Here is a 113198-nt window from a genome sequence, read left to right on the forward strand (position 1 = left end):
TCCGCCAGCCGAGTACGAAGCAGCGTTCTATGCTGCCCAAGAAGCTGACCCCGCCGGGGTTGGAATCCAATAGATCGAGCCTCCATCAAACCCAGGGTGGTTCACTCACAGTGAGTACATAGATAGATCCACGTGGAAGTCCAGTTGCTTATGTTTGGAACCACCCTCGCGCCAGCGCGCCGGTGACTCCTCCACCTCATGAAGGAAGGGGCGACCCACCGGGCCGCCCCTCCACCAATTCAGTTGCTGGTCAGGCAGGTTCGCCCTTGACCGTCACGTCGATGTTGCCGCGGGTCGCCTTGGAGTAGGGGCAGAACGCGTGAGCCTGCTCGGTCAACTCCTGCGCCTTGGCCGCATCAACACCGGGGATCTTGGCCAGCAGCGAAACCGAGAGGCCGTAGCCGCTGTCGGTTTTGCCGAAGGTGACGTCGGCGGTGACCGTCGACTCACTGGCGTCGATGCCAGCCTGGCTGGCGACCGCGTTCAGGGCGCCGGAAAAGCAGGCGGCGTAGCCGGCGGCAAACAAGGTCTCCGGGTTGGCCTTCGGGTTGGACTTGCTGCCCGGCTTGCCCAACGGCAGGTCGACGATGCCGTCCTCGCTTCGGACGTTGCCCTCGCGGCCACCCTTGGCGGTCGCACCGATCGTGTACAGCGTCTCGTTCACAGCTTCGTACGGCATGAACTCTCCTTGCGATAGAGGTCTGCGCCACGCAGCAGCGCGGCACGACCATCACAACACCGCAACCGACCGTGGCATTTCGTTGGGCGCAAACTGCCTCCCCATCAACCCGCTCCTAGGTTGGGGCGATGAGCCCAGACAGCGCCGCCACTCGACCCCTGGATGGCCTCCGGATCGTCAGCCTGGCGATCAACCTGCCCGGACCGGCCGCGGCGGCCCGGCTGGCCGAACTGGGGGCCCATGTCACCAAGATCGAGCCGCCGTCGGGAGATCCACTCGCGCTGGGAGCCCCCGATTACTACCGGCAACTGGTGGGCGGGCAACAGGTCGTCACGCTCGACCTGAAAGATGCGGCCGCTCGCGAGTCACTCTGGAACACCCTGGCCGAAAGCGACCTGCTGCTGACCTCCAGCCGGCCTTCAGCGTTGGCCCGACTCGGGCTCGACTGGTCCAGCCTGCACGCCAGGCTGCCGCAGCTGAGCCAGGTGGCGATCGTTGGCCACCCCGGCCCCGAAGCCGAGATCGCCGGTCACGACCTGACCTATCAAGCGACCGTCGGAACGCTGAGCCCACCGCAGCTGCCGATTGTGCCGATTGCCGACTTGGCCGGCGCCGAGCGCGCGGTTGCCGACGGGGTTGCCGCGCTGCTCTTCGCGCAACGCACCGGCGCCGGCAGCTACCGCGAGGTGGCGTTGAGTGATGTCGCGGCCACGATGGCTCAGCCCGCCAAGCACGGGCTCACCACCCGAGGCGGAATCCTCAGCGGAGCGCTCCCGCAGTATTCGTTGTACGCCGCAAGCGACGGCTTTGTCGCCCTCGCCGCGCTCGAAGCTCACTTCTGGACCGGGCTGCTCGAGCAGTTGCGCATCACCGGCACCCCGGCCGAACTCGTCGCGGTCTTCAAGACGCGCTCGGCGGCCGAATGGGAAGCGTGGGGCCACGACCACGGCCTCCCGATCGCCGCCGTACGAAGCTAGCCGCGGGAGCCAGCTAAGGCCGAGCAGCACCAAAAACACCCCGCTCTGCCGACTCCTAGGAATCGGCGCAGCGGGGTGTTTGGGTCAGACTAGGCGATCAGTACGTCTGGCCGGCCTCAGCCTTTGCTACCAACGAAGCCGGCGGCACGAACTGCGGGCCGTAATTCTCGGCCAGTGCGCGAGCGCGGGCGACGAAGCCGGTCAGGCCACCGGGGAAGCCGTTGATGTATTGCACAACTCCGCCGGTCCAGCCCGGGAAGCCGATGCCGAAGATCGAGCCGATGTTGGCGTCTTCAACCGAGCGCAACACACCTTCGTCGAAGCACTTCACCGTTTCCAGCGCCTCGGCGAAAAGCATCCGCTCCTTCATGTCTTCGAAGGGCAGTTCCTTGTCGTCACCGAACTTCTCGACCAGGCCCGGCCACAGGCCGGTGCGCTTGCCATCGGCGTAGTCGTAGAACCCGGCGCCGCCCAGCTTCCCCTTGCGACCCTCGGCGATGATCTGGTCGACCACGTCGTAGGCGGGGTGGTGGAAGTAGGAGTCGCCCTTGCCGTCGGCTTCCAGACCGGCGCGCGTCTCCTTCTGGATTTTGCTCATCAGCGTCAGATTCAGTTCGTCCGCCAACTGCAGCGGCGCGGCCGGATAGCCCGCCTGCAGACCGGCCTGCTCAACCGAGGCCGGGTGAACACCTTCGGCCACCATCGCGATGGCTTCGTTCATGAAAGTGCCGATCACTCGGCTGACCGTCTACCTGCAGAACGTAAGCGGCTACACCCCGCTCCAAGCCGGCCTCACCTTCGCCGTTCTCGGCGTCGGAACGGTGATTGGCGGCAGCATCGCGCCGCGCATCATTGGCCGGATCGGTGGTCCACAGGCGATCGTCGTCGGGCTGGCCGTGCAAGGCGGCGCGACGGTCCCGCTCGCCTTCCTGGGTGCCTCGACGAGCTCGCTGGTCGTGTTGCTCGTTACGACCTTCGTCGGCGGGATCGCCAATCTGCTGGCCATCGTCGGGTTCATGGTGACCGCGACCGCCGGTCTGCCCGACGCGGAACAAGGGCTGGCCACCGGCTTGGCGACGATGAGCCAACAAGTCGGAATCACCCTCGGCACCCCGGTTATGTCGACCATCGCCACCGCGGCGGGCGCGACTGCCCCGAGCGGAATGCTCGACGGGGTCAGCACCGCGCTCGGGGTCAACGCGGTGATCTGTCTGGTGGCGGCCGGGTTGTTCGCGGTGCTGCGGATCGATCGCGGCTAAGAGCGCGTATGGGAGTAGCACCCAGTTACGTTGGTGAACATGGCACTCATTCGCAGTTCCGGTTTTGCCCATGTTCGGTTGACGGTGACTGACATCCGTCGATCCAAGGAATTCTACGACCGCGTGTTTGGCTGGCCCGTCGCGATCGACTCCTCTGATCAGGTTGACGAACCGGGGGTGCGAACGTCGCAGGAGAAGTTCTACGGCGGCACGATCTACCAAACCCCCCAAGGCACCTTGTTCGGCCTACGACCGGTGGGCGCCGACACCTTCGATGCAGACCGGACCGGGCTCGATCACGTAAGCTTCGTGGTGGAATCGCGGGACGACTTGGTGAATGCCGCCACCGCACTATCCGACGCCGGTATCGAGCACGGGGAAGTGACCGACCTGACCGACGCGGGCTTGGCCATCTTGTCCTTTCAAGACCCGGACAACATCAACATCGAACTGACCGCCCCACTGTCGTAACGCGGCGCCGGTCCCTCGCAGGTAGGCCACCGCGACCGGCCCCTGGGCAGGCCCTTACCAGGGGCTGGGTTCGTAGTCCTTGAGGAAGCAGCCGTAGAGGTCTTCCCCGCGCTCGCGTCGCACGACAGGGTCGTAGACACGAGCGGCGCCATCGACCAGATCAAGCGGCGCGTGGAAGCCCTCTTCGGCCATCCGCGTCTTGGTGGTGTGCGGTCGCTCGTCAGTGATCCAACCCGTGTCCACAGCTGTCATCAGGATGCCGTCTGTCTCGAGCATCTCCTTGGCGCTGGTGCGCGTCAGCATGTTGAGCGCGGCCTTGGCCATGTTGGTGTGCGGGTGTCCCGGGCCTTTGTACTTGCGCGAGAACTGCCCCTCCATCGCCGACACGTTCACGACGTACGTCCGCCGGTGTGACGATGCAGCGAGCGCCGGCCGCAGTCGGCTGATGAGGATGAACGGTGCCGTGGAGTTGCACAGTTGGACTTCGAGCAGTTCGAGGGCGTCAACCTCGTCGACTCGCTGCGTCCAGCTGTTGATCGAGGTCTGGTCAGGCACGAGCCCACCGGCATCGATCGCGGTTCCCGCCGCGATTCGATCCGGAGTCGCCGAGCCGGCCCGCAGTGCGAGAGCCGCAACAGACTCGGGCGCGACGGTGGCGTGCGCGACCGGATGCGCGTCGAGAGACCCGATCAGCGCCGCCGGGTGCGCATCACTGACGTGGTCGAACGTGACGACGGCTGGCAGCAATCCGCTTGGTAGTGGGGCAGATTCGGCTGCTGCGAGTGGTGCGTATGCACCGGGTGAGCGGCGGACCGTCTGCGCTGCGTTGTTGATCAGGATGTCCAGCGGTCCCTGCTCTGCGACTGAGTCAGCGAGCGCAACAACCTGGGCCGGGTCACGGAGATCGATACCTACGATGCGCAGCCGGTGGATCCAGTCGGCGCTGTCCTCCATGGCCTTGAACCGGCGGATCGCGTCGTTCGGGAAGCGGGTCGTGATCGTGGTGTGTGCACCGTCGCGCAGCAGCCGCAGCGCGATGTACATCTCGATCTTCGCCCGGCCACCGGTCAGCAGCGCGCGGCTTGATGAGCCGTCCCGCGAGCGCGCCCGCGGCGTAGGACACCAGCGGCAGACCCTGCGTCTCATCATCGATCCGGGTCGGCGCACCGGTCGCGGTCGCAGCAGTCACGGCGTCGTCGTTGGCGACGATTGCGGCTTGCTTCAGGTTGCGCCGGTTGACCTTCCACGTCTTGTAGATCCGCGCCGTCGCGTGCCGGACCTGCTCCGCCTGCGGGTGCTCCGGCGGCAGATCCTTCACCAGCGCGAGCACATCGAGACAGTTCTGCAAGGCGTGCGGGTCGATCAGCGTCGGCTCGTGCTCCGCACTGTCGGACGCGGAGGTCATATCTTCAGACACGGCCGAAACGCTACCCCGCCATACAAAATTCGCCGGCATGGCGATGATGAGACCGCAATGACGCACGACGGCGCCGCTCGCTCAGCTGGCGGAACGAAACCGGCTCGACCAGGGAGGTCAGCTGACCGTCCGCAGATACTTCCCAAAGTGCGGCACCGTGAACGCAACCCGGCCCCGCTCATTGGAGTAGACCAGCCCCTTCTTCAACAGCGCATCCCTTGCCGGAGAAAGGGATTGCGGCTTGCGACCAAGAACGTCGGCGACATCAGAGGTGGGAACCGAGCCGACCTCGTCGCGCTCCACCTCAGCCAGCCGCGAAGCCGCCTGGGCCATCGCCCGCAGATACTCCCGCTCCCCCGGTGTCGCCCGCTCGTAGCGCGACCCGAAGAAACCGACCGCCAGTTCTGCCTCCGCAGCCGGGGCGGCGACCGCCACGTCGGACGCCCGAATTGGCGACTGTGTTGCTCGCTCCCAGACAACCTGTCCGTACGCCTGGATGAAGTAGGGATAGCCACCGGTGAGCTCATACATCGCGTCCAGGGCGGCCGGCTCAAAGGCGGCTTCCTCCTGCGCGGCCGGCGCCTGTAGCGCGCGATCGGCCGCCTCGCGCGGGAGACGGTCGATCCGTACGTAACGGAACAGCCGCTCGCTGTATGACTTCGACGCAGACAGAACGGCAGGCAAATGCGGCAAGCCGGCCCCCAGCACGATCACCGGCAACCCCGACTGGCTGATCTCATGGCATGCCGCGCAGAGCGCCGACACGTCTTCGGGGTGCAGGTCCTGCATCTCATCGATGAAGATCGCGATGCCTCGACCAAGGTCGGCAGCCAACCCACCCGCGTCCGACAGCAACTCGACCAGGTCGATCTCGATGTCACCGGAGTCAGCGCGACCACTCACCGCGGGCGCATCAATGCCCGGGCTCCACCGATCCTTCAACTTCGCATTCGGCGCGGCATCGCGCTGCGCGAACGCCTTGATCACCCCGAGAACGTGGTCGACGTCGTCGGTCTGGGTGTGGCCCAACTCGCGTACGGCTTGATGCAGGGCGCTCGACAGCGGCCGGCGCAGCCGCTGGTCAGGTCGCGCTTCGAGCTTGCCGGTTCCCCACTTCGCGCGCACGGCCGACGAACGAAGCGCATTGAGCAACACCGTCTTTCCCACGCCCCGCAAGCCACACAAGACCATCGAGCGCTCGGGACGGCCGCGGGAAATCCGCTCCAGCACGACGCGGAAGTTCTCGAGTTGCTCGTCACGACCGGCAAGTTCGGGCGGCCGCTGGCCGGCACCGGGGGCGTACGGATTGCGAATCGGGTCCATTCGAGCACTGTATGGGTGACTCTAGGATTCTTCAGATATTTCGCTAGCGAGTCGCATCGATCGTTCTTTTGGCCGTGGCCGGCGGCCTGGCCACGCTGACCAAGGGCGTCGGCATCCTGAACTACACCCCGGCGCGCTCGGCCAGGCGGCCGCCGCACCTGCCGGTCCTGTAAAGCAGCCCCGCCACGCAGCCTCGAGCGCGTGTCGAGACCGGGAGCCCCCGGCTCAACCAACGGGTTGAGTGGGCGACACTAGTTGTTCACCGAGCACCGGTAAAACGTCTGCATGCCCAGCAGCGAGAACGCACCTTCGCAGAAGGCCAAGCAGGTCAAGGTGCCCAAGACGAAGATCGCCGACGTTCCCGACGAGGTCATCACCACCGCCATGGCGGATGAGACCTGGAAGGTCGGCTATCCGTACAACCAGAAGATGACCCGCCAAGAATACGAGCGGATCAAGCGCGACCTGCAGATCGAAATGCTCAAACTCCAGGCCTGGGTGAAGGCCAGCGGCGCCAAGATCGTCGTCCTCTTCGAAGGCCGCGACGCGGCCGGCAAGGGTGGCGCGATCAAGCGTTTCACCGAGCACCTCAACCCCCGCGGTGCGCGCGTGGTCGCGCTCGAGCGGCCCACCGAGCGCGAGATGACGCAGTGGTATTTCCAGCGCTACGTCGCCCACCTACCCGCCGCCGGCGAGATCGTTTTCTTCGACCGCTCTTGGTATAACCGCGCGGGCGTTGAGCGGGTCATGGGCTATTGCACCGACGCCCAATACGAGGAGTTCATGCGCAGCTGCCCGGAGTTCGAGGACATGCTGGTGCGCAGCGGCGTGATCCTGATGAAGTTCTGGTTCTCAGTCGGCCAGCAAGAGCAGCTGACCAGGTTCGAACGCCGGCGCATTGACCCGGTCAAGCAGTGGAAACTCTCCCCCACCGACCTCGCGTCGCTGGACAAGTTCGACGCCTATACCGAGGCCAAGGAAGCGATGTTCTCCGCGACCGACACCTCGTGGGCGCCGTGGACGGTCATCAAGAGCAACGACAAGAAGCGCGCCCGGCTGGAAGCGATGCGCTACGTCTTGGCGAACACGCCGTACCTCAACAAGGACGTGCGTACGGTCGGTTATCCCGACCCGCTGATCGTCGGCTCCGCGAAGCAGATCCTGGTCGAAGGCGAGTCCGGCTTCCAGGGTGGCTACCGCGCTGGACGCTGAGGGTCCTCCAGCTCCCGTAGGTAGCCGGCGAACGCCGGCGGGGTGCGCCCGAGCGTGCGCGCCGAGGTGCGCACCTGCATCGTCGCGGTCGCCACGACCGAGGCGCCGGTGCGGCGCAGCGCCGCAACCAACTCGACATCCTCGTGCACAGCGATGGGCGGGAATCCGCCGGCGGCACAGTAGGCGCTGAGCCGGACCCCGAGGTTGGCCCCGTGCACGTACGGGTGCCCTTCCTGCAGTGTGTGCCGCTGGTGCCAGCGCCGCAACACTCGCGGGTCGAGGTCGCCACCGTCCGGTACGACCGTGCCCAGGACGGCATCGTTTCCCGCGTCGGCGAATCCCACCTGGATGGCCAGCCAGTCGGGCGGAACCAGCGTGTCGGCGTCGGTGCTGGCCAGCCAGCAACGGTCTGGGTCATCGATCCCGGCGTGACGGACCGCCTCCCGTACCCCGATTCGTCGGGCGGAGCCGACTTGCCCTGCGTCGCTGACGACGGGAACCACCCACGGGTGCTCGGCAACGACCTCCGCGGATCCGTCGGTGCATCGGTCCAGCACGACCACCGTGGTCACCCGCACCGGTGATGCCGCGACGGCCGCCTGCAGCGCCTGAAGGCAGGCGGGCAGCAACGCTTCCTCGTCGCGGGCCGGAACGACCACGAACAGCTCTCGCACCCTCACGCGGACCCGACCACACACATCACAGAACCTTTCAACGGACCGACCTACGCTCACGGTCCCATCCGGATATCGTCGAATCGGCCGAAACGCACGCGATCGACTGAATTCACCCTTCGGGGTGTCCGCCTACGGGTGGTGGACACATCGGCGAACCAAACGCACACTCAGCCTGGACGAGGTGAAGGAGCGACGATGGACCTGTACGACCAAGCGGCCAAGTCCGCCGGTGACCCGGCGGGCGCGCTCGCCCTGGCTCAGGAGTTCGTCCGCGAATTGCCCCGACCCGCCTCCGGCCGCACCGAGGAGCTCTGGGATGCGCTCGTCCGGCTCGGCGGAATCGACCTCACCGTCGCCCGCGCCCTTGAACCGCATCTCGATGCTGTGTCGATCCTGGACGAAGCGGGCATCGAACCCGCGCCCGGCACCTACGGCGTCTTCGCCGCCGAGGGCCCGGGCATGCGCCTCTCCGCCCGGGAGACCGGCGACACCATCCAGCTGAACGGCACCAAGCCGTGGTGCTCACTGGCCGGACAGCTGGACCGCGCGTTGATCACGGCTTGGGTCGACGACGAGCGGCGCGGACTGTTCGAGGTCGACCTGAAAGCCCCAGGCGTACGGGTCCGGTCGGGGGAGTGGGTTGCGCGCGGACTCTCGGCGGTGGACAGCAGCCCAGTGGAGTTCGAGGCCGTCCCCGCCCGGCCGGTGGGCGGGCCCGGGTGGTACCTCCGGCGACCCGGGTTCGCCTGGGGCGGTGTCGGGGTCGCTGCGATCTGGCTCGGCGCCGCTCTGGCGCTCTTCGACACCCTGAAAGCCGCAGGGAACCGGCGGCCGCCCGACCAGATCGCGCTGATGCATCTCGGCCGCTGTGATGTTGTGACCCATACAGCTCTCGCGACACTGCGGGCCGCGGCGCAGGCGGTCGACGACGGCCGCGTCGACGACCCCGGTCTGCTCGCCGGCCGGGTGCGGGCCGCCTGCGCGATGACCGCCGAGACCGTCCTCGCGGTGAGTGACCACGCACTCGGGCCAGCGCCGCTGACCCAGGACGAAACACACGCTGCGCGGGTCGCTGACCTGCACCTTTACCTGCGCCAGTGGCACGCGGAACGTGACCTCGCCGCGATCGGCGCGATCGTCCAACCGCGATGAGCGAGACGTTCGACCTCGCCACCCCCGGCACTCCGGAATCACAATGGGCCACCGCCCTGGCCGAGCACCAGCCGGCGCCGCTTGACCTGAGCGCGTACGACCGCATCGTCGTGGTCGCCGCTCATCCTGACGACGAGACCCTCGGTGCGGGTGGGCTGATGCTCGCGGCACAAGTTCCAGTCGAGGTCGTGGTTCTCACCGACGGCGCAGCCTCGCATCCCGACTCCGCCACTTGGACCGCGACCCGGCTGGCCGCGGCGCGGGTCGAGGAGGTCCGCGCGGCCGTACGGCTGTTGAACCCGCAGGCGACGACGACAACGCTCGGTCTTCCCGACGGGCGGCTGGCCGACCACCTCGAGGCTGCGGTGTCGGCCATCGTGCGCGCCGTCGGTGCTGACGCGCAGAGCCCCTTGGTGCTGTCGCCCTGGCATGCCGACCGGCACCCCGACCACGCCGCGGCAGCCGCGGCGGCGGCGATCGCGGCCCAACGTACGGACGCCGTGCATTTGGGCTATCCGATCTGGGCGTGGCACTGGTGCGAGACCGGGCGCTTTCCGTGGGAGGGCGCGCACTCCATCGCCGTGCCCGACCGCGCAGCCAAACGGGCGGCAGTCCGCACCCACGTCACCCAGGTCGAACCGCTGTCCGACCGGCCCGGCGACGAGTGCCTGCTCGACCCGCGGGTGCTCGCCCACTTCGACCGGGATTTCGAGATCTTGCTGCCCCAGCAACCTGCCACGGACCACGCTTTGGACGCCGTGCACCGCGACCGCCGTGACCCGTGGAACGTCGACGACTCCTGGTACGAGGAGCGCAAGCGCGCGCTCAGCCTCGCATTCCTCGGCCGTCCCCGGTATCGCCAGGCGCTGGAGGTCGGCGCGTCGATCGGCACCCTCGCGACCGCGCTGGCCGAGCGCTGCGACCGGGTGATTGCCGTCGACAAGAGCCCGACCGCCGTCAAGATCGCCGCCGATCGGACGCCGGCCACGGTCGAGGTGCTGCATTGCGAGGTGCCCGAGCAGTGGCCGGAAGGCCTGTTCGACCTGGTCGTGCTCTCGGAGGTCGGCTACTTCCTCGGTCCGCGTCGCTGGGAGCAACTGCTGCATCGTGTCGCTCGATCGCTCACCGAGGACGGCGAGGTGCTGCTTTGCCACTGGAAGCCGCAACCGGCCGGGTGGCCGATGGACGGTGCGCGGGTGCACCAACTCGCCCGTGCGACGCTGACTGAAGCCGGCCGCAGCGTCGTGGCGCGGTACGAGGACACCTACGTGCTGATCGAACTGATCGCGGGCGCGACCGCAAGCCCGGAAACCACGGGCTGAGGCGCTCCGATGACCGGTGCAAGGATGACGAAGTGACGATCGTACGGGCCGCCCGCCTCACCCTGCGACCGCTCATCGCCGCGGATATCGCCGACCCGAGAATCCTGGCCTGGCACACCGATCCCGAGGGTTATGAGCTCATGTCGGAGCAGCCGCGCAGGGACGCCGACGCGCGCGAGGCACTCATCACCTGGCAGGCGTCCTGGGAGCGCGAGGGCATCGGCTATTGGATCGCCGAACGGGACGGGATCCCGGTCGGGATCGGCGGCGTACGCCCACTGGAGCATGAGGGTCGGCGCTACCTGAACCTCTATTACCGGCTCGACCCCACGGTGCGCGGAGCAGGCCTGGCTACCGAGATCGCTTCTGCAGCAACGGCGTACGCGCTCGAGTTCCATTCCGATCTGCCGGTGATCGCGCGGGTGGCCCCCTCTAACGAACCGTCACTGCGCACCGTCGAGCGCGCCGGGATGGTGGGGCTTGGTCCGTTCCAGGCGCCGCGGGACCCGGTCGACCAGCCCGCCAACCTGCTGTTCGAGTCGCCGATGATCCGCACCGGTGTCGGTGATTGCTACGACGCCCTGGTCGACTTGTGGTGTCGGGTCAACGCGGCCGGCGGTGCCGTGGGCTGGGAGGGCGAATCTCCCCGTGCTGAGGTCGTGGCAGCGCTCGACGGCCACCTGGCCGCGGAGGGTTCAACCCTCGTACGCCTGCATGCACCGACGGTGCAGACCTGGGACGACCCGACAGCGTACGGCGAACTCCTCGCCTTCGGGATCGTGCAGCGCGGAACGTGGTTCTCGACGCGACACCGCGCGACGCTCTATCGGGTGATGACCGACCCGGCGCATCGTGGCCACAATCTCGGTCGGCTGCTGATGGCCGGGCTGCATCGTGTCGCGCGCGAACAAGGGGTGGAGATCTGCGAGATCGGTTATCGCGGGGGCACCGGGCTCGAGCGGTTCTACTGGCAGCTCGGCTATGTCGAAACCGGTCGGGTGGTTGGCGGTCTGCGATTCAGCTGGGGCGATGAGGACGACGTGGCGATGGCCCACCGCCTCTGACCGTTTGTCCGTCAAAACGGTGGCGTCATCGCGCCGCGATGGCGGACAAGTGGCGCCGTCGACCCATCTCGCGCGCGAGTTTGCGGGAGAACTCGACGAACCAGACGTTCCACGCTCCGAGAGCGGTGAAGGTGATGACCTTCAGAACCGTCATCGCCCACACCGAGGTGTCGATCGGCAGTGTGTAGATCATCGCCATCGAGATCACCCCGTCGGCGATGAGCCCGAGACCCCACGCCTGGGTCATCAGGTGCATCCCGCGACGGAAAGCCTTCGACTCACTCCACCCGCGCCGCAGATCGCCACGGGCGTGGTCGTCGCCGGCCAGCCGCTTCGCAATCTCGAACGACAACGGTCGCTTGATCAACGATGACGCGGAGAACGCGACCCCGGCGAGCAACCCGCCGATCGCACCCTTGAGCAGCATGAACCGTGGGTCACCGGTCCAGAGCGAGGCGACCAGACCAACCGCGAGCACCACAAACATGAAGGCGGCGAAGCCATCGACCTCGCGCTGCTTGACCATCACCTGCACATTGCGAATGGCTGAGGCGACTGTCGCGATCAGCAGCGCGACGGTGACACTCGCGCCGAATCCGCGCGCGACGTAATAAGTGCCAACGGGAACCACGACGTCGATGAGCAGCATCGTGCCCAGACCGCGCATCGCGATGGTCGAGGCGTATTGCCCACCCTCGGCCATCTGCTCACGCTGCCAATGCCACGCCTTGCTGATCGGAGTCACCGCGTCAGCGTGTCACGCGTGGGCCGGGAAAGTGGTCGCTATAGCGACGAGAAGCCTTTACTACGGGCGTAGTGGGGCGACCTTGAACCGGCCCTGCGGGTGCGCGATCCGCTCTTGCGAGGCAACGAGCGCGATCTCTCGACTGCCCTGCTCGTGGGTGGCCTGCATGATGGCGAAGACCGAGTCGGCGGTGGCGGCGAGCGCCTCGTCGACCGGGTCGGTGAGCAGGTGAGCCAGGAAGATTGCGGCAGTCGCGTCGCCGGCGCCACTGACGTACATCGGCAGCAGGGGGGTCGTGACAATCCACGCGCCCTCGGCGGTGACTGCGGCCATTTGCACAGAGTCCGCCGGAGTCTGATCGGTCTGCACCGAGGTGACCAACACAGTCTTCGGGCCCCGCTCGCGGACCTGATGGGCGGCAGCGAGCAACTCATCGACCGATCGGATCTCGGTGCCGGTCAGGAACTCCAGCTCGAATTGGTTGGGGGTGATGATGTCGGCGGCCGGCACCACCTCGTCTCGCATGAACTCGGGAATGCCGGGGCGTACGAAGAAGCCGCGCCCCACATCGCCCATCACTGGGTCGGCGCAATAGATCGCGTTCGGGTTCGCCGCCTTGACCCGAGCGACAGCGTCCAGGATCACCGCGCCGATCGCGTCAGCTCCCAGGTAGCCGGACAACACCGCGTCACATTCCGGCAGTACCCCGCGCTCCTCGATCCCAGTGATCACCTCGCGGACGGTCTCCGGCTCGAACACCGGCCCGCGCCACTGTCCGTAGCCGGTGTGGTTGGAGAAGTGCACGGTGTAAACCGGCCAAACCTCATGGCCCAGGCGCTGCAACGGGAACACCGCGGAGGAGTTGCCGGCGTGGCCATAGGCGACCGAGCTCTGGATGGACAAGATTTTCATGGGGGCGATGCTAATCGGCTTCGTAACCGCTGGAGTTCAGGCCGTTGGGTGGCCAACCACCCGCGCCGTTCCGCGGGATCCGGCCGACGACGCCGCGAACTTCAGCAGATGTGAACTCCGACCCCGCGACACTCCGCTCTAGGCTGGACCCATGAGTGCAGACCTGCAGCCGAAGGACATCGCCGACGACGCCGTCATCCTCGACGTGCGCGAGCAGGACGAGTGGGACGCCGGCCACGCGCCGAACGCCGTCCACATTCCGCTGGGCGAGGTGCCCGACCGCCTGGGCGAACTCCCCGAGGGCGACCCGCTACCGGTGATCTGCCGCTCGGGCAACCGCTCAGGCCGAGCTGTCGCCTGGCTTGAACAGCAGGGCTTCGACGTCGCCAATGTCTCCGGTGGCATGAAGCAGTGGGCGTTCGAGGGCAAGCAAGTCGTCAACCAGGGCGGCGCCGAGCCGTCGGTCATCTGACCTACTTCAGCAGGCGGGACATCCGTCGATCGGCCAGCGGTTTCCCGCCGGTCTGACAGGTCGCGCAATATTGCATCGAACGGTCAGCGAAGGACACCTCGCGCACCACGTCGCCACACTCCGGACACGCCTGCCCGGCTCGGCCGTGGACTCGCATTCCGGCGCGCTTGGCGTCCTTGAGATCCTTGGCAGGCTTCCCGGTCGAGGTCTCGACCGCCGCCCGCAGGGTGGTGACGAGGGCTTCGTACAACGTCGTGACCTGCTCCTCGCTCAGCGCGTCGGCGATCGCATAAGGCGAGAGTTTCGCAATGTGGAGCACCTCGTCGGAGTAGGCATTGCCGACGCCGGCCAGCAACGACTGGTCGCGCAGAACGCCCTTGATCTGGGAACGGCGACCCTTCAGAATCGCCGCGAACTCCCCGCGGGAGAAGCCGTCGACCAGCGGGTCGGGCCCTAGCGAAGCAATGCCCGGGACGTCGGCCGCGTCCTTCACGATGTAGGCCGCCAACCGCTTCTGAGTGCCCTGTTCGGTCAGGTCGAAGGCGCTGCCGTCGGCGAAACTGACCCGCAAGGCGACCGGCGATTTCCCGCCGGGTCGCAGTCGGGTGGCGGGGGCTTTGTCATACCAGCGCAGCCAGCCGGCCCGCGACAGGTGGAACACCAGGTGGAGACCGTCGACGTCGAGGTCGATCCACTTGCCGTGGCGGCGAACGTCGGTGACGAACAGGCCGGCGAGCGCCTGCGGCGCCGGGGTGTAGGTCTTCAGAACGCTGAACGACGCGAGCTCCACTTCGGCCAGAACGACCCCGACCAGCTTCTCGCGTAGGAATCCGGTCAGAGCCTCGACCTCAGGCAGCTCAGGCACGGCCAGCCTCGCGCAACGGCTGCAATTCCTGATGAAGCGCGAATCCGTCGGGACCCTCGACCTTGAACACCGGCGACATTCGGCCGTCGTCGCGCGAGAGGGGGTGGCCGTGGGAGAGCACCTTCTGGGCAACGGTCAACTGGCGGATCGCGATGGCGCGCACATTGTCCGGGTGGTCGTTCGTGAACTCGTCGTAGAGCTCTGGGTCGTGTTGGCCGTCGTCTCCAACCAGCAGCCAGCGAATGTTCGGGAATTCGGTTGCAAGACGGCGCAATTGGGTGCGCTTGTGGTCACTGCCGCTGCGGAACACCGCGGTTTCGGTGGCGCCCCAGTCGGTCATCAGCAGAGATCCGGCCGGGAATCCGTGGCGGGCGAAGAAGCGCGCAAGCACCGGCTGGGTGTTCCACGCCCCGGTGGAGAGGTAAATGATCGGCGAGCTGGGGTGATGGGCCAGCAGCGAGCGATAGAGCGCCGACATTCCGGGCACCACCCGGCGCGCGGTCTCCTCGAGCACGAACGTGTTGTAGGCCGCGAGCATCGGCCGCGGTAGCGAGGTGATCAAGCAGGTGTCGTCGATATCGCTGATGATCCCGAAGTCGATGTCGTCGCCGATGATCTGCAGCGCGACGTCGGTGACGGCGTCGCCGGAACTGACCCGCGCGTGATGCCAGCCGGCGCCCAGGCCGTGATCGGTCAGGTCGACATCGAAGTAGCCGCCTCGGTCGGTTCGAACGGTCATCGATGCCCGGCCGAACTCGATCGTCACATCACGGTCCGTCTGCGGCGCGGCCAGAAAGGCCCGAATGCCACGGCGTACGGGGGCATCAAGCGGCCCGGAGGGTTCGTCGCCCGCTTTGGACAGCACGAGCCGCCCCATCACCCGCGCGAACCGCGGCGACCCGTAGCCGGTGTAGCCGAGCACCCGGTTGCGAAAGCCGCGCCGACGCAGGGTGGAGGCAAGCGCCCTGTTGAACGCGTCCTCGGCCCGAGCGGCGGGGTGCTTGGCAGCCATGCCGCACAGCCTAGGCCGACCAGGTGACAGGCAGGCGGCCCTGTCGCAAACGCCGCCCTTCTCCAGGCCCAAACGCGCGGGCTCCTAGGCTTCCGCTATGCAGCAGGGAGGGCGACCGTCTCGGCGGACTGTGCTCACCGGCTCCGTCCTCGCCGTTACCGGCGCGACCGGGTGGGCGGCGTGGCCGCGCGCAAAGCACCCCCGCGACATCCCGCTCTACTCTGCCACCGTCGCGCTAGGGATCTCCCCTGACGACCCCGACGCCAACGCGGGCGCTGACAACCGAACGCTCATCACCCCGGACCAAATCGGCCAACTAGTCCCGGACACTCGGGTGGTCGCCGCCGCTTCCGACGTCGACACCCTCGTCGCGACCGAGCGCGCGATGATCGGTTCCGCGCCCGCTTGGACCCGGCAGGGGCCGTACGCCGATGCGACGCGCAGCGCTCTGCAGGACCTTCACGTGTTGAGCCACGGCCTCGCCTCTCCGGTCGCCGGCTGGTCACCGCTCTGGCGCTACACCTGGCCGCGCGACGCCTCGGTTGGTGCGGTCGCTCAATCCCTCACCGGCGGCGCCGACCTCGCGCTCGCCACCCTCGCCTACCTGCAGCGAGTCCAGCCAGCGAATGGCTGGTTCGAGGCCCGGTACGTCCCGGGCACCACCCGCTCTCCCGATCACCGCGAGCGCCAGCTCGATGGAACGGGGTGGGTGCTCTGGGCAACCGACCGGGTGGCCGGACAATTTGCCGAGCCACGCACTGTCGCAACGCAGTTGGCTCCGATGATCACCCGCAGTGTCGACCGCATTCTGACCGCGACGATCGACGGATTACCGGCGCCCAGCCCGGACTACTGGGAGGTCGACGAACGCGGCATCACCCTGGCGACCTGCGCGGTCTTGGCCGCCGGTCTGGAGTCCGCCATCCGACTGCTGTCCCTGCTCGGTGACACCGACCGGGCCCGCCGCGCGACGGCGGCCGGAAAACGCCTCGACGCGGCGATCGCAGACACCTTCGGCGCCGAGGGTTATCCGCGCCATCTCGGTAAGGACGACCCCGATATCGGCGCCGCGTTCCTGCTGCCGCCGTTTCGTGATGCGATCGATCAGCGACCGCTCCAAGCGCTACGTGCGAACCTGCCGCGATTGAAAAGACCCGCCGGTGGTTACGCGCCTGGATCGTCCTGGCGCCCCGACGGGATCAGTTGGACGCCCGAAACTGCCACTGTTGCAGCGGCTTTCGCATTCAGCGGGCGGGTTACCGAGGCGGAGTTGCTGCTGCAGTGGCTGGCCGACCACCGTACGGTCGGCGGGTCCTACCCCGAGAAGGTTCTCGAAACGGGCACCCCAGCGGCGGTGGCCCCGTTGTCGTGGACCGCGGCGAGCGTCGTACTGGCCGCCAAAGGTCTGGCCGATCAGTCCTTACCGGCGATCTGACGCAACAACTGGTTGGCCCGGACTAGCGTCCTGCGGTCCTCGTCGGACAACTGGTTCAGGACGGGCGTGATGGTGGCCGAACGGGCAACGCGCACCTGCGCGAGCGCGCCGCGACCGGTGTCGGTCAGCGAGATCAGGCTGGCCCGGCCGTCGTTCTCATCCTCGGTGCGTTGCAGGTAGCCCTGCTCCTCGAGTCGTTTCACCTGGGCGGTCATCGTGGGCTGGCTGCAGTGATCGGCTGCGGCTAACTCGCCGACACGCGCGGTTCCATATTGATCGACGAGGCTGAGCAGTCGGGCCTGGCCGCTGGGAATGGGCATCACAGAGTGCTTGGTCGCCCAGCGGTTCACCTTGGCAACCGCGGACAGCAGCTGCGCGCCCAAGTCGTCCTCGGAAGTGGTCATGGCCCGATCATAGGAGGCCGGACGGCCGCGCGAACACAGATCACAACCAGCTGACATGGCCCTTCAGCAGCGCGTAACCCACGAACGCGACGACATCCAAGATCGTGTGCGTGACGACCAGCGGGCCGACTCGGCGCACCTTGCGATAAACGAGCCCGAATAGCAGGCCCATCACCAGGTTTCCGACGAACCCACCGAACCCCTGATAGAGGTGATAGCTGCCGCGAATCAGCGCCGATCCGACCCACACGCGAGTCCACGACCAACCGGCCTGGGTCCACCGCGTGTAGAGGTAGCCGATCATCACGACCTCCTCCAGGACAGCGTTCTGCGCGGCGGAGAGGATCAGAACTGGAATCGCCCACCAGCGGTCGCCCAATCCCGAGGTCGCAAGGGTGGTGTTGAGCCCGGCGGCCCGGGCCGTGACGTAGAGCAGCAGTCCGGGGATGCCGACAACCGCAGCCAACAGCGCACCGAGCACGAGGTCGGGGCCCTTGCGGGTCAGGTCGAATCCGATGAACCGGTGGGCGGCGTGGATCTCCCGGGACAGAAGGTGAATCGCCAGCAGCGCCGGCACGACCCCCAGCCCGATTCCGACGAGTTGATAGGTCAGGTCCAGCAGCGAGGACGACGCCTGCGAGCCGTTCATCGTGGTCGTCTGCTTGTTCAGCGCGACCCCCGCCGATAGCGAGCGCAGGATGGACAGGAACGAATAAATCGCCGACGCGCCCAGGCTGAGCAGGAGCAGCAGCAGGGTTTCCTGCTGCAGGGTACGGCGGGACAACGGACTGCGCGGCGCGCTCAGCGCCGGGAGTCTCATCGCGGATCCGGCTCGCTGAACTGCTCGCCGGGGGCCCACTCGAGCAGTTCCACGTCGTCGATCTCGTAACTGCGCACCCGGCGCCGCTTGGACTGGGCGGCCTCGCGCTTCTCCTGGCGGGTCGCGGGCACCGGCTCCGCTACGACGGGTGCGGCGGGTGCCGCATCAGGTGCGGCGACGGGCTCAGCAACAGATGCGGCATCAGGTTCAGTAACAGCTTCACCGACAACGGGTGTCGCGACTGAAGGAGCAGCAGGCTTCCTGGCACCCACCGCCTTGGGACGCCGACGGCCAACCATCGCGTAGAACGTGATCGCGAAGCCGAGCAACGCGCAGATCAGGACCCACAACCAGACGTGGGGGAACAGCCAGATCATGCGTCCGCCTCCGCGTCAGTCGATTCGGAACGAGGCGCCTCAGAACCCATCGCCTGCGATGCGACCTCGTTCTCGTGCGGGAACAGCATGACCGCCAGCAGCCACGCAGCGAGCGCGCCGACGCAGAAGCCGATCAGACACCACGCCACGGTCTGGATCGTCAACCAGGTCACGGCTGGCCCCCAGTCACGGTGACCTGACGAAGGCCGGACAGACCGTCCAACGCACTGTGTACGGCGGACTGCGAGCCCTGAGCATTCAGCGCGACGTGGGCGTCGCGGCCGGAGAAGGTGACCGTTGCGTCGGTGATGCCGACCGCCTGCAGCGCGTTGGTGGTGCGCTTGTTCAGGTTCTGTTCAATGCCGCCATGGCTGGCCTGGGCGCCGACAACTCCGAACACCAACGGAACCGCGACCAACGCGCCGAACCACCAGGGCGCGGGCGTACGGCGGACACGGGGTTTTGCGGTCGACACTGCGGGCTCACTCCATCGGACGTTTCGGGCGGGTCCGAACCTACCCGAGAAACCTTCGGCCGTACCTTGGTGGCCGTGATCACCCTTTGGCGCCACCCACGGATTTGGACCGGTAGGTCCTTCGTCACCGGCCTGCTCGTCGACGGCAACCGGATCGTCGCCGACGGCGACGCCGCGCAGTTGGCAGCCACCCACTCCGCCACGACCCGCGATCTGCCCGGCGCACTGGTCGTCCCGGGGTTGCACGACGCCCACATCCACACCGGTGGCGTCGCCCGGCTGCGGACCTCGGTCGACATCCGCGGCGCGGCCAACGAGACCGAAGCGGCTCGCCTGGTGGGCGAGTTCCTCGCCACCCACCCGGGCAGCGGTCTGGTCACCGGCGGCGTCTGGAGCCCCAGTTCGTACGCGCCGACGCGCGCCTCGCTCGACGCGGTCAGCGGCGGCCGTCCGGTGGCCATAGCCAGCGCTGACTACCACTCACTGTGGGTGAACACCGCGGCCCTGGACCTGGTCGGCTACGACCGCGACACGACCGACCCCGCCGGTGGCCGGTTGGAGCGCGATGCCGACGGCGAGCTGACCGGCGTCCTGCGCGAAACCGCCTGCACGCCGATGGATTCGATCTCGCCCGACGACGCCGACCGGCTCCCGGACCTGCTGAGCCAGAGCCTGGACGATCTGCTCGGCCTCGGCTTGACCGCGATCACCGACATTGACCACGAAGACATCCACGCCGCCTTCCGGACGCTGCGCGAACGCGGCGACCTGAACATGCGGGTCAGCAAGGCGATCCGTCACGAGGACCTCCCGCTGGCGATGGAACAAGGACGGCGTACGGGTGAGGGCGACCCGATGCTGCGGGTCGGTCCGCTGAAGCTCTTCTCGGACGGCGCGCTCGGCTCCCACACCTGCCACATGACCGACGCTTTCGCCGACAGCCCCGAGGGGCATCACGGGGTGCCGACGCTGACCCCCGAGCAGCTGCGGGTCTACACCGAGTTGGCCGTGCGGGCGGGGATCGCGGTCGCGACCCACGCGATTGGTGACGCGGCGGCAGCAGACGTCGTCGCTGCGTACGAACACGTCTTGGATCTGACCGGCTCGACGCTGCGGCTGCGCATCGAACATGCCCAGCACCTGCAGCGCGCCGACCTCGCCCGGATGGCGCGGCGCGGGATCGTCGCCTCGATGCAGCCGGTGCATTGCACCAGCGACTTCGAACTGGTCGACACGATCCTTGCCGGCCACGACATCGTGTCGTACGGCTGGCGGTCCTGCCTGGAGGCGGGCGTTCCGTTGGCGTTCGGCTCCGATGCGCCGGTCGAGTCGGCGAATCCGTGGGTGGCGCTGCACGCCGCCGTGACCCGGCAGCGGCCCGGCGGCAGCCCGGCCGGTGGTTGGCAACCGCAGGAGCGGATCACCATGGCGCAGGCGCTCGCCGCGCACAGCCGCGGCGCGGCGTACGCCGCCGGGTGGGACGACGTCGGCAGTCTCGAGCGTGGCCAGTTGGCCGATTTCGTGGCCGTCGACACCGATCTGTTCGGCGACGTCGATGCAGTCGTTGCGGCGCAGGCGCTCGCGACCATCGTCGACGGCGAGCTGCGATTCAGCCGCTGATCGAGGCGGCGCCAATCGAGATCCCCCTCAGTTCGGGGGTCGAAACATCACATAGCTCTGCGGATATTTCGTACGTTGGACGACGGCCAAGTCTGAATTCCATCGTACGAAGGGGCCTGTATACCCATGACCGCGAAGCAAGCGGAACCTGTTGCTCAGCAACCGGAACTGCGTCGAAACGTCGGCCTGATCGGGCTGTTGTTCGCAAGCGTCGGCTCGATCATCGGCTCCGGCTGGCTGTTCGGCGCGATGAACGCGGCCAAGCTCGCCGGGCCGGCCGCGATGATCTCTTGGGCCATCGGCATGGTGATGGTGCTGATCATCGCCCTGGTCTTCTCCGAGCTCGGCACGATGTTCCCCGTCTCCGGCGGTGTGGTGCGTTTTCCACATATCGCCTTCGGTAACTTCAGTAGCTACACCAACGGCTGGATCCTGTGGATCGCCTGCGCCACCGTTGCGCCGATCGAGGTCGAGGCGGCTCTGCAATACGCCACGAAGTACGCGGCGTTCACCTCCGAACACACTCTGAGCGACGGCACCAGCGTCCACACGCTGACCACCCTGGGCTACATCAGCGCGGTCGTCCTGATGGGGCTGTTCGTGCTGGTGAACTACCTGGGCGTGAAGTGGTTCGAGAAGATCAACACCACTCTGGTGTGGTGGAAGCTGGCGATCATCACCGTGGTGATCATCGCCTTCTTGTTCAGCCAGTTCCACACCTCCAACTTCACCTCCGGCCCCGGCGGATTCATGCCGTTCGGCTGGGAGGGCGTGTTCACCTCGATCGCGACCAGCGGAATCGTCTTCTCGTTCCTCGGGTTCCGTCAGGGAATCGAGCTCGCCGGTGAGACCGACAACCCGCACCGCAACGTTCCGATCACCGTCATCGGTTCGGTTCTCATCTGCGGTGTCCTTTACATCGGCTTGCAGATCGCCTTCATCGGTGCGCTGAACGGCGGCGACTTCGCCAAGGGCTGGGATCAGCTGAACTTCGCGGACTCCTTCGGCCCGCTGGCGGCCCTGTCGACCGCGCTCGGCCTCGGCTGGCTGGCCTACCTGCTCTACGCCGACGCGATCATCTCCCCCGGAGACACCGGTCTGATTTACACGACCGCTACCTCGCGGGTGTCCTACGCCATGGCCCGCAACGGCAACGCTCCGGCAGCGCTGGCCCGTACGAACAAGAACGGGGTGCCGTTCGTCAGCCTCGTCGTCGCGTTCGTGGTCGGCCTGATCGTCTTCCTGCCGTTCCCGAGCTGGCAGCAGCTGGTTGGGTTCATCACCTCGGCGACCGTGCTGTCGTTCGCGTCGGGGCCGGTCGCGGCGGGGGCGCTGCGTCGTACGAAGCCAGACCAGCACCGTCCGTTCCGGGTTCCCGGCGGCGACCTGTTCCCACTGTTGGCGTTCGCCTGCTCGAACCTGATCGTGATCTGGTCGACCTGGACGATCAACTACAAGCTGTTCATCACGGTGTTGCTCGGCCTGGTCTTCCTGGGCATCAGCAGGGCGACCGGTCACGTGCAGGGATCATTCGAGTGGCGTGCCGGTTTCTGGATGGTGCCGTGGCTGGTTGGCCTGGCGATCATCTCCTGGTTCGCCGGTGACCTCGACGACAAGGCGCGCCTCGGCTTCGGCTTGGGCGCCCTGATCACGGTGATCTTCAGCGTCGCGATCTACTACTTCGCCATCCACTTCCGCCTGCCGGAGGAGCGGATGGACGAACACATCGACCTCATCACCAAGGAAGCTGCGATGGAGGAAGTCGACGTCTGATCACGGTGGTTGAGCCAGGCCGAAACCCGCTCCGACCGCGTTGGTTGAGCCGGGCCGAAACCTCCGTTGGAAACCCTCTCGAAACCCCGGGTCGCCCCCTGCGACCCGGGGTTTCGGCACCGACCGGCTCCTCACGACGGCGCAGCCGACTGGGCCACCTAGACTCACCGACCATGGCGGGGCTTTTGGTGACGGGGACGAGCTCCGATGCGGGAAAGTCGTTGCTGGTCACCGGAATCCTGCGCGCTTGGGCCCGCCGGGGTCTGTCGGTCGCCCCGTTCAAAGCCCAAAACATGAGCAACAACTCGATGGTCTGCGCCGACGGCGAGATTGGCCGGGCGCAATACCTGCAGGCTCTCGCGGCCCGGGTCGAGCCGAACACCCTGCACAACCCCGTACTGCTCAAACCGGGCAGCGACCGCCGAGCCCATGTCGTACTGCGGGGCCAAGCGGCCGGCGAACTCGTCGCCGGTGAATACGCCACCGGCCGCGCCAAGCTGCGCGAGGCGGCGTTTGCGGCGTACGAAGAGCTGGCGGCGACGGTCGACGTGGTCGTCTGCGAGGGCGCCGGGTCGCCCGCCGAGATCAACCTGCGGGCCGGCGATTACGTGAACATGGGGCTAGCGCGACGATTCAACATCCCGAGCCTGCTGGTCGCCGACATCGATCGCGGTGGGGCGCTCGCCGCGGTCTATGGAACGTGGGCGCTGCTCGACGAGGCCGATCGGGGGCTGCTGAGGGCCTGGTGTGTCAACAAGTTCCGCGGCGATGTCGAGGTCTTGTTGCCCGGCATCGACACGATCACCGAACGCACCGGAATGCCCTGCAACGGCGTGGTGTCCTGGCTCGAGGATGTTTGGCTCGACGGCGAAGATGCGCTGTCGATCGGGCGGTGGCGCGGGTCGGCCGACGGGCAGCTGAGCGTTGCGGTCGTACGCCTGCCGCGCACCTCCAACGCCACCGACGTCGACGCCTTGGCGGCGGAACCGGGAGTCGAGGTTCGGGTGACGACCGACCCCGCGGTCTGCCGCGACGCCGACCTGCTGGTGTTGCCTGGATCGCGGGCGACCGTTGACGACCTGGGTTGGCTGCGGGCGCGCGGGTTGGCCGAGGTGATCGCTCAACGGGTCAAACTGCAGCGGCCAGTGCTGGGCATCTGCGGTGGCTACCAAATGCTCGCCCGCACGATTGAAGACGACGTTGAAAGCGGCTCCGGAGCAGTCTCCGGACTTGGCCACCTGCCCTGGAGCGTGCGGTTCGAAGCGGCGAAGGTGCTGGCCCGTCCGACCGGCTCCTGGGAGGGGACTTCGTTGCACGGCTACGAGATTCACCACGGCATCGTCGACGACGACCGTTCGTTCCCGGGCGGTAGCCGGGTCGGGCAGGTGTGGGGGACGATCTGGCACGGCACCTTCGAGTGTGACGATTTCCGGCGCGCCTGGCTGGCCAAGGTCGCTGCCTCGTCCGGGTCCTCCTGGACTCCCGACCCCGACGCTCCGGGCTTCGCCCAGCGCCGCGAAACGATGATCGACACCCTCGCCGATGCATTGGAAGAGAGCCTCGATCTCGACGCATTGCTGGAGCTGACCCGATGACTATCGAGATCATCGGCATCGGTTGCGGATCGCCGGGCCACCTCACCGCCGACGCGATCGCCGCGTTGCGCGGGGTCGATGTCTTCCTGGTCGCTGACAAGGGCGACGTGAAGTCGGAGCTGGTCTCCTTGCGGCGCTCTGTGCTCGAACACCACCGGCCGGAGGGCGGCTACCGGTTCATCGCCGTTGCCGATCCGACCCGGGCCGCGACCGGTGACTACGGCGCCGCGGTGCTCGACTGGCATACCGCGCGAGCGGAGGCGTACGAGGCCGTGATCGCCGGCCTCCCCGCCGACACGACCATCGGATTCCTGGTGTGGGGTGACCCCGCGTTCTACGACAGCACGATCCGGATCGTCGATCGAATCGGCCTGCCCTTCAAGGTTTTTCCCGGGATCAGCGCCGTCCAGTTGCTAGCTGCGGAACACCGGATCGTCCTGCACGACATCGGCAAGCCTGTCGTGATCACCACCGGGCGGCGGCTGGCCGAGGACCTCTCCTCGACCGGCACAACCGTGGTGATGCTCGACGGCGGGCTCGCCTGTCAGAGCCTGCTCGGTCGCGGCCTGGCCATCCACTGGGGTGCCTACTTGGGAATGGCGCAGCAGGAGTTGCGCAGCGGGCTCCTGGATGACGTGATCGAGGAGTTGATCGAGCTTCGTGCGCGCCTGCGCGCCGAGCACGGTTGGGTGATGGACGTTTACGCGTTGTCGTGAGGGTCAGTCCGAGGTTCTGACTGTCGCTCGCCGCGCCCGCAGCCCCTGCAGCAGCAGCGACGCGGCCAGACATCCGCCAATTCCCTCGCCGGCCCGCAACCGCAGATCCAGCAGCGGCTCCACACCGAGCTCACGCAGCAGGGCACCATGCGCTTCTTCCCGACTGCGTTGTCCCGCAATGAGATACGCCTGGGATGCAGGTTCCAGCCGTACGGCGACCAGCGCCGCGACGCTGGTGGCGAGGCCATCCAAAACCACCGGCTGCCCAGCCTCCGCAGCGCCCAACACGACGCCGGCGAGCAGGACAATCTCGGGGCCGCCCAGCGCAGCGAGCAGGTCGCGAACGTCCCGGTCACCGACCCGCTCGATCGCAGCCGCCACCACCTCGACCTTCCGTTCGACCATCGCGGCGTCAGCGCCCGACCCGAGCCCGACGGCCTCGGCTGGACTCAGCCCGAGCAGCGCGGCGGCGAGCGCCGCCGCCACCGTGGTGTTGCCGACTCCCACTTCCCCCAGAATCAACAGCCCGTCGCCAGCCAACGAGCGGCCGCGCGCCAACAACCGGTCGACATCGGCCACCGTGAGCGCGTCGCGCTCCAGCAGGTCACCACGCGGATCGAGCGGCCGAGCATCCACCGCACCCTCGACCGGCTCACCCGCGACACCGGCGTCGACCACGACGGTCTCGAACCCCGCGGCGCGAGCATGGGCAACCCCGGCCGACGTCCCGGCAACAGCGCTGGTCAGGACGTCGCGGGTGACGCGGGGGTCGTACGCACTCACGCCGTGGCGGACCACCGGATGGTCCGCGCCGACCAGCAGCAGCGTGGCCCCGTCGATCTCTGCAAGGGAAGCCACTCGATTCACCGCCCGGTCCAGAACACCGAGCGCATCCGGCGGACTCAGCAGCCGGTCGGCATCGTCAGTTGCCCCGACCAATCGATCGGCGGCCGGACCGCGCAGGTGGGAAGCCGGACTCGCCACATCCGCCCAACCCTCAGACATCACGACCTGATCGAGCGGCAGCTTCCGCGACCACGCCGCCCGTTCCAGCCCGGGCGACGGCGGCCGCTCATCGGGCCAGCCGAGACACAGCCAACCGAGGGTGACGACGCCCTCCGGCAGGCCCAGCAACTCACCCAATTCGGCCTGGTCGAACAGCGTCACCCAGCCGACACCGAGCCCGAGCGCTCGCGCGGTCAGCCACAGGTTCTGAATCGCGCAGGCGCAGGACCACAGGTCGGTGTCGGGGAAGGTCGCGCGGCCAAGAACCCCGGCCGACGGCGCGCGGCGATCGCAGGTGACGACGACGCCGACCGGAGCCTCGCGTACGCCCTCCAGTTTGAGGTCCAACAGCCGGGCCGCGCGCTCGTCGGTGAGTAGGTGGGCCTGCTGCAACCGCGCTCGATCGGCCATGTGGGCGGCCCGATCCCGGGTGGCTGGATCGCGGACGACGATGAACCGCCAGGGCTGCGAGTGCCCGACCGAGGGCGCGGCATGGGCTGCTGCCAGCACCTTTTGTACCAGCTCATCAGGCACAGAATCCGCTCGGAATCGGCGAATGTCGCGACGCCCACCGATCACCGACTCCAACGCCTTGACGACCTCCGGCGGCATCGCCCAACCCGCCGGATCGGCCGCGCGCTCGCGGGCCGAACTCGGGTCGCCGATCAACGGCGTGGGACGCGGTGGCAGGCGGTCGCTCACTCCTCCAGATCGCCTTCGACGTCGAGGTAAATCTGCTGCAATTGCTCTATCAACTCCGGATCGGGGCTCTCCCACAAGCCGCGGTCGGCAGCCTCCGACAGCTTCTCGACCATCGCGTGCAGCGCCCACGGGTTCGCCTGACGCAGGAACTCCTGGTTGGTCTTGTCGGTGACGTAAGCCTGCGCAACCGACTCGTACATCCAGTCCGGAACCACGCCAGCTGTCGCATCGAAACCGAACAGGTAGTCCAGCGTCGCAGCCTGTTCGAGGGCGCCCTTGTAACCGTGGCGCTGCATCGCGGCGATCCACCGCGGATTGACCACGCGAGCCCGAAAGACGCGGTTCGTCTCTTCCTGCAGCGTGCGGGTCCGAACGTTGTCCGGCGAGGTCGAATCCCCCACGTACGCCTGGGGATCGGCGCCGGTCAGCGCGCGGACGGTCGCCACCATGCCGCCGTGATACTGGAAGTAGTCGTCGGAATCGAGGATGTCCGACTCGCGGTTGTCGATGTTCTTCGCGGCGACCTGGATCCGCCGATAGTTGGCTTGCATGTCGTCGCGCGCGGGCACCCCGTCGAGACCGCGACCGTAGGCGAACCCGCCCCAGGCCGTGTAAACCTCGGCCAGATCGTCGTCGCTGCGCCACTGACCCGACTCGACGACCTGCAGCACACCGGCGCCGTACGACCCCGGTTTCGAGCCGAAGATCCTTGTCCGGGAACGACGTTCGTCACCGTGGTCAGCCAGGTCGGCCTGCGCGTGTTTCCGGACGAAGTTCTGTTCGGTGGACTCGTCGAGGTCCGCGACGAGCGCAACCGCATCGTCGAGCATCGCAATCACGTGTGGGAACGCGTCCCGGAAGAAGCCGGAGATCCGCACCGTGACGTCGATCCTGGGGCGACCCAGCTCGGCCAGATCTAGCGGTTCGAGGCCGACGACCCGGCGGGACTGTTCGTCCCAGAGCGGCAGAACGCCGAGCAGCGCCAAGACCTCCCCGATGTCGTCGCCGCTGGTCCGCATCGCCGAGGTGCCCCACACCGACAACCCGACCGACTCGGGCCAGTCGCCCTGCTCGCTGTGATAGCGCTCGAGCAACGACTCGGCCATCGCTGAACCGGTCTGATAGGCCAGCCGGGAGGGGATCGCTTTGGGGTCGACCGAGTAGAAGTTGCGGCCGGTCGGCAACACGTTGACCAGACCGCGCAACGGCGAACCCGACGGACCGGCCGGAACGTAACCACCCTCGAGCGCGTGCAACACCATCGGAATCTCCCGCGTGGTTTGCGCCAAGCGCGGAACGACCTCGTCACAAGCAAACTCCAACGACGCCCGTACGCCCGCATTCGCCTGTCCGAGAACGGTTTCCACGATCTTTTCGACCGCGTCGGGGTGCCAGTCGTGGGCGGCTGCGGCGGTCACCAGGTCGCGGGCGAGTTGCTCGATTCGGTCGGTTTCCTTCGCGGGGGCGTCTTCGGCCAGGCCGAGGGCAACGCGCAGCCCGGGAACCCCGTCGCCCTTGCCGCCGAAAGTCTGACCGGCGCGCAGGATGGCGAGCGTGAGGTTGATCAGCTCCTCGCCTTCGGGCGCCTGGCCGAGAACGTGCAGACCATCGCGGATCTGAGAGTCCTTGATCTCGCAGAGCCAGCTGTCGACGTGCATCACGAAGTCGTCGAAGGTCTCGTCGTCGGGCCTCTCGGCGATGCCGAGATCCTCATGCAACTTGGCCGCCTGCAGCAGGGTCCAGATCTCGCCGCGCAACGCCGGCGCCTTGGCCGGGTCCATCGCGCTGACGTTGCCGTATTCGTCCAGCAACTGCTCGAGGCGAGCGATGTCGCCGTACGACTCCGCCCGCGCCATCGGCGGCACGAGGTGATCGACCACCGTGGCGTGCGCGCGGCGTTTGGCCTGCGTTCCCTCGCCCGGGTCGTTGACCAGGAACGGGTAGATCAGCGGCAGCGAACCCAGCGCGGCGTCTGTTCCGCAGCTAGCCGACATCGCCAGGTTCTTGCCGGGCAGCCACTCGAGGTTGCCGTGTTTGCCCATGTGGACCACCGCGTGAGCGCCGAACTCCTCCTCGATCCAGCGATAGGTCGCCAGATAGTGATGAGTCAGCGGCAGGTCGGGGTCGTGATAGATCGCGATCGGGTTCTCGCCGAACCCGCGTGGCGGCTGCACCAGGATCACGATGTTGCCGGACTTGATTGCGGCGCAGACGATTTCGTCGTTGTCGACGTAGAGGTTGCCGGGCGCCTCACCCCACGCCCCAGTCATCGCGGTGCGCAGGTCTTCCGGCAGCGCGTCGAACCATTGGCGATAACGGGCTGCCGGGATGCGCACCTGCGCGTCGCTGACCTGCTGTTGGGTGAGCCAGTCCGGATCCTGACCGCCGGCCGCGATCAGCGCATGCACCAGCGTGTTCCCGGCCGTGGTGTCGAGCGATTCGCCGTCCTTGGGCTCGATCTCGCCGAGGCCGGGGATCGCGTCGCCGACGTCGTAGCCGGCCTCCCGCATCGCGCGCAGCAGCCGGATGGTCGAGACCGGGGTGTCGAGGCCGACCGCGTTGCCGATCCGCGAGTGTTTGGTCGGATAGGCCGACAGCAGCACCGCGATTTTCCGCTGCTCGACCGGGGTGTGGCGCAGCCGGGCGTGGTTCACCGCAATACCCGCAACACGGGCGCAGCGCTCTGGGTCGGCGACGTAATCCGGCAGCCCGTCGGCGTCAATCTCTTTGAACGAGAACGCAACCGAGATCAGTCGACCATCGAACTCGGGCACTGCGACCTGGGTCGCCACATCCAGTGGCGACATGCCGTCGTCGGAGTCAGCCCAGTCGGCGCGGCTCCAGGTGAGGCAGAGGCCCTGGATGATCGGGATGTCCAGATCGGCGAGCGGTTTGACGTCCCAACTCTCGTCATCCTCGCCGGCTTGGGCGTGGGCCGGCTTGCTGCCACCGGCCGCGAGAACAGTCGTGACGAGGGCATCGAGGGTGCCGAGTTGGTCCAGCAGATCCTGCGGCGCATCCCGCAGCGAAGCGGCAAAGATCGGCACTCCGCGGCCACCCGCGGCGTCGATCGCGTCGCAGAGCGCGTGGGCGTACGACGTGTTCCCGGCGGCATATTGCGCGCGGTAGAAGAGCACGCCAACGCGCGGCCCCTCCCCCTCCGGGCGGTCGAGGACTCCCCAGGTCGGCAGTTCCTGCGGCGGCTCGGCGGCGTCGCCGGTCAGCAGCAGGCTGTCCGAGAGAAATGCATGCAGGTTGCGCAGGTTGTCGGGTCCGCCGTTGACGAGGTAGTCGTGGGCCTGGTGTACGACCCCGACCGGCACACGCTGCGACAATTCCATCATCGCGGCGTTCGGTGTGAGTTCGCCGCCGAGAACGACCAGCGGCTGCTGCAAGGCGCGGATCTCGTCAGTGACGTCCAGGGGACTGCCCAGGATGCGGGCGATCACGATGTCGGCGTCCTCGAGAGCCGGCCCGATCGGCCCGCGGGCCGGATTGGCCCAGGTGAAGTCGGCGCCGCTCGCGCGAGCGCTGAGCAGGTCGGTGTCGGACGTGGACAGCAGGGCGATGCGCGCCATCGGCTCGGCTCCTTCGCGGGGTCCGCGCCCCGGAACGATCTGGGACCGGCCCGGATGGGCACGGCCGGCAACTGACACGTTCCTGACTCGGCTCGAGAGCCTCACAGTGGCGCGACCGTCCCGGATTCACACCGGGTTCCGTGTTCAGCTGCCATCGGCGACCCTACCCGGGCGCCACGAGCCCGCCACCCCCCTACGCCCGTAGTAAAGCTTTTTCGTCGCTATAGCGACCACTTTCGGAGCCCCGCTCTGTCACAGCGACCACTTTCCGCCGCGAGCCGACTGCGTATCCTCGCCGCGTGACCGAACCCGCCCCCACCGCGTGCCCGGTCGCCGCACGAACCGGCGGCGACCGTTGCCCCGGCTTGCTGCGCCCCTTTGTCGCGGCCGACGGCGTGATCATCCGGCTGCGGGTTCCCGGAGGGTTCATCGCGACCGAGGTTCTGACCCGCCTGACGGAGATTGCCGCCGAGTTCGGCGCGCCGGTCGTCCAGCTGACCTCGCGCGGGAACCTGCAACTGCGCGCTCTGCCGAATCCGTTGCCGGAGAGCCTGATTCAGGCCGTTGAGGACACAGGTTTGCTTCCCTCGGCAAGCCACGAACGGGTGCGAAACATCGTCGCCGACCCCCTAGCTCCCGGGCTGCGATCGATGGTGGCCGAACTCGACCACGGCCTGTGTGCAGATCCGGAATTGGCCGACCTTCCAGGCCGCTGGCTGTTCGCGCTCGCGGACAGTGCCCCCACTGATGCGCGCGAATTCGGCGTCCTGGCCACCCCGTGGGACCTCGCCTACGACGCTGGCTCCGGCACCCTGCACGTCGGCGACCACGCCACCGATTGCTCCTCCGCCGACGCCGTCGGGGCACTCCTGGACCGAGCCCGTACGTTCGTCCGCACCCCGCGCGACGAGCGCGCGTGGAACGTCCGCGACCTGCCGGCGGGCCACCCGATCTTCGCCGGACTCGAGCCCTCGCCGCGCCCGGTTGCCCACCCGTTGCTGCCCGGTCGATACGGCGACGCCCTCATCGCCGGGGTGCCCCTCGGGATGCTCGACCACAACCACGCAACAGCCTTGGCGACGCTCGCCGATCACGTGACGATCACCCCGTGGCGCTCCGTGGTCATCGGAACCCGTTCCGAACCAACGGGATTCATCACCGGCGAGTCGCCCTGGGCAAGACTCACCTCCTGCGTTGGGGCGCCGTGGTGCGGCCGCACCACCATCCACACCCTCGACCTGACCCGCCGCGCCGCGCTCGACATCGCCCCGGGCGGTCCGCCCGTTCACGTGTCCGGCTGCGAGCGCCGATGCGGCCACCCGACCGGGCCCTACATCGACGTCCTCGAACCGCTCACCGCTGACGACATCCGGAGCCAGGCATGAACCCGCCACAACGCCGATACGACTACCTGACCGACGGTGCCGAGATCTATCGCCGGTCGTTCGCCACTATCCGCGAGCGAACCGATCTGAGGGGATTCGCCGCTGGTGTCGAGCCTGTGGTGGCCCGAGTCATCCACGCGGCTGGAGATCCCGAGCTGGTGGGATCTGTCGCCGCCGCACCCGATGTGGTGGCCGCGGCCAGCAACGCATTGCGTTCTGGCGCAACGATTTTCACCGACTCGGTGATGCTCGCCTCGGGCATCACCCGAGCGCGCCTCCCCGCCGATAATGAGGTCGTCTGCCTGCTGCGTGATCCCCGCGTTCCAGCCCTGGCAGCGCAATGGGGCACGACCCGGGCTGCCGCAGCTGTCTCGCTCTGGGGCGAACAGTTGGAGGGAGCCGTCGTTGCCATCGGCAACGCTCCCACCGCGCTGTTCCACCTGCTCGAATGGATCCACGACGGCGGCCCTCGCCCGGCCGCCATCGTCGGCATCCCGGTCGGCTTCGTCGGCTCAGCCGAATCAAAGGTCGCCTTGGCCGAACACCGGTTGGCCGACGGCCGCGTCATCCCCTGGTTCACCGTGCACGGTCATCGGGGTGGTTCGGCCATGGCCGCCGCGGCCGTCAACGCACTCGCTTCCCGATCGGAGATCTGATGACCGGCCAGTTGTACGGCGTCGGCGTCGGCCCCGGCGACCCCGACCTCCTCACCCGCAAAGCGGCACGACTCATCGCGGAGGCCGATGTGATCGCGTTCCATGCGGGCACCGGCCGCAGCTCGATCGCGCGAGCCATCGCCGCAGACCTCATCCCGGCCGAGGTGATCGAGGAGGAGTTGCGCTACCCCGTCACGACCGGCGCGACCGATCATCCCGGCGGCTACCACGCCCACTTGGCGCTGTTCTACGACGAATGTGCCGACCGGCTCGCGACTCACCTCGAGGCCGGGCGGAAGGTCGTGGTTCTGGCCGAGGGCGACCCGATGTTCTACGGCTCCTTCATGTATTTGCACGACCGGTTGGCGCCGCGGTTTCCGACCGAGGTCGTCCCTGGCGTGGCGGCCTTCAGCGCGGCGACCGCCGCTGCGGCCCAGACACTTTCGCGCCACGAGGATGTCGTGACGGTGTTGCCGGGCACCCTCCCGGTGGCCGAACTGGCTCGCCGCCTCGCCGACACCGACGCAGCCGTGATCATGAAGCTCGGCCGCACCTTTCCGGGAGTGCGTGAGGCTCTGCGCCAAGCCGGTGTCCTGGGTCGCGCGGTCTACATCGAGCGCGCCTCCCGCGATGGCCAGCGCGTCCTGCCGGTGGCCGACGTCGACCCGGCGTCCGTGCCGTACATGTCGATCATCGTGGTGCCCGGGCTCGACCGACGCGCCGACTCGGCCGGGCGTCAGGCTCCGGAACCCGTTGCCCGGCAAAGTGATTCACGTGGAACCGTGCATGTCGTCGGCCTGGGGCCGGGTCCGGACCGGTGGCTCACTCCTGACGTGAGCGACATCCTCGCGGGGGTTGACCACGTCATCGGCTACGCGCCGTACGTCGATCGCGTTCCGCAGCGCGCGGGGCTGACTCGACACGCGAGCGGCAACACGGTGGAGGTCGATCGCGCCCGCCACGCCCTTGCTCTCGCCCGCGCTGGCGCCGACGTCGCGGTGGTTTCCGGCGGAGATGCAGGGGTTTTCGGAATGGCCTCGGCCGTCTTCGAAGCCGTCGAGGACGGCTATGCGGACGTGCCGGTGGAGGTGCATCCGGGGGTGTCCGCAGCCCAGGCCGCAGCGGCAAGGGTTGGCGCACCGCTTGGCGCGGACTTCGCGATCATTTCGCTGTCCGACCGGCTCAAGCCATGGTCTGTCGTGGCTCAGCGACTGCGCGCGGCGGCGGAGGCCGACCTGGTCGTCGCGCTCTACAACCCGCGCTCCCGCAGTCGCCCCGACCAACTTTTCGCTGCGCGCGAGGAGCTTCTCGCCGTACGCGATCCGCAGACTGTCGTGGTCATCGCCCGCGACATCGGTCGCGCGCAGGAGTCCACCACGATCACCACGCTCGGCGAATTCGATCCCGGCATCGTCGACATGAAGTGTTTGGTGATCGTCGGTGCGAGCTCCACCCGGGTCGGCGCGGGTGGACACGTGTGGACGCCTCGCTACGTTGACGAGTCGTGAGCCCTCAGAAAGTGGTCGCTATTACGACGAAAAACCTTTACTACGGGCGTAGTTGGGGGGCGGACCTACAGTGAGCCGGGTGATCGAGGTCGTAGGCATCGGCGAGTCCGGATTCGCCGATCTGCCGATCCACTTGCAGCAGTTGGTGCTCGACGCGCCGGCCGTCGTCGGCGGTCAGCGTCACCTCGACCTGATCCCGGCGGCGGATGCGGCGAGCAACCAGCGGCGAACAACCTGGCCCTCCCCGCTGCGACCCCAGCTGGCCGTCTTCATCGACGCGCTCCCGGACGGAACAGTGCTGCTCGCCAGCGGCGATCCGCTCCGTTCCGGCATCGGCACGACGCTGATCGAGCTCCTCGGGGCAGACCGCTTGCGGATTCATCCTGCGGTCTCCACGGACACTCTCGTACGAGCCCGCATGGGTTGGTCGGCCGAGTCGACCACCGTCGTGACCACGGTGGGCCGCTCCCTCGGCCGGGTGATCCGCCACCTCGCGCCGGGCGCGCGATTGATTGTGCTCTGCTCAGCCGGCAGCAGCCCAGCAGAACTCGCAGAACTCCTGCGCAACAACGGAATCGGCGATGCGACTCTCACCGCCTGGTGGCACCTTGGCGGCCCGCGCGAGGGTTCCCGGATCGCTACGGCCGACCGCTGGGACGACACTCCGACCCCCGATCTGGTCACCTGCGCAGTCGCCGTCCCGGCGAGCGCCGACCTCCCAGGTCGCGCGGCGGGACGCGCCGAAAGCTCGTACGACACCGACGGTCAGATCACCAAGCGCGACCTACGAGCGAGCGCCCTTGCCCGGTTGCGACCGCACCCCGGACAGCTGCTCTGGGACCTCGGCGCGGGGTCGGGCTCGGTCGGTGTCGAGTGGTGCTTGGCCGGTGGGCGATGCGTCAGCGTCGAGCGGAATACGAAGCGCGCCGCGAGGGTGCGGCGCAACGCCGGACTCGCCGGCGTCGATGATCTGTTGACGGTCCTCGAACAGGACGTCACCGAGCCGCTCGACGGTGAACCTGATGCGATCTTCGTCGGGGGCGGGCTCACCCAAGATCTCCTCGAGACGGCCTGGACTCACCTTCGACCGAACGGCCGACTGGTCGCCCACGCAGTCACCCTGGAGACCGAGGCGATCCTGCTCGCGGGCCACCGAAGGTATGGCGGCGAGCTGACCAGGATCACTGTCGAACAAGCACAGCCGCTTGGCAGCTACCTCTCGTGGCAGCCGAATCGGGCTGTTGTGCAATGGAATACGAAGAAGGAAGCATGACCGTTCACTTCATCGGCGCTGGCCCGGGCGCTGCCGACCTGCTCACCCTGCGCGCGGTGAACCTGCTCGCCGCCAGCCCGGTGTGTCTCTATGCCGGCACCTACCTCGACGCCGAAGTTCTGAGCCACTGCCCCGAGGACGCGGACCTGGTCGACACCCAGCACCTCAATCTCGACGCGATCATCGACGTCATCCAACGAACCGATGCGGCCGGGAAGGACGTCGCCCGCCTCTGCTCCGGCGACCCCAGCGTCTACTCCGCGATCGCCGAGCAGACCCGTCGGCTCGACGCCCTCGGCATCGCCTGGGACGTCTGCCCGGGGGTGCCCGCCTATGCCGCCGCGGCTGCCCTGATCGGTCGCGAACTGACGGTGCCCGAGGTTGCCCAATCGGTCGTTCTCACTCGCGCTCAACGAGATTCGACCAAAATGCCGCCCGGCGAATCGCTGCAGGCCTACGCCGCCACGGGCGCGACACTCGTCCTGCACCTCGCGATCCGCCACACCCGGCGCATCGCCGAAGAACTCATCCCGTTCTACGGCGCCGACTGCCCGGTCGTCGTCGGCTCCCAGGTGAGCACCCCCGACGAACTGGTCCTGCGCGGCACCCTCGCCGACATCGCCAACCAGGTCGAGGGCCACGCGCTGCGGCAGGCGGCGGTGATCCTGGTCGGCAGGGCGCTGACCGCGGGCGAGTTCGTGGAGTCCCACCTCTACTCCTCCCGGTCGACCCCGCCCGCGAACCGCCCCGGCTGACCGACCATCGCTGTGCCAGAATGCGAGCGGCACGACGAGGAATACCGGTGAAATTCCGGAGCGGTCCCGCCACTGTGAGTCGCCGACCCTGAGGTCGCCGGCAAGCCAGGACGTCGTACGTGTCGATCCGACCGATCCCGGTCGGGTCACCACTACGGGCGAGCGTGGTCACTCGCCGGGAGGTTGAATCCTTTGTCGCAGTTCCCTTTTGCGGCCATCGTCGGCTCAGACGACATGGCTCTCGCGCTTGTCCTCACCACCGTTTCGCCGCAGGTCGGCGGGGTGCTCGTACGCGGCGAGAAGGGCACCGCGAAGTCGACCATGGTGCGCGCGCTGACCGCCGTTCTGCCCGACCAAGCGGTGCTCGATGGCTGCCGGTTCGGCTGTGATCCGGCTCGTCCGGACCCGACCTGCCCCGACGCTCCCCACACCGGAGCGGCGCATCGTCGACCCGCTCGCCTGGTCGAACTGCCGGTGGGCGCCGGCGAGGACCGCGTCGTCGGATCGCTCGATCTCGGCAAAGCGCTCAGCACCGGTCAGACCAGCTTCGAGCCTGGCCTCCTGGCTCAGGCACACCGCGGGATCCTTTACGTCGACGAGGTCAACCTGCTCCACGACCACCTTGTCGATGTGCTCCTCGACGCCGCGGCGATGGGTCGCAACACCGTTGAGCGCGAAGGGGTTTCGGTCTCCCACGCCGCCAGCGTCACGCTGGTCGGAACGATGAATCCCGAGGAAGGCGAACTGCGGCCGCAGTTGCTGGACCGGTTCGGCCTGACCGTCGAGGTCGCCGCGTCGCGCGATCCGCGGCAGCGGGCCGAGGTCGTACGCCGCCGGTTGGCCTTCGACGCCGACCCCGACACTTTCTCCGCCCGCTTCGAGGAGGCGCAGGAGGATCTGCGCGAGCGGTTGCGGACCGCGACGGCCCGCTTGGCGGACGTACGTCTCACCGACCGGGCGCTGTCGACGATCGCCCGCGTCTGCGCGGGGTTCGATGTCGATGGAATGCGGGCCGACATCGTGACCGCGCGGGCGGCCCGGGCCCACGCCGCCTGGGCCGGCCGGGACGAAGTCACCAAGGACGACATCCGGGTGGCCGCGAAACTGGCGCTGCCACACCGGCGGCGGCGCAATCCGTTCGATGCCCCGGGGCTCGACGAGGAGTTGCTCGAGCAGCTGCTGAACGATGAGCCGGACGACCCGCAGGATCCGCCGCCCGGGAGCGAAGAGCCGGACGACTCGGCCGGCCCCGACGGCTCGCCGCGTTCGGACGACTCGCAGGGTTCGGACGACTCGACGAACGGGCCCACCGACCCACCGGCGGAGTCGGCGGACACCTCGACAGCTGATGAGCCCGAACAGCCCGCCGAACAAGGGGCCTCCACAGCCGGCGTCGCCCGCGCCGGGCAGCCCTACAAACCCCGTACGTTCCGGGTTCGCGGCGTTGGTCGCGGAGCCGCGGGGCGACGCAGCAAGGCGTTCACTACGGACGGCCACACCATCGGCGCGACGGGTCGCGCAGTCGGCCGAATCCACGTTCCTGCAACGGTTTTCGCCGCAGCGCCGCACCAGCGCAGCCGCGGTCGAGCCGACGGAACCCTGCGCTTCGAGTCGACCGACGTACGCCGTCGGGTGACCCAGGGACGTGAGTCGAACCTGGTCCTGATCGTGGTCGATGCGTCCGGGTCGATGGGTGCGCGGCGCCGGATGGAGGAGGTCAAGACGGCCGTTCTCAGCCTGCTGATGGATGCCTACCAGCGACGCGATCGGGTCGGCGTCATCAGTTTCCGCGGCGCAGACGCGCAGTTGCTCCTCCCGCCGACTTCCTCGGTCGAGGCCGCGGCGCGTTGCCTGACCGACCTACCCCACGGCGGACGTACCCCGTTGGCCGAAGGCCTGACCAAAGCCGCGCAAACGCTGCAGTTGGAGCGAATTCGCGACCCACGCCGCCGACCGCTGCTCGTCCTGGTCACCGACGGCCGCGCGACCGCCGGCAAGGACGCCCTCGCTCGCGCGCGGGCGATTGCCGACCAGTGGTCGGCAACCGGGGTCGATGCCGTGGTCGTCGACTGCGAATCGGGCCGGTTCCGAATGGGATTGGCTGCCGGGATCGCTCAACGGATGGGCGCTGAACACGTGCCCGTCGAGGAGTTGGCCGCCGCCGGCCTCGTTGATGTCGTACGCCGAAACACCACCCCCGCCGGAAAGGCAGCCTGATGGCGCAAGGGCAGACGCCGGTCGAGGCAAACGACGGCCTGACCACCAAGCAGCGCCGCAATCAGCCGCTACTGATCGTCCACGGCGGCGCCGGCAAGGGGAAGTCGACGGCCGCGTTCGGGCTCGCGCTGCGCGGGTGGAATCAGGGGTGGTCGATCGGGGTCTTCCAGTTCGTGAAGTCGGCGAAGTGGAAGATCGGTGAGCAGGCGGCGCTGGACGCGCTCGATCGAGTGCACCGTGACACCGGTGAGGGCGGTCCGATCGAGTGGAACAAGATGGGTTCGGGGTGGTCCTGGTCGCGACGTGCGGGCACCGAGGCGGACCACGCCCGCGACGCGCAGGAGGGCTGGGCCGAGATCAAGCGCCGCCTGAACGCGCAGACCCACACGCTGTACGTGCTCGACGAGTTCACCTACCTGCTCAAGTGGGGCTGGCTCGACATCGATGACGTCGTCGACACGCTGACCAACCGGCCGGGGCACCAACATGTCGTCATCACCGGGCGCGATCCGCATCCGCGATTGCTCGAGATCGCCGACCTCGCGACCGAGATGACCAAGATCGCCCACCCCTTCGACCGCGGTCAGAAGGGGCAGCGAGGCATCGAGTGGTGAACCACCCGCGGGTCGTCATCGCCGCGACCGCATCGGGTCAGGGCAAGACCACTGTTGCTGTCGGCTTGATGGCTGCGCTGCGGCGGCAAGGTCACTCGGTGGCCGGCTTCAAGGTCGGCCCGGACTACATCGACCCCGGCTACCACGCGCTCGCGACCAGCCGTCCGGGGCGGAATCTCGACCCCTTCCTCACCTCGCCCCGTCTGATCAACCCGTTGTTGCTCAACGGTTTTCACGATGCGGACGTCGGGGTGATCGAGGGTGTGATGGGCCTGTTCGACGGCCGCCTGGGCAGCGACGGCTTCGCCTCGACAGCCCATGTCGCCTCCCTCACCGACTCCCCCGTTCTGCTGGTCGTGGACATCTCATCCGCCTCGCGGACGGTCGGCGCGATCGTGCGTGGACTCGCCGACCACGATCCGGACGTACGAATCGGCGGGGTCATCCTCAACAAATCCGGCAGCCCGCGCCACGCACAGGAGGCCAGGCGCGCGGTCGAGCAGGTGGGGGTCCCAGTCCTCGGAGTGTTGCCCCGCGACGCCGGCGTCTCGGCCCCCTCCCGCCACCTCGGACTGGTGCCCGCGGCGGAGCGTACGGATGCAGTCGCCGCCCTCGACCGACTCGCCGAACAGATCGCAGAACACATCGACCTCCCCGCCGTGCTCCGGTTGGCCGAGAGCGCCGGGCCGGTCCCGGGCGCGCCGTGGTCGCCCACGCCGTCGGTCGAACCGATCTCCACCCCGTTGGTTGAGCCGACCGAGGCGTTAGCCGAGGGCGTGTCCAAACCCGGTGCCGACACAGCGCAACGCACCCGCCCCGTCATCGCCATCGCCGGTGGCCGCGCCTTCACCTTCCGCTACGCCGAAACCACCGAACTGCTCGAAGCAGCCGGCTGCGAGGCCGTGATCTTCGACCCTGCGATCGACGCCACGCTTCCGCCGAACACCCGCGGTCTCTACCTCGGAGGCGGGTTCCCGGAGTCCCATGTGAGCGACCTCGCCGCCAACACGACGCTTCTCGCGCAGGTGCGCGAAGAGATCGCGAACGGACTGCCGACGGTCGCCGAGTGCGCCGGACTGCTCTATCTGGCTGACTCGCTCGACGGGCATCCGATGGTCGGCGCGCTGCCGACAACTGCCGCGATGCATCCGCGGCTGACCCTCGGTTACCGAACGGCAACGATCGCGACCGACTCGATCCTCGGACCGGCCGGCACCCCGGTGACGGCTCACGAATTCCACCGCACGGCAACCGAACCCGCAGCCGGTGAGCAGCCGGCGTGGGAGATTGACGGTCGCCCAGAGGGGTTTGCGCTCGACCCGGCCGACACCGGCCGCGCGACGGTGGTGGCGTCCTACCTTCACCTGCACTGGGCCGGCCATCCCCAGCTGGCGGCGAATTTCGCGCGAGCCGCGGCTGCGTACGGGCCGCACCCGCTCGCCGTTCACCGGGTTTCGACACGACCTCCGCTAGCGCTCCGGTCGGCTCAGCCCACGGGGTCATGGTCGACCCCACCGACGGGCGACAACCACCACGGTGACGACGACATCCGCGACCGTCCCGACCTGATCGACCTCGCGGTGAACGTACGAGTGCCCCAGCCCCCGCGCTGGCTCGCCGAACTGCTGCGCGCCGGCGTCGACGACTTGGCCGCCTATCCCGACCAGCGAGCGGCGCGAAAGGCGACCGCTGACCGCCACGGGTTGCCCGAGGACATGGTCTTGTTGACCGCCGGTGGCGCCGAAGCGTTCGCGCTGATCGCCCGCGCGATCCAGGGGCGCCGGCCGTTGGTCGTCCACCCCCAGTTCAGCGAACCCGACGCGGCGCTGCGGGCCGTCGGACGTCGCGCGGAACATCATCTGCTCCAACCCAGCGACGGTTTCCGACTCGACCCCACGATCGTCGACCCTGCGGCAGACCTGGTGTTCGTCGGCAATCCGACGAACCCGACCGGGGTGCTGCACCCGCGGCCGGCGCTGGACGATCTGCGTCGAGCGGGCCGCGTTGTTGTGATCGATGAAGCCTTCTACGACTGTCTACCGTCTGAACAAGAGTCAATGATAAAGCCAGAGATGGCCGATGTTCTGGTGATTCGATCACTCACCAAGACCTGGGGTGTCGCCGGACTGCGGGCCGGCTATGTGATCGGCGATCCCCAGCTGCTGCGGCAACTTTCGCAAGCGCAGCCGCACTGGCCGGTCTCCACCCCTGCCCTCGCTGTCGCGACCGCGACAACGGCACGGATCGCGCGCGCCGAAGCCCGAGCGCTGGCGAGTGAGGCCGCGAAGAATCGCGCGCACCTCACCAGCCGGCTTGAGGCGGTCGGCCTGCGTCCCGTTCCTGGGGCTGCCCCCTTCGTTCTGGTGAAAGTCGGCGCGGGAGTGCGGGAAGCCTTGCGCGACAACGGATTCGTCGTGCGTCGCTGCGACACGTTCCCGGGACTGTCCGACGCCTGGATCCGGATCGCCGTACGCGACCGCCCCACCACCGACGCCCTCGTCGCCGCCCTCACTCCGCTGCTCGCCCGAAAGGCAGTGACCGCATGAGCAAACCCAACCATCCCGACCTGACCGATCGAGATACCTTTCCCGGTGAGGTCGTCCTCGTCGGCGGCGGACCCGGCGACCCGGGCCTACTCACCCTCGCCGGAATGGCTGCCCTGCGCGCCGCGGATGTCGTTGTGTGTGACCGGCTCGCGCCGCTGGCTGTCCTCGATGAGCTCGACGCGGACATCGTCCACGTCGGCAAGGTGCCGCGCGGCGACTTCACGCCCCAAGACCGGATCAACCAACTGCTCGTCGACCACGCTCGTGCCGGGCGAAACGTGGTGCGGTTCAAAGGCGGGGACAACTTCGTCTTTGGTCGCGGGGGTGAGGAGTGGAACGCCTGCGTCGAGGCGGGGATCCGCGTACGGGTGGTCCCGGGCGTCAGCAGTGCGCTGGCCGCGCCTGCTCTCGCCGGCATCCCGGTGACGCATCGGGACCTCACTCAGGGCTTCACCGTCGTGTCCGGCCACGTTCGCCCGGGCGATCCGCGTAGCAACGTCGACTGGCCGAACCTCGCCGCGAGCAACCTCACCCTCGTGGTGCTGATGGGGGTCGCAACCCTGGACGACATTGCGCGCGAGTTGATCGATCACGGTCGGCCCGCGGACACGCCTGCGGCCTGCATCGCTGACGCCGGGCTGCCGACCCAACACGACGTACGCGGCCCGCTGGAGAAGATCGCCGCCCTCGCCACCGCGGCCGAGATCGCACCTCCGGCCGTCACCGTCATCGGGGCGGTCACCGATGCGCTGACCATCTCGTGAGCTCGCTCGTCACGGGCCTGCGGCTTTCGCTCGGCACCCTCACCGTCATTCCTTCCGGGGACATCGGAGATTTTAACCGCGACGCCGCCCGATGGTCGATGCTGCTCGCGCCGCTCGCGGCCCTTCCGCTAGGGGTCGCTGCCGGCCTGCTTGCCGTCGCCGGCTGGCATTCCGGACTGCCGGGCGCGGCAGTGGGTTTGCTGATCGTCGGCGCTCTTGCTGTGCTTACGCGCGCGTTACACCTTGACGGTCTCGCCGACACGGTCGATGGCCTGGGCGGCGGCTGGACCCGCGAGCGCGCGCTGGAAATCATGCACACCGGTGACATCGGCCCGATGGGCGTCGTCGCGCTGCTCATCGGCGTTGGCCTGCAGGCCATCTGTATCGGTGCGATCGACGTACACCCGTTCTTGGTCTGCGTCAGTGTTGTCGCCTCGCGCTGCGTCCTCGGGGTGGCCTGCGCTCGGGGCATCCACAGCGCCCGTCCCGAGGGCATGGGCGCCCTCGTCGCGGGAACCGTTCCGCGCTGGGCTGCGGCGCTCGTTGCCGCCATCGGAACTGCACTGCTCACGATGACCTGCTGGTGGGTCGGACTCCCCCCGCTGCAAGGTCTGCTCGCCGTCCTGGCTGCCGCCCTGAGTGTCGGCCTCCTGCTACGCCGGTGTGTTCGCCGACTCGGCGGCGTGACCGGCGATGTCCTCGGCGCCTGCGTCGAGCTCGCCTTCACCGCCCAACTGCTGGTGTTGGCGGCGGTGGCCCGATGATCACGCTCGTGACCGGCGGTGTGCGGTCCGGCAAGAGTCGCGTCGCCGAACAGTTGCTCGAGGGGCAAAACCAGGTCACGTACGTCGCCACCGCCCCCCGCGCCGACGACGCCGACTGGTCCGACCGCATTGCCGCACACCATGATCGACGGCCCTCACACTGGAGCGTTGTTGAGACCACCGACGTGGCGGCGGTGGTGCGGCAAACCGAAGGTTCGGTCCTGGTTGACTGCCTCGGCACCTGGCTCACCGCTCGCCTCGACGCCCTCGATGCCTGGGAAGCTTCGCCCGCCCAGTGGGTCCCCGCCCTCGAGGCGGAGACGACCGACCTGGTCGCCGCCGTCGAAGCACGTGACGACCTGGTCTTCGTCACCAACGAGGTCGGCCTCGGCCTGGTTGCCCCACACCGCTCCGGCCGGGTCTTCGCCGACCGCCTGGGCTTGGTCAACCAGCAGATCGCGACGGCCTGCGACCGGGTGATCCTGGTGGTCAGCGGTCAGCAGCTGGTGATCAAGTGATCGCCGTCGGGCTGGTCGCCGGGTTTGTCGCCGACCGGAGATGGGGCGACCCCCGACGATTCCATCCGGTCGCCGGCTTCGGATCCGTCGCCACTGCCTCGCAGAAAATCTGCTATGCCCCGACGCGCACACATGGCATTTTCCACGAGGCAACCCTGGTCGGCGCCGTGCTGCTCGGCGCCGCCAGGCTCCCGAAGTCCAGCCTCATCACCGCAGCTGCAACCTGGGCGGTCCTCGGCGGCCGGTCACTCGACCGGGAAGCCGATGCCATCTACCGCCAGCTCGCGACAGCCGACCTCCCGGCCGCCCGCCAACAGGTCCGAAATCTCGTCGGCCGCGACCCCGAGACGCTCGACCTCGACGGCGTCGCTCGAGCAACGGTCGAGTCGGTGGCGGAGAACTGTTCCGACGCCGTGGTCGCGCCGCTCTTCTGGGGCGCCGTCGCCGGAGCTCCGGGACTGATCACCTACCGAGCGATCAACACCCTCGACGCGATGGTCGGTCACCGCACGCCGCGGTATGAGCAGTTTGGCTGGGCTGCAGCGAAACTCGACGATCTGGCGAACTGGGCGCCGGCAAGACTTGCTGCCCTCTGCGTGATCGCCGCCGAGCCGCGGCAAGCTCAAGCGATCGTCTCCGCAATCCGCCGGGACGCACCTCACCATCCCAGCCCGAACGGTGGAGTCATCGAGGCTGCGTTCGCCGCGGCCCTGGGCGTACAGCTCGGCGGCACCAACGTCTACCAAGGTCGCGCCGAGAACCGCGGCACCCTGGGCAGTGGCCGACCGGTCACAGCCGCGGACATCCCGGCGACCGTGGCGCTGCACCGACGGGTGAGCGTGTTGTCTCTGGGAGCAGCGGTCATCCTGCGGATCGTACGAAGTTGACCGCCTCCGCGACCGACGCCACCTCGGGCAAACCCGAGGGCACCGACGGACGCTGTACGACCACAACCGGCACACGAGTCGCTCGCGCCGCGGAGAGCTTGGCTGCGGTGTAGGACCCGCCCGAGTCTTTGGTCAGCAGCACCCCGACGGCGTGGTCCCGAAGCAACTCACGCTCTTGGGCGTCGTCGTACGGTCCGCGATCCAAGATGACCGTCCACGCCTCGGGTGCATCGGTCAACGGTTCGACCACGCGGACCAATACCGGCCGATCCCGCCATAACGCGAAGCTCGGCAAGCTCTGACGCCCCGTGGTCAGGAACGGCCGACCGCCGATCCGCTCAGCCGCATCCCGCGCCGCGTCGAGGTCAGGCACCCACACCCAAGAGTCGGCGTACGGATGATCCGCCCACCCGGGTCGCGCCAACCGGATGGCCGGAACCCCTTGGACCTCAGCGGCAGTTGCCGCGTTCGCGGTGATTCCGACCGCGAACGGATGCGTGGCATCGACCAGCGCGGAGATGTTCTGTTCCTCGAGGTACGCGGCGAGCCCCGCCGCGCCGCCGAATCCACCAATCCGCACCTCACCGGAAGGCAGTCGTGGGTTGCTGACCCGACCCGCGAGCGAGGAGATCACCCGCTCCCCATCCAGCGCTGCCGCCAGCGCGCGAGCCTCCGCGGTGCCACCCAGGATGAGAATCGTCACCCGGGCATTGTCCCCGCGCGACGTTGAGACCACTCGTCCGGCCTCAGAACCCTCGAAATCTCGCGGGCCCTCGAACTGAACCAGTCACCTCGATGGACGCGGGCACAACGGACGCGCGCTCAGTTCGAAGCAGCCGCAACCCCAGTGGCCACCTGATCAATTCGCCGGAAACCCACCGCTTCCTCGACCTGCAGCGCCAACTCCAGCAGCATCCGCTCCTGACCGTGGTTCGCCGACGCCATCACGCCGATCGGCAGGCCGCGCGAGTCCATCCCGGTCGGCAGCGAAATCGCCGGTCCGCCAGAAGCATTCGCCAGCGGTGTGAACCCGACCAGGTCAAGCAGTCGCTGGTAGTGCTCGGCGCCATTCAGCGATGCACCGAGGAATCCGAGCTCCGGAACGACGCTCGCCAGGACCGGGGTGAGCACCACGTCGGGTCCCCGGCGGAACGCCAGCCGGCTGGCCGCACTCGTCGCGAGCAGTCGAGCAATGACCAGCGGCATCTTCGGCAACGCCTTGCGCCCCATCGAGATCAGTTCACGCGACAGCGGTTCAAGCTTGTCCTTGTCGAACCCCTTACCGAAGGTCCGGACCCCATGCTCGGCGCCCATGTAGGCCAGGAATCCCCAATACGCCGAGAAATCGTCGGCGAAGAATTGCGGCACATTGATCTCGTATGGTTCGACCTCGTGGCCGAGCGACTTCAGTTGCGCTGCAAGGTCTTCCACGGCCGCGCGTACGTCGGAGTGAGTCGGCTTCGCAACCGGCGAGTCGATCATCACGCCAATGCGCAGCGGCCGGTCGAGCGGGCGATCGACCGAACCGATCGCCGGCAGGGTGCGGTTCTTATAGACCTTCTCGGCCGCAGCGTAGAACTGCGCGGTGTCGCGCACCGACCGCGTCATCACCGAGTCGCTGACGATGCGTACGGGCATGGTCCGGCTGCCTTCGTTGAGCCGCAGCCGCCCGCGGGTCGGCTTCAAACCAACCAGTCCGCAGTTCGACGCGGGGATGCGGATGGACCCGCCGCCGTCGTTGCCGTGGGCGATCGGAACGACCCCGGCGGCCACCAGCGTGGCCGATCCGCCGGAGCTGCCACCGCTGGAATAGTCGGTGTTCCAGGGGTTGTGGGTGCTTCGATCAAGCGTCTCGGTGGTGCAGGTCCAGCCGAACTCGGGCATCGTGGTCGTCGCGATCGGTAGCAGCCCGGTCGCCCGGAACTGGCGTACGACCGGCCCGTCCTTCTTTTTGACCGTGGTCGGGAACGCCTTCGATCCGTAAGTCATCGGCAGCCCGCCGGCCTCAACGTTGTCCTTGAACACACTGGGTACGCCGGCGAACGCGCCCTCGACCGGCTGCGCCGCTCGCTTGCGGGCCCGGTCGAAATCGTCGCGGACGATCGCGTCGAGCTGCGGGTTCACGTGGGCCAAGCGAGCGATCGAAGCCTCGACGGCTTCGGCGGCGCTGAACTCGCCTTTGCGAATTGCGTCGGCAACGCCAACAGCGTCGAGTGTGCCAAGGACGTCATCAGTGAACGCGTGTACGTGCTGGGTCATGGACCCACTATGCCGCGATTAGTTACCGGTGGGTAGGTTAAGCCTTCGCGGTATCAAAACGCGGTATCAAGCCGGCGGCGCAAACCACCGAATCGACCTGCGATCACACGACCCGATCAAGCCGGCTGGCTCAACCGCTGCACATCCGCCAACGCCTGCCGGAAGCGCCGCACCCCGGTCGCATAGGCCGCGACATGATCGAGCCCGTCGGCCAGCATCGCCTCGGTCACCCACAGCACCGCATAGAGCGGCGCCAGCCGCGCGAACCGTTCCTGATCCTCGCGGCTCATCAGCGCAATCCGCTTGGCGAAGCGGGCATTTGGCTCGAATCCCGGCGCGCAAGCAACGTCGAGAACGTGGTCAACGGTGCGCACCCACGCCGAATTGAGGGTCGATTCGACTTCCGGCCGAACGGCGCAGAGATGCGCGTCGACCAGGTAGAGATGGTCGATCCAGGACGCGCCGGCGGCGTTGAGGCAGCCATCCATCGCCGCCTCGTGGGTGCCGGTCACCCGAATGTCATCGAGGGCAACGACGCGCACCCCACGCAGATCCACCCGCGGATCAATCTGCATTGACTTCGCCGACACCGCCTGGCTACGGGCGGCCGGGTCCATGGTCGCGTAGTCGCCCGGGCTCACCCCGAGCCGATGCATCCGGAACGCGGTTGCGGACAACTCCGGCGCTCGTTCGTGCAAACGCTGCAGAAACGGTCGTACGAGCGCACGCGCCGCCGGCGGAACTGCCGCGTAGCCGGAGGAAGTCACCGCGACGGCACCTGTGGTCAGAGGCACCACCTCGAGAAAGCGGTCGGCGAGCGCCCGCCCATAGTCGATGGCGATGCGGCCGTCGCCATGTTTGAACCGGCTGTAGTCATTGGCCTGTACGGGACCGTAGGACGGCAGTCCGAGGTCATCGGCGCCCATCACATGCAAAGCGATCCGTTCAGACATGGGCCGCCTCCTGCGCCAGAGCAGCCTCGAGGACCGCCATCCCCGCTGGGTAGCCAGCCACGAACTCCGGTCCGGTCGCCAGCGCGCCGACGTGCATCTGTTCAACCAGCGACCGCGGCACGACCGCAACAAACTCACCGAGTTCGGCGCTCGCCAGCGCCCGCTTCAGGAAACGGATCGTCAGGTGGAAGTGGCCGTCGTCGATGGCCGGCACCAGTTGCAGAATCGAGGTGACGGTCGCGTGGTTCAGCGTCGATTCAACGTGGGGCGAAGCGGCGAGCTCGGGCGAGCAGACCGCGACGTAACCGAGAATCAACGCGGCAGGATCCGCCTCTCGTAGCGCGGCAAGGATCGTTTTTTCGGCCAGGCCGGTCACCCGTACGTCGTCGATCACGATGAGGTTCGTGCCGGCCACCGGGCCTTCGAGCCGGAAGCCGATGCGCGCCAACTCGGCCTCGCGTTCAGCTTGGGACGAGGCGGCGTAATCAGTGTGGGTGACGGAGTCCTTGTGGACTTGCACGATCCGGCCCGGCTGCAGACCACACGCGGTGCGCGCCGCGTTCAGCCGCGCGAGCACTGCTTCGGCCAGGAAGTAGCAGGAAGGTGGCACGTGCAGGAAGGCCACCGGGAACACCGGTACCGCGTCGTCGGTCACCAGGTGGGCATGCCGCGCTACCAACTCCGCCGCCAGTTGGCCGCCGAGTTCGTCGATCGCAGCGGCGTCGCCGTGCTTCATCCGCGAGTAGGTGTCGACGTCAAACGCACGTCCGTCGGCCGTACGAATGTCGTCGGGTGCGCCCGTCAACAAAGCGGTCATGACGCAGTCCATCCCGTGTCCTCCCTTTACCGCAGCGCCTCCAAGGCCGCCGCGGTGTCCTCCCCGTTCGGTCGCACGAGCACGGTCTGTAGACCGGCCGAACGCGCGCCGTCAGCATCGGCGACCGGATTGTCGCCGATATGTAGAACGTCGCCGGGCCCGATCGGTTCCCCCTCAATTCGGGCGATTAATTCCAGCGTCGCCGCGAAGATCCGCCGATCCGGCTTCGCCCAGTCCACCTCATTGGAGAAGATTCCCGCAATCGGCGGGAAGCCGGCCAGCTGCAGCAAGTGACGCATGAGCGACCCGGGGAGCATCCCGGTGTTGCTGGTCAGAACCACCGGCATCGTCCCGGCGAGCGACGCAACAAGGCCGGGGAGGCGCTCGTCGAGGGGCAACGGGTGATGCTCAAGGGCCAACTGCTGCTGCTGACGGAACAACTCCTCGTACGGCGGCTGCACCACCTTCGCCTCGAGCCGGGCGAGTGTCAGCTCGATCCGTTCGACGAAACCGACGTCGGCGCCGCGCCCCATCGAGATCTCGTCGGCCTCCCGATCGGCCTCGCGCATGACGGCATCGAACCGTTCGGAATCGACCTGCGGCACCAGCGCCGAGCGCAACAACTCGTTGCGCTCGGGTTTGAAGGCCGGGTCGCTGCGCAGCAGGGTGCCCCAGATGTCGAGGCTCACGGCCCGTACATCGGTCATGTCGTGCCTTTCAGGACAAGAATCGGCGCGAGCTTGGGTCGGATGGATGGTTCCTGTCCGACCAAAACTCGCGCCGATGAGTGACGTCTGGCTCAGATCGCCTGGAGCGCCAGCGGTTCGAGTTCGCGCGCGACCCGCCCGTTGCCCGGGTTGCCGATCGCGGTGAAAACCCAGCCGGCTCCCTGACGCGACACCTTGGCCATCACCAAGGCGGTGTGGTTGCCCGACCCGGTGAGCTGGAAGCGGGCCAGCTCGGTGTCGTTGGCCTGGGAGTCGACGACGCGGACGAACGCGTTCTCGATTTCCTGGAAGTTCTCACCCGAGTAGGAGTTCACGACGAACACGATGTGTTCGACCGATCCGGCCACAGCTGGAAGGTCGACGAGGATCGACTCGTCGTCGCCGTCACCGGCGCCGGTGCGGTTGTCACCGGTGTGGTGAATCGAACCGTCCTTGCTGGTCAGGCTGCCGAAGTAAACGATGTCGAGAACCCGGCCGCCGCCGATCACGATCGCCGAGGCGTCGAGGTCGATGCTGCGCTGAGTCTGCTTGCTGCCGCCGAACATCGTCTTCTTGGTGACGACCTTGGCGTCCCAACCCAGGCCCATGCGGACCCGGCTCAACGCTCCACCATCGGACTTTGCCAGATTGACGGTCTGGCCCTTGGACAGACTAATGCTCATAGGTTCCCCCGCTTTCAGTGCGTTTCGACCAACGACGGATTGTCATCGGCAGGTTCTTCTTCTTTTTTGTTCGCCAAGACAGACGTAAGCCACGCCGCCAAGATGAACGCGATTCCAATGCCACCGACGACGAACTCGCCCAGGTGGAATTTGATGGTCAGCAACAACATCACCGCAAGGGCACCGATCGCCCAGTGGGCGCCGTGCTCGAGATAGCGATATTCCGCCAGGGTGCCGTTGCGCACCAGGTAGATGGTCATGGACCGAACACACAAGGCACCGACGCCGAGACCCATCATGATGATCAGCGGGTCGGGGGTGATCGCGAAGGCACCGATCACTCCGTCGAAGCTGAACGTGGCGTCGAGCACCTCCAAGAACAGGAACATCGAGAAGGCGGCCTTGCCGGCGAGCTTGATCACCTCACCGCGCGACTGAGCTTCCTCGAACTCGTGGTCCTTCTCTTCCTCGCGCGACTCCATCAACGTCGACAGACCGCTCACCGCGAGGTAGAGCACGATGCCCAACAGCCCGGAGAACAGCACATTGCTGCGCACGCTGACCTTGTCAACCAGGGTCTCCGCCGTGATCAGCAGCAGGACGCCGGCGATAACAACCGACAACACATCCAGCTTGCCCAGCTTCTGCAGCGGCCGTTCGATCGGCTTCAGCCAGAGCACCTTGCGGTCACCGTCGAAGATGAAGTCCAGGAACAGCAACAGCAGGAACATGCCACCGAATGCGGCGATGCTGGGATGGGCCTCGTTCAGGATGTAGCCGTAGGTTCCCGGGGTGTGCGGGTCACCCTTGTCCAGCGCGAGATGCAGCGCCTGCATTGGCGAGATCGATCCGCTGAGGCAGACGATCAGGAACGGGAAGATCAGCCGCATTCCGAACACGGCAACCAGGACGCCGACGGTCAGGAACATGCGCTGCCAGAAGTCGTTCAGCCGCTCGATGTATTTGGCATTGACTGCCGCATTGTCGAACGAGAAAACGATCTCAACCACGATGAGGATCGCGGTGAGGCCGACCGCTGTGGCGCCGTCATAAAGGAATGCGATCACCAAAACGATCGCGGCGACCACGAGGTCGGGGGTGAAATGCCTAAGAGTCTTCATCTCTGCTTTCGGTGCAAGGGCCGTGAGGAGCGAGGGCCGCCCCCGTGACGAGGGGACGGACCTCGCGGGTGGCGGATTGTCAGCCGACCGAGAGGCCGAAGTCGGCAATGACGCCGGCCAGGCCGCTGGAGTAGCCCTGGGCGATGGCGCGGAACTTCCATTCACCGCCGTTGCGGTAAAGCTCGCCGAAGATCAGCGCGGTCTCGGTCGAGGCGTCCTCGCCGAGGTCGAAGCGCACACCCTTGTCATTGTTCGTCGGGTCGTCGGCGTCGAAGACGCGGATGTAGGCGTCGCTGACCTGGCCGAAGTTCTGGCCGCGCGAGTCGGCCTGGTCGATCGAGGCCACGAAGGAGATCTTCGCGACGTCCGCAGAGACACGGGTCAGGTCGATGACGATCTGCTCGTCGTCGCCGTCACCTTCGCCGGTGCGGTTGTCACCCTGGTGGGTCACCGCACCGTTGTCGCCGGTCAGGTTGTTGTAGAAAACGAAGTCGGCGTCGCTGCGTACCTTGCCGTTCTCGGCGCAGAGCAGCGCCGAGGCGTCGAGGTCGAACGCGGCGCCGTCGGTCGTACGCGGGTTCCAACCCAGACCGATGATCGCGCTCGTCATGCCCGGAGCGGCCTTTGCGAGCGAGATGTTTCCACCCTTGCTGAGGCTGACTGCCATGGTGTTTCCCTTCCGGTTCGGGTTGTGAACAAGTTTTAGAACAGTGGCGTGAACGGGTCGCGCCAGGTTAATTGGTCGTAGCCGTAGACACCGGCCACTTGCTGCAACGTTCCAGAGAACGGGTCGTGTTCCGCTCGGAGCACGATTCTTCCCTCGACCACGAAACCGGTCACCAACGCTTTCGCGCCGAATGTCGCACTCGTGTCGAGCACTACCTCCAACTGCGAGCCGCCGTACGTGCGGATCACCATGGTTCCGCCGGGCATCGACCGATCGCTGGTCTGCGGCAGGCCGATGAGGAAGAACCGTCGTACGCCGGTCACAGCCCGCAAGTTCACGGTGACACCCTGCGGGGTCGCGCGGAAGATGGGTGATTGCACGTCTGGACCCTGCGGTCGCAAGCCCGGTAGGACCGCGCTCTCGGTGCCGTCCGCGGCTTCGAAAACACAGCCCATCAGCAACTGGTTCGCCGTCGGGGTCACTGCGCTGAACTCCAACGCCCCGGCGGCGGACTGCGTACGGGTGAAGTGGACGACCGGGTCATCGACGGTAAGGATCCGTCGCTCCCCCTGCGCGATCGTCGGCAGACCGAGGTCGTGGGCGATCAAGGCAGCGTTGCGGCCGGGGCCGACACCGCTGGTTGAAATGGGCGAGGCGCTGCCCGAGCCCGAGTCGAAACCGGGCGATGACCCCAGATCCAACAAGTTGCCACCCCCGCTGGTTGAGCCCGAGTCGAAACCCGGCGACGACCCCAGATCCAACAAGTTGCCACCCCCGCTGGTTGAGCCCGAGTCGAAACCCGGCGCAGGCGGAGGTGTCGCGGCGGCCCGCCCCGGACGTACGGCCCGACCGGACAGGAAGTCGCTCACCGCCGGCGCTCCACTAGACGAGCCGCCTTGTGGCGCAGTGGGTTCCGCGGCAACCGGCGCCGGGCGCCGCCGTGCCCGCAGGAACCCGAAGTCGCTCACAGCTCGACTCCGAAGTCGCGGGCGACACCCTTGAGCCCGTCGGAGTAGCCCGCCCCGAGCACCCGCAATTTCCACTCGCCCGAATGTCGGTAGAGCTCGACAAGGGTGAGGGCGGTCTCGTTGCCAAGGCCCTGGGCCAGGTCGACGGTCGTCACGACCGACGATCCGTTCTGCAGTTGCAGGACGCGTACGACCAGCTTCTTGAGCTGGCCCAGCGTGCGCCGACCACCACCACCCTCGTTGACGTAGAGCACGAAAACCAGCCGCTCGACCGCGTCCGGGACCCCGCCAAGATCGACCTCGACCTGGGCGTCGTCGTCACCCATCACCTGCGCGACATGCGAGGTCGACAGATCGGCGGAGACCATCTGGTTGAAGTGGACGACATGCTGCTGGCTCAAGGCCTTACGGTCACTGCCGCAGAGCACAGTCAGCAGGGTCAGGCTGTCGTGCAGGAAGCGCTCGGCGCCCGCGTCCCAGTCGACGCCGATCACGACGCCGCTCAGGCCGGGCACTTCACGGGTGAGGGCGACGTTGGCCCCCTTCGCCATCGGACTCACCCGACCACCCTATGGGTTGGCGCCGCGGCGGGGGTCAGCGGCGCGGGAGGGCGGACGTACGGGGTCGACAGCCGGATCACTTCGCCGGCAAGGACTGCGCGTACGCGACCGCTTGGTCGATCAGCGGCCACATCGCCTCACCCAGTCGGTCGGCATCAGCGCGCAGCCAGCCGTTCATCGACCGCCCGCCCATCACCGCGGTTTCGACGAACTCTTGGGCGACCAACTGGTCGTGCAGGTCGGGATCGGCGCGCAACAGCAGCCCGCCTCCACCGCTAGCAGCGACCGCCATGTTGCCGTGGATCAGAAACGCCAGCCCGCCGAACATCCGCTTCTCGCCGAGCCCCGGAGTGCCCTCGAGGTGGCGGGTCACGGCTTCGGCGAGGTCCTTGTCGTACGCCATGTCGCGAACCTACCGCTCAGGTGAGTCACACGTAGTAGCGATGTTCGGGCCGCCCGGCCGCGCCGTACTTGAGTCGCAGCGAGACCACGCCCTGCTCCTGCAGGTAGATGAGGTAGCGCTGCGCCGTTGCCCGGCTGATGCCGACGATCTCCGCGACGTCACCCGCGGATACGTCCGGGGTCGCGCTACGGACCGCGTTTCGGACGAGTTCGAGGGTGGGCGAGGAGTGGCCTTTGGGCAGGCGCGGCTGCTCCGCCTCGTCGATCTGCCGAAGCCGGAACAACTCGTCGACATCCGCTTGGTCGGCCGTGGTGGGCAGATCTGACATCCGACGCCGAACCCGCCCGTACGCCGTTAACCGGGCGACCAATTGGTCGAACGCGAAGGGCTTCAGCAGATAGTGGATGGCTCCCAATTGCATTGCCGTACGGACGGATTCGACGTCCTGGGCGGCCGAGATCACCATGACGTCGATGCGTTCCGGACCGGCGATCAACTCACGCACCACGTCCAGCCCGTTCCCATCGGGCAGATAGATATCCATCAACGCCAGGTCGGGCCTCAGGTCGCGGGCGAGCGCCCTGGCATCGGCCGCCGTGTGGGCACGTCCCACCGCCTCGAATCCCGGGATCGCAGCGACCATAGAAGCGTGGACGTCGGCCACCCGGAAGTCGTCGTCGACCACCAAAACCCGGATCGGATCGGTCGACTGGTCGTTGTCGCTCATCACTTCAGTTCCGCTCTTGTTTCGCTGCTGTAGGTGTCGGGCAGGGCGACAGTGAATCGCGCGCCGGGACCGGTCGATACCGAGATGGTGCCGCCGAGGCGGGAGACCATCCGGTGCACCACGGCCAAACCGGTGCCGCGCCTCCCACCGGCCTTTGTGGAATATCCGTCGAGGAAGATTTCCTGCTCCGAGCCGGGGGCGATACCCGGACCGTTGTCCGAGACCTGAATGCGTACGCCGCCGGCTTCCACGATGGCCACGTCGATCAGGCGGGGCGGGGGCGCGCTCGCGAGCGCCTGGATGGCGTTGTCGATCAGGTTGCCGAGGATGCTCACCAGGTAGTGCACGTTGCGGGGCGACGCACTGAGCCGAGTCGTCGGCGCGATCCTCACCTCGACTCCGGCCTCGCTCGCCTCGGCGACCTTCCCCATGAGAAGCCCGACGATCTGTGGAGCCGCAATGCGCTCGCGCAGGGAATTGTCGAAATCGGCTGCGGTGCCACGGATCTCGAGCAAGTAATCAAGCGCCTCGGTGGTACGTCCCAGTTGCAGCAGCCCGGAGACAGCGTGCATCCGGTTGGCGAACTCGTGCTGTTGGGCGCGCAGCGACTCCGTCAGCCCGCGCTGCCCGGCGAGCTCCCGCTGCAGGCCGACCAGTTCCGTCTGGTCACGAAGTGTCACCACGGAACCGTGTGATTGACCGGCCAGGGTGATCGGCATGCGGTTGACCACCAGACACCGGTCGCGGGTGTAGACGATCTCGTCAGCCACCATTCGGGGATCGACCAGCCGGTCCCGCAGGTCGTCGGGCATCACCTCGCGCAGCGGCGAACCGACCGGGTTGATCGGCAGCGGGAGGAGCCGATGAGCCTCGTCGTTGACCACGCTGACTCGCTCGTTCTCGTCGAACGCGACCACCCCCTCGCGGATGCCGTGCAAGGTCGCCTCGCGCTCCTGCAGCAACTGCGCAATCTCGTGAAGCTCGAGGCCGAACGTCCGCTTCTTGACCTGCGATGCGAACAACCAGGAGGCAAGCGCACCGACGGCGAGTGCGACAGCGAACCACAATGCCCAGGTCGGAATTTCGCTCCACAGAGCTTGGGAGACCGAGCTCTCGCGCAACCCGACCGAGATCTCTCCGACCATCACCCCGGTCGGACCGTAGAGCGGTGCCTTGCCGTTCGCTGAGCGCCCGGTGGACCCGTTGTCGATACCGAGATGGACCCGACCGTCCCTCGTCATCACCGGCTCTTCGACCTGTTGCCCGATCAGGGCCGGGTCGGGGTGCGAGAAGCGCACCCGGTTCATGTCAATGACGACGACGTACGACGCCCCCGTACGTTGCGACACCTCCGTCGCGATCTGCTGCACCAGCGGGCGGCAAGCGGCGGTTGGTTTTTCCAGGCAGGAACGGACGGTGGGCGCACTCGCAACTGTCTGCGCGATGGCCGCCGCGCGACTCTCGTACTGGGTGTCGAGGAGTTCACGTTCGGCGCGCGCGAGCAGCACAAAACCAACACTGATCGTGATGGCCAAGATCACCAGCTGGGCCAGAAAGAACTGGCTGGAGAGCTTGCGAGTTCGATACCGCACCGGCCGATTATGAGCATTCCGACTGGGAAGTGCCAGGGCGTGCGCGCAATGAGAAGAACTCGAAACAAAGCGCAATTGCTGAGTTTGAGCGGCAAACAGTGACGTGACCCACGTCACGTTCCTAGGTTCTCCACCAGACCACGGACGGATTACTGAAGGAGCCAGGCATGACCCAGACACATCACCCGGCGGGCCCGGGTGACGCCCAGGTCTCGGCCGCGGCGCGGATTGAGATCAAAGGACTCACCAAGCGCTACCTCACCCCGAAGGGCGACGTCTTCACCGCGATCAAGGACGTCGACATCGTCGTCGAACCGGGACAATTCTGCGCCATCGTTGGTCCCACCGGGTGCGGCAAGTCGACGACCCTCGGGCAGGTGTCGGGACTCGAGCGGCCCAGCGCGGGTTCGGTCACGGTGGGCGGCGTGCCCGTCACCGGCATCACCAAGGGCATCAGCTTCATGTTTCAGAACGACGCCCTCTTCCCGTGGAAGAGCGTGCTCGGGAACGTGATGATCGGCCCCACGCTCAACGGCATGAGCAAGAAGGACGCCGTGGACCTGGCCCGTGACTGGCTGCGCCGGGTCGGTCTGGCCGGCTTCGAAGACCGCTACCCCCACCAGCTCTCCGGTGGCATGCGCAAGCGGGTCGCGATGGCGGCCGCTCTCATCAATGAGCCGCGGATCCTGCTGATGGACGAACCGTTCGGTGCCCTCGACGTGCAGACCAAAGCGATCATGCAGACCGAGCTTCTGGGCCTCTGGGAGCAAGTTCGTCCGTCGGTTCTGTTCATCACCCACGACCTCGACGAAGCGGTTGCACTCTCCGATCGCGTTGTTGTCATGACGAGCAGCCCGGGTTCGATCAAGCACACCTTTGACATCGACCTCCCGCGACCGCGCGGCGAGGTCCAGAAAATCCGGCATGAACCTCGATTCCTGGAGTTGCAGGACCAAATTTGGGCCGCTCTGAAGGACGAAGTACAGCGTGCGTACGCGCAGACGGCAGGTGCAGCATGACCGCCCGAACAAGCCTCCCCACCGGCGAGGTTGAGATCGCCGAGTCGAGCGGGCAACTGGCGACGAAAGCGGCCGCGAGCCGTCGCAGGCGCACAGCCTCGGTCTGGTTCGGCCGCATCGCACTCGCCGTCATCCTGATCGGCGGCTGGCAGTGGACCACCGCCACCGGCGTCGTCGACAAGTTCTTCTACGGCCAGCCGACGGGCATTTGGAAGAGCCTGGTCCACCTGTTCACCAAGGGGACGGCGTTCGGCTCGATCTGGGCAAACCTCTGGGTGACGCTGAAGGAAGCCATCTACGGCTTCTTGCTGGGTGGACTCGCAGGGATCATTTGCGGTGTCCTGCTCGGCACCAACCGCTACTTGGCGGACGTGGCAATGCCGTTCATCAAGATCCTCAACGCGATTCCGCGCATCATTCTCGGCTCGATCTTCATCGTGGCATTCGGTCTCGGCATTTTCCCGAAGATTCTGCTGGCCTCAGTCCTGGTGTTCTTCATCGTCTTCTTCAACGCCTTCCAGGGCGTCCGCGAGGTTGACCCCAACTTGATCGCCAACGTCCGCGTCCTCGGCGCTTCTCCCTTGGCGGTTGCTCGCCACGTCACGATTCCGTCAGCCCTGACCTGGATCATCGCTTCGCTGCACACCGCATTCGGGTTCGCGATCATCGGCGCGCTCGTAGCGGAGGTGCTGGGTGCGACCCAAGGCATCGGCCTCATCATCAGCCAGGCACAGGGCAACTTCGACCCAGACACCGTCTTCGCCTGCATGACGATCATGGCGGTCGTGACGTTGGTCGCCGAGTTCGTCATCTCCTTCGTCGAACACCGCGTGCTGTCCTGGCAGCCGCCGAACAGATCCGAGGGGCAAGCCCTCTGAGCCCCGGCCATCCCCCCCTCCCGCATTTCCACCGCAGCAGTTCCACACCGCAGCATCCCCACGAAAGGCCCCTCATGTTCAAACGCACCCTCTCCATCGCCGCCACCGGAGCGCTCGCCTTCGGTCTGGCAGCCTGCGGATCCTCCGGCACCAGCTCGGCCAAGGACTCCGGCGGCAAGGCTCTGCCGACCGTGAAAATGATGGTCGGCGGCATCGACAAACAGATCTACCTGCCCTACCAGTTGGCCCAAAACCTCGGCTTCTTCAAGAAGTACGGCGTGAACATGGTTCTCTCCACGGAGCAGAACGGCGGCGTCGGCGCAGAAGACGCCATGGCCTCCGGGTCGGTCGACATGGCCGGCGCTTGGTATATCCACACCATCGACTTCCAAGCCAAGGGCAAGAAGGTCATCGACATCGTGCAGCTCTCGGGCGCCCCGGGCGAGCGTGAGATGTGCGGCACGAACAGCGGCGTTCACTCAGCAGCCGACTTCAAGGGCAAGAACCTGGGAGTGACCGACCTCGGGTCAGGCACCGATGAGCTGACCCAGTTCCTGGCCGCCCAGCACAACATCACCCACAGCCAGTACCACACGGTGGCGGCCGGAGCCGGAACGACCGCGATCGCCGCCATCCAACGCAAGTCGGCCGACTGCGTGATGACCACCCAGCCCACCGTCGGAGCCCTGGAGAGCAAGAAGCTCGGCTACTCCGCGATCGACCTGGCCACTACCGATGGCGCCAAGTCTGCCCTCGGCGGCGCGTGGCCGGCAGCGTCCATCCTGGTCAAGGCCGACTGGGTGAACAAGCATCAGAAGGAGACCCAAGGGGTTGTCACGGCGATGGTGGCCACGATGCACTGGATCGCCACCCACAGCGCTGCGCAGATCGCGGACAAGTTGCCCGCGGACTTCGTGTCGAACAGCACGATCAGCAAGGCTCAGTACGTCGCCGGGTTGACCTCGGACAAGGGACAGTTCCTGCCGGACGGCATCATGCCTGCGGGTGGGCCGAAGGTCGTGTACGCGATGGAGAAGCAGATCGGTGTCGACACCGCCAAGGTCACCCTTGCGGACACCTTCACCAACAAATATGCCGTCCAGGCGAACAAGACCCTCGGCGAGAAGATGACCACCACGCCGGCCGGTGCCGCCGGCTGACCTCGTACCGAGCCAGGGCGCGCGCCCGACGGATGCGCGCCGCTGGAACAAGCACTCTGGAACGTTTTTGCGGGGCTGAAAGGGTCGAATACCCTTCCAGCCCCGCAACACCATCCAGTGACGGGCTGACCGTCAGGCGTCGCGCCGATCGATCACGACCGCACCGATGACCAGCGCGGCCAGCGCCCAGAGCGCGAGCACGCCCAGCCCGACCCACGGCGAGAGCGAGCCGGGGATCGCGTGGGTCGACATCCCCTGGATGCCGGCGTTCATCGGGAGGTACTTGTTGATGTGGTCCGCCCAGGACTGCGGCAGCTGCTCGCCGAGCAGCGGCAGCACGAGCAGCAGCAGGAACTCCACGGCGATCGAGCCGCCGGTGGACCGGAAGATGAATCCGCAGCCGAGGCCCATCAACGCGACGAGGGTCAGGTAGATCGCCGCACCGAAGACCGCCCGCAGCGCGCCTGGCGAACTCAGCGAGGCGCCGAGGTGGTAGGCGTTCAACAAGTGCTGGCCGAGCAGGAAGGCCACGAACGCCGCCACCAGCGCGCTGACGAAGGTCACCACCGCGACCACGACGCTCTTGCTGGCGACCAGCCCCACCCGCGACGGCGCCGCGGTCAGGGTCGAACGGATCATCCCGGTCGAATACTCCGCGGTGATGAACAGGACGCCCAGTACACCGACCACGAGCTGCGCGAGCATCACCCCGCGCAGACTGAGCAGCGTCGGGTCCAGCGGGCCGCGGTCGAAGCCGCGGTGCTGGGAGATCTCCTGGCCGCGCAGGTGGCTGAACAGCGAGCCGAGTCCGATGGCGATCAGCAGCGCGATGCCGAGGGTGAGCCAGGACGACCGCAGCGAACGGAACTTCACCCACTCCGAGTGCAGCACCCGCGGCACCGACACCCGAGCGTCGCCCGCGAACTGCGAGACGTGGACGCGGTCGGTCGGATCTTCTTGTCGTACAGCCGTGCTCATGATGCTTCCCGCCCGTCATACTCGACCGAGGATCGAGTCAGTTCCATGAAGGCCTCCTCCAGCGTGGGCTGGCGGGCCGTGAGTTCCAGCAGCATCACGTGCTGGTCGAAGGCGACCCGACCGACGACGTCGCTGCTCAGGCCGTGGACAAGCAGGCTGTCGGAACCGCGCTCGGCGAGTGTGCCGCCGGCCTGTTCGAGGGCACTGGCCAGACGCGGCGCGTCCGGGGTGCGCACAAGGACAGCCGCCCCGGGACCGCCTTGCGTGATCTCCGAGATCGTCGAGTCACGGATCAACCGGCCCTGCCCGATCACCACGACGCGCGTCGCCATGAGTGCCATCTCGCTCATCAGGTGCGAGGAGACGAAGACCGTACGGCCCTCCGCGGCCAGTCCGGCGAGCAGGTGACGCATCCACTGGATGCCCTCGGGGTCCAGTCCGTTGACCGGCTCGTCGAGGATCAGGGTGTGCGGATCACCCAGCAGAGCGGCCGCGATCCCGAGCCGCTGGCCCATCCCGAGCGAGAAGCCACCGGCACGGCGGCGTGCCACCGAGCTGAGACCCACCAGTTCCAGCACCTCGTCCACCCGCCGGGCCGGGATGCCGTTGCTCACCGCGAGCGCGAGTAGGTGGTTGCGTGCCGAGCGGGAGGTGTGGACCGCCTTCGCCTCCAGCAGCGCACCGACCTCGATCAGCGGTGCCTTGAGCTTGTGGAACGGTCGACCGTTGATCAGCGCCTCACCGCTGGTGGGAGTGTCCAACCCGAGCAGCATCCGCATGGTCGTGGACTTGCCGGCCCCGTTCGGACCGAGGAAGCCGGTCACCTCGCCGGGACGTACGGAGAAGGACAGGTTGTCGACGGCTCGTTTCCCGTCGTAGACCTTCGTCAGGTTCCGGGCGTCGATCATCGCCCGCTCACAATCGTCATGGTGCGGACGATAGGCCGCCAACCTGGCACTTCACCGCGCGAATCTGTGCGGCGTCCATGCGTTCGCTGACACCCGGCCGGCGGAACGACGCGGGGCCTCAGAGCTCCAGATCCGACTGGGAGAACTTGGTCTCCAGGAACCGGCCGTGAACCTGCAGCGCCTGCAGGTCCCGCTCGCGGCTGGCGTCGGCCAGCTGTTGCACCGACCGGCGCAGGGTGGTCAGCTGCTCGACCAGTTGGTCGTCGGCCCGGGCGAGGTCCTGCTGCCCGGCCACCCGGGAGGCGGCGACGTAGGCGCGGATCGACCCCGGCAGGTAGTCGGTCAGCACCCCGAAGATCGCCACCCGCACTGAGATGTCGAGCATCGCCGCGTCGGGTGAGGTGAGAACCCGGGTGATCGTGTCGGTGACCGACCGCGCCAGCACCACTCCGAGTCCGGGCAGGTTGGCCGCGCTGGTGTTGATCTCCAACACCAGCGCCTGAGTGTGGCGCAGCAGGGAGGGAACGTCGTCGCCGACCGGTGGGGGCGGGGCGGCCTGAGCCGAGCCACCGCGTCCGCCACGCAACGCCTGCTCCCGGGCACGATCGGATCCGACCGCGCCCCGGGCGGCCTGACCGACCGGCCCGGGGTGTGCGTTCGGATCAAAGAGCCGCGAGAGCAGCCCCATTACTTGCCGGGGTAGGGCGGCTGCTCGCCCTGACGCGGAGCCTGCGGCTGCACGCCCTGGGGCAACTGCCCCTGCTGCTGGTTGCCGGACTGCAGCGGCTGGAACTTCGCCGACGTCGTCGCGTCGATGCCGGAGTTGCGCAACGACCGCTCCAGGTAGGGCTTGGCGCGTTCGACCTGGCCCTCCAGCGCGGTGATGGTCTGCGCCATGTTCTGCGTCGCCTGCGACCGGAAGGAGTCGATCGCGTCCATCGTCTGGAAGACGTTGTCGAACGCGCGCTGCAGCTTGTCGATCTCGATGGTGCTGGAGGCCGCCTGCTGGTGGATCTCCGCACCCTGGGTCTTCAGCTGCTCGCTGGTCTTCTCGATCAGGCTCGAGGTGGTGGAGTTCAGCGCGGTGATCTGGTCGAGCACGATCTTCTGCTGGCTCAGCGCCTGGCTGACGATGACCGCCGTACGCAGCGCTGCGACCGTCGTGGTCTGCGCCCGGTCGACGCCGCGGATCAGCTCGTTGTTGTTCTTGCGCACCAGATCGAGCGCCAGGTAGCCCTGAACGGCCACAGCCATCTGGGTCATGATGTCCTGCCGGCGCTGGCGCACCGCGAACAGCACGTCGGACTTCATGATCTGGGCGTCTTCGGTGCGGCCCTCGGCCTCGAGGCCGGCAATCTTGCCCTCAACGGCCTTATCGAGCGCGGTGGCCAGTTGGTTGTATTCGCCCAACTTCTGCATCGCGGTCCACATGTTGGTGCGCTCGACGTCGATCGAAGCGTTGTCCTTGCGCAACTCATCCTGACCACCGGCCAGGCTGCGGATGATCGCGTCGATGTGGCTCTGGGCCGACTGGTATTTCTGGAAGTAGTTCTCGATCTTGTTGCTGCCCGGGATCCACTTCAGGACCTTCTTGGCGCCCTTCAGATCGGCGCGGTTCGGGTCGAGGTCGGTGATCGTGCGGCGCAGGTCGATCAACGTTCCGGAGACCTTCGTCTGCGCGGAATCCTTGCCACCCTGGGCGGCCGGTCGCTGCAGCATCCGGTTCGACACCTCGGAGGACTTGCGGATCTCGCTGTCGCCCATGAGCACGATCGAGTTCACCTTCTCGGTGAAACCCGGCGACTTCATGTCCATCGAGGTCAGGTCCTGAACATAAGCCTGGGCCTTTTGGTCAATTTCGGACTGCGCCTGCTCATTGACCGGCACCGCCTGCACAGCCTGGGTTTGTTCAACCACGGCTACCGGAGCGGGCGCCTCGAGCACGAGGCCGCCAGCGGGCGGGTTCTGGGTTGCGGGCTTGGTCGGCTGGCCACCGAGGTCAAGGTCGGACATGTCGTGCCTCTCCGTTTTTGGTCGCGCGCAAGGGGCATCCCCCACTGTTCGTCACTCTAGGCGCAACGACCGACAGGCTGGTTCCACTCCCGAACCGCACGGTTCTTCCCGCGCGATCAGACAGCGCAGCGCCGCAGCGCCATTTCGGCCAGCCAGGCGCTCGCCTGCCAGAGGTATTGGTCGTCGAACGCGGCGCGCGGCGAGTGGTTGTCGGGTGCTGTCTCCGGATCGCCCGGGCAGGCGCCCAGAAAGAGATAGGCGCCGGGCACCTGTTCGAGCACGAACGAGAAGTCCTCCGCGCCCATCTCCGGGTTCGGCCGCTCGCTGTAAGCCTCCGGCCCGAACAGGTCAGTCAGCGCCTGCACCGCCCGGTCAAATTCGGTCGCGTCATTGATCGTCGGCGGATACGACTCGACGACCCGGGCCGTCGCGGTCAGCCCGTGAGCCGACGCGATCCCCTCCGCCAACTGGATCACCTTCTCCCGCAAGGAGACCCGGTTCTCCTGCGAGAGCGTACGAAGGGTTACGTCGAGTTCGGCGAAGTCCGGGATGATGTTCGATTTGGTGCCTGCGGCCACCCGCCCGACGGCGGCCACCACTGGGTCGAACGGGCTGAACCGGCGCGTCACCAGCGTCTGGATCGCAAGCGCGATTTCACACGCGATCGGGACGGGGTCGATCGCATCCCAAGGCTGCGAGCCGTGACCGCCCGCTCCCTCGACCTTGATCAACACGTCCTCAGCCGCGGCCATCGTTGCGCCGCGGTTCCCGGTCCACGTTCCGGCCGGGACCTCCGCCGCCGCGACATGCAGGGCGTACGCAGCCTCCACCGGTCGGCCCGCCACGTCCAGCAGCCCTTCGGCCAGCATCGGCTCCGCCCCTCCTGGGCCTTCCTCGGCCGGCTGGAACATCAGCACCACGTCGCCGGCCAGCTCCTCGCGCAGCTCGCACAGGATGCGGGCCGCGCCGACGAGTCCGGCGATGTGCAGGTCGTGGCCGCAGGCGTGCATGACCCCCGGGTGGGTGGAGGCGTAGTCGAGGTCGGTGAGCTCCTGCACCGGCAACGCGTCCATGTCGCCGCGCAGCAGCACGACCGGTCCGTCGCTGCGCTTCCCGCCGCGGATGACGCCGACCACCGCGTCGAGGGTGTCGCTCTGGTGGATCTCGATCGGCAGCCCGGCGAGCGCCTCTAGCACCTTCGCCTTGGTCAGCGGCAACCGCAGACCGAGTTCGGGGATCTGGTGGAACTCCCGACGCAGGGCGCGCAGGTCGTCGCTGAACCGGTGGGCGAGATCGATCGTCGAGGTCACGCGCCGAGCGTACGCGTCACCGGTTCTGGCCCTGCTGGGCCGCGATCGTCTGCTGCAGCGCCGCGAGTCCCGGCGGGGAGACGAGCGGCAACTGCTGCTGGATGTCGCGGACGATCCGGTGGTCCTCGATCACCTTCTCGCTGCTCTGGATGAGCACGGTGCCGGCACCGGTGAAGTCGTACTGGCGCTCCTCACCGGAGTTGACGCCCATCATCGCGGCGCCCGCCGCCAGGAAGCTGCCGATCCAGTGCTGGTCGTAGTGCAGCGACGGCGACGGGCAGTCGGCCCACCCGACCAGCGCCTCGGGGTCGACGCGCACCGGCGGCTCGGCGAACATGACCGGTCCGTTGCTGGACGCGAGGAACGTGCCGGTGCCGATGAGGGTGAGGAAGCCCGGCACGATCGACTGGTTGAGCTGGATGCCCGGCTCGAAGGCCAGCAGGTTCGCCGCCCGTACGGTCAGGTTCCCGTCGTCGAGGTCGTAGCTGTTGATCGTGTAGCCGCGGTCGCCGATGATCAGCGTCCCGTGGCCCTCGGCGACGACGAAGTCCTGCTGGTACATCGGCGCGCTGAAGGTGCCCGAGACCAGGTGCATCAACTGCCCGGACAGCCCTGCCACCAGCGCGTGGAAGTTCGCCTGGCCGTAGTACGCGATCATCGCGCCCTTGCTCATGAACCACGGCCGGTCGAGAGTCAGGTGGTAGGCGTACTCGTTGCCGGGGACGTTGTCGTTCCCCTGCAGGTCGCCGGGGTTCAGAACTCTGCTCACAGCTTCTCCTCCGAGGCCTGGACCAGGACCACACCCTGGCCGGTGCACTGCAACTGCATCGCTTCGCCGCTGCCGCGACCCACCGCGTCGCGCCAGCTCAGCGCGCTGCTCAGCTGGGTCTGCACGGCACCGATCGTGCCGACGAACGCCTGCGGATCCACCACGACAGGACCCGCGCCCACCGGGAGCTCGATCAGCTCCCCGTGGGCGAGCAGCACCACGGCACCCACGCCCTGCAGCTGGGTGGTGAACATCCCCGTACCGGTCAGGGCGCCCGAGGCCGCGCCGCGCAGCGCACCCCGCAGACCGCCGCCCCCGCCACCCTGCTGCGACTGGGTGGAGACGATCGACGCCTGCATCCCGGAGGTGTACGCCAGCACCCGCGACATCTCGGCCGTCACCTGGCCGCCCTGCGGCAGGTCAACGACGTGGACCGCGAGCCCCTTGTAGCCGTAGTGCACCTCGCCGCTGCCCTGGGCGATCATCGTGCGCTCGTGCTCGCCGCGCATCATCGAGCCGACCATGCCGCCGAACGCGCCGGGCGCACCACCGGCACCGGGCACCTGATGAGGTGCGAACGCGACCTGACCGGAGTAGAAGAGCATCGCGCCGCGGCGGGCGACGATCGGACCCGCCTGCCCTAGCTGCACGGAGACGACCTTGCTGTTGACCTTCTGGAACATCCCGGTCACCTCTCCGCCGGCTGGATCGAGACGACACCCTGGCCCTGCCAGCGCAGGGAGAAGGCCTCGCCGCCGCCCTGCCCGACGGCGGAGCGCCAGGAGACGTCGGTGACGAACGACTGCTGCAGCTGACCCTTGGCCGCCACGAAGGCGTCGGGGTCGACGACCAGCGGCAGGTTCGGGTTGACCTCGAGGTGGATCAGCGGGCCGCCGGCGCTGAGCAGCGCCACCTGGCCGGTGCCGGTGACGGTCGTGGTGAACAACCCCTGACCGCTGCTCATCCCGCTGACGCCGGAGAACTGCACGTCGGTCTGCAGGTCGCCGGCCAGCGCCAGGATCTGGCGGCTCTCGACCCGCATCGTCTCGTTCGTCAGCTGCAGCACCGTGACGTACTGCGCGTTCACGGCGAACTGCACTAGTCCGTCGCCGGTGCACTCCATCAGCGAGATCGACTCACCGGTGGCGCGCTGCTTCAGTCCCGCGAGAACGCCGGCCCCACCTCCGAAGCCGGCGTTCTTGAACTGGACGTTCCCCTGATAGGAGACCATCGATCCGCTGATGGCCCGTACTGATGATTTCTGCAGTCGCGCTTCGACGATGCGCGACGAGCGTGCGACGAGTTCGCCCACTCTTCCTCCCGGGTCTGTGTGTGACGGCTGGTGACGGTCCGCGCCGTACGACGAACCTAGGGGGAGTGGCGTTCCCGCCAACGGTGATCGGCGTGAGCGATCACGGGAGAGTGGACAGCAGGCGGTGCTGGAGGTACTCCTGCACCCGCCACTGGTGGACGATCTCGGCCCACCCGCGTCGGGCCGACCGGGCCAGCAGGATGTAAACCGTCTCCGGGTCTTCCGCGCCGTTGTCGCCAGCGGATCCGTGGGGGCCGCTGCCAACCATTTGGGTTACACCCCTTCGGCGGTGAGTCAGCATTTGGCGGCGCTGCAGAAGGAGACGAAGCTGAGCCTGGTCGAGCGCAGTGGCCGGGGCATCGTTCCGACCGCTGCTGGTCTTGAACTCGCCACTCGCAGTGAGGAACTCATGGGTTCGCTCGCTCGATTGGACGGCTTTATCGAGGACCTGCGGGCCGGGCGAACAGAGACCGTCACCGTCTCGACGTTCGCCTCCGCCGGCGAGGAGTGGATGCCGTCGGTCGCCGCCACCGTGATGCGCGAGTTCCCAGCGGTGCAGTTCGCGTTTCGGCTCAACGAGAACGGCGTGCTGCCGCCCCAAGCTCCGGACATCGAGCTCCGGACCGAGGTTCCGGGGAGCGATCCGACCCGTTTGGAGGGCTACGAACGCCACCTGCTGACCACCGAGCCCTACGTCGTGCTCATGTCGGCCGATCACCCCCTCGCCGGCCAGGCGGAGGTGCGGCTCGCCGACCTCGCGCAAAGCGCCTGGATCGATGATGACCCGGCGCGCACAAACTGTGGCGTCATCGTCGAGAGATCCGCCCGCTCAGCGGGTTTCACGCCCCGATTCGTGGCGCAGGCCGGCGACCACCACACAGCGATCGCCTTTGTTGCGGCCGGTATCGGCGTCGCAGTCATACCTGATCTCGCCGCGCGGCATCTCCCCGCTGGCGTGGTTGCCCGACCGGTGGTCGATCCGGCGCCGCAGCGCCGCATCGTCGCGTTTGTGCATCGTCAGACGCTGCTTCACCCCGCTGGTCGCAGGATCCTCCAACTGCTGGAGCAGCACTGCCCCAATTGATCACCAACTGCGCGGGATGGGTGACGAATCACCCAGCCCCGCAACAGGTTTGGCCTCAGAAGGCGTACGGAACTCGGGTCCAGGACAGTACGTCCCTGGCGGTCGGCTTGTTGATGGTGACCCGCAACCAGTCCTTGTTGTTGTTCGAACCGTCGACGGTCACCCGCTCGAGGTTGGTCACCGGTGTCGTCACGCTGTAACGCTCCAGCCACGGCGATCCGGCCGCCAAGGGGTGGTCGGAGTTGTAGATGTGGCTGTCGCCGTTGAACAGGTAGACCTGCCCGTCATAGGCATTCGACTCCTTGACCAGCGCCTGCACGAACGGGGTGAACGCCGAGATGTCTTCGGGGGTCGGCGTATACGTCGGGTCGAACATGTCGGCCTGGATCATCACCGACACCGCACGGTCGTTGCGCTTCTTCGCATCGGCGAAGGTGCTGCGCAGCAACGAGATCGCGTTGCCCATCCGCAACTGCTCGGCCGAGACCTGCTCGGGCGTTGCGGTGGTGTTGCCGGTCCACGGCTGCAGTCCGTTGTTCGATCCAACGATGTTCAAGGCGGCGAACGAGACGCCGCCGGCCCGCCAGGCGTGGTTCTCCGGCGATCCCTGCGCAGCTTGCGACTGCAACTTCATCGGCTTGCCGCCCAGGGACTGGTTCGGCTGCGCGAAGAACGTCGAGCGGATCGTGCTGAGGCGCTCGAGCGGGTTGTAGGCACCGTTGTTGGGGCGGTGGCAGTCGGTCCACTCGTTGTCGCCGACGGTGTAGATGAACGGCTTCGCGAAGGTGTCGACGTCAGCCTTGATCAGGTTGAAGTAGTCGTTCGAGCAGACCGTCGAGCCGTTCTTGATGTCACCGAGGTGGGTGGTGAAATGCAGGTCCCGGTCACCGTTGATCTGCTGAATCCAGGCTGGGAACTTGGCGACCTGATCGGCGCCGTAGGGCACGTCACCAATGACGGCGAAGGTATAGGTGGACTGTCCGTTCGGGGCAGCATGGGCGGCGCCGACGGTGGGGATGGCGAGAGCGAGCGCGGCGGCCGTGCCAGCCAGAATGCGATGACGCATGAGTTTCCTCGGTTTCGAGAGACGGGGTAAGGCAGCCTCCCGCGCCCGGCGCCCTCCACGGGTGACCGTGAACTGACGAACAGGCGAACAGACGAACAAACCTTGAAGGGGAGCTCAGCCGTCGACTTCGCTGCGGTCGCGCCCCACATCGCGCAGCTGGGTGTCGAGCGTGACGCGGTTGTCGAACACGAAACACTCACCTTCGAAGTCCGCATCCGCGTCGGGGACCTGCGCGAAATAGTTCAGGATCCCGCCCTGCAACTGGTGGACCTGCAAACCCAGGTCCTGCATCCACGGGCTCGACTTCTCACACCGGATCCCACCAGTGCAATACATCGCCACCTGCTTGCCCTCGGCCCGCCACTGCGGGGCGTGCTGCGTCACGAACTCCCGGAAGTCGCGGAAGTTCACCACGCCCGGGTCGACCGCTCCGCGGAAGCGGCCCACCTCGTACTCAAACGAATTGCGGTTGTCGATCACCACGACGTCGTCGCGGTCGATCAGCTCGCGCCATTGCGCCGGCGGTACGTCCGTGGCGGCCACGTCGTCGACCCGGGACGGCATGTCCAGGCCATCGACGCCCAGCGGCACGATCTCCTGTTTGGCCTTGATCATCAGGCGGGAGAACGGGACTCGTTCGTACACGGTCTGTTTGTAGGTGATGCCGTCGAACACGACGCCAGCCAGCGGGTCCGCGGCCGCCTCGTCGACGAACCGCGCGACGCGCTCGTCGGGAGCGGCCAGCATTCCGTTCACGCCCTCGGCGGCGACCAGCACCGTGCCGAGCATGCCGTCGGTCAGCTCGCGCAGACGGTCGCAGACGGCGGCGACGTCGTCGATGCGGACGAAGCGGTAGAAGGCGAGGTGGGTCCCGGTCACCGGTCCATGGTGCCAGGGCCGAGCCGTACCCGCTGTCGGCAGGTGTTCGTCCCCTTGTCCCGGTACTGGATGACACCGGGCTCACCGGCAGCTGACAACTCGGCGCGTCGACAAGAGATTGTTTCCGAAATATTTTGTTAGGGATCGAAAGCATGTAGTTATACCTGACCCTCGGCGGCAACCGGGCCTACGTCAACGGCGGACCGACCGACCGTTGGCTGTTCACCGGCGACATCCTCGGCGTCACCGTCACCGACGGATAGGACGGGCGGCGGGGGCGGTGCGGCCCCCGCCGCCGCTGCCCTCAGGACAGGTCGGTGGGCACGCGCTCGAACGACCCGTCGGCGGCGAGGTGCAGTAGGTCGGCGCGCGCTCCCGGCACGATGCGTCCGCTGCCGGTCAGCCCGACCGCGGTGGCCGGGGCGATGGTGGCCGCGCGGATGGCCGCTGCGAGTGGGATGCCGTCGGTGACCGCCCGGCGTACGGCGTCGTCCATGGTGAGCGTGCTGCCGGCGAGGCCGCCGGAGTCGGTCAGTCGAGCGGCTCCGTCGACGACCGTGACCGCGAGGCCGCCGAGCTCGTACACGCCGTCGGGGAGGCCGGTGGCGCTCATCGCGTCGGTGACCAGCACCGTACGGTCGCCGATCGTGCGGTGGACGGTGCGCACGATCGCCGGGTCGAGGTGGATCCCGTCGTTGATCAGCTCGCACCACAACGAGGCGTCGAGGGCGGCTACCGGCGGGCCGGGTTCGCGGTGGTGGATCGGGCGCATCCCGTTGAACAGGTGGGTCGCGACGGTGGCGCCGGCGTCGAGGGCCGGGCGGCACTGGTCGTACGTCGCGTCGGTGTGGCCGATCGCAACGACGACCCCGGCCCGGCGGGCAGCACGGATCAGGTCGACCGCGCCGGGCAGTTCCGGCGCGACGGTGATCATCCGCAGCTTGCCGCGAGCCGCCTCGACCATGCGGTCGAAGGCGGCGACGTCGGGGTCGACGAGGTGAGCCGGGTTCTGCGCGCCGCAGCGAGCGGCCGAGAGGAACGGTCCCTCCAGGTGGGCGCCGGCCACGACGCTGTCACCGGCTTCGACCACGTCGGCGATCACGGCGAGCTGTCGGCAGAGGTCGTCGACCGGCGCGGTCACCAGGGAGGCGAGCATGGCGCCGGTGCCATGGGCCGCGTGGTGGGCGGCCGCGGTCCGTACGGCGTCGGCATCGGCCGAGGCGAAGTCGCCGCCTCCTCCCCCGTGGCAGTGGATGTCGACGTACGCGGGCGCGAGGGTGCCGTCGTACGAGATGTCGGGCGCCCCGGGTGCCGGACCGTGACCGACCTCGGTGACGCGGCCGTCATCGACCCGCACCCACCCCTCACTCACGACGCCGTCGTCGGTGGAGGTTCCGGTGATCAGCTGCTGCGCGTGGAGGAGCATCAGGTGGTCCGGGTGACCTTGTGCAGACCGCGCGGGCGGTCGGGGTCGGAGGTGCCGCGGACCGCTATCAGATGGCCGGGTCCGGTCGTACGGTCCCCGCTCATGCCCACTGCTCCTGCAGCCACTGGATCGAGGCGATCTCGCTGTCGGCCGCGCCGCCTTCGTGTTCGTTGTACGGGTAGATGTCGAGCTCCTTGGGTCCGCGGTAATGGTGGTGGGCGGCGAAGACGCCGGAAGGCGGGCAGATCGGATCCATCAGTGCCACCGAGAAGCGCGCCGGCACGGTCGCGTGGGCGGCCAGGGTGGTCCCGTCGACGTGGTCGATGGTGCGCAGGGCCTGCTCGGCGCTCGACCGGTGGGTCCGGACGAAGGCCAGCAGTTCGGCGTACGGAGCGCGGTCGGTAAGACGCCGCCAACCTCACCACTATTCGTCATGGACATCACCTACAACGCCTACCTCGGCCTGTACATCGGTGAGCCGCAGGGCGTCGATCAGAGCGGCAATGCACCGCAGGAGATCTACGCCACTGACAACCTGGCAACCCCCAAGTGGAAGCTGATCGGAGACACCGGCAGCTATACGACAGCCTCCTGGTACCGCTGGTTCCTCGACACCGCCAACGCATCGAGCTCGGCGATTGTGGGCAGGAGCTTCCGGATGTACTGCTCGTTCGGCTGCTCCAATGGTGCCGACAGCGAGTACGCGAACGTGGCGATCGACACCACCGCACCCGCTCGACCGGTGGATACCGCTGCGACGTACCGGATCTCGGCCCACGGTTGGCTGCTTTCGCAGCAGCCCGGAGGCAGTGCAACGACGTCGGTCCGTAAGAGCGCTGGTCTCAGCTCGTGGCGGTTCGTCGCCGAGGGCGACGGGTCGTACCGCATCGTCAACGCCGCGACGGGTGGTCTGCTCGGCGTCGACTCACGCTCTACTGCTAATCGCGCCTGGGGGACAAAGCCAACGGTCACGCCCGCGGGCACCGCCGCCACCGTGGGCCAGCAATGGTGGGTTCTGCCCAGCACCTCGCCTATCGACGGAGCCGCGACCGGCACGGTTCGCATCGTCAACCGCTACAGCGGTCTGGTGATCTCCGTGCCCGGTGGTCCGGGGCAGGCCGTGGTAACAACGCCGATCCGGTCGTGGACGGGCCGCACCGCTGGCCAGCATGGCAAGCCGCAGTCGGCCGAGCAGCAGACCCTGTCGCTTGAGCCAACGAACTGAGCCGGATGAGACCAGCTGGGAAGAACAGGTCGCGGATGTCGTGTTCGTTGGACCGGGTGCGGTTGACCGTGGCTAGGCGGATGTCTGCCTAATCCCATGCGATAGGCACGCCGAGGTGACTCGCCCGCCCGTACGCGATCAGCCGCGCCGCCGGATCCGCGCCCGGACCCAGCGGCGGGTCACCCCGGAGGGCAGTAGTCGGGCGTCACCGCAGCTGCGGCAACAGTCCGGCGACCTCCTCCAGCGTCTCGACCGACCCGGCGTACGGGCCGCCCGGGCGCGGCCAGTGGGTGATCAGGTCGGTGAAGCCCAGCTCGCCGGCGCGGCCGACCATGTCGACGAACCGGTCCCGGGACGTCAGCGAGAACTCGTGGCCGGCGTCCAGGTTCAGGTAGCGCGGGAAGTGCTCGCCGCTGCGGCCGGCCTTGTCCAGTGCGTCGTCGAGCCGTCCGCTCAGCTCGCGCAGCGACGCCCACCACTGCTCCTGGTCGTCGCCCTTGATGCCGGTGGTGACCCAACCGGCGCCGAGTTGCACCGCCAGCCTTAGGGAGCGGGGTCCGTTGCCGGCCATCACGAACGGCGTACGGGGCTGCTGCACCGGTCCGGGCGCGGTGTTCAGGTGTCGGATGACGTACCACTCGCCTTCATGGTCGACGACCGGTTCGGTCAGCAGCCGGTCGAGCAGCCGCACGAACTCCTCGAACCGGTCGACGCGCTGCTTCACGGTCAGCTCCGGGCCGCCCAGGATGCGCGAGTCGAGGTCGCCTCCGGTGCCCAGGCCGAGCAGCAGACGGCCACCGGAGACGTCCTCCAGCGCGGTGATCTCCCGCAGAAAGGCCCCCGGGTGTCGGAAATTGGGTGAGGCGACGAACATGCCGAGTTTGATCCGCTCGGTGACCGTCGCCGCCGCGGTGAGGGTGGTCGTCGCGGAGAACCAGGGGGATTCCGGCAGCCCGGCCCAGGTGATGTGGTCGTAGGTCCATCCATGGTCGAAGCCGAGCACCTCGGCCCGACCCCAGAGGTCCTTGGCGTGGGACCAACGGTGTTCGGGCAGGATCGTGATTCCGAAGCGCATGGGTTAAGCCTGACACGCCCTCACCGGAGATGAACCCCAGGAAACTCACGGCGGCGATCCGCCGGAAGTTCTACAGTCATTTCATGCCCTCCACGGCAGATCATTCGTGGACGACCGAGGGAGTCGCCGTCCACGAACAGTTCCGGGTCTGGCAACAAATCGTTGACGAGGTTTACTTGCCGGTGACGCTCGAGCGCGCCCTGGAGGTCGACGGTTTCTCCTCGAGTCTGGCGGCCAGGCAGGTCGGCGATCTCGGCGTCACTCGTCTACGCTCCGAGGCCCAGTCGGTGAACCGCACCCCGGAGTTGGTGGGCCTGGCCCCCGGGGACCTCTACTTCCTGAACCTGCCGACCCGCGGCCACGGGCTGGCGATCCAGGACGGCCGCCGGGTCGCGACAGGCCCGGGCGACTTCGTCCTCATCGACGGCGCACGGCCGTTCAGTCTCAGTTTCGCTGCCTCATTCGATCAAATCACGCTGACCATTCCGCACGCGATGCTCGACCCGCTGCTCGCGCAACCCGCTGACTGCACCGGCCGACTGATTTCGTCGGCCAGCCCGGTCGGCGCGATCGCGTCAGCGGCCGTACGAGCTCTGGCCGGAAACCCTGCCCGCAGCGACAACCGGGCCATCCGTGGGGTGACCGGGCACGTGCTCGGGCTCGTGGCGCTCGCGGTGAGCGACGCCGTTCCGCAGCCCCAGCAGGACAGCCGCTGTCAAACCCTGCAGGCTGCGCTCGACGAGATCGACCGGTCGCTGTTCGATCCCGCGCTACATCCCGCCGACGTGGCCGCCCGCCTCTGCATCTCGGTGAGTTACTTGACCAAGCTGTTCGCGGCGCAGGGCACCAGCTTCTGTCGGGTTCTGCTGCACCGCCGGCTCGACCGGGCGTACGAATTGCTTGCCGTCGGCGGAAACGAACCGGTTGCTCGCGGCACCGTCACCCAGGTCGCGTACGCCTGTGGTTTCGCCGATCCGGCCCACTTCGCGCGGGTCTTTCGGGGCCGGTTCGGCATCACGCCCACCCAGCGGCTGGCTGCTGACAGAGCGAGGCCGGGTCGCGCCCCCACGACCCGGCCTTCTCCCCTGCGCTCAGCGCCTGATCTGCTTCAGGTGCTGCAGTGAGCCCGGGCCGTTGACGGTCCCGGTCTCGAAATCGACATCCGCCAAGGTGCCGAACCAGAGCGATGACCCTTGGGTTTCCACGGACAACGGGCTGGCCACCGAGTGGGCCGTCCACCGCTTCGATCCGTTGATCCCAGTGATCTTGCCGCCGAATAATTCCGCCACGAAGACCGTCCCGTCGGGGCGGACCGCCAGGTTGGTGGCGCCGAGGAATCCGCCGGCGACCAGCCACGACTTCCCGCTGGTCGGGCTGACCCGATAGACCGAGCCGCGCGCGCCCAGGCTGGCATCCTCCGGGCCACCAGGCAGGGTGCTCACCCACAGCTGGCCACCCATCCACTCGACGTCGGTCGGCACCGGCTCGAAGGCGTACGTCACTCCGGCGACGCAGTCCGGTAGTCCGCCAGCCGCGACCATCTCAGCGGTGATCGTGATCGGCTGCGTCGGCAGCAGCGCGAGGGTGGAGATCTGCCCGCTCGCCGTCACCTCCAGGATGTCGTTGCCAGCCGCGTCGGCCACCGCCCAATTGCCGTTGCCCATCCACGCGACGGCGTACGGGTGTGCATCGACGACTCCGGTATAGGTCGCCGGTCCGCCGGTCAGTTGGCCGAGCACCGCTTCCGCGCACGGGTTGCCACCGGCGACGATCCCGTAGGTGACGCCCGCGTCCGGGTTGCGGGTGGCTTCGTACGTTCCCAGATCGACCCGCAGCGGCTTGTCCGGGCCGACGATCTGCAGGTACGCGCCACCGCTGTCGATGCCGGTGTAGGCGTACGTCCGGCCGTCCGGTGAGACGTCGATCCCGTCGGTCTCTCCCCCGGTCGAGGCAAGGACCGTTTTGTGGCCCTGCTGGTCGTACTTCGTGACCGTTCCGACGAGGCCGTCGGTGGCGTAGACGTTCTGGTGGTTGACCGCGAGCTGAAACGGCGCCAACACGCTGTCGTCGATCGTGGTGCTCCAGTGGTGGCCCGCCTGCGCGTGGCCGGCGGCGTTCGCTGCCGGGGCTCCGGCAACAGCCAGCGAAAGTGCACACGCGACGGCGAGTGTGCTGGTTGAACTGCGTAATCTCATTGGGTTCCCCTCCCTGTTCGACCTGCGAGACTCATCGTCGCGCCGCTCGGGCGGGGGATCCAAGGACGGGCGCGCACTGCTGCTTGTCCGTGGGCGTACGAGGGTCTGCGCTCAGCCGCCCAACTCGTGCGACAGCGCCTCGAGCTCTTCGCCACCGGCCATCTGCGCCGTCAACTCATCCAGGCTGAGATCGGCGCGCGGCTTGTCGAGCACCACCGCGCCGAGCTTCAGAACGACGAAGCGGTTTCCGACGAGGTAGGCGTGATGGGGATTGTGGGTGATGAAGACGACGCCGAGGCCGGCGTCGCGAGCCTTGACGACATATTTCAGGACCACCCCGGACTGGCGAACGCCCAGGGCCGCCGTCGGCTCGTCGAGGATGATCACCTTCGCGCCGAAGTAGATCGCGCGCGCGATGGCCACACACTGCCGCTGACCGCCAGACAGGGCACCGACCGGCCGATCCAGGTCGGGGATGTTGATCCCCATCTTTGCCAGCTCCGCGCCGGCGATCTGCTTCATCTCGCTGATCTTCAGCAGGCCCAGTTTGTTATGTAGTTCCTTGCCGAGGAAGAAGTTGCGCCACACCGACATCAGCGGCGCCAGCGCGAGATCCTGGTAGACCGTGGCGATACCCGCGTCGAGCGCTTCGCGCGGCGACTTGAAATGCGTGAGCTCGCCATCGACGTACATCTCGCCGGCGCTGTAGTCGTGCAGCCCGGCCATGATCTTGATCAGTGTCGATTTTCCGGCACCGTTGTCGCCCAGAACGCAGGTGACCTCGCCCGGGCGCACGTCGAGATCGACGCCGGCAAGAGCGTGAACGTTGCCGTAGGACTTCCCGATGTCGACCAGCCGCACCAACTCGGCGGTGGTATCGGGCGCCTTCTCCTCCAACGGAACTCCAGTCATCGCTTGGCCGCCTCCCGCCGGATCCAGGTGTTCAACAAGGTCGCGCCGACGAGCATCACACCCAGAAAGGTCATCAGCCAGTCGGGGTTCCAACCGGCATAAGTGATGCCCAGGTTGGTCATGCCGTAGATCAGGGCGCCGAGCGATGCGCCGACGACCGACCCGAAGCCACCGGTCAGCAGGCAGCCGCCCACGACTGCCGCGATGATGTAAATGAACTCGTTGCCGACGCCGCTGCTGGTCTGCACCGAGTCGAAGTTGAACAGGATGTGCATCCCCAGCAGCCACGCGCAAAACGCGACGAACATGTAAAGACCGGTCTTCGTACGTTCGACCGGCACCCCGACCGCGCGGGCCGCGGCCTCGTCGCCACCGGCGGCCTGGATCCAGTTGCCGACGCGGCTGCGCAGCAGCACCACGGCAGCGACCACGGTCAGGATGAGCCAGAACAACAGCGTGACCTTCAGGTTCACCGACCCGAGGTTGATCTCCGTCGCGAACACCTTCTGCGCCGACGCGAAACCGTCCATGTCGGAGATCCGCGGCGAGGTGACGCTGCCGACGATCAGCTTGGTCAGCGCCAGGTTGCAGCCCTGCAAGATGAAGAAGGTGCCGAGCGTCACCAGGAAACTGGGCAGCTTCGTACGGTGTAACAGCCAGCCGTTGAACGCCCCGACAGCGAGCGCCAGGACGAGCGACAGCAGGATCCCGATCCAGATGTTCAGGCCGAACTGCCAGGCCAGGATCGAGGCGGAAAGGGCCGAGGTCGTGACCGCGACACCGGCGGAGAGGTCGAACTCGCCGCCAATCATCAGCAGGGCCACCGGAACAGCCATCATTCCGATGGTCGAAGCCTGGTAGAGCACCGTTCCGGCATTAGTCAGATTGCGGAACGGCCCGGCGACGGCCATGAACAGCACGAACACCGCGATGGCGCCGACGAGCGCACCAATCTCGGGGTAGGACAACAGCCTCGCCAGTGCTGGCCGGGTGGCGACCCGCTGGTCGTCACCCGGCCCTGCTGCTACGTCAGTCATTCGTCAACGGGTTCCGCCGGCGGCGAACTTGGCCACCGCGTCGACGTTGCTCTTGTCGACGAACGCCGGACCGGTGAGGGTCGGTTGACCGCCACCGATCGTGTCGCCGTTGGTCTTGTAGAGCCACAGCGAGTCCACCGCGAGGTAGCCCTGCAGGTAGGGCTGCTGGTCGACTGCCCACTCGACGTCCCCGGCCTGAATGGCCTTGACCAGGTCGGCGTTGGTGTCGAAGGTGCCGATCTTCGCGCTCGAGGAGGCGGCCTTCTTGGCCTTCACCGCGTTGAGGGTGATGTCGGCGTTCAGACCGATGACCCAGTCGATGCTCTTGTCCTGCTGCAGCTTCGCGGTCACCGAGGAAAGAACCGACGGGAGGTCCTTGCCGTTGACATAGAGGATCTGAGTGCCTGCCACCTTCTCCTTCACGCCTGCGCAGCGGTCTTCAAGACCGACGTTGCCCTGCTCGTGGATGATGCAGAGCGGCTTCTGCGCACCGGCGGTCTTGATCTTGTCGCCGACCGCCTCGCCGGCAACCTTCTCCGGCTGGCCGAAGAAGCCGACCATGCCGAAGCTCTTGTAAACGTCCGAGCCGGAGTTCAGACCGACGACCGGGATCTTGGCGTTGACCGCGTTCTTGACCGCGCCGCGCATCGCGTCGGGCTTGGCCAGCGTGAGGGCAATGCCGTCGACCTTCTTGTCGACGGCCGCCTGCACCAGCGAGGCCTGCTTGGTGCCGTCGGGGTCTGCGGAGTATTCGAGCTTGATGTTGTCCTTGTCCGCGGCCGCCTGCGCACCCTTGCGAACGAGGTCCCAGAACGTGTCACCCGGGCCGGAGTGGGTGATCAGCGAGACGGTCATCCGGGGGGTGGTGGCCTTCCCCGCGCCGGCAGCGGCGGTGGTGTTCTCCGCCTTCTTGCCACCCGAACTGCTGCACGCAGCCAAACTCATCGCGGCAACCATGGCGACCGCCATGGTCCTCATCACCGGCTTACCAGTCATTTCTGTTCCTTTCCGTCACGCCCTCGGGACGGGAATCGTGTCCGCTCTGGAGTCTTGCAGCCCGGGTGCGTCAGCGGACGTCACCACACCAGGCGTTGCCACAACGTTGCGATCTCAGTTCCGACACTCTCAGTCGACACGCTCAGTCCGACACGATGTGCAGCAGGTAGTTCACCGACGTCGCAACGTCGGCGAGCGGATCACTGGTCTCGCTCTCGTCCAGCATCGTGTCCTGCTCCAAGACGTACCAGCCGTTATAACCGGAATCCTCCAACTGCTCCACGATCCGCGCGATCGGAACGTCACCGTGGCCGAGCGGAACATACATTCCGGCCCGTACGGCGTCGGCGTAGGTCATCCGCCCCTCGCGCACCGCGGTCGCCAGCTCCAGACGTACGTCTTTGAGGTGTACGTGGCCGATCCGGTCAGGTGCATGCTCGGCGAGTTTCACCGGATCGCCGCCGCCTATCAATAGGTGGCCGGTGTCGAGACAGAGCGCAATGCTGCTGCCCTCCAGGACGCGCTGCGCGTCAGCACCGGACTCGATCATGGTTCCGACGTGGGGGTGCAAGGTCGCCCGGAGCCCGATCTCCTGGCCGGCCCGATCGATGCGATCCAGGTTGTTCAGCAGGGTCGCCCACTGGTCCGCGGTGAGTTCGGGTCGGGTGTCATAACCCGCCAGACCGGTCGCCGCCGCAATGACGACGGTGTCGGCCTGCGCGCAGACCAACGCGTCGATCGCGCGCTGCACCTCCGGGAGCGGGTCGATCGCCGCGTCGTGCAAGACCACCGGGACAAACTGGCCGACGCCACGCAGGTCGTAGTCGGCCAGCTTCTCGATCTTCTCCTGCGGGTTATCCGGCAGGAACCCTTCGGGTCCGAACTCCGTTGCCATCAGGCCTAATTCGGCCATTTGGCCCAACACAACGTCAGGCTCGAGCTGTCGACCCCACCCCGGAACCTCGCAGACGCCCCAGCTGATGGGGGCCGCTGCGATCCGGGAGGCGAGCGCGCTCATGCTGTCGGATTCCCCGCGCAGGATCGGAGCGACGCAGCAGCGGACCTCATGGGCTTCATGCCGTGGCGACCTCGTCCATCGAGACCACCCGGTTGCCGGCGCGCGACATCTCGCAGGCTTCGGCGATCCGGAACGCCTGCAGGGCGTCGGCGACGGTGCAGGGGCTCGGTCGCTTCCCGGCTGCGACATCGAAGAAGGCGGTGAGCTCGGCGACGTAGGCCGGCTGGAAGCGCTCCATGAAGGTGGTGTGGACCGGGCCCTTCGGCCAGTCGATCCCGCCTTCGGCCGACTGCATCGCCAGCGACTCGTCGAGGCCGACACACATCGAACCCTTGCTGCCGAACACCTCCGTACGGACGTCGTGGCCCTGGCCGTTGTAGCGCGTGGAGGAGATCTGCACCACGGTGCCGGAGTCGAGGGTCAGCATCGCGCCGCCGGTGTCGTAGTCACCGGCTTCCTTGAAGAAGTCGGCGCCCTGGTTGCCACCGGTCGCGTAGACCGTCGCGACCTCGCGACCCGACACGAACCGTACGACGTCGAAGTCGTGCACGTTGCAGTCGCGAAAGATGCCGCCCGAAGTGGGGATGTAGCTGGCGTGGGGCGGGTTCTGGTCGAGGGTGTGGCTGCGGATCGTGTGGATGAAGCCGAGCTCGCCGTCGGCCACCGCGCGCTGAACCCGCTGATAACCGCGGTCGAAGCGGCGCTGGAAGCCAACGTGAATGGGGGTGTCGCTGTCCTGCGCGAGTCGGGTCAGTTCGATCGTCTCGGCGAGGGTCGCTGCGACGGGCTTCTCACAGAAGGTCGCCACCTGCGCGGTGATGGCCTGGCGCAACATCGGGGCGTGGCCCGGGGTCGAGGTCGTGATGACCAGGCCGTCGAGACCCGCCGCCAACAAGGCCGCCTCGGAGTCGACGACCGTGGCGCCCAGCTCGGCGGCAACCTTCGCGGCCTGTTCGGCATTGACGTCATGGACGACCAACTCATCGACAGCGTCGAGTGAGTTCAACGTCGCGGCGTGGAAAGCGCCGATGCGCCCCACCCCGGTCAGTCCGATGCGCATGCGGGTTCCTCTCCCGAACGTTTTGTTTGTCAGAACATTATGCAGGTGGGCCCGCGGATACCAGCGGGTATGGGGCATCGGTGCCAAGATGCTGCGCATGAGCCCCTTCTCCCGCCCAGCTCGCCAGGACATCGTCAGCGACCTCGTCGCCAACGTCGCGCAGGTCCACGTGCAGGTCGGTGACAAGGTCGAGGCCGGCCAGGAGTTGGTGTTGCTGGAGTCGATGAAGATGGAAATCCCGGTGGTGCCGGAGTGGGAAGGCACCGTCACCGACGTACGCGTTGTGCCCGGCGATGTGGTCCAAGAGGGCGACATCCTCGTCGTCCTGGAGTGACCTGCCCGTGCCTGCCCGTGCCTGACCCCTCGCGGATCACCACTCATCAAAGGCGGGTTCTTCGACCAGAGGAGCTTTGCAAACCGCCGCTAGTCGAGAAACCCTCCTCTGGAGCGGCTGACTGAGGGCTAAGCCCGCTCCGCCCACCACCGCAGCAGCTCCGCGCGGGCAGCTTCCTCGCCGACCGGCCCCGCGTCCAGGCGGAAGGCCAGCAGGTGCTTGTAGGCCTGCCCGAGCACCGGCCCCGGTTTGATGCCGAGCACCTCGGCGATCTGGTTGCCATCGAGTTCAGGCCGCACCTTGCCCAGTTCCTCGGCCTCCATCAGCCGCGCGATGCGCCGCTCCAGGTCGTCGTAGGTTGCCGCGAGCGCCGCGGCCTTGCGCCGGTTGCGGGTCGTGCAGTCGGAGCGGGTCAACAGGTGCAGGCGGGGGAGCTGATCGCCGGCATCGGTGACATACCTGCGTACGGCGGCGTCGGTCCATTCGCCTCCGCCATAGCCGTGGAAGCGCAGGTGCAGCTCGATCAGCCGGGTGACGGCTTTGGTGGTCTCCTTGTCGAACCGCAGCTCCCGCATCCGTTTGCGGGCCAACTTCGCGCCGACGATCTCGTGATGGTGGAACGACACGCCGCCTGCGGTCTCGAACCGGCGGGTGGCCGGCTTGCCGATGTCGTGCAACAACGCGGCGAGGCGCAACACCAGGTCAGGTCCGGCGACCTGCATCGGCTCCGCGAGCCCCTCGACGGTCCGCGACCCCTCGAGTGCGATCGCCTGATCGAGCACTGTGAGGGAATGCTGGTAGACGTCCTTATGGCGGTGGTGCTCGTCGATTTCCAGCTTCAGCGCGGGCAGCTCGGGCAACACCTGCTCGGCCAGCCCGGTGTCGACCAACAGTTCCAACCCCTCATGCGGGTGGGAACCGACCATCAACTTCACCAGTTCGTCGTGCACCCGCTCGGGCGACACGATTGCGATCGTCGCGGCTCGCTCAGTCATCGCCCTCACGACAGCCGGCGCAGCGGTGAAGCCCAACTGCGCCACGAACCTTGCGGCCCGCATCATCCGCAGCGGGTCGTCACCGAAGGACACCTCGGGGGCGGCCGGGGTGATCAGTTCGCGGCGCGCCAACGCACCCAGCCCGTCGTACGGGTCCACGAACTCCAGGTCGGGCAGCCGCATGGCCATCGCGTTCACCGTGAAGTCACGGCGCAACAGGTCGTCGTGCAGGTTGTCACCGAAGGCGACCACCGGCTTGCGGGTAACCCCGTCGTACGCGTCGGCGCGGTAGGTGGTGATTTCCACCTTCGCGTCGCCCTTTTGCGCCCCGATCGTGCCGAACTCCCGGCCGATGTCCCAGGTGGTTGAGGCCCACGGCTTGAGCAGCGCCTCGGTCTGCGCAGGCGATGCGGAGGTCGTCAGGTCGATGTCATGGCTGTCGCGCGCAAGGAACGCATCGCGTACGGGTCCACCGACCAAGGCCAGTTCATGACCCGCGGAGACGAAGATCTCACCCAGTTCGGTGAGCAGGCGAAGGTGCGGCGCAAGGTGTGCAACGGCGCGCTTGCGCAGCGTTGCGAGGGAGGGTTCGGGCTGGTTCTGCACCGTCAAAGGTTAGGTCGAACTCTTCGTTCCAACAGCATCGCGTGGTTACAGTGACGGAATGACCCTCCAGATCCCTCGAGCCAGTCGCCCCATCCGGCGACTGCCGTCGTTGGAGGAGATTTCCGCGGGCGGCGTCGTTATCGACGTTCGCGAGGGTGTGGCCTGGCTGGCTCTGATCGCCCGTTATAACCGCGCTGGTCGGCTCGAGTGGTGCCTGCCCAAGGGCCATGTCGAGGCTGGCGAGACGCTCGTGGAGACCGCCGTACGCGAGGTTGCTGAGGAAACCGGCATCCACGGGCGCGCGCTGGTCACGTTGGGCACCATCGACTACTGGTTCTCGACCCCTCGATTTCGGATCCACAAGCGGGTGCACCACTATTTACTCGAAGCGCTCGCCGGTGAGATCACCGTCGACAACGATCCTGATCAGGAAGCGGTCGACGCGGCGTGGTTCCGGTTGGACGAGGTTGATGCCCGGCTGACTTTCGCCAACGAGCGTCGGATCGCCCACATGGCCTGGCGCCGCCTGGCCGGCACACCCTGAGCGGAGTGACCCGCATGCGCGCAGGCGCTGCCTGGATCGTGGCTGTCCTGTTGCTGCTCGGATTCGGCCTTTTTCTGCCCGGAACGGCCCAAGCTACCGACACCGCGACCGTACGGCTTGATCCGACAGCATCGTTGATCAGCAGCGGGGCCTCCGATCTGGTCGTCAAAGGCACCATCAGCAGTGGAAGTGCCCTGTCGAACGCAACCGTCGCGGTGAATCTGTCGACCCGGCTAGTCGACACCGTCAGCACCGTCGGATCTTGGTACGACGGAACCTCCAAACCCGCGATGTCGCAGGTCGGCACCACCCACGTGGGACCGGTCACGGCCAACGGCTCCGCTTCGTTCACGGTGACCGTGCCGAAGGCGAAGTTACCGACCGCGTACAACCTCGCGGCCTTGCCGATGAGCATCACCGTCTCTGACGGCGGTCGCTCGGTCGGCAGCTTGCGCACCACGATGGAACTTCAGCGCAAGGCACCGACGACCCCGATGGCCCTTGACGTGGTGGTCCCGCTGACCCTGCCCGCCGACCCGGCTCTTTTCGGTCCGACCGGCGACGCGCGGACCGCCGCGTGGGTCAGGGCGATCGGGCCGGGTTCGCGGGTTAACCGGCTGCTGACCGCATTCCAGGGGCTCCCGGTCACCTGGGTTGTCGACCCTGCCCTGCTCGAACCGGCCGCCGCCAGCGACGTGAACGTGCCGGCCGCGCCCTCGGTCGCGACCGACACCCAGTCGCCGGCGCCGACCACCTCCTCATCCGCGCCGACGACAACAACCCCGACGACAACAACCACAACGGCAACACCAACAACGACGCGGCCAACGTCAACGTCTTCAACGACCTCGTCCGGCTCACCAACTGCTTCGTCAACTGCCGCTTCGACGACCTCCACCTCGTCAACCTCCGAGTCAGCATCGGCGAGCAACTCCGGGTTCACCTCGGTGGACATCTCCCAGGACCCAGCCGCGCTGTTGGGACAGTTGCTGCTGGGGCGGTTGCAACAGCTCGGGTCGGGCCAGTCGGTCTGGTGGACGGCCTATGACGACCCCGACGTTTCCGTGTTGCAGACCGCCAGCAAGCCACTGCTTCAACGTCGTCTGGCGATCGCCCTGCCCAGCGCCCTGTCGGCGATCAGCACCACCCGGGTGATTCTGCCGGTCGATGACCTGACCACCGCGTCGCTGACGGCCATCACCTCCGCCTGGAAGTCCGCGACCGGGAGTTCGCCGGTCGCGCTGCTCCCGCTGCGTACGGTCGCCAACAGTTCGTCCGCGATTCAGACCTCGCAGCGCAAGCTGTCCGGCACCGCCGGCGCGCTGTTCTACTCAGAAGACCTCACCACCGACCTGACCAGCACCGACCCGGCCACCGGCGCCCAGAAGTTCCTGGCCAACAGCCTCGCGATCTACCAACAGTTCCCGAGCCGGCAGCGCTCGCTGTCCGTCGTGCTCCCCCGCAGCACTACCGCGACCCCCGGAACGCTCGCCGCCGCCGTCCGCGCGACGACGGGGGCTGACTGGATGGCGACGCGCACCACCGCCCAGACCGACCAGGCCCTGCGCAGCGCGCCCTCAGCGACCCTGCTGCGTACGCCGCAGAAGCCACCCGCTCCAGCGCCTGCGACGCCGTTGGACCACGAACTGCTGTCAATTCTTGATCGCCAGCGCCGTCGGATGGATGTGATCTCCGCGATCCTGGTCGACTCTGACGACGTCGTCACGGACCGTTCCCGCGCCCTCGACGTGGTCGGCTCGACCCGCTGGCGCAGCCACGGCAGCGACCTGCAGGCCACCAGCGGTCTGCTCGGCGACGGGCTGCGGGGGATCGTGCAGAAGGTCTACGTGAAGCCTTCGCCGGTGAACTTCTTCGCCGATTCCGGCAAATTGCCTCTCACCATCACCAACGACCTCAACCGCCCGGTCCACGCCATCAGCGTCGAGTTGCAGCCGCGCAAATACCTGCTGCGGATCAAGCGACAGCCCGCCGCGGTGGACCTGCGCGCGAAGTCCCGGACCACCCTGAGAGCCGAAGTCGTAGCCATCGCCCCGGGCGATGTCACCGTCGACGTGCACCTCAGCGATTCGGCCGGCCGGCCGGTCGGCACCCCTAACGGAGTGACGCAACTCAAGGTGAGCGTGCGCCCCACGTCCAGCTGGATCTACTGGGTGCTCGGTATCGTGGCGGTGTTGGCGCTGGTCATCGGCCTGTTGCGCAGCCTGCGCAAGGGGCCCCGACGCCAGACGGTCGACCCGACGACCGGAACAGCTACACCGCGCGATGCGATCGTGGCGGCCAGTCGGCCCGCCGCCGTGCGCGAGGACGAACCGACCGACCACGACCCCCGTACCCCACACGAAGGCACTCCCGATCCATGACTGAGCAGGCCAAGACCGCCGGATCCCGATCCATCCTGCGATCCAGCGCGGTCATGGCCGCGGGAACTCTGACCTCGCGACTGCTGGGTTTGGTGCGCACCGTTTTGCTGGTGCACCTGTTGGGCGCGACCACCGCCACCGGTAACGCGTGGAACACCGCGAACACGCTGCCGAACATGATCTACATCCTGCTGGCCGGCGGGGTCCTGAACGCGGTGTTGGTTCCGCAGTTCACCCGCTCGCTGAAACACGGCGACGGCGGCAAGGCCTACACCGACCGGTTGCTGACCCTCGCGTTGACCATCCTGCTCGGCGTCACGATCGTCTTCACGATCTCCGCCCCGCTGGTCTACCGGGTGATGGACCTGCAGGGGCGTACGGCGGTCGGTGTCGGGACCGCGTTCGCGCTGCTCTGTCTGCCGCAGATCTTCTTCTACGGGCTCTACACACTGCTCGGCGAAGCCCTCAACTCTCGCGGCCGGTTCGGCGCCTTCATGTGGGCGCCCGCACTGGCGAACGTGGTCTCGATTGCCGGCATCGTCTGGCTGCTGGCCACCACCCCGAACGGCGACATGCTGCGCGCCTCGGGCTGGACCAACGGCCGGATCCTGGTGCTTGCCGGCACCGCCACGCTCGGCATCGCCGCCCAGGCGCTGGTCCTGATCGGACCGTTGCGCAAGGCGGGCTACTCGTTCAGCCCGAGCTTCCAGTTCCGCGGCGTCGGACTGCGTACGGCCTCGACCATCGCCGTCTGGGCGTTCGCCGCCGTCGTGGTCCAGCAGCTCGCCCAGATCGTCTCGATGAACGTCCTGAACAGCGTCCGCGAGGGCAGCGGCGGTTCGTTCACCCAGGCGCAGGCGTTCCTGCTGTTCATGCTGCCGCACTCGTTGGTGACGCTCAGTCTGGTCACCGCGCTCTACACCCGCCTGTCGAGGGCGGCGGCCGACGGCCGCGACGACGTCGTACGACGAGATCTCGACACCGGTCTGCGGCTCTCCGGTCTGGCCAGCATCGCGGTCTCGATCGGGGCGTGGGCGCTGATCATGCCGCTGACGCACGTGCTGTTCGACGCCAGCGATGCGGGCGCCATTGGGCGTACGACGATCGCGATGATGCTCGGCCTCGTGCCGTTCACCGTCTGCGTGCTGGAGCAGCGAGTTTTCTACGCGTACGAGGACGCCAAGACGCCGTTCTGGATGCAGGTGATCGCCACCGTCGTGCAGGTGGTCGGCATCCTGATCGCCGGCACCCTCCCGGACCACTGGGTCAGCCCGGGCGTCGCCGGCGCCGCGGCGATCAGTTACACGGTGCAGGCCACGGTTGGCTGGATCCTGCTGAATCGCCGGATCGGACCGATCAAGGTCTCCGGAGCCGTGCGGACCTACGCCAAGCTCGGCATCTCGGCGCTGGTCGCCACTGCCGTTGCGTACGCCATCCGTCTCGGGGTCGAACACCTCACCTCCGGGCGCACCGCCGCGCTCATCACGTTGGTCATCGGCGGTGGCCTGTTCCTGGTCGTCTATGTCGCCGTGGCCCGCGCGCTGCACGTCGCAGAGATCACCGACCTGGTCGACAGCCTGCGCCGCCGGCTGCCTGGCGGTCGGCGCGGTGGGTCAGCCGCGACCTCCACAGCTTCGACAGCGACCCCGCCCGAGGACGAGTCCGACGACTCGGACGGACCGGATGACTCCGACGACTCAGACCCCGAGCTCGAGCGTGACCCCTACGTCGACGCCGACCACACCATGGCCATTCCGGTGCAGGGCGTGACCACCCGGGCAGGCGTACGCCGCGTTGCCCCGGCGCGGCTCCCGCGTCGGCCCAGCGCGCCGACCGTGTCGACGCCGGTCGCTCCGCCCGCGACCTCGTTCGACACACCCCCCGCGACCTTGGTCGACGAGCCGAACGACCCGCAGATCCCGAGAGATGACGCGGCAAACCTTAGGATGGCCCCGACCGAGCGCGGTAGCGCAGCGGCCGCCGGCAACACCCCCAGCAATAAGGGAGATCAATCAGTGCAGGGCATCGAGGCCGGACGTGAACTGGCTGGGCGCTACGAACTGCTCCGACCGACCTCGTCGAACGAGCTCAAGGACACCTGGCAGGCCAAGGACGAGACCTTGGGCCGCGACGTCGTGGCCACCGTCTTCGCGGCCGACGCCGAGCATGCAGCCGCCGCGCTCGACTCCGCGCGCCGCGCCGCCATCGTCGAGGACCGCCACCTCCCGCGGGTGCTGGATGTCGGCACCGACGACAACCTTTCCTACGTCATCACCGAGTCACTCACCGGCGCTGAGTCCATCGCCTCGTTGGTGCAGTTCGACCCGCTTCCGGCCGAGGAAGCCCGCCGTGTTGTGGGCGAGGCCGCCAATGGCCTCCACACCGCCACCGGCCGCGGCCTGCACCACCTCGCGCTGACCCCCCACGAGATCGTTCGCGGAGTCGACGGCTCCATCCACGTTCTCGGCATCTCCATCGACGCTGCCCTCTCCGGCGACGACGACGTTCCGGGCGCCGAAGCCTCGCGCACCGACGCTGTCGCCCTGGTCGCGGTGCTTTATTACGCGCTTACCGGCCGTTGGTCGGGTGCAGCCCCGGCCGCGGGACTGCCCGAGGCGCTGCGTACGAACGACAAGGTCGCCCCGGTCGCCTCGTTGCGCCGCGGCGTGCCGGGCGACCTCGCGTCGCTCTGCGACAGCGTCCTGAACGACGACGAGGGCCCCCGTAGCCCTGGCGATCTGGCGCGATTGCTGGCCCCGTGGTCCTCCGAGCCCGTACGCAGTGACGACACCGGTGGCTCCAGCGTCGCCGCGGGTGCCGCAACGGGCGGTGCGACCGCTCTAAGCGCCGGTGGCGACGACACGATGGTCGGCGTCACGCGCCCCGAGGACCCCGACGCCACGCACACCTTCGATGCGACCGCGATGACGCGGCTGGACAAGGACGACGACTACGACCCGTCGTTCTCCGACCTGGAACCGCCGTTGCCGATGCTGTCGACCGGTGGCGAAGACCCCGACCAGAACACCAGCAAGCTGGCCCTGGCCATCGTGGCCGCCTTCGTGGTCGTTGCTCTGGTGCTTGGCATCATCGGTATCAAGGGCATCTTCAAGGGCGGTTCGTCGAGCACCAACGCGACCAACCCCTCGGTCAGCGGCCCGCTGAAAAGCGGTAGCGGATCGGCCACGAGTTCGACGAACTCCGCCGGTCCGGCTGGGCAGAAGGTCACCGTGTCGTCGATTACCAGCTTTGACCCGCAGGGCGACGGCAACGAACACAACGAACTCGCCAAGAACGTGCTGGATGGTCGAACGAGCACTCAGTGGGTCACCCACATCTACGGTCGCGCCGACTACGCCGGCGGCCGCAAGAAGGGCACGGGCCTGCTGCTCGACCTGGGCAAGTCGACCCAGGTCGGCTCGGTGCGGATCACCACGGCCGGCAACCCCTCGACGATCCAGGTGTTCGTTACCGATCAGAAGGACTCGATCGACGGCCTCACCCCGCTGGGCACGATGAACAACCAGACAGGCGCTCAGAAGGTCACCGGGAGTGCCCCCGTGACCGGCCGTTATGTCATCCTGTGGATCACTCAACTCAGCAAGGGAAACCAAGGCGGCTATCGCGAGAAGATCGCCGAAGTCGAGGTTCTTTCGTGACAAACCCAGAAACACTCATCGATCGCAGCGATCGTGATCTGCTCGCCGCTCACTGCGCGGGCGATCCCGACGCTTTCGGTGAGCTCTTCCGGCGCCACAAGGACCGCATGTGGGCGGTCGCCGTGCGTACCTGTCGCGACCCCGAAATGGCGGCTGACGCCGTACAAGACGGTTTCATTTCCGCCTTCCGCCGCGCGGACTCCTTCCGGGGCGAGGCTCAGGTCACCACCTGGCTGCACCGGATCATCGTCAACGCCTGCCTTGACCGGCTGCGCCGGGTGAAGCCGACCAGCGAACTGCCGGAATATGACCTCGCGGACAAGCGCGACGAGCACGCCAGTGCGGTTGCTCGACTCGACGTACGCGATGCCCTCACCAAGATCCCCGAAGCGCAGCGGTTGGCGCTGGTCCTGGTCGACATGCAGGGCCTGCCGGTCGCCGAGGCGGCCGCCGTGCTCGAGGTCGCCGAGGGGACCATCAAATCTCGATGCGCGCGCGGGCGAGCGGCCCTCGCCGACATCCTGCGCGACAAGCACGGCCACGGCTACCGCTGACCGCGCCACGGGCCGGCGTGCAGAAAGTTCCACGTGGAACGGAACCGTCGGTTCGCCGCCCTCGTCGCATTCCCCGACAGGCCTGCACCCTGCCGGCGTTGACATGCCGAACGGGCTCCTGCTGACGAAATAGTCAGCCGGATCAGTCTTGCAGTGACGGAAGGTTTCGACGTGAGCATGAGCCCCCCAACGGGATCCGCTGACGCCTTCGCGGACGACCACGATGGTGTCCGGGAGGTGTTGCGTGGGTTGCCCGAGCCTGGACCTATGCCCGCCGCCCTCGCCGATCGGATCACTCGATCCCTTGCCGAAGAGGGCCGGCGTCGCGCTGATCCCTCCGAACACGATGACATCCGCCGGTTGCTGGGCGCCGCCCCCGATCCAGGACCGATGCCCGACCTCGTCGCGCGTCGCATCGAGAATGCTTTCGCCGGTGAGCTACGCGCCACGCCGATCGACGATCAGAGCCGCATCCAAGAACTGCTGCGCGCGACCCCTGCGCCCGGACCCATGCCCACCGACGTCTCCGCCCGCGTCAACGAAGCGTTGCGAGTGGCGGCTGCCGAACGTGATGCGCCGGCGGAGAACGTACGACCCATCGGTTCCTCACGAGCTACTCCGGCCCGTTCCCATCGCCTGCGCCTGGTGGGCGGTCTGCTGGCGGCAGCGGCAGCGGGCGTGGTGGCAGTCACCACCCTGCCGCAGCTGATGAACTCTCAGGGCTCCGCTCCCGTCGCGAACGCTCCGGCAACCGCGGCACCGAGTGACTACCCCCCGGGGCTGGTCGACAAGATCCACGTGAGCAACACCGGCACCTCGTACACCTCGACCGCTTTCACCCAGCAGGCCGGCAGTTTCGCCAAATCGAAATCGACCCAGACGATCAGTCCGGAGCAGGCCGCCCTGTTGGGACCGGTCGCCACCAAGGAAGGCGCGCTGCGCTGCGCGGCATCGATCGGGCAGAGCCTCAAGGACAACCCGAACAAGATCAATGTCGACATCGCGACGTACGACTCGCAGCCGGCACTGGTGGTCGTGGTGACCAAGGGCAACACAGCCACCGCTTGGGTTCTCAACCGCAACTGTGACCAAAGCACCTCGCCGCTGGCCGGCCCGACCACCGTGAGCTGAACCACCGTCCACCGGGGTCGGCGGCGGGAATGATCGACCCTTACGATCGGTTGTGCATGAGGCGCCCGTGCGCAGACCGCTCGTTCCGACCCAGGGAGATTCGTGACCACCGACACCGCCGCTGACGCCCCGGTGCGCAATCTGATCATCGTCGGTTCCGGTCCTGCCGGGTATACCGCCGCTGTCTACGCCGCTCGAGCCAACCTGGAACCGCTGGTGTTCGAGGGTTCGGTGACCGCCGGCGGCGCACTGATGAACACCACCGACGTTGAGAACTTCCCCGGGTTCTCCGACGGGATCATGGGTCCCGATCTGATGGACCAGATGCGCGCTCAGGCCGAGCGTTTTGGTGCCGAACTGGTCCGTGACGACGTCACCGCGCTCGACCTCACCGGTGAGATCAAGATCGTCACCGATGGCGAGGGCAACAAGCACCGCGCCCACAGCGTCATCCTCGCCATGGGTTCGGCCTACCGCGAGCTCGGACTTCCCGACGAGAAGCGGTTGTCCGGACACGGCGTTTCCTGGTGCGCGACCTGCGACGGTGCGTTCTTCCGCGACCAGGACATCGCTGTGGTCGGTGGAGGTGACTCCGCGATCGAGGAAGCGACCTTCCTGACCCGCTTCGCCAAGTCCGTGACTCTCATTCACCGACGGGACGCGCTGCGCGCTTCGAAGATCATGGCCGAGCGCGCCACGTCGAACGAGAAGATCAAGTTCGCCTGGAACAGCCAGGTCGACGCGATCAAGGGCGACCAGAAGGTTGCCGGCGTAACCCTGCGCGACACCGAGACCGGTAATGCTTCGGATCTCGACGTGACCGGGTTGTTCGTGGCGATCGGCCACATCCCGCGCAGCGAACTGATCGTCGGCGAGGTCGACCTCGATGCTGAGGGCTACGTCCTCGTCCAGGGCCGAGGAACCGCCACCAACGTTGCCGGTGTCTTCGCCTGTGGTGACCTGGTCGACCACACCTACCGTCAGGCGATCACCGCAGCTGGTTCCGGATGTTCCGCGGCGCTTGACGCCGAGCGCTTCCTGGCCGACAAACTCGGTCACTGACTTGCTGAATTACTAAGTCCCACAAGCCTTTTCATCGACAAACACAAGCAGAGGAGTACCGATGGGTGCCATCAAGGAAACCACCGACGCAACCTTCGAGGCTGACGTCCTGAAGAACGACAAGCCGGTCCTGGTGGACTTCTGGGCGCCCTGGTGCGGCCCATGCCGCCAGCTGGCCCCGATCTTGGAGGAGATCGCCAAGGAGCACGACGGCCTGGAGATCGTGAAGCTGAACTCGGACGACAACCCGAAGACCGCCGCGAAATACGGCATCACCGGCATCCCGACCCTGAACGTCTACCAGGGTGGCGAGGTCGTGAAGTCCCTCATCGGCGCCATGCCGAAGCCGAAGCTGGTCCGTGAGCTCGAGCCCTGGCTCAGCTGACCATACCTGCTCTAAAAGTAGTGGCCCCCCGGTATCGGGTGGGCCACTACTTTTTTATTTGTTGGTGAATATCGCTGAGCGACAAAGGTTTTCGGTGCTTCTGCCGTCCTGTTGGTTGAGCCGGTCGGGGCGGCCTCCGTTGGTTGAGCCGAGCCGCACCTCCGTTGGTTGAGCCGGGCCGGAGCGCTAGCGCAGGCCCGTGTCGAAACCAAGCAACCGACTCACTCCTGGTGGGCGAGGCCCAACGCGCTCAGAATGCGGTCGAGGTCGTCCGAGCCGCCGAATTCCACGGTGATCTTGCCCTTCGAGCGACCCATCGCGATGTTGACCCGAGTATCGAGGCGATCCGAAAGGTTTGCGGCCAGGTCGGCGTACTTCTCGGTGTTCTCACGTGAGGCTGTCTGCCGCTTGGGCTTCTCGTCGCGGGCGCCCATGGAGACGATCTCTTCGGTGCTGCGTACGGACAAGCCCTCCGCGACGATCCGCTGAGCGAGTCGCTCCATCGCGGCCGCGTCAGCCAGGCCCAGCAGAGCGCGGGCGTGGCCCGCTGATAGAACGTTCGCCGCGACGCGCCGCTGCACCAACGGGGGGAGCTTGAGCAAGCGGATCGTGTTGGAGATCTGCGGTCGGCTTCGCCCGATGCGTCCGGCCAGTTCGTCGTGGGTGCAGGAGAAGTCGTCCAGCAGTTGTTGGTAGGCCGCCGCCTCCTCGAGCGGGTTCAGCTGGCTGCGGTGCAGGTTCTCCAGCAAGGCGTCGCGCAGCAGGTCGTCGTCCTGAGTGCTGCGGATGATCGCCGGAACGGCTTCCTTACCGGCCGCCCTCGAGGCGCGCAGACGGCGTTCACCCATGATGAGTTCGTGGGTGATGTCACCCTCGGGCGCCAGGAGGGCGCGTACGACGATCGGCTGGAGAACGCCGATCTCTCGAATACTGTGCGTGAGTTCCGCTAGATCATCGTCGTCGAAGACCTGGCGCGGCTGGCGCGGGTTCGGCCGGATCGCGGCGACTGGGATTTCGGCGAATTCGGCGCCTGGGACGGCGCGCAGAGCACTCTCAGCCTCGGTCGTGCTGCCTTCAGGGGAGGAGTTGGCGTTGTTTCCCGTGAAACCAGACCCATAGAAGACGTCACTTGGACGCGATACAGAGGTTTGGTCACTGGTCGGAATCAGGGCGCCGAGTCCTCGTCCGAGGCCGCGCTGTCGCTTGTCGCTCACAAGGGGAGAGTCTACGTGAGTGTGTTTCACGTGGAACGCGGGCCCGTGGCCCCGTGGGGTTCTGTTGTGTGGACGCCCGATGCGCGCGTTGTTTCACGTGGAACGGGCCGGTCTGCCGCTCGCCAGGGGGTGTGAGCCGAACTCCAGGAGGTTGCCACCCAGGCTCGGTCGGCGCCTGGCTCAACCAACGCACTCGTTGCGGAGTGGTTACGACCTCGCGGCGAGCTCGGTCGCGGCTTCCAGGTATGAGAGTGCGCCGGTGGAGCTGGGGTCGTACGTGATCACGGTCTGGCCGAAGCTGGGGGCTTCGGAGATCCGGACCGACCGGGGGATGCGGGTGCGCAGCACCTGATCGGGGAAGTGGGCCTTCACTTCGCCGGCGACCTGAGCTGAGAGGTTGGTGCGGGCGTCGTACATCGTCATCAGGATGGTGCTGACCGCCAGCGTCGGATTCAGGTGCTTCTTGATCAGCTCGATGTTGTTGAGCAGCTGCGACAGACCCTCAAGCGCGTAGTACTCACACTGGATCGGGATGAAGACCTCGGTGGCGGCGACGAAGGCGTTGACAGTCAGCAGGCCAAGGCTGGGCGGACAGTCGATCAGGACGTAGTCGAAGCGCTCTTCCTGGGACATCCCGGCGAACTGCCGGGCGAGTGCGGTCTTCAGTCGACTCTCGCGCGCTACCAGCGACACGAGTTCAATCTCCGCACCGGCTAGGTCGATGGTCGCGGGGGCGCAGAACAGGTTCGGAACGTCCGGGCATGCCTGCACGACATTGCTCAGCTCATCGCCGTCAACGACAACGTCGTAGATGCTCGGCACCTCGGCGTGATGGTCGATGCCCAGGGCCGTGCTGGCATTCCCCTGCGGGTCGATGTCGATGACCAGCACCCGCAGACCTTTCTGGGCGAGCGCAGCAGCAATGTTCACCGTAGTGGTCGTCTTGCCGACGCCACCCTTCTGGTTAGCCACCGTCATGATCCGGGGCTGGTGAGGGCGCTGTACGGCGGCCGCGAGCACCTGGCTGCGCCGGGTTTTCTGGTCGGTCAAGGCAGCCAAGATGGGGGAGTCGGTCGGCGTCTCATCGACAGCCGGCAGGTCGGCGCTGCGCTCGGCCCGCTCCCGGACAGGCGTGGTGACCGGGGCGGTGGCACTCGACGACGCAGTCTTCACCCGTCGTGCCGCGATCGCGTCTGCGGCGGGTTCCTCATCCTTCGCGGCTTCCTCCGAAGCGGGCTCGGCGACTGCCTCAACCCCGCTGACCGCGGCCGCAGTTTCACGTGGAACGACGTGCTGGTCGACGGCCGCTGGGATCGTCGTGGCCGAGGATCTGGTCACCGGCGCCTGCCAGCCAATCGCGGTCGGCGACGGCGACGGGGAGCTCGCCTGCCACCCAGTCGGGGTGCTTGCTTCGCTCATCACTTTCTCCTCTGCTTGCGACGACGGTTGCCTTCCCGGTGCGACGCACCGTTGGACACCTTCGTACGGCGGCCGTTACGGGTCACGCGGCCGTCGATCGACACGCTCACCACCACGGTCTCCGGGTCGACAATCCCTGCACCGCAACGCAGTACTTCGATCTGGTCGGCGCCCATGGACTCGAGCACCGTACGCGCTTCGTCGACTTCTTCTTGGGCCGAGGACCCCTTCAGGGCCAACATCCGTCCACCTGCGGTCAGCAGCGGGAGAGACCACTGCGACAAGGTGTCGAGCCTGGCCACCGCGCGTGAGGTGACGATGTCGACCTCGACGTCGTCGCACTGCTCGGCTCGGGCGCGTCGAATGGTGACGTTCTCCAAGTCGAGGTCGTCTCTGACGTCGTCGAGCCAGGTCACCCGACGAAGCAGGGGCTCAATCAGGGTGATCGTGATGTCCGGGCGGGCGATCGCGAGCACCAGCCCGGGCAGGCCGGCGCCCGATCCAACATCGGCCACCCGAACTCCCTGTGGCAACAGATCGGCTACGACTGCACAATTCAAGACGTGCCGGTCCCACAACCGCGGAACCTCCCGCGGACCCACCAGGCCGTGCGACACCCCGGTGTCGGCGAGGTGCCCAGCGAACCGCTCCATCAAGGGCAGGCGATCGCCCAGGTAGGTCGCAGCCGCCGCGGGTGCGGGCGGCATCGGCTCGGCAGGTTTCACGTGAATCCGAGGAACGCGGTCAGGCCGGGATGACGACGACGAAGCGACGCGGGTCGACGCCCTCGGACTCCGAGGACAGGCCCGCTTCGAGGACGGCGTCGTGGACAACCTTGCGTTCAAACGCGGTCATCGGGTCCAGCGTAATTCGCTCGCCGGTCTCCTTGGCGCGGGCAACAGCCTCCTGGGCAACCTGCACCAGCGAGTTGCGCTTCTCCGCGCGGTAACCGCCGATGTCGAGCATCAGCCGGCTGCGCTGACCGGTCTCGGCCTGCACCGCCAACCGGGTCAACTCCTGCAAGGCGTCCAGCACCTTGCCGTCGGAACCGACCAGTCGGCGGGGAACGCGACCCTCGTCCGAGTCAACGATCGACACCATCGCGCGGTCACCCTCGACATCCACGTCGAGGTCGCCGTCCATGTCGGCGATATCCAGCAAGTTCTCCAGGAAATCGGCGGCGATTTCGCCTTCGCGCTCCAGCAGGTCAGCGGGCTCGGCGACCGACTCGGTCACCGTGTTCTCGTCAGTCATCAACAACTCTTTCAGTGATCAGACAGGGGGAAGGGAAAGGTGGGTGCAGCGCTCAGCGCTTGCGGTTCTTGGTGTTCTTGCCACGCTTGGGCTGGACCCGCTGACCGCTGGCCTTGCCGGCAGCGCTGCCCTCGGCGGTTGACAGACCCGGCGTTCCCGGCGTCTTGACCAGGTCGACGGTCGACTCCTCCTCGGAGTTGTTGGACAACCCCGGGATGGTCAGCTTCTTGATCTCCTTGCCCTTTGCGCGGCGACGGGCTTCCAGGGCCCTCTCGGCCTCTGAACCAGGCGTCGGCATCCGGCGGATCACGTAGAACTGCTGCGCGAGGGTCCACAGGTTGGTGGTCACCCAGTAAAGAAGGACACCAATCGGGAAGTTCACACCGGTGATCGCAAAGAACAGCGGCATCACGTACATGATGATTTTCTGCTGCTTGGCCATCGGGTTGTCCAGTGCGGTGGCCGGCATGTTGCGGCGCATCAGCTGCTGCTGGGTGAAGAAGACGGTCGCCGACATCATGATGATCAGGCAGACGGTCAGGACCTTCACCGACGCCTGGTGGGATCCCAGGAAGGTGTCACTCAGCTTGGCGCCGAACAGGGTCGAACTCTCCGCCGAACGGGCCAGGCTCTTGGTCAGGACACCGATCGGGTCGTGGCGCCCATCGGCGATCTTGCCGAGGTTGTTGAGCACCCGGAACAACGCGAAGAAGAACGGTGACTGCAGCAGGATCGGCATACAGGAGCTGAACGGGTTGGTGCCCGTGCGCTTGTAGAGGGCCATCGTCTCTTCCGTCATCTTCTGACGGGACTCCGGATCCTTCTTGCCCTTGTATTTCTTCTGAATCTTCTGCAACTCGGGCTGGATCAACTGCATCCGCCGCGAGCTCTTGATCTGCTTGACGAACAGCGGGATCAGCAGGATGCGCAGCACCACCACCAGGCCGGCGATCGACAGGGCCCAGGTCCACCCTGAGTTGGTGTCCATGCCCAGGGTGACGAAGAGCTTGTGGAAGCTCACCATCACGAAGGCTACGAACCATTCGAGGGGGAAGAGCAGCGTGTCGAGCATGATGTCCTTGTCGTCAGCGGATGTCAGGAAGTATGCGGTACGCGGTCGGGCACGTGATCAACGCCGCCGGGGTTCCACGGGTTGCAACGCGCGAGGCGCTTCAGAGTGAGCCAGCTGCCCTTAATCGGGCCGAATCGTTGCAGCGCCGTGACCGCGTAGGCCGAACAACTGGGTGTGAACCGGCAACTGGGCGGCAACATGGGGGAGATCAGCTTTTGGTAGCCCTTGACCAGGATGATCAGCGGCCATGCCAGCACCCGACCGATGTTCATCGGGTGCCCGCCAGGGCCTTGGGAATGAGTCGGTCCAATTCACGAGCCAACTCGGCGCTGTCGGCGGTCGCGGCGCCCGACTGAGCGCGTACGACGATCAGCGAGCCCGCGGGGAAGGACCCCAAACGCTCATTCATCAGGTGTCGCAAACGGCGCTGGGTTCGGTGGCGTACGACCGAATTTCCGACGGCCTTGGACACGACGAAGCCGACACGGCTCGAAAGCGTGTCGGCAAACTCGTCGGGCGTCCGCACATGAACGACCATCAGTCGCCCACCAGCGCGTCCGCTGCCCCGAAACCGGAGAACCGCCGCAAACTCCTGCGACGAGCGCATCCGGTGCGCAGCCGGCAACACCGCCGGTCAGCGCGTCAGGCGGACAGACGCTCGCGACCCTTGCGGCGGCGCTGCGCCAGGATCGAACGTCCGGCGCGGGTGCGCATGCGCAGACGGAAACCGTGGGTCTTGGACCGACGGCGGGTGTTCGGCTGGAAAGTACGCTTGCTCACGTCGATGTCTCCACTCGTGACGGGCCCGGTTGGCCCGTTCTTCTGGCTGGCTGGTGCGTGTCGTCCGTTCGCACACCGTCACCGCGTCCGCAGGACGGGCGCAGCACAGCTCATCCGCGTGGGATGCCGATGATCTGAACGACACAAAAGGTCAGTCATCCACGATACGGGCAGTCCAGTGGGCCGGTCAAACTGAGACTCCCGGTTCGCCGCACGTGGACGAAACCAGCCATCCGAACACGTGTCGCGCGTCACGTCCACGACCTCGGTCGGCGTGTCGCAAAGAGTTTCGCCGTTCGGGTTGCCCGGCCTCCCGATTTCTTGTTAGCGTCGGCGCTCGTACCTCGTTTCAGAGTTATACACACCCTGTGGATATGTCTGTGGATGACCGCGTACGCTGATCCGCGATCCGCACGCTTGGTGTGGTGGATCCGCCGAGTGCACCGCACTCACGAGGTGCCGTCAACGTTCGAGAGGGGTCCGCGGGTGACCGACGCCGAGGTCGATCTGGCCCACGTCTGGCATGCCACTCTGCTCGGCTTGGAAGACACCGGGGTTCCCGCGCGTGACCGCGCTTTCCTGCGCATCGCCCGGCTGGTTGGCATCGTCGGGGAGACCGCGCTGCTGGCCGTCCCCTACGACCACACCAAGACCTACGTCGAATCGACGCTGAACGAACCGGTCTGCACCGCGCTGGCCCAGGAACTCGGCCACCCCGTCCGACTGGCGGTGACCGTCGATGAGTCCTTGGCGATCGTGGAGCCGGACGACGACGATGGACCCTCGCTGGTCGAGTCGGTCGAAGACCAGGAGCAGTTCGGGCAGACCGAACTGAAGGTCGCCACCCCCGCGCCTCGGCAGAACATCAGCGTCAATCAGCTCGACGACGCCCGCTTGAACCCGCGCTACACCTTCGACACTTTCGTCGTCGGTCAGGGCAACCGGTTCGCCTGCGCGGCGGCGCAGGCAGTCGCCGAAACGCCGGCGCGCTCGTACAACCCGTTGTTTGTCTACGGATCCTCGGGACTGGGCAAGACCCACCTGCTGCACGCCATCGGCAACTACGTGCGCAGCTACTACTCGCAGCTGCGGGTGCTCTATGTGAACTCCGAGGAGTTCACCAACGACTTCATCAACTCCATCCGCGACGACAACGCCTCGAACTTCCAGAAGCGTTATCGCGACAACGTCGATGTGTTGCTGATCGACGACGTGCAGTTCCTGCAGAACAAGGACGGCACCCAGGAGGAGTTCTTCCACACCTTCAACGCGCTGCACAACAGCCAGAAGCAGATCGTGCTGTCCAGTGACCAGCCGCCCAAGAAGTTGAATGGACTGGAGGACCGGTTGCGGTCCCGCTTCGAGTGGGGCCTGACCACCGACGTCACCCCGCCCGATCTGGAAACCCGTATCGCGATTCTGCGCAAGAAGGCGCGCGCGGAGAACATGGCGTTGCCGGATGAGGTGCTGTCGTTGATTGCGGACAAGGTGCCCACCAACATCCGTGAGCTCGAGGGCGCGCTGATCCGGGTGACCGCCTATGCGTCGGTCTCGAAGCAGAACGTCACCTTGGAGAGCGCCTCGCAGGTGCTCAAGGACCTGATGGCCGGCACCTCCGCGGGGCAGATCACCATTCCGCTGATCATGAATCAGTCGTCGAAGTATTTCGAGGTCAGCGTCGACGACCTCTGCGGCTCGTCTCGTTCGCGCAGCCTGGCCAACGCCCGGCAAATCGCGATGTACCTCTGCCGCGAGCTCACCGACGAGTCGTTGCCCCGAATCGGCAAGCATTTCGGTGGCCGCGACCACACGACCGTGATGTACGCCGACCGCAAGATCCGCGAACTCATGGGTTCGAAGCCGAGCCTGTTCGACCAGATCACCGAGTTGACCTCGCAGATCCGCCGGGCCGCCAACGGCGCCCGCGCCTGAAACTCACACCTTTCTCCACAGGAAGGCCGCATCCGCGGGTTCGCCGCCCGATGAACGGGGCACGACCGTCGGGCATCTTCTGCCATCTTTTCCGGCAACAATCCACCTCCTTATCCACAGACTGTGGATAAACCTCTCCACCGGCCAAGCAGTCCGACAGCGACCTGGCGAAGGTCGTCCGCACTCGCCTTCCACACCATGGCTGTGGAAAACCGGTCGAATCTGTGGACAACAGGGGTTTTTCTCCACAGATCGAGGAGGTTGAGGTGTGCACGACTTTTGTCATTCCACAGGTCGGTCGGGTTTTCCGAGGGTCTCTCCACGGCGCAGTGCACACCCACGAACGCCCCCCACCTGCGGCGATGGACGTTTTCCACAGAACTCACAACTGCTACTACTACCAACAACTATCTCCAGCAGAATCTTCGTTGACCGAGAACTGCACAGAGCCACCGGAGAACCTCGGGCCGCGGTTTCGTCCGGCCAGTTGGTGCGGATAGGCTCGCCGAGCGTCTGGTGTGACTAGCATCAGCAGCGCGTACGGCGTGGCAGCTTGACCGAGCCCGTCGACGATGTAGAGCCATCCCGAACGAAGGAAACACTGGTCGTGAAGCTGCAGGTCGAACGCGACGTCCTGGCCGAAGCCGTCACTTGGGCTGTTCGTGGGCTGTCCCCGCGCCCGCCGGTGCCGGTGCTGTCCGGGGTGCTGCTCGAAGCCACCGCCGAGGGCCTGACCCTGTCGGCCTTCGACTACGAGGTCTCGGCGAAGGTCACCGTGCCGGCTTCGGTCGATGAACCCGGCGTCGCGCTGGTTCCCGGCAAGCTGCTCGCTGACATCTCCCGGTCGTTCAAGAACAAGCCGGTCACCCTGACCGCCGACGGCCACAAGGTCGAGGTCGTCTGTGGCACCAGCCGCTTCGCGCTGCCTCAGATGCCGACCGCGGACTACCCGACGCTGCCGACCTCCCCCGAGCCGTCCGGCTCCGTGGCCGGCGATGTGTTCACCACCGCCGTCTCGCAGGTCGCCATCGCGGCTGACAAGTCCGACACGTTGCCGATCCTGACCGGTGTTCGGGTTGAGATCGAAGGCGAGAAGGTCACCCTGCTGGCGACCGACCGCTACCGCCTGGCGATGCGCGAGTTCACCTGGAACCCCACGGCCGCCGATGCCGCCCATGTCGCGCTCATCCCGGCCCGCACCCTCGCTGACACCGCTCGCGCGCTGGGCGCATCCGGCTCGGTCAACCTCGCGCTGGGAACCGCCGCCGGGGGCGAGGGCCTGGTCGGTTTCGAGGCCGGTCAACGACACACCACCACCCGGTTGCTCTCGGGCGACTACCCGAAGGTCACCTCGATCTTCCCGACCAGTGTCGACACCACCGTGGTCATCAACACCGCCGAGCTGAGCGAGGCGACCAAGCGTGTCTCCCTGGTCGCGGAGCGCAACACCCCCGTACGCCTGCGGTTCACCGAGGGTCAAGTGACCATCGAAGCGGGCCAGGGCGACGACGCGCAGGCCAGCGAGGCCCTCGAAGCCGACCTGACCGGACCCGAGATCGACATCGCGTTCAACCCGCAGTTCCTGCTCGACGGCCTCGGCGCCGTCGGCACCCCGTACGTTCGGTTGTCCTTCACCCAGCCCAGCCGACCGGCCGTGATGTCGGGCCAGGCGGAGCAGGACGGCGACGCGGACGAGAGCTTCCGTTACGTGCTGATGCCGGTGCGATTCGCCAGCTGACGCGAGTAGCGTCACCTCCGGAAATACTTCCCTCTTGAAGGAGCCAACCGTGCAGATGGGTTTGATCGGCCTCGGCAAAATGGGCGGCAACATGCGTGACCGCCTCAAGGCTGCCGGCCACGACATCGTCGGCTATGACCGCAACCCGGACATCAGTGATGCCAAGGACCTGAAGGACCTCGTGTCCAAGCTGGACGCGCCGCGCGCAGTCTGGGTGATGGTTCCGGCCGGAGACCCGACCCGCGACACCATCAAGCAGCTCGGCGAGCTGTTGGAGACTGGCGACGTCGTGATCGACGGTGGCAACTCCCGCTTCACCGATGACCAGGCCAACGCCGAAATGCTCAAGCAACAGGGCGTTGAGTTCGTCGACTGTGGTGTCTCCGGAGGTGTCTGGGGCAAAGAAAACGGCTACGGCCTGATGTGCGGTGGCGACCCCAAGAACATCGAGCGGCTGATGCCGATCTTCGACGCGCTGCGCCCCGAAGGTCCGCGCGACGAGGGCTGGGTTCACGCCGGCGCCGTGGGGGCTGGCCACTACGCGAAGATGGTTCACAACGGCATCGAGTACGGCCTGATGCACGCTTACGCCGAGGGCTGGGAACTGCTCGAGGCAAAGGACATCGTCACCGACGTCGAGGGCTGCTTCAAGGCCTGGACCCGTGGCACCGTCGTGCGTTCCTGGCTGCTGGACCTGATGGTCAAGGCGCTGAAGGAAACCCCGCACCTCGAGGGCGTCAGCGAATACTCCACCGACTCCGGTGAAGGCCGCTGGACCCTGGAGGAGGCCATCAACTTGGCTGTCCCGATGCCGGTGCTGGCCGCCGCGCTGTTCGCCCGCTTCACCTCGCGCCAAGAGAACTCCCCGCAGATGCAGGCCGTTGCCGCGCTGCGCGGTCAGTTCGGTGGCCACGAGGTGATGAAGTTCGGTGAGGAGCCGTGGCGCAAGGACGGCAAGGCGGAGGTCTCCCCGGCCGCCGAAACGAAGTCGACGCAGGGTCAGTCGACCCCGGGAGCCAGCGCTTCCGAGCACTGAGCCCGCTGATGGCTCACCTACGATGAGCCGGTGTTCGTTCGCCACCTCTCCCTCGTGGACTTCCGGTCCTATCCCGAGGCGGAGGTGGCGCTCGAACCGGGCATCACCACGTTCGTCGGGCTGAACGGGCAAGGCAAGACCAACCTGGTCGAGGCGATCGGTTACCTCGCGTCGCTGAGCTCTCACCGAGTCTCGACCGACGCCCCCCTGGTTCGGGCGGGCGCCGAGAAGGCCTACGTCCGCGCGGCAGTCGTCCGCGATGGCCACGAGCAACAGCTCGAACTCGAACTGAATCCCGGCCGGGCCAATCGCGCCCGCGTCGGTCGATCACCTTCTACTCGCGCGCGCGACATCCTCGGCGTCATCCGAACCGTACTTTTCGCGCCCGAGGACCTCGCGCTGGTCAAGGGTGACCCCTCGACCCGGCGCGCCTTCCTGGACGACCTGCTGGTCGCTCGCCAGCCCAAGTGGGCGGCCGCGCGATCCGACTACGACAAGATTCTCAAGCAGCGCAATGCCCTGCTGCGCTCCTTCCGGGCCGGGCAAGACCGCGGAGCACTTGAGGCAACCCTGCCCGTGTGGGATGAACACCTCGCCTCGGTTGGTGCGAATCTGACCTATGCCCGCCTTCGACTCCTGCGTGACCTGCAGCCCTACGTTGCGCAGGCGTACGACCAGGTCTCCGCCGGTCAGGGCGACGCCGGGTTGACCTATCGGTCGTCGTTGCACGTGAAACTTTCCGACCAGATTGCCGCGGGCGAGGTGCCCGAACAGGACGCTCTGGTGGCGGGCATGCACGAAACCTTCGCCGACGTACGCCGTCAGGAACTGGACCGTGGGATCACCTTGGTCGGCCCACACCGCGACGAGATGGTCCTGCAGCTCGGTGACCTGCCGGCCAAGGGATATGCGAGCCACGGAGAGTCGTGGTCGTTCGCCCTTGGCATGCGCCTAGCCGCCTTCCAGTTGCTGCGGCACGACCTGGGCACCGACCCGGTGCTGGTGCTCGACGACGTGTTCGCCGAACTCGACGGCGGACGCCGGCGCCGACTGGCAGCGCTGATTGCCGACGCGGAGCAGGTCTTGATCACGGCCGCGGTGGCCGACGATGTTCCAGAGTCGCTGACCGGGCGCCGCTTTGAGGTGACGAGGGGGGTCGTCGAGCCGACGACCTCTTAGGCTGGTGGGGTGTCCGAAGACGAGCCCGACCCGTACGACCCGCAGGATGCCCTGCGGGACGCGGTCGCCCGGGCCCGTCGTACGGCGCGGGACAAGGGCCTTCGTCCCGGCCAACGGCCGATGCGCAGGCGGCGGTGGGACCAGCCAGCTGCCGCAGACTCAGGCCGTGACCCGGCCGTGCTGGGCGATCAGATGCAGCGGATGCTGCTGGATCGCGGGTGGCGAGTCGATGTGGCTGCCGGCTCGGTGTTGGCGAAATGGCCGCAGATCGTCGGCCCCGACGTCGCCAGTCACACCGAGGCGGTCGCCTTCGAGGACGGTGTGCTGACCGTGCGCGCGGACTCGACGGCCTGGCGCACCCAACTCGAATACATGACCTCCACCATCCTCGGCCAGATCGAGCAGGAGGTCGGCGCCAAGATCGTCACCGAGCTGCGGCTGGCGGGTCCTGCGACCCCGTCGTGGTCGCGTGGATTCCGCAAGGTTCACGGTGGTCGCGGCCCGAGGGACACCTACGGTTGAGGTTCGCGCTTTACACTGTCCTTCGCTCAACGGCCCCGAGGAGGCACGCGTGACCAACCAGAGCGGACCGCCGGATCGGGGCAATAATCCGGGGGACGACACCTTCGACAAGTTCTTTGGCCCAGGCCACGAGGACCCAGACCGCACCGACCCCGGCATGCCCACGGCGTACGCCGGACAGACGGCGCCTGCCGGCTATCACCAGCAGCCGACGCAGGGCGGTGGCTATTACCCAGAACCGCCGCGTGAGAAGCGCGAGCGGTCGGCGCTGATGCCGCTGTTGGTGATTGGGATCTCGCTGGTGGTGCTGGCCGTGGTTGGCTGGCTGGTCTTCCGCAGCGGCTCCAGCGGCAGCAACGCCGGTCCGAGCCAGATCCCGCTCGCCACCACCTCGGTCACCACCGATCAAAGCGGCAGCAGCTCTTCCTCGAACGGCTCCTCCAGCACGTCCAATAGCTCCAGCAGCTCGACCTCCACCAGCAGCAGTTCGTCGGCGGTCTCCCTGCCCGCGGCGCAGAGTTCCTGTGGCAGTGACACGACCTTCACGACCTCGGCTGCGGTGTCGTGTGCGTTCGCCTCGCGGATCTACTCGACTGTGCAAACTTCCCCGCCGACCGACGGTCAGTCGAGCACGTTCCAGGTCGAAAGCCTCAAGAGTGAGGGCGGCAGCGGCCTGCAGTACAACGTCACCTGCAACCACCTGACCGGCAGTTACATCGAGTGCGTCGGGGTCAGTTCACCCGATAACGGCAAGCGCCCGACGGTCTACGTGATGCCGAGCCAGAACTGATCTCGCCAATTGCGCCTGCGAGGCGCTGAACCCCTAGCCGACGTACCGGCCCTCATCCGGACCCCTGAAAATCGGTTCTATCCACCGCTGAGCGCGTCCTCGGCGGTGTGAACCGGCTGCGCACGATAGACTGTGCGGAGTTTTTGTCAGGTCTTCACGAGGAGCACTGTGACCGACACCGCGCAACCGTCCAACAGTAGTGACGAGGTCGTTTATGACGCCTCAGCGATCCAGGTGTTGGAGGGCCTCGAAGCCGTTCGCAAGCGGCCTGGCATGTACATCGGATCCACCGGAGAACGGGGTCTTCACCACCTCGTTTGGGAGATCGTCGACAACGCCGTTGACGAAGCGATGGCCGGCCACAACGACCGGGTGCTGGTCACCCTGCGCGAAGACGGCGGGGTCAGCGTCACCGACCACGGCCGCGGCATCCCGACCGGGATGAACGAGCAATACGGCATGTCGACCGTTGAACTGGTGCTGACCCAGCTGCACGCCGGTGGCAAGTTCGGCGGCGGCGGCTACAAAGTCTCCGGCGGTCTCCACGGCGTCGGTTCGTCGGTGGTCAACGCCCTGTCGAGCCGGCTCGAGGTTCAGGTCCGTCAGAACGGCCGCGTCTTCGAGATGTCCTTCGCTCACGGTGAGCCCAACGGACCGTTGGAAGACGTCCGCGCGATGGAGCCCGATGAGCCCAGCGGCACCACCCTCACCTTCTGGGCGAGCGAAGAAACGTTCGACACGACGGTCTACGACTTCGAGACCCTCCGCGCGCGGTTCCAGCAGACGGCCTTCCTCAACAAGGGCTTGACCATTTCGCTGACCGACGAGCGGGCCAAGGCAGTCGTCGAGGATGACGAAGGTCTCGACGACCTGTCGGAGATCGGGTCGGAGAGTTCCGACGCGATCGAGGTGGGGGCTGACGACTCGGGCAAGAAGCAGAAGGCCCGCACCGTCACCTACCGCTACGACAATGGTCTGCTCGACTACGTCAAGCACCTCAACAGCTCCAAGCGCAACGAGCCGGTCCACGACGACATCATCGCGTTCGAGACCGAAGACACCGAGCGGATGATGTCGGTCGAGGTCGCGATGCAGTGGACCAACTCCTACAGCGAATCGGTCCACACCTACGCCAACGCGGTGAACACCCACGAGGGCGGAACCCACGAAGAGGGCTTCCGCGCCGCGATGACCTCCCTGGTCAACAACTTCGCCCGCGAGCAGAAACTGCTCAAGGAGAAGGAGCCGAACCTCACCGGTGAAGACGTCCGTGAAGGCCTCACCGCGGTGATCTCGGTGAAGCTGGGCGAACCACAGTTCGAGGGTCAGACCAAGACCAAGCTGGGAAACTCCGAGGTCAAGGGGTTCGTGCAGACGGCCGTCCGCGACGAGTTCGAGCACTGGCTGGCCCAGCACCCGAACGAGGGCAAGGCCGTCATTCGCAAGGCTGTCCAGGCCGCTGCCGCGCGGATGGCCGCGCGCAAGGCTCGCGAGACCGCCCGCCGCAAGGGTCTGCTCGACTCTGCCGCGATGCCCGGCAAGCTCAAGGACTGCCAGAGCAACGACCCGACGATCTCCGAGGTCTACATCGTTGAGGGTGACTCGGCCGGTGGTTCGGCCACCCAGGGCCGTAACCCGCACAACCAGGCCATCCTGCCGATCCGCGGCAAGATCCTGAACGTCGAGAAGGCCCGCATCGACAAGGTGATGGCCAACAACGAAGTGCAGTCGTTGATCTCCGCGTTCGGAACCGGCTTCGGTGAGGACTTCACCATTGAGAAGGCGCGCTATCACAAGATCGTCTTGATGGCCGACGCCGATGTCGACGGCATGCACATCCGTACTCTCCTGCTGACGCTGCTCTTCCGCTTCATGCGGCCGCTGATCGAGGCCGGCTACGTCTACTTGGCGCAGCCGCCGCTTTATCGGCTCAAGTGGAGCAACCACGACCACGAGTTCGCCTTCTCTGACCGCGAGCGCGACGCGTTGATGCAGCAGGGCCAGGCGAAGGGCTGGCGGCTGCCGAAGGACAACGCGGTGCAGCGCTACAAGGGTCTGGGTGAGATGAACTACGAGGAGCTGTGGGACACCACGATGGACCCTGCCACTCGCACCCTCCTGCAGGTCACCCTCGACGACGCCGCGGCCGCCGATGAGATCTTCGCGATCCTGATGGGCGAAGACGTGGAGAGCCGGCGCGGCTTCATCCAGCGCAACGCCAAGGACGTGCGGTTCCTCGACATTTGATCGTCGCCCGCTTCTCGTACACCGACTTAGAGCTGATCTTTTCGAAGGAAACGCATGACTGACGACACGACCACACCGACCGGGGACAACGTCGACCCCGTCGACTTGAACGCCGAGATGCAGCGCAGCTACATCGAATACGCGATGAGCGTGATCGTGAGCCGCGCGCTGCCCGACGTACGAGATGGGTTGAAGCCGGTCCACCGCCGCATCGTCTACGCGATGTACGACGGTGGCTACCGCCCCGACCGCGGCTACAACAAGTGCAGCCGCGTCGTCGGTGACGTGATGGGTCAATATCACCCACACGGTGACTCGGCGATCTACGACGCGATGGTGCGTTTGGTGCAGCCGTGGTCACTGCGCTACCCACTGATTCACGGTCAGGGAAACTTCGGTTCACCGGGCAACGACGGTGCGGCAGCGCCGCGATACACCGAGTGCAAGATGGCGCCGCTGGCGATGGAACTCGTGCGCGACATCCACGAAAACACCGTGGACTTCGAGCCGAACTACGACGGCAAGACCCTGCAGCCGACGGTGTTGCCGGCGCGCTTCCCGAACCTGCTGGTCAACGGCTCGTCCGGGATCGCGGTCGGCATGGCCACCCAGATCCCGCCCCACAACCTGCGCGAGGTCGCCGCGGGCGCCACCTGGCTGCTGAACCACCCCGACGCCACCCGCGAAGAGCTGTTCAACCAGATGATGGTCACCATCCCTGGCCCGGACTTCCCGACCGGCGCGCTGATCATGGGCACCAAGGGCATCGAGGAGGCCTACCGCACCGGCCGTGGCTCGATCACGATGCGCGCGGTGGTCAATGTCGAGGAGATCCAGGGCCGCCAGTGCCTGGTCGTCACCGAGTTGCCCTACCAGGTCAACCCTGACGCCCTCGCCGAGAAGATCGCGATGCTGGTCAAGGAGGGCCGGATCGGTGGCATTGCCGACCTGCGGGACGAAACTTCCGGCCGCACCGGCCAGCGCCTGGTGGTGGTGCTCAAGCGCGACGCGGTCGCCAAGGTGGTGCTGAACAACCTCTACAAGCACACCCAGCTGCAGACCAACTTCGGCGCGAACATGGTGGCCCTCGTCGATGGGGTGCCGCGCACCCTGCCGATCTCTGCGTTCATCCGCCACTGGGTTGACCACCAGATCGAAGTCATCGTTCGGCGCACCCAATACCGCCTGGATGAGGCCGAGAAGGACATCCACATCCTGCGCGGCTACCTCAAGGCGCTGGACATGCTCGACGAGGTCATCGCCCTCATCCGGCGTTCGCCGTCGGCCGACGAGGCCAAGGGTGGCCTGATGGAGTTGCTGGATGTTGACGAGGTGCAGGCTCTGGCCATCCTCGCTCTCCAGCTGCGCCGCCTGGCGGCACTAGAGCGGCAGAAGATCCTCGACGACCACGACGAACTGCAGCGCAAGATCGATGACTACAAGGACATCCTCGCCAAGCCTGAGCGGCAGCGTCAGATCGTGCGGGATGAACTGGCCGAGATCGTTACCAAGTACGGCGACGACCGCCGCACCCAGATCGTGCCGTTCGACGGCGACATGTCTATGGAAGACCTGATCCCGGCCGAAGACGTAGTGGTCACCGTGACGCGCGGCGGCTACGCAAAACGTACGAAGGTCTCGGAATACCGTTCGCAGCGTCGCGGCGGGAAGGGCGTTCGCGGGGCGAACCTGCGCAGCGACGACGTCGTGTCGAACTTCTTCGTCACCAGCACCCACAACTGGCTGCTGTTCTTCACCAACTCGGGCCGGGTCTACCGGATCAAGGCCTACGAGTTGCCCGAGGGCAGCCGTGAGGCCAAGGGCCAGCACGTCGCGAACCTGCTGGCCTTCCAGCCGGGCGAGCAGATCGCCGGCGTGATGTCGCTGACCGGTTATGACGCCTCGGACTACCTGGTGCTCGCCACCCGCAAGGGCTTGGTCAAGAAGACCCGGTTGACCGAATACGACTCGCCGCGCTCCGGTGGTCTGATCGCGGTGAACCTGCGCGACGGCGACGAGTTGGTCGGTGCTGGCCTCTGCTCGTCGGCCGACGACATTCTGCTGGTCTCGCGCAAGGGTCAGTCGGTGCGCTTCCACGCGACCGACGACACGATCCGCCCGATGGGACGTTCGACCAGCGGGGTCACCGGCATGAAGTTCCGCGCCGGCGACGAACTGCTGTCGATCTCCGTGGTCGATGAGGGAACCGACCCCGACCTGTTCGTGGTCTTCCGCAACGGACTGGCCAAGCGCACCGCCACCTCCGAATACCCGGTCAAGGGCCGGGCCACGCTCGGGGTGAAGGTCGCCAACTTCTCCGAACGCGGCGGGGAACTGGTCGGCGCGCTGACCGTTGACGACGGTGATGAGGTCATGGTCGTGATGGAGAAGGGCAAGATCGTCCGCTCGCGGGTCGATGAGGTCCGTCGTACGGGTCGATCCACCCAGGGCGTTCAGTTCGCCACTCCAGATAAGGGTGACACGATCGTTGCCGTTGCCCGCAATGCCGAAAGTGACGTCGAGGCGCAGGAGGTTGTAGGTTCGATCGAGCCGTCAGACTCCGACGATGTGGTCGACACACCGAACGACGCGGCTACGGAGACGGGGACACCTGACACCGACAACGATGGAGGCCAGGAGTGACCACGCCCAGTGGTGGCAACACCACCTCGAAGGACCCGGCAGCGAAACTGCCTGCGGGTAGCCCGAAGAGTGCCCCGGCGCGGCGACCCAACCCGCGGGCAACCGCGGCGCGTCCAGCCACCGGGAAGCGTCCACCGGCTCGCGCCGGCCAGCGTCCGGGTCGCGCAACTCCTCGTCGGGTGCGGCTGACCGTCTCGCGGGTCGACCCGTTCTCGGTCTTCAAGATCTCCTTCCTGCTGTCCGTCGCGATCGGTGTCGCCACCGTCGTGATGGTCGGCGTCCTGTGGACCGTTCTGGCCGGGATGGGTGTCTTCGACAACATCAACGAACTGCTGCGAACCCTCGACCGTGAGGGATCCAGTTTCAATCTGATGGACTACATCGGCTTCGGTCGGGTGCTGTCTCTGTCAGTATTGATCGGGGTGATCGACGTCATCCTGATGACGGCGATCGCGACATTGATTGCCTTCTTGTACAACATCTGTGCCTCCCTGGTCGGTGGACTGCAACTCACCCTGACCGACGACTGACGGCCGTTTTGGAGCCCCGTGCCCGCATGGGGTAACCTCATTCGGCGTTGCCCTAGCGGCAACGCGGAACGGTGTACGGGCCTATAGCTCAGTCGGTTAGAGCGCTTCCCTGATAAGGAAGAGGTCACAGGTTCAAGTCCTGTTAGGCCCACCACCCGTTCATCTCACCTCGAGGAGAAAACCCATGAAGAAGGCCCTGATGGTTGTCGCCGCTGCTGGCGCCGCCGCGTTTGCTTCGCAGAAGTACAAGCAGCACTCGGTTGGCAAGGACATGTGGTCGAAGGCCTCCGACAAGCCCGGCTCCAACAGCTTCGACGCTTCGTCGACCTCCAGCTGAGTTCGCCCCGGTCCACTGACGTGGCCCGGTCTGGGGGTATGGCGCAATTGGTAGCGCACCTGCTTTGCAAGCAGGGGGTTAGGGGTTCGAGTCCCCTTACCTCCACCAGCTAGAACCGCCTCTGACTTAACGGTCAGGGGCGGTTTTTGGTTTGCTTCGATCGGCGCACGGGGTTGCTCCTAAGCTGATCCGGTGAACGACTCCGACGATGTGCTCGACGAATCACCGCGGCGCAGAACTGCGCAGGGTGAGCATCGCTGGCCGCCTGCGATCGCGGTGCTGGTGGCAGCTCTCACCTACGCGCTGATGCCCAACCAGATCCTGTTCTCGCAGCGGTTCGTGGTGCCCGGTCTTGAGCTGCTGCTGTTGATTGCGCTGGTGGTCTCCGACCCCGTACGGATGACGCGGGAGAGCCGCTGGTCGCGCTGGGTGTCGACGGCGCTCGCCGGCGTGATCATCGTGACCAACTTCGTGGCGCTCGGGCAGCTGCTGGCCGCGTTGCCGGCGAAAAGCGCCGACAACAGCAGTCTGTTGATCGGTGGCATGCAGGTGTGGGTGACCGGGATGATCGGGTTCGCATTGCTCTATTGGGAGCTGGACCGGGGCGGCCCGGTGGTTCGCCGCAAGACGGCCCGCGCCGACCTGCCCCCAGCAGACTGGCGCTTCTCCCAGGACGAGAACGACGACGCTGTCGTGGAGGTGAAGGCAACGGCCAGCGCGACGTCCGGTTGGATTCCGACGTTCGTCGATTACGCCTACATGTCCCTGACCAACTCCAGCGCGTTCAGCCCGACGGACACCATGCCGTTGACGACCCGGGCGAAGTGCCTCATGGGAACCCAAGCGACGGCTGCGCTGCTCACGTCACTGCTGGTCGTGGCCAAAGCCGTGGGATCGCTGGGGCAGTGAACGGGCGGTCCGGCCGGGCGTACGGTTGGCCTATGGCCACGGGTTACGTCGAGCAGGAATACAACCGCGACACCACGTACATCACCGATCGGATCCTGGATGATCCGTCGGCTGATTGGCCGGTGGAAGCGGGCCGTTACCGGCTGATCGCCGCGCGGGCTTGCCCGTGGGCAAACCGCACGATCATCGTGCGCCGGTTGCTCGGGCTGGAGAACGCGATCTCGATGGGGCTGGCGGGCCCGACTCACGACGAAGACTCCTGGACCTTCGATCTAGACCCCGGTGAGGTCGACCCGGTCCTGGGCATTCCGCGGCTCAAGGACGCCTACGAGAAGCGTCAGCCGGGCTATCCGCGCGGGATCACAGTTCCCGCTGTGGTCGACATCCCGTCGGGCAAAGTCGTCACCAACAACTTCCCGCAGATCACCGCCGACTTCGCGTCGCAGTGGACCCGCTTTCAGCGCGACGGCGCGCCAGACCTGTGGCCGGCCGAGCTGATCGAGGAGATGGAGCCGGTGATGCGCCGGATCTACACCGAGGTCAACAACGGCGTTTACCGCTGTGGGTTCGCCGGCGAACAGACGTCGTACGACGCTGCGTACGAACGCCTGTTCACCGCCTTGGACTGGCTCGAGGAGCGGCTCGCGGATCGGCGCTACTTGATGGGCGACCACATCACCGAGGCCGACGTTCGGTTGTTCACCACCCTGAGCCGCTTCGACCCCGTCTACCACGGTCACTTCAAGTGCAACCGCAGCAAGCTGATCGAGTTGCCGAACCTCTGGGGCTACGCCCGCGACCTGTTCCAGACACCGGGGTTCGGCGACACCGTCGACTTCGTCCAGATCAAGCGCCACTACTACGTCGTGCACCACGACGTGAACCCCACCGGGATCGTGCCCGATGGTCCGGACCTGTCGAACTGGGCCGAGCCGCATGGCCGCGAGCGCCTCGGCGGGAGCCCGTTCGGGAAGGGAACCGCGCCGGGCGCGATTGCCGAAGGTGAGCGGGTTGCGACGGTGAACAATCCGTTGCTGGGCGCCGACGGGCTCTTCGCCGGCTGAGTCAGCAGCCGACGCCGCCGGCCGCCCGGCCGATACGATTCACTAATGCCCGAAGGTCATGTCACACACCGGATCTCCGGCATCCTGAACGCTCACTTCACCGGCCTTCCGGTGCGCTCGACGTCGCCGCAGGGTCGCTTCGCCGCCGACGAGGTCGACGGCCGGACCTTCGATCGGGCCGAGGCCTACGGCAAGCACATGTTCGTCTCGTTCGCCGACGTTCCGGGCGCGGTGAACATCCACCTCGGCCTGCTCGGGAAGTTCTTCTTCGCCGATTCCTACGAACCGCCTGCCGAAGGCGCGATTCGCTGGCGTCTATCGGTCGAGCAGCCTGCCTTCACGATGGACCTGCGCGGCCCGAACGTCTGCGAACTGAAGACACCGGAGGCAGTCACCAAGATCGTGTCGGTGCTCGGTCCGGACCCGCTGCGTGCCGATGCCGACCCGGAGCTGGCCTGGACTCGGATTCATCGCACGACCACCCCGATCGGGGTGCTCTGCATGGACCAGAAGGTGTTTGCCGGCGTCGGGAACATCTACCGCGCCGAGGCGCTCTTTCGGCACCGGATCGACCCGTACATGTCCGGAAAGTTCTTGCGGCGCAGCGAGTTCGAGGCGATCTGGGAGGACTTCGTGACGCTGATGCCGTTGGGCGTCCGAGACGGCCGGATCGACACGGTCTATCCCGAGCACACCCCCGAGGCAATGGATCGCCCGCCGCGAGTCGACAAGCACGGCGGTGAGGTTTACGTCTATCGCCGCGCCGGGCAACCCTGCCTGGTCTGCGGAACCCCGGTCTCGCTGAAGGAGATTGGCGGCCGCAACCTGTTCTGGTGTCGGAGCTGCCAGCCGCGGTCGCGGCGGCGCACGGTGGTCGGCTGAGTCGCGCTCAGAGAATGAAGCTGAACAGCGGGCTGTTCGGCGGGACGTGCTCGATCCGCAACGGGCTCGCGTCCATCCGCTTGCGCAGCGGCTCGTAGTCCGCCGCTGTGCCGAGTTCGACCCCGACGAGCGCAGGACCGTAATCACGGCCCGATTTCTTCAGGTATTCGAACAGCGCGATGTCGTCGTCAGGGCCGAGGATGTCGTCCAGGAAGCTGCGCAGCGCGCCCGGCTGCTGCGGGAACTCCACCAGGAAGTAGTGCTTGCGACCCTCGT

Annotated in this window: 110 protein-coding genes, 2 tRNA genes, 1 pseudogene and 2 riboswitches (1 of these 115 running past the window's edge); of the genes and pseudogenes, 54 read left to right on the top strand and 59 right to left on the bottom strand. The window is 66.9% G+C overall.

Going from position 1 to position 113198, the window contains the following annotated elements; genetic code table 11:
* Window positions 1-250: 250 nt before the first annotated feature.
* Window positions 251-679, bottom strand: coding sequence for an organic hydroperoxide resistance protein (locus ACYU98_RS02675; RefSeq protein ID WP_460466643.1), 429 nt, complete (start codon window positions 677-679; stop codon window positions 251-253).
* 128 nt (window positions 680-807) lie between these two features.
* Here ACYU98_RS02675 and ACYU98_RS02680 point away from each other — a divergent pair, with 128 nt between their 5' ends.
* A complete protein-coding gene (locus tag ACYU98_RS02680; protein WP_460466644.1) occupies window positions 808-1656 on the top strand; it encodes a CoA transferase in 849 nt (282 codons plus the stop codon).
* 97 nt (window positions 1657-1753) lie between these two features.
* Here the strand turns inward: ACYU98_RS02680 and ACYU98_RS02685 are convergent, their stop codons facing one another.
* Window positions 1754-2377 carry a 3-hydroxyacyl-CoA dehydrogenase family protein gene (locus ACYU98_RS02685; RefSeq protein ID WP_460466645.1) on the bottom strand — a complete coding sequence of 208 codons (624 nt, stop codon included), beginning with the start codon at window positions 2375-2377 and terminating at the stop codon, window positions 1754-1756.
* Between ACYU98_RS02685 and ACYU98_RS02690 the strand changes: the two genes are divergently transcribed.
* On the top strand, window positions 2364-2915 hold the full coding sequence (locus ACYU98_RS02690) for an MFS transporter (protein WP_460466646.1): 552 nt from the start codon (window positions 2364-2366) through the stop codon (window positions 2913-2915). The two genes, ACYU98_RS02685 and ACYU98_RS02690, sit on opposite strands and share 14 nt — an antisense overlap.
* Before the next feature lie 39 nt (window positions 2916-2954).
* Window positions 2955-3386: a VOC family protein gene (locus ACYU98_RS02695; protein WP_460466647.1), complete on the top strand. Its 432-nt coding sequence runs from the start codon at window positions 2955-2957 to the stop codon at window positions 3384-3386.
* Window positions 3387-3440: 54 nt separating this feature from the next.
* Here ACYU98_RS02695 and ACYU98_RS02700 read toward each other — a convergent pair.
* A pseudogene (locus ACYU98_RS02700) lies at window positions 3441-4791 on the bottom strand (SDR family NAD(P)-dependent oxidoreductase).
* Window positions 4792-4920: 129 nt separating this feature from the next.
* Entirely contained in the window at window positions 4921-6126 is a 1206-nt protein-coding gene (locus ACYU98_RS02705) for an ATP-binding protein (protein WP_460466648.1), read from the bottom strand.
* A 285-nt stretch (window positions 6127-6411) separates the two neighbouring features.
* Between ACYU98_RS02705 and ppk2 the strand changes: the two genes are divergently transcribed.
* Window positions 6412-7338, top strand: coding sequence for a polyphosphate kinase 2 (gene ppk2 / locus ACYU98_RS02710; RefSeq protein ID WP_460466649.1), 927 nt, complete (start codon window positions 6412-6414; stop codon window positions 7336-7338).
* On the opposite strand, the gene ACYU98_RS02715 is transcribed toward ppk2, so the two are convergent.
* A complete protein-coding gene (locus ACYU98_RS02715) occupies window positions 7320-8018 on the bottom strand; it encodes a glycosyltransferase family 2 protein (protein WP_460466650.1) in 699 nt (232 codons plus the stop codon). The two genes, ppk2 and ACYU98_RS02715, sit on opposite strands and share 19 nt — an antisense overlap.
* A 192-nt stretch (window positions 8019-8210) precedes the next feature.
* On the opposite strand from ACYU98_RS02715, the gene ACYU98_RS02720 reads away from it, so the two are divergent.
* The 3 genes from ACYU98_RS02720 to ACYU98_RS02730 are packed head-to-tail and all read left to right on the top strand — an operon-like array spanning window position 8211 to window position 11553.
* Window positions 8211-9167 carry an acyl-CoA dehydrogenase gene (locus ACYU98_RS02720; RefSeq protein ID WP_460466651.1) on the top strand — a complete coding sequence of 319 codons (957 nt, stop codon included), beginning with the start codon at window positions 8211-8213 and terminating at the stop codon, window positions 9165-9167.
* Entirely contained in the window at window positions 9164-10489 is a 1326-nt protein-coding gene (locus ACYU98_RS02725; protein ID WP_460466652.1) for a PIG-L family deacetylase, read from the top strand. Before ACYU98_RS02720 ends, ACYU98_RS02725 begins: the two co-directional genes overlap by 4 nt.
* A 32-nt stretch (window positions 10490-10521) precedes the next feature.
* A complete protein-coding gene (locus ACYU98_RS02730; RefSeq protein ID WP_460466653.1) occupies window positions 10522-11553 on the top strand; it encodes a GNAT family N-acetyltransferase in 1032 nt (343 codons plus the stop codon).
* Window positions 11554-11578: 25 nt separating this feature from the next.
* Here ACYU98_RS02730 and ACYU98_RS02735 read toward each other — a convergent pair whose 3' ends face one another.
* A complete protein-coding gene (locus tag ACYU98_RS02735; RefSeq protein ID WP_460466654.1) occupies window positions 11579-12298 on the bottom strand; it encodes a VC0807 family protein in 720 nt (239 codons plus the stop codon).
* 60 nt (window positions 12299-12358) lie between these two features.
* Window positions 12359-13210: a pyridoxal kinase PdxY gene (gene pdxY / locus ACYU98_RS02740; RefSeq protein WP_460466655.1), complete on the bottom strand. Its 852-nt coding sequence runs from the start codon at window positions 13208-13210 to the stop codon at window positions 12359-12361.
* Window positions 13211-13361: 151 nt separating this feature from the next.
* Between pdxY and ACYU98_RS02745 the strand changes: the two genes are divergently transcribed.
* Window positions 13362-13682 (top strand): rhodanese-like domain-containing protein, encoded by a 321-nt coding sequence (locus tag ACYU98_RS02745; RefSeq protein WP_460466656.1) that lies wholly within the window; start codon window positions 13362-13364, stop codon window positions 13680-13682.
* Window position 13683: 1 nt separating this feature from the next.
* On the opposite strand, the gene ACYU98_RS02750 is transcribed toward ACYU98_RS02745, so the two are convergent.
* Window positions 13684-14547 carry an Fpg/Nei family DNA glycosylase gene (locus tag ACYU98_RS02750; protein WP_460466657.1) on the bottom strand — a complete coding sequence of 288 codons (864 nt, stop codon included), beginning with the start codon at window positions 14545-14547 and terminating at the stop codon, window positions 13684-13686.
* Window positions 14540-15559 (bottom strand): App1 family protein, encoded by a 1020-nt coding sequence (locus ACYU98_RS02755; RefSeq protein ID WP_460466658.1) that lies wholly within the window; start codon window positions 15557-15559, stop codon window positions 14540-14542. Before ACYU98_RS02755 ends, ACYU98_RS02750 begins: the two co-directional genes overlap by 8 nt.
* Before the next feature lie 97 nt (window positions 15560-15656).
* On the opposite strand from ACYU98_RS02755, the gene ACYU98_RS02760 reads away from it, so the two are divergent.
* Window positions 15657-16994: a glycoside hydrolase family 15 protein gene (locus ACYU98_RS02760; RefSeq protein ID WP_460466659.1), complete on the top strand. Its 1338-nt coding sequence runs from the start codon at window positions 15657-15659 to the stop codon at window positions 16992-16994.
* On the opposite strand, the gene ACYU98_RS02765 is transcribed toward ACYU98_RS02760, so the two are convergent.
* Genes ACYU98_RS02765 through ACYU98_RS02785 form a run of 5 tightly spaced genes read right to left on the bottom strand, consistent with a single transcriptional unit; the run spans window position 16973 to window position 19070 of the window.
* Window positions 16973-17398, bottom strand: a complete 426-nt coding sequence (locus ACYU98_RS02765; RefSeq protein ID WP_460466660.1) for a MarR family winged helix-turn-helix transcriptional regulator — start codon at window positions 17396-17398, stop codon at window positions 16973-16975. The genes ACYU98_RS02760 and ACYU98_RS02765 overlap by 22 nt on opposite strands.
* Before the next feature lie 40 nt (window positions 17399-17438).
* Window positions 17439-18218, bottom strand: a complete 780-nt coding sequence (locus tag ACYU98_RS02770; protein WP_460466661.1) for a CPBP family intramembrane glutamic endopeptidase — start codon at window positions 18216-18218, stop codon at window positions 17439-17441.
* Complete coding sequence (locus tag ACYU98_RS02775) at window positions 18215-18595, bottom strand: hypothetical protein (RefSeq protein WP_460466662.1); 381 nt, start codon at window positions 18593-18595, stop codon at window positions 18215-18217. The genes ACYU98_RS02770 and ACYU98_RS02775 overlap by 4 nt, the downstream gene beginning before the upstream one ends.
* Window positions 18592-18768, bottom strand: a complete 177-nt coding sequence (locus ACYU98_RS02780; protein WP_460466663.1) for a hypothetical protein — start codon at window positions 18766-18768, stop codon at window positions 18592-18594. The genes ACYU98_RS02775 and ACYU98_RS02780 overlap by 4 nt, the downstream gene beginning before the upstream one ends.
* Window positions 18765-19070: a hypothetical protein gene (locus ACYU98_RS02785; RefSeq protein ID WP_460466664.1), complete on the bottom strand. Its 306-nt coding sequence runs from the start codon at window positions 19068-19070 to the stop codon at window positions 18765-18767. The genes ACYU98_RS02780 and ACYU98_RS02785 overlap by 4 nt, the downstream gene beginning before the upstream one ends.
* A 75-nt stretch (window positions 19071-19145) precedes the next feature.
* Here ACYU98_RS02785 and ACYU98_RS02790 point away from each other — a divergent pair, with 75 nt between their 5' ends.
* The 4 genes from ACYU98_RS02790 (at window position 19146) to cobF (ending at window position 24774) form a co-directional block, all read left to right on the top strand.
* Window positions 19146-20690 (top strand): amidohydrolase, encoded by a 1545-nt coding sequence (locus tag ACYU98_RS02790; protein WP_460466665.1) that lies wholly within the window; start codon window positions 19146-19148, stop codon window positions 20688-20690.
* Between the two features lie 126 nt (window positions 20691-20816).
* Complete coding sequence (locus tag ACYU98_RS02795; protein ID WP_460466666.1) at window positions 20817-22463, top strand: APC family permease; 1647 nt, start codon at window positions 20817-20819, stop codon at window positions 22461-22463.
* Window positions 22464-22636: 173 nt separating this feature from the next.
* A complete protein-coding gene (locus ACYU98_RS02800; RefSeq protein ID WP_460466667.1) occupies window positions 22637-24058 on the top strand; it encodes a cobyric acid synthase in 1422 nt (473 codons plus the stop codon).
* Complete coding sequence (cobF, locus tag ACYU98_RS02805) at window positions 24055-24774, top strand: precorrin-6A synthase (deacetylating) (RefSeq protein ID WP_460466668.1); 720 nt, start codon at window positions 24055-24057, stop codon at window positions 24772-24774. The genes ACYU98_RS02800 and cobF overlap by 4 nt, the downstream gene beginning before the upstream one ends.
* Window positions 24775-24777: 3 nt before the next feature.
* Here the strand turns inward: cobF and bluB are convergent, their stop codons facing one another.
* Both bluB and cobN read right to left on the bottom strand, forming a co-directional pair.
* Window positions 24778-26481, bottom strand: coding sequence for a 5,6-dimethylbenzimidazole synthase (gene bluB / locus ACYU98_RS02810; protein ID WP_460466669.1), 1704 nt, complete (start codon window positions 26479-26481; stop codon window positions 24778-24780).
* Window positions 26478-30059 carry a cobaltochelatase subunit CobN gene (cobN, locus tag ACYU98_RS02815; RefSeq protein WP_460466670.1) on the bottom strand — a complete coding sequence of 1194 codons (3582 nt, stop codon included), beginning with the start codon at window positions 30057-30059 and terminating at the stop codon, window positions 26478-26480. The genes bluB and cobN overlap by 4 nt, the downstream gene beginning before the upstream one ends.
* A 56-nt stretch (window positions 30060-30115) precedes the next feature.
* A riboswitch (cobalamin riboswitch) is annotated at window positions 30116-30240 on the bottom strand.
* Window positions 30241-30358: 118 nt separating this feature from the next.
* On the opposite strand from cobN, the gene ACYU98_RS02820 reads away from it, so the two are divergent.
* From ACYU98_RS02820 to cbiB, 12 genes are all read left to right on the top strand, one after another.
* On the top strand, window positions 30359-31444 hold the full coding sequence (locus tag ACYU98_RS02820; protein WP_460466671.1) for a cobalamin biosynthesis protein CobG: 1086 nt from the start codon (window positions 30359-30361) through the stop codon (window positions 31442-31444).
* Window positions 31441-32100: a precorrin-8X methylmutase gene (locus tag ACYU98_RS02825; protein WP_460466672.1), complete on the top strand. Its 660-nt coding sequence runs from the start codon at window positions 31441-31443 to the stop codon at window positions 32098-32100. The genes ACYU98_RS02820 and ACYU98_RS02825 overlap by 4 nt, the downstream gene beginning before the upstream one ends.
* Entirely contained in the window at window positions 32100-33608 is a 1509-nt protein-coding gene (locus ACYU98_RS02830; protein WP_460466673.1) for a precorrin-2 C(20)-methyltransferase, read from the top strand. Before ACYU98_RS02825 ends, ACYU98_RS02830 begins: the two co-directional genes overlap by 1 nt.
* 79 nt (window positions 33609-33687) lie before the next feature.
* Window positions 33688-34881 carry a precorrin-6y C5,15-methyltransferase (decarboxylating) subunit CbiE gene (gene cbiE / locus ACYU98_RS02835; RefSeq protein ID WP_460466674.1) on the top strand — a complete coding sequence of 398 codons (1194 nt, stop codon included), beginning with the start codon at window positions 33688-33690 and terminating at the stop codon, window positions 34879-34881.
* Entirely contained in the window at window positions 34878-35636 is a 759-nt protein-coding gene (locus tag ACYU98_RS02840) for a cobalt-precorrin-4/precorrin-4 C(11)-methyltransferase (RefSeq protein WP_460466675.1), read from the top strand. Before cbiE ends, ACYU98_RS02840 begins: the two co-directional genes overlap by 4 nt.
* Window positions 35628-35830, top strand: a riboswitch (cobalamin riboswitch). (Overlaps the previous gene by 9 nt.)
* On the top strand, window positions 35829-37853 hold the full coding sequence (locus ACYU98_RS02845) for a putative cobaltochelatase (protein ID WP_460466676.1): 2025 nt from the start codon (window positions 35829-35831) through the stop codon (window positions 37851-37853). (Overlaps the previous riboswitch by 2 nt.)
* Entirely contained in the window at window positions 37853-38467 is a 615-nt protein-coding gene (gene cobO, locus ACYU98_RS02850; RefSeq protein ID WP_460466677.1) for a cob(I)yrinic acid a,c-diamide adenosyltransferase, read from the top strand. The genes ACYU98_RS02845 and cobO overlap by 1 nt, the downstream gene beginning before the upstream one ends.
* On the top strand, window positions 38464-41013 hold the full coding sequence (locus ACYU98_RS02855; RefSeq protein ID WP_460466678.1) for a cobyrinate a,c-diamide synthase: 2550 nt from the start codon (window positions 38464-38466) through the stop codon (window positions 41011-41013). Before cobO ends, ACYU98_RS02855 begins: the two co-directional genes overlap by 4 nt.
* On the top strand, window positions 41010-41777 hold the full coding sequence (gene cobA / locus ACYU98_RS02860; protein WP_460466679.1) for a uroporphyrinogen-III C-methyltransferase: 768 nt from the start codon (window positions 41010-41012) through the stop codon (window positions 41775-41777). Before ACYU98_RS02855 ends, cobA begins: the two co-directional genes overlap by 4 nt.
* Window positions 41774-42541: an adenosylcobinamide-GDP ribazoletransferase gene (locus ACYU98_RS02865; protein WP_460466680.1), complete on the top strand. Its 768-nt coding sequence runs from the start codon at window positions 41774-41776 to the stop codon at window positions 42539-42541. Before cobA ends, ACYU98_RS02865 begins: the two co-directional genes overlap by 4 nt.
* Complete coding sequence (gene cobU / locus ACYU98_RS02870; protein ID WP_460466681.1) at window positions 42538-43059, top strand: bifunctional adenosylcobinamide kinase/adenosylcobinamide-phosphate guanylyltransferase; 522 nt, start codon at window positions 42538-42540, stop codon at window positions 43057-43059. Before ACYU98_RS02865 ends, cobU begins: the two co-directional genes overlap by 4 nt.
* Window positions 43056-43946: an adenosylcobinamide-phosphate synthase CbiB gene (cbiB, locus tag ACYU98_RS02875; RefSeq protein ID WP_460466682.1), complete on the top strand. Its 891-nt coding sequence runs from the start codon at window positions 43056-43058 to the stop codon at window positions 43944-43946. Before cobU ends, cbiB begins: the two co-directional genes overlap by 4 nt.
* Here the strand turns inward: cbiB and ACYU98_RS02880 are convergent.
* The 13 genes from ACYU98_RS02880 to ACYU98_RS02940 form a co-directional block, all read right to left on the bottom strand.
* Complete coding sequence (locus tag ACYU98_RS02880; protein WP_460466683.1) at window positions 43921-44649, bottom strand: cobalt-precorrin-6A reductase; 729 nt, start codon at window positions 44647-44649, stop codon at window positions 43921-43923. The two genes, cbiB and ACYU98_RS02880, sit on opposite strands and share 26 nt — an antisense overlap.
* A gap of 119 nt (window positions 44650-44768) precedes the next feature.
* Entirely contained in the window at window positions 44769-46205 is a 1437-nt protein-coding gene (locus tag ACYU98_RS02885) for an amidase (protein WP_460466684.1), read from the bottom strand.
* A 116-nt stretch (window positions 46206-46321) separates the two neighbouring features.
* The gene (locus ACYU98_RS02890) at window positions 46322-47158 is read right to left on the bottom strand and encodes a phosphoribosyltransferase family protein (protein ID WP_460466685.1); all 837 of its coding nucleotides are present in this window, start codon (window positions 47156-47158) and stop codon (window positions 46322-46324) included.
* Window positions 47151-47975, bottom strand: coding sequence for a phosphoribosyltransferase family protein (locus ACYU98_RS02895; RefSeq protein WP_460466686.1), 825 nt, complete (start codon window positions 47973-47975; stop codon window positions 47151-47153). Before ACYU98_RS02895 ends, ACYU98_RS02890 begins: the two co-directional genes overlap by 8 nt.
* A 26-nt stretch (window positions 47976-48001) precedes the next feature.
* Window positions 48002-48682 (bottom strand): HAD family hydrolase, encoded by a 681-nt coding sequence (locus tag ACYU98_RS02900; protein ID WP_460466687.1) that lies wholly within the window; start codon window positions 48680-48682, stop codon window positions 48002-48004.
* A gap of 92 nt (window positions 48683-48774) precedes the next feature.
* Window positions 48775-49365 (bottom strand): TerD family protein, encoded by a 591-nt coding sequence (locus tag ACYU98_RS02905; protein WP_460466688.1) that lies wholly within the window; start codon window positions 49363-49365, stop codon window positions 48775-48777.
* Window positions 49366-49379: 14 nt separating this feature from the next.
* A complete protein-coding gene (locus ACYU98_RS02910; protein WP_460466689.1) occupies window positions 49380-50486 on the bottom strand; it encodes a DUF475 domain-containing protein in 1107 nt (368 codons plus the stop codon).
* Window positions 50487-50565: 79 nt separating this feature from the next.
* A complete protein-coding gene (locus ACYU98_RS02915; RefSeq protein WP_460466690.1) occupies window positions 50566-51153 on the bottom strand; it encodes a TerD family protein in 588 nt (195 codons plus the stop codon).
* Between the two features lie 35 nt (window positions 51154-51188).
* Window positions 51189-52022 carry a hypothetical protein gene (locus tag ACYU98_RS02920; RefSeq protein ID WP_460466691.1) on the bottom strand — a complete coding sequence of 278 codons (834 nt, stop codon included), beginning with the start codon at window positions 52020-52022 and terminating at the stop codon, window positions 51189-51191.
* 95 nt (window positions 52023-52117) lie between these two features.
* Window positions 52118-52672 (bottom strand): TerD family protein, encoded by a 555-nt coding sequence (locus ACYU98_RS02925; protein ID WP_460467403.1) that lies wholly within the window; start codon window positions 52670-52672, stop codon window positions 52118-52120.
* Between the two features lie 85 nt (window positions 52673-52757).
* Window positions 52758-53084 (bottom strand): TfoX/Sxy family protein, encoded by a 327-nt coding sequence (locus tag ACYU98_RS02930; protein ID WP_460466692.1) that lies wholly within the window; start codon window positions 53082-53084, stop codon window positions 52758-52760.
* A gap of 25 nt (window positions 53085-53109) precedes the next feature.
* A complete protein-coding gene (locus tag ACYU98_RS02935; RefSeq protein ID WP_460466693.1) occupies window positions 53110-53811 on the bottom strand; it encodes a response regulator in 702 nt (233 codons plus the stop codon).
* Window positions 53811-55403 (bottom strand): ATP-binding protein, encoded by a 1593-nt coding sequence (locus tag ACYU98_RS02940; protein WP_460466694.1) that lies wholly within the window; start codon window positions 55401-55403, stop codon window positions 53811-53813. Before ACYU98_RS02940 ends, ACYU98_RS02935 begins: the two co-directional genes overlap by 1 nt.
* 167 nt (window positions 55404-55570) lie before the next feature.
* On the opposite strand from ACYU98_RS02940, the gene ACYU98_RS02945 reads away from it, so the two are divergent.
* The 3 genes from ACYU98_RS02945 to ACYU98_RS02955 all read left to right on the top strand — a co-directional run bounded on the left by ACYU98_RS02945 (window position 55571) and on the right by ACYU98_RS02955 (window position 58460).
* Entirely contained in the window at window positions 55571-56422 is an 852-nt protein-coding gene (locus ACYU98_RS02945) for an ABC transporter ATP-binding protein (RefSeq protein WP_460466695.1), read from the top strand.
* A complete protein-coding gene (locus tag ACYU98_RS02950) occupies window positions 56419-57300 on the top strand; it encodes an ABC transporter permease (protein ID WP_460466696.1) in 882 nt (293 codons plus the stop codon). Before ACYU98_RS02945 ends, ACYU98_RS02950 begins: the two co-directional genes overlap by 4 nt.
* A gap of 74 nt (window positions 57301-57374) precedes the next feature.
* Window positions 57375-58460, top strand: a complete 1086-nt coding sequence (locus ACYU98_RS02955) for an ABC transporter substrate-binding protein (RefSeq protein ID WP_460466697.1) — start codon at window positions 57375-57377, stop codon at window positions 58458-58460.
* 132 nt (window positions 58461-58592) lie between these two features.
* On the opposite strand, the gene ACYU98_RS02960 is transcribed toward ACYU98_RS02955, so the two are convergent.
* From ACYU98_RS02960 to ACYU98_RS03000, 9 genes are all read right to left on the bottom strand, one after another.
* A complete protein-coding gene (locus ACYU98_RS02960) occupies window positions 58593-59438 on the bottom strand; it encodes an ABC transporter permease (protein ID WP_460466698.1) in 846 nt (281 codons plus the stop codon).
* Window positions 59435-60346 carry an ATP-binding cassette domain-containing protein gene (locus tag ACYU98_RS02965; RefSeq protein ID WP_460466699.1) on the bottom strand — a complete coding sequence of 304 codons (912 nt, stop codon included), beginning with the start codon at window positions 60344-60346 and terminating at the stop codon, window positions 59435-59437. Before ACYU98_RS02965 ends, ACYU98_RS02960 begins: the two co-directional genes overlap by 4 nt.
* A gap of 118 nt (window positions 60347-60464) precedes the next feature.
* A complete protein-coding gene (locus ACYU98_RS02970) occupies window positions 60465-61034 on the bottom strand; it encodes a hypothetical protein (protein ID WP_460466700.1) in 570 nt (189 codons plus the stop codon).
* A complete protein-coding gene (locus tag ACYU98_RS02975; protein WP_460466701.1) occupies window positions 61034-62359 on the bottom strand; it encodes a toxic anion resistance protein in 1326 nt (441 codons plus the stop codon). Before ACYU98_RS02975 ends, ACYU98_RS02970 begins: the two co-directional genes overlap by 1 nt.
* A 116-nt stretch (window positions 62360-62475) precedes the next feature.
* Window positions 62476-63669 (bottom strand): M20 metallopeptidase family protein, encoded by a 1194-nt coding sequence (locus tag ACYU98_RS02980; RefSeq protein ID WP_460466702.1) that lies wholly within the window; start codon window positions 63667-63669, stop codon window positions 62476-62478.
* Window positions 63670-63685: 16 nt separating this feature from the next.
* On the bottom strand, window positions 63686-64438 hold the full coding sequence (locus ACYU98_RS02985; protein ID WP_460466703.1) for an AIM24 family protein: 753 nt from the start codon (window positions 64436-64438) through the stop codon (window positions 63686-63688).
* Window positions 64435-65121 (bottom strand): AIM24 family protein, encoded by a 687-nt coding sequence (locus ACYU98_RS02990; RefSeq protein WP_460466704.1) that lies wholly within the window; start codon window positions 65119-65121, stop codon window positions 64435-64437. Before ACYU98_RS02990 ends, ACYU98_RS02985 begins: the two co-directional genes overlap by 4 nt.
* A gap of 5 nt (window positions 65122-65126) precedes the next feature.
* Complete coding sequence (locus ACYU98_RS02995) at window positions 65127-65750, bottom strand: AIM24 family protein (protein ID WP_460466705.1); 624 nt, start codon at window positions 65748-65750, stop codon at window positions 65127-65129.
* A gap of 100 nt (window positions 65751-65850) precedes the next feature.
* A complete protein-coding gene (locus ACYU98_RS03000) occupies window positions 65851-66018 on the bottom strand; it encodes a hypothetical protein (RefSeq protein ID WP_460466706.1) in 168 nt (55 codons plus the stop codon).
* On the opposite strand from ACYU98_RS03000, the gene ACYU98_RS03005 reads away from it, so the two are divergent.
* Complete coding sequence (locus tag ACYU98_RS03005; RefSeq protein WP_460466707.1) at window positions 65998-66834, top strand: LysR family transcriptional regulator; 837 nt, start codon at window positions 65998-66000, stop codon at window positions 66832-66834. The genes ACYU98_RS03000 and ACYU98_RS03005 overlap by 21 nt on opposite strands.
* Before the next feature lie 55 nt (window positions 66835-66889).
* Here the strand turns inward: ACYU98_RS03005 and ACYU98_RS03010 are convergent, their stop codons facing one another.
* From ACYU98_RS03010 to ACYU98_RS03025, 4 genes are all read right to left on the bottom strand, one after another.
* Window positions 66890-67900 carry a hypothetical protein gene (locus tag ACYU98_RS03010; RefSeq protein WP_460466708.1) on the bottom strand — a complete coding sequence of 337 codons (1011 nt, stop codon included), beginning with the start codon at window positions 67898-67900 and terminating at the stop codon, window positions 66890-66892.
* Window positions 67901-68014: 114 nt separating this feature from the next.
* Window positions 68015-68779, bottom strand: coding sequence for an oxygen-dependent tRNA uridine(34) hydroxylase TrhO (gene trhO / locus ACYU98_RS03015; protein ID WP_460466709.1), 765 nt, complete (start codon window positions 68777-68779; stop codon window positions 68015-68017).
* A gap of 304 nt (window positions 68780-69083) precedes the next feature.
* Window positions 69084-70205, bottom strand: coding sequence for an N-acetylglucosamine-6-phosphate deacetylase (gene nagA / locus ACYU98_RS03020; RefSeq protein ID WP_460466710.1), 1122 nt, complete (start codon window positions 70203-70205; stop codon window positions 69084-69086).
* A gap of 100 nt (window positions 70206-70305) precedes the next feature.
* Window positions 70306-70584: an acetylxylan esterase gene (locus ACYU98_RS03025; protein WP_460467404.1), complete on the bottom strand. Its 279-nt coding sequence runs from the start codon at window positions 70582-70584 to the stop codon at window positions 70306-70308.
* Here ACYU98_RS03025 and ACYU98_RS03030 point away from each other — a divergent pair.
* Window positions 70495-71430: an RICIN domain-containing protein gene (locus tag ACYU98_RS03030; protein ID WP_460466711.1), complete on the top strand. Its 936-nt coding sequence runs from the start codon at window positions 70495-70497 to the stop codon at window positions 71428-71430. The genes ACYU98_RS03025 and ACYU98_RS03030 overlap by 90 nt on opposite strands.
* 205 nt (window positions 71431-71635) lie before the next feature.
* Here the strand turns inward: ACYU98_RS03030 and ACYU98_RS03035 are convergent, their stop codons facing one another.
* A complete protein-coding gene (locus ACYU98_RS03035) occupies window positions 71636-72505 on the bottom strand; it encodes an LLM class flavin-dependent oxidoreductase (protein WP_460466712.1) in 870 nt (289 codons plus the stop codon).
* 83 nt (window positions 72506-72588) lie between these two features.
* On the opposite strand from ACYU98_RS03035, the gene ACYU98_RS03040 reads away from it, so the two are divergent.
* Window positions 72589-73629: an AraC-like ligand-binding domain-containing protein gene (locus ACYU98_RS03040; RefSeq protein WP_460466713.1), complete on the top strand. Its 1041-nt coding sequence runs from the start codon at window positions 72589-72591 to the stop codon at window positions 73627-73629.
* Here the strand turns inward: ACYU98_RS03040 and ACYU98_RS03045 are convergent.
* The 6 genes from ACYU98_RS03045 to ACYU98_RS03070 form a co-directional block, all read right to left on the bottom strand.
* Window positions 73597-74700, bottom strand: coding sequence for a ScyD/ScyE family protein (locus ACYU98_RS03045; protein WP_460466714.1), 1104 nt, complete (start codon window positions 74698-74700; stop codon window positions 73597-73599). The two genes, ACYU98_RS03040 and ACYU98_RS03045, sit on opposite strands and share 33 nt — an antisense overlap.
* 111 nt (window positions 74701-74811) lie before the next feature.
* A complete protein-coding gene (locus ACYU98_RS03050) occupies window positions 74812-75612 on the bottom strand; it encodes an ATP-binding cassette domain-containing protein (RefSeq protein ID WP_460466715.1) in 801 nt (266 codons plus the stop codon).
* Complete coding sequence (locus ACYU98_RS03055; RefSeq protein WP_460466716.1) at window positions 75609-76649, bottom strand: ABC transporter permease; 1041 nt, start codon at window positions 76647-76649, stop codon at window positions 75609-75611. Before ACYU98_RS03055 ends, ACYU98_RS03050 begins: the two co-directional genes overlap by 4 nt.
* 3 nt (window positions 76650-76652) lie before the next feature.
* Window positions 76653-77645, bottom strand: a complete 993-nt coding sequence (locus ACYU98_RS03060) for a substrate-binding domain-containing protein (RefSeq protein WP_460466717.1) — start codon at window positions 77643-77645, stop codon at window positions 76653-76655.
* A 142-nt stretch (window positions 77646-77787) separates the two neighbouring features.
* Entirely contained in the window at window positions 77788-78663 is an 876-nt protein-coding gene (locus ACYU98_RS03065; RefSeq protein ID WP_460466718.1) for a TIM barrel protein, read from the bottom strand.
* Between the two features lie 55 nt (window positions 78664-78718).
* Entirely contained in the window at window positions 78719-79723 is a 1005-nt protein-coding gene (locus tag ACYU98_RS03070) for a Gfo/Idh/MocA family protein (protein WP_460466719.1), read from the bottom strand.
* A 97-nt stretch (window positions 79724-79820) separates the two neighbouring features.
* On the opposite strand from ACYU98_RS03070, the gene ACYU98_RS03075 reads away from it, so the two are divergent.
* Window positions 79821-80057 (top strand): biotin/lipoyl-binding carrier protein, encoded by a 237-nt coding sequence (locus ACYU98_RS03075; protein ID WP_460466720.1) that lies wholly within the window; start codon window positions 79821-79823, stop codon window positions 80055-80057.
* Window positions 80058-80185: 128 nt separating this feature from the next.
* On the opposite strand, the gene ACYU98_RS03080 is transcribed toward ACYU98_RS03075, so the two are convergent.
* On the bottom strand, window positions 80186-81658 hold the full coding sequence (locus ACYU98_RS03080; RefSeq protein WP_460466721.1) for a CCA tRNA nucleotidyltransferase: 1473 nt from the start codon (window positions 81656-81658) through the stop codon (window positions 80186-80188).
* A 58-nt stretch (window positions 81659-81716) separates the two neighbouring features.
* On the opposite strand from ACYU98_RS03080, the gene ACYU98_RS03085 reads away from it, so the two are divergent.
* From ACYU98_RS03085 to trxA, 7 genes are all read left to right on the top strand, one after another.
* A complete protein-coding gene (locus tag ACYU98_RS03085) occupies window positions 81717-82202 on the top strand; it encodes an NUDIX hydrolase (RefSeq protein WP_460466722.1) in 486 nt (161 codons plus the stop codon).
* A 14-nt stretch (window positions 82203-82216) separates the two neighbouring features.
* The gene (locus ACYU98_RS03090; protein ID WP_460467405.1) at window positions 82217-84583 is read left to right on the top strand and encodes a DUF6049 family protein; all 2367 of its coding nucleotides are present in this window, start codon (window positions 82217-82219) and stop codon (window positions 84581-84583) included.
* Window positions 84580-88242, top strand: a complete 3663-nt coding sequence (gene murJ, locus ACYU98_RS03095) for a murein biosynthesis integral membrane protein MurJ (protein WP_460466723.1) — start codon at window positions 84580-84582, stop codon at window positions 88240-88242. Before ACYU98_RS03090 ends, murJ begins: the two co-directional genes overlap by 4 nt.
* Window positions 88239-88796, top strand: a complete 558-nt coding sequence (gene sigM / locus ACYU98_RS03100) for an RNA polymerase sigma factor SigM (protein WP_460466724.1) — start codon at window positions 88239-88241, stop codon at window positions 88794-88796. The genes murJ and sigM overlap by 4 nt, the downstream gene beginning before the upstream one ends.
* 171 nt (window positions 88797-88967) lie before the next feature.
* Complete coding sequence (locus ACYU98_RS03105) at window positions 88968-89927, top strand: hypothetical protein (protein ID WP_460466725.1); 960 nt, start codon at window positions 88968-88970, stop codon at window positions 89925-89927.
* 102 nt (window positions 89928-90029) lie between these two features.
* Window positions 90030-90989, top strand: a complete 960-nt coding sequence (gene trxB, locus ACYU98_RS03110; RefSeq protein WP_460466726.1) for a thioredoxin-disulfide reductase — start codon at window positions 90030-90032, stop codon at window positions 90987-90989.
* Between the two features lie 61 nt (window positions 90990-91050).
* Window positions 91051-91374, top strand: coding sequence for a thioredoxin (gene trxA / locus ACYU98_RS03115; RefSeq protein ID WP_460466727.1), 324 nt, complete (start codon window positions 91051-91053; stop codon window positions 91372-91374).
* Between the two features lie 221 nt (window positions 91375-91595).
* Here the strand turns inward: trxA and ACYU98_RS03120 are convergent, their stop codons facing one another.
* The 8 genes from ACYU98_RS03120 to rpmH form a co-directional block, all read right to left on the bottom strand.
* Window positions 91596-92588, bottom strand: coding sequence for a ParB/RepB/Spo0J family partition protein (locus ACYU98_RS03120; protein WP_460466728.1), 993 nt, complete (start codon window positions 92586-92588; stop codon window positions 91596-91598).
* Window positions 92589-92795: 207 nt separating this feature from the next.
* Entirely contained in the window at window positions 92796-94007 is a 1212-nt protein-coding gene (locus ACYU98_RS03125) for a ParA family protein (RefSeq protein WP_460466729.1), read from the bottom strand.
* Complete coding sequence (gene rsmG / locus ACYU98_RS03130; RefSeq protein ID WP_460466730.1) at window positions 94007-94714, bottom strand: 16S rRNA (guanine(527)-N(7))-methyltransferase RsmG; 708 nt, start codon at window positions 94712-94714, stop codon at window positions 94007-94009. The genes ACYU98_RS03125 and rsmG overlap by 1 nt, the downstream gene beginning before the upstream one ends.
* 37 nt (window positions 94715-94751) lie before the next feature.
* On the bottom strand, window positions 94752-95261 hold the full coding sequence (locus tag ACYU98_RS03135) for a Jag family protein (protein WP_460466731.1): 510 nt from the start codon (window positions 95259-95261) through the stop codon (window positions 94752-94754).
* A 52-nt stretch (window positions 95262-95313) separates the two neighbouring features.
* The gene (gene yidC, locus ACYU98_RS03140; protein ID WP_460466732.1) at window positions 95314-96333 is read right to left on the bottom strand and encodes a membrane protein insertase YidC; all 1020 of its coding nucleotides are present in this window, start codon (window positions 96331-96333) and stop codon (window positions 95314-95316) included.
* 23 nt (window positions 96334-96356) lie between these two features.
* Window positions 96357-96605 (bottom strand): membrane protein insertion efficiency factor YidD, encoded by a 249-nt coding sequence (gene yidD / locus ACYU98_RS03145; RefSeq protein WP_460466733.1) that lies wholly within the window; start codon window positions 96603-96605, stop codon window positions 96357-96359.
* Window positions 96602-96940 carry a ribonuclease P protein component gene (gene rnpA, locus ACYU98_RS03150; protein WP_460466734.1) on the bottom strand — a complete coding sequence of 113 codons (339 nt, stop codon included), beginning with the start codon at window positions 96938-96940 and terminating at the stop codon, window positions 96602-96604. The genes yidD and rnpA overlap by 4 nt, the downstream gene beginning before the upstream one ends.
* Before the next feature lie 35 nt (window positions 96941-96975).
* Window positions 96976-97113: a 50S ribosomal protein L34 gene (rpmH, locus tag ACYU98_RS03155; RefSeq protein ID WP_460466735.1), complete on the bottom strand. Its 138-nt coding sequence runs from the start codon at window positions 97111-97113 to the stop codon at window positions 96976-96978.
* A gap of 486 nt (window positions 97114-97599) precedes the next feature.
* Between rpmH and dnaA the strand changes: the two genes are divergently transcribed.
* The 15 genes from dnaA (at window position 97600) to ACYU98_RS03230 (ending at window position 112922) form a co-directional block, all read left to right on the top strand.
* Complete coding sequence (gene dnaA, locus ACYU98_RS03160; protein WP_460466736.1) at window positions 97600-99045, top strand: chromosomal replication initiator protein DnaA; 1446 nt, start codon at window positions 97600-97602, stop codon at window positions 99043-99045.
* Between the two features lie 607 nt (window positions 99046-99652).
* A complete protein-coding gene (gene dnaN, locus ACYU98_RS03165) occupies window positions 99653-100783 on the top strand; it encodes a DNA polymerase III subunit beta (RefSeq protein WP_460466737.1) in 1131 nt (376 codons plus the stop codon).
* 49 nt (window positions 100784-100832) lie between these two features.
* Window positions 100833-101819 (top strand): phosphogluconate dehydrogenase (NAD(+)-dependent, decarboxylating), encoded by a 987-nt coding sequence (gnd, locus tag ACYU98_RS03170; protein ID WP_460466738.1) that lies wholly within the window; start codon window positions 100833-100835, stop codon window positions 101817-101819.
* A gap of 30 nt (window positions 101820-101849) precedes the next feature.
* Entirely contained in the window at window positions 101850-102998 is a 1149-nt protein-coding gene (recF, locus tag ACYU98_RS03175) for a DNA replication/repair protein RecF (protein WP_460466739.1), read from the top strand.
* Window positions 102999-103007: 9 nt separating this feature from the next.
* A complete protein-coding gene (locus ACYU98_RS03180; protein WP_460466740.1) occupies window positions 103008-103520 on the top strand; it encodes a DciA family protein in 513 nt (170 codons plus the stop codon).
* Between the two features lie 49 nt (window positions 103521-103569).
* Entirely contained in the window at window positions 103570-104310 is a 741-nt protein-coding gene (locus ACYU98_RS03185; protein ID WP_460466741.1) for a hypothetical protein, read from the top strand.
* A gap of 168 nt (window positions 104311-104478) precedes the next feature.
* On the top strand, window positions 104479-106557 hold the full coding sequence (gene gyrB / locus ACYU98_RS03190) for a DNA topoisomerase (ATP-hydrolyzing) subunit B (protein ID WP_460466742.1): 2079 nt from the start codon (window positions 104479-104481) through the stop codon (window positions 106555-106557).
* A 54-nt stretch (window positions 106558-106611) separates the two neighbouring features.
* Complete coding sequence (gene gyrA / locus ACYU98_RS03195) at window positions 106612-109200, top strand: DNA gyrase subunit A (protein ID WP_460466743.1); 2589 nt, start codon at window positions 106612-106614, stop codon at window positions 109198-109200.
* On the top strand, window positions 109197-109730 hold the full coding sequence (locus ACYU98_RS03200; protein ID WP_460466744.1) for a DUF3566 domain-containing protein: 534 nt from the start codon (window positions 109197-109199) through the stop codon (window positions 109728-109730). The genes gyrA and ACYU98_RS03200 overlap by 4 nt, the downstream gene beginning before the upstream one ends.
* A 77-nt stretch (window positions 109731-109807) precedes the next feature.
* Window positions 109808-109884 (top strand) — tRNA-Ile (locus ACYU98_RS03205).
* Between the two features lie 30 nt (window positions 109885-109914).
* Window positions 109915-110067 carry a DLW-39 family protein gene (locus ACYU98_RS03210; protein ID WP_460466745.1) on the top strand — a complete coding sequence of 51 codons (153 nt, stop codon included), beginning with the start codon at window positions 109915-109917 and terminating at the stop codon, window positions 110065-110067.
* Window positions 110068-110099: 32 nt separating this feature from the next.
* A tRNA-Ala gene (locus ACYU98_RS03215) sits at window positions 110100-110175 on the top strand.
* 84 nt (window positions 110176-110259) lie between these two features.
* Window positions 110260-110976 (top strand): hypothetical protein, encoded by a 717-nt coding sequence (locus ACYU98_RS03220; RefSeq protein ID WP_460466746.1) that lies wholly within the window; start codon window positions 110260-110262, stop codon window positions 110974-110976.
* A 32-nt stretch (window positions 110977-111008) separates the two neighbouring features.
* The gene (locus ACYU98_RS03225; protein ID WP_460466747.1) at window positions 111009-112040 is read left to right on the top strand and encodes a glutathione S-transferase family protein; all 1032 of its coding nucleotides are present in this window, start codon (window positions 111009-111011) and stop codon (window positions 112038-112040) included.
* Window positions 112041-112085: 45 nt separating this feature from the next.
* Entirely contained in the window at window positions 112086-112922 is an 837-nt protein-coding gene (locus ACYU98_RS03230; protein WP_460466748.1) for an Fpg/Nei family DNA glycosylase, read from the top strand.
* A 7-nt stretch (window positions 112923-112929) separates the two neighbouring features.
* On the opposite strand, the gene ilvA is transcribed toward ACYU98_RS03230, so the two are convergent.
* Window positions 112930-113198: the 3' portion of a threonine ammonia-lyase IlvA gene (gene ilvA, locus ACYU98_RS03235; RefSeq protein ID WP_460466749.1), read on the bottom strand. It continues 973 nt past the right edge of the window; the window shows 269 of its 1242 coding nt (coding positions 974-1242); its start codon lies beyond the right edge, outside the window — the gene reads right to left on this strand; its stop codon occupies window positions 112930-112932.

Source organism: Calidifontibacter terrae (assembly GCF_054778835.1).

What these genes read in the sequence shown, in the direction of transcription:
- ACYU98_RS02675 (WP_460466643.1), bottom strand. Translation starts at nt 679, where the DNA reads ATGCCGTACGAAGCTGTGAACGAGACGCTGTACACGATCGGTGCGACC.
- ACYU98_RS02680 (WP_460466644.1), top strand. Translation starts at nt 808, where the DNA reads ATGAGCCCAGACAGCGCCGCCACTCGACCCCTGGATGGCCTCCGGATC.
- ACYU98_RS02690 (WP_460466646.1), top strand. Translation starts at nt 2,364, where the DNA reads ATGGCTTCGTTCATGAAAGTGCCGATCACTCGGCTGACCGTCTACCTG.
- ACYU98_RS02685 (WP_460466645.1), bottom strand. Translation starts at nt 2,377, where the DNA reads ATGAACGAAGCCATCGCGATGGTGGCCGAAGGTGTTCACCCGGCCTCG.
- ACYU98_RS02695 (WP_460466647.1), top strand. Translation starts at nt 2,955, where the DNA reads ATGGCACTCATTCGCAGTTCCGGTTTTGCCCATGTTCGGTTGACGGTG.
- ACYU98_RS02705 (WP_460466648.1), bottom strand. Translation starts at nt 6,126, where the DNA reads ATGGACCCGATTCGCAATCCGTACGCCCCCGGTGCCGGCCAGCGGCCG.
- ppk2 (WP_460466649.1), top strand. Translation starts at nt 6,412, where the DNA reads ATGCCCAGCAGCGAGAACGCACCTTCGCAGAAGGCCAAGCAGGTCAAG.
- ACYU98_RS02720 (WP_460466651.1), top strand. Translation starts at nt 8,211, where the DNA reads ATGGACCTGTACGACCAAGCGGCCAAGTCCGCCGGTGACCCGGCGGGC.
- ACYU98_RS02725 (WP_460466652.1), top strand. Translation starts at nt 9,164, where the DNA reads ATGAGCGAGACGTTCGACCTCGCCACCCCCGGCACTCCGGAATCACAA.
- pdxY (WP_460466655.1), bottom strand. Translation starts at nt 13,210, where the DNA reads ATGAAAATCTTGTCCATCCAGAGCTCGGTCGCCTATGGCCACGCCGGC.
- ACYU98_RS02745 (WP_460466656.1), top strand. Translation starts at nt 13,362, where the DNA reads ATGAGTGCAGACCTGCAGCCGAAGGACATCGCCGACGACGCCGTCATC.
- ACYU98_RS02755 (WP_460466658.1), bottom strand. Translation starts at nt 15,559, where the DNA reads ATGGCTGCCAAGCACCCCGCCGCTCGGGCCGAGGACGCGTTCAACAGG.
- ACYU98_RS02760 (WP_460466659.1), top strand. Translation starts at nt 15,657, where the DNA reads ATGCAGCAGGGAGGGCGACCGTCTCGGCGGACTGTGCTCACCGGCTCC.
- ACYU98_RS02765 (WP_460466660.1), bottom strand. Translation starts at nt 17,398, where the DNA reads ATGACCACTTCCGAGGACGACTTGGGCGCGCAGCTGCTGTCCGCGGTT.
- ACYU98_RS02770 (WP_460466661.1), bottom strand. Translation starts at nt 18,218, where the DNA reads ATGAGACTCCCGGCGCTGAGCGCGCCGCGCAGTCCGTTGTCCCGCCGT.
- ACYU98_RS02775 (WP_460466662.1), bottom strand. Translation starts at nt 18,595, where the DNA reads ATGATCTGGCTGTTCCCCCACGTCTGGTTGTGGGTCCTGATCTGCGCG.
- ACYU98_RS02795 (WP_460466666.1), top strand. Translation starts at nt 20,817, where the DNA reads ATGACCGCGAAGCAAGCGGAACCTGTTGCTCAGCAACCGGAACTGCGT.
- ACYU98_RS02800 (WP_460466667.1), top strand. Translation starts at nt 22,637, where the DNA reads ATGGCGGGGCTTTTGGTGACGGGGACGAGCTCCGATGCGGGAAAGTCG.
- cobF (WP_460466668.1), top strand. Translation starts at nt 24,055, where the DNA reads ATGACTATCGAGATCATCGGCATCGGTTGCGGATCGCCGGGCCACCTC.
- cobN (WP_460466670.1), bottom strand. Translation starts at nt 30,059, where the DNA reads ATGGCGCGCATCGCCCTGCTGTCCACGTCCGACACCGACCTGCTCAGC.
- ACYU98_RS02825 (WP_460466672.1), top strand. Translation starts at nt 31,441, where the DNA reads ATGAACCCGCCACAACGCCGATACGACTACCTGACCGACGGTGCCGAG.
- ACYU98_RS02830 (WP_460466673.1), top strand. Translation starts at nt 32,100, where the DNA reads ATGACCGGCCAGTTGTACGGCGTCGGCGTCGGCCCCGGCGACCCCGAC.
- ACYU98_RS02840 (WP_460466675.1), top strand. Translation starts at nt 34,878, where the DNA reads ATGACCGTTCACTTCATCGGCGCTGGCCCGGGCGCTGCCGACCTGCTC.
- cobO (WP_460466677.1), top strand. Translation starts at nt 37,853, where the DNA reads ATGGCGCAAGGGCAGACGCCGGTCGAGGCAAACGACGGCCTGACCACC.
- cobA (WP_460466679.1), top strand. Translation starts at nt 41,010, where the DNA reads ATGAGCAAACCCAACCATCCCGACCTGACCGATCGAGATACCTTTCCC.
- cobU (WP_460466681.1), top strand. Translation starts at nt 42,538, where the DNA reads ATGATCACGCTCGTGACCGGCGGTGTGCGGTCCGGCAAGAGTCGCGTC.
- ACYU98_RS02885 (WP_460466684.1), bottom strand. Translation starts at nt 46,205, where the DNA reads ATGACCCAGCACGTACACGCGTTCACTGATGACGTCCTTGGCACACTC.
- ACYU98_RS02890 (WP_460466685.1), bottom strand. Translation starts at nt 47,158, where the DNA reads ATGTCTGAACGGATCGCTTTGCATGTGATGGGCGCCGATGACCTCGGA.
- ACYU98_RS02895 (WP_460466686.1), bottom strand. Translation starts at nt 47,975, where the DNA reads ATGACCGCTTTGTTGACGGGCGCACCCGACGACATTCGTACGGCCGAC.
- ACYU98_RS02900 (WP_460466687.1), bottom strand. Translation starts at nt 48,682, where the DNA reads ATGACCGATGTACGGGCCGTGAGCCTCGACATCTGGGGCACCCTGCTG.
- ACYU98_RS02905 (WP_460466688.1), bottom strand. Translation starts at nt 49,365, where the DNA reads ATGAGCATTAGTCTGTCCAAGGGCCAGACCGTCAATCTGGCAAAGTCC.
- ACYU98_RS02910 (WP_460466689.1), bottom strand. Translation starts at nt 50,486, where the DNA reads ATGAAGACTCTTAGGCATTTCACCCCCGACCTCGTGGTCGCCGCGATC.
- ACYU98_RS02915 (WP_460466690.1), bottom strand. Translation starts at nt 51,153, where the DNA reads ATGGCAGTCAGCCTCAGCAAGGGTGGAAACATCTCGCTCGCAAAGGCC.
- ACYU98_RS02925 (WP_460467403.1), bottom strand. Translation starts at nt 52,672, where the DNA reads ATGGCGAAGGGGGCCAACGTCGCCCTCACCCGTGAAGTGCCCGGCCTG.
- ACYU98_RS02930 (WP_460466692.1), bottom strand. Translation starts at nt 53,084, where the DNA reads ATGGCGTACGACAAGGACCTCGCCGAAGCCGTGACCCGCCACCTCGAG.
- ACYU98_RS02935 (WP_460466693.1), bottom strand. Translation starts at nt 53,811, where the DNA reads ATGAGCGACAACGACCAGTCGACCGATCCGATCCGGGTTTTGGTGGTC.
- ACYU98_RS02945 (WP_460466695.1), top strand. Translation starts at nt 55,571, where the DNA reads ATGACCCAGACACATCACCCGGCGGGCCCGGGTGACGCCCAGGTCTCG.
- ACYU98_RS02950 (WP_460466696.1), top strand. Translation starts at nt 56,419, where the DNA reads ATGACCGCCCGAACAAGCCTCCCCACCGGCGAGGTTGAGATCGCCGAG.
- ACYU98_RS02955 (WP_460466697.1), top strand. Translation starts at nt 57,375, where the DNA reads ATGTTCAAACGCACCCTCTCCATCGCCGCCACCGGAGCGCTCGCCTTC.
- ACYU98_RS02960 (WP_460466698.1), bottom strand. Translation starts at nt 59,438, where the DNA reads ATGAGCACGGCTGTACGACAAGAAGATCCGACCGACCGCGTCCACGTC.
- ACYU98_RS02965 (WP_460466699.1), bottom strand. Translation starts at nt 60,346, where the DNA reads ATGATCGACGCCCGGAACCTGACGAAGGTCTACGACGGGAAACGAGCC.
- ACYU98_RS02970 (WP_460466700.1), bottom strand. Translation starts at nt 61,034, where the DNA reads ATGGGGCTGCTCTCGCGGCTCTTTGATCCGAACGCACACCCCGGGCCG.
- ACYU98_RS02975 (WP_460466701.1), bottom strand. Translation starts at nt 62,359, where the DNA reads ATGTCCGACCTTGACCTCGGTGGCCAGCCGACCAAGCCCGCAACCCAG.
- ACYU98_RS02990 (WP_460466704.1), bottom strand. Translation starts at nt 65,121, where the DNA reads ATGTTCCAGAAGGTCAACAGCAAGGTCGTCTCCGTGCAGCTAGGGCAG.
- ACYU98_RS03000 (WP_460466706.1), bottom strand. Translation starts at nt 66,018, where the DNA reads ATGGTTGGCAGCGGCCCCCACGGATCCGCTGGCGACAACGGCGCGGAA.
- ACYU98_RS03010 (WP_460466708.1), bottom strand. Translation starts at nt 67,900, where the DNA reads ATGCGTCATCGCATTCTGGCTGGCACGGCCGCCGCGCTCGCTCTCGCC.
- nagA (WP_460466710.1), bottom strand. Translation starts at nt 70,205, where the DNA reads ATGCTCCTCCACGCGCAGCAGCTGATCACCGGAACCTCCACCGACGAC.
- ACYU98_RS03035 (WP_460466712.1), bottom strand. Translation starts at nt 72,505, where the DNA reads ATGCGCTTCGGAATCACGATCCTGCCCGAACACCGTTGGTCCCACGCC.
- ACYU98_RS03040 (WP_460466713.1), top strand. Translation starts at nt 72,589, where the DNA reads ATGCCCTCCACGGCAGATCATTCGTGGACGACCGAGGGAGTCGCCGTC.
- ACYU98_RS03045 (WP_460466714.1), bottom strand. Translation starts at nt 74,700, where the DNA reads ATGAGATTACGCAGTTCAACCAGCACACTCGCCGTCGCGTGTGCACTT.
- ACYU98_RS03050 (WP_460466715.1), bottom strand. Translation starts at nt 75,612, where the DNA reads ATGACTGGAGTTCCGTTGGAGGAGAAGGCGCCCGATACCACCGCCGAG.
- ACYU98_RS03055 (WP_460466716.1), bottom strand. Translation starts at nt 76,649, where the DNA reads ATGACTGACGTAGCAGCAGGGCCGGGTGACGACCAGCGGGTCGCCACC.
- ACYU98_RS03060 (WP_460466717.1), bottom strand. Translation starts at nt 77,645, where the DNA reads ATGACTGGTAAGCCGGTGATGAGGACCATGGCGGTCGCCATGGTTGCC.
- ACYU98_RS03065 (WP_460466718.1), bottom strand. Translation starts at nt 78,663, where the DNA reads ATGAGCGCGCTCGCCTCCCGGATCGCAGCGGCCCCCATCAGCTGGGGC.
- ACYU98_RS03070 (WP_460466719.1), bottom strand. Translation starts at nt 79,723, where the DNA reads ATGCGCATCGGACTGACCGGGGTGGGGCGCATCGGCGCTTTCCACGCC.
- ACYU98_RS03075 (WP_460466720.1), top strand. Translation starts at nt 79,821, where the DNA reads ATGAGCCCCTTCTCCCGCCCAGCTCGCCAGGACATCGTCAGCGACCTC.
- ACYU98_RS03085 (WP_460466722.1), top strand. Translation starts at nt 81,717, where the DNA reads ATGACCCTCCAGATCCCTCGAGCCAGTCGCCCCATCCGGCGACTGCCG.
- ACYU98_RS03090 (WP_460467405.1), top strand. Translation starts at nt 82,217, where the DNA reads ATGCGCGCAGGCGCTGCCTGGATCGTGGCTGTCCTGTTGCTGCTCGGA.
- murJ (WP_460466723.1), top strand. Translation starts at nt 84,580, where the DNA reads ATGACTGAGCAGGCCAAGACCGCCGGATCCCGATCCATCCTGCGATCC.
- trxA (WP_460466727.1), top strand. Translation starts at nt 91,051, where the DNA reads ATGGGTGCCATCAAGGAAACCACCGACGCAACCTTCGAGGCTGACGTC.
- ACYU98_RS03125 (WP_460466729.1), bottom strand. Translation starts at nt 94,007, where the DNA reads ATGAGCGAAGCAAGCACCCCGACTGGGTGGCAGGCGAGCTCCCCGTCG.
- rsmG (WP_460466730.1), bottom strand. Translation starts at nt 94,714, where the DNA reads ATGCCGCCCGCACCCGCGGCGGCTGCGACCTACCTGGGCGATCGCCTG.
- ACYU98_RS03135 (WP_460466731.1), bottom strand. Translation starts at nt 95,261, where the DNA reads ATGACTGACGAGAACACGGTGACCGAGTCGGTCGCCGAGCCCGCTGAC.
- yidC (WP_460466732.1), bottom strand. Translation starts at nt 96,333, where the DNA reads ATGCTCGACACGCTGCTCTTCCCCCTCGAATGGTTCGTAGCCTTCGTG.
- yidD (WP_460466733.1), bottom strand. Translation starts at nt 96,605, where the DNA reads ATGAACATCGGTCGGGTGCTGGCATGGCCGCTGATCATCCTGGTCAAG.
- rnpA (WP_460466734.1), bottom strand. Translation starts at nt 96,940, where the DNA reads ATGCGCTCGTCGCAGGAGTTTGCGGCGGTTCTCCGGTTTCGGGGCAGC.
- gyrA (WP_460466743.1), top strand. Translation starts at nt 106,612, where the DNA reads ATGACTGACGACACGACCACACCGACCGGGGACAACGTCGACCCCGTC.
- ACYU98_RS03210 (WP_460466745.1), top strand. Translation starts at nt 109,915, where the DNA reads ATGAAGAAGGCCCTGATGGTTGTCGCCGCTGCTGGCGCCGCCGCGTTT.
- ACYU98_RS03225 (WP_460466747.1), top strand. Translation starts at nt 111,009, where the DNA reads ATGGCCACGGGTTACGTCGAGCAGGAATACAACCGCGACACCACGTAC.
- ACYU98_RS03230 (WP_460466748.1), top strand. Translation starts at nt 112,086, where the DNA reads ATGCCCGAAGGTCATGTCACACACCGGATCTCCGGCATCCTGAACGCT.